Origin of the sequence: Mesorhizobium kowhaii (genome assembly GCF_003253745.1) — a bacterium.
Taxonomy (GTDB): Bacteria; Pseudomonadota; Alphaproteobacteria; order Rhizobiales; family Rhizobiaceae; genus Mesorhizobium; species Mesorhizobium kowhaii.
On sequence record NZ_MZXV01000055.1, the window covers coordinates 1 to 115,343 of the forward strand.

The window sequence follows — 115,343 nt, forward strand, 5'->3', positions numbered from 1 at the left end:
AGGGTTCGCAGGTTGCCCATGTTTCGGTTGCCTGTCGATGCCGAACGGTCCGGTCGCCCTTTGTCGGGCGCAACTCGGTCAAGCCAATATTTATGCACAGCCCGCGCGTCGTCGCGCGTGATCTCGCTCATCGGCTTATCGGCGACCAGGCCGATGAAGACATCGACGCTCATTTCGCGCTTTGCCTTCCAGCGCTTCTTCTGGTCAGGGCTTTTGGTGCGGATTTCGTCGCGAGCAATCTCGTTGAAATAGAGCTTCAGCGCTTCCGATATCTTGTCGTCAGGGCGGGCGACGGTTCCGCCGACTGCGTCGACAGATGGTGATTTGGCAGGCTCCCCTATCGTGCTCTCGACCCGCTGCAGGATTGTATCGAGCGGCTCAGCGACAAGGATCTCGGCGAGCGGCCGATAGACGAATCCCAGCGACTCGGCGCGCTTGATGGCTTGGTGGTATCGGGCGCGCGCTGCCTGTGGATTTTCACCCAGCATCAACGAAGCCCACAAAGCATTGTCAGCAGCCTCGTGGAGATCTCGGGCAGTGCGGGCCTTTATGCGGTCAGTGGTGCCGAGGGCGCGGCGCACCAACACACCACGCTCGTCGAGGTCCCGGACCACCCTGGGCACCCGGCGGTAGTAGTGGAAATGATCGCCCCTCAGTTGCAGGAAGCGGTCAGGATCATGCTCTTCGCGTCGTCTTCCCACGCCCCAAATCACCATTTGCATCACAATAGGTAACGCAACTGGTAACACAAAATAGCCAACAGTCGCAAGGCCAATCGCCAGATACTCAAAATTCTATAATAGATTCAATGATTTAGTGAAGGTGCTGATGGTACCGTTGGCTGGGATCGAACCAGCGACCTCCGGATCCACAATCCGGCGCTCTAACCATCTGAGCTACAACGGCACGTTTGCTGAGCCAGACCAAGGTGGAAAGTTCACTTTCCGTGATCCGCTCTGTCGTTCGGCGATGCGTCCTTACGGGCTAACGGATCTTAATTCAAGACTTTTGCAAGGCAAAGGTCGCTTCCCCACAAACAGCATCGACTTTTCGCCGGGCAAAGAAAAAGGCCGGCGGGAGGAGGTGCCGGCCTTTTCCTGTTACGAGCCAGCGGGAGGAGGTGCTGGCTGGTCACCCCGAGGAGCAGAGGGAGGAGGTTCCGCTCGCCGGGTATTCCTTGATGGCTGCCATTATACGCCTGATCGTTTTTAAGAAAATGCGACCTTTTGTTGCATCTTCAGATCATGCGTAAATGTTAGGCAACCTTGATTTCCTTCATCGCCTTCTCGAAGGCGGTCTTGATCGGCTTGGAGACGTCCTCTGCCGCCTTGGAGGCGACGGTCTGGAAGTCCTTGGCCTGCTCGACGGTCATTTCGACGCGCTTGCGCAGGAAGGCGGTCTGCAGCTCGACGACTTCCGACAGCGACTTGGCGCCGATCAGGGCTTCGAGATGCGAGAAACCAGCCTCGGCATTGGCGCGGAGAGCGGAAATGGTCTTGAGCGACAGGTCGCTGGAAACGGTCTTGGCGGTCTCGTAGGTCGACTCCAGAGCCTTCTGGGTCTCCTCGGCACCGGTCTTCAGCTTGGCATAGGCTTCCTTCGACTGCTCAACGCCCTTTTCGGCGAAAGCGCGCATCTGGTCAGTGGCCTTGGAAGCGTCGAAGCTCGGGAATTCAACGTTTTCGATCGTGTCGGCAGTTTTGGTCCTGGACATTTTCCATCCTTTTCAGCGTCAGCGGCTTTGACAGAAAGCCGTCTCGTTCATGTATGATGGCAATATAAAGGCAAATTTTGTGCATTGCAATATCTTTGTTGCAGTGCACCATAAGTTTCTTTGGGCCGTTAACCAAGAGCCCAAATTCCAGCCTTTGCACGTTCTGGCTTGTGGACCTTCGCGCCGCCGGCTTTTATTAACAAAGCGTTAACCGCAATTTGCCGCTCCGTGAGGGTTCGCCAAGCGCATGCCGTCCGAATATTCCTTCCTTGACGTCGCCGTGCTCGACGCGGTCCGCCAGCGCTTTGCCGCCGGCGACGCGATCGCGATTCTTTCGACGGATCTGGAGCAGGTGATCTGGGCCAATGGGCCAGGAGCCGCAGTGTTCGGCTACCCCGATATCGAGGCGATCATCGGCGCCTCCGCGCAGCTGCCGCTGATCGCCAGACGCCAGATCATGGCGACCAGCGGATTTCCAGAGATCGGCCGCGACCGCGCCATCATGGTGCGGCTGGCAACCGGCATGACCAGCCGTGCCGTCGGCTTCCTGGCCAGTGCCGTGACCATGCCGGACGACGAAAAGGCGATCATGCTGACCGTGCCGGCGGCACAGACGGGCTCGCGCAGCGCCAGCGAAATTGCCGCTCGCGCCATCGGCGGCCTTACCGAAGACGGCCATTTCATTGCCTTTGTCGATGCCGCAGGCAACGTCGAGGCCGCCTCGGAAGGATTTTCGGCACTGGGCATCTTGCCGGAGACGCTGGCGGCGCTGGTTGCCGACGTCGCGGATGGGAGCGAGCGGATCGTCAAGCGCCTCGTTCCCGGCGGCGCGACCTCCTATCCGGCAGGGCTGGCAAGATTGACCGAGGAACGGCATCTGCTGGTGGTGATCGACGAGGACCAACTTGACGGCAAGGCTCCTGCCGAAGACAGCGTCGTGGAAGCGCAAGCGCCAGCCCAAGTAGAAACCGCGGCTGCGGAAAGCACGATTGCCCAGCCGGAACCGTCCCAGCACAACAGACCGGCAATCGACATCGAACACCCGGCCGTGGACGAACCTAGCGTTCCGGAAGCCGCCGAGATTATCCCGATGCCGACAGCGCCTGAGAATGCCGATCCAGCCGGGCAGCCGGCGGAGGCGGCGGATAACGACCCGGGGACTGCCGGCGCTACGCCAGCGCAGCACGATCATTGGTACTTCAATGCCGGTGAGGAGGATGCGCAACAGACCGACCGGGCCGCTGCAGCCGAGACTGTTGAGCCCCCTGCCGCCGTCGCGGAGGGTGCGGCGGAAAATCCGACGCAGCACGATACCAAGGCCGCCCCGGTCGAACGCCCGGCCGTGCGATCGATCGACCGCACGGCTGCGCCGCTGCGCTTCGTCTGGCGCACCGATGCCGAAGGCAAGTTCAGCACGCTGTCTCCGGAATTCGCCAACATTGTCGGCAAGCCGGCCGCCGATGTCATCGGCCGGCGCTTCAGGGATGTGGCGGCCACCTTCGGCCTCGATCCCTCCGGTGAGATCGCCGGCTTGCTGGAACGACGCGATACCTGGTCCGGCCGCTCCGTGCTGTGGCCCGTCGCCGGCACCGATCTGAAGATCCCTGTCGACCTGGCGGCGCTGCCTGTCTATGGCCGCAGCCGTGCCTTTGAAGGCTTCCGCGGCTTCGGCGTTGCCCGGGCCAGTGACGCGGTCGTCGATCCGGAAGCCATCGGCATGGCGCTGGTGCCCAACGGCAAGGCCCCGGCGACACCCGAGCCGCAAGCCGTCGAACCCGTACCTGAACAGCCGAAGGCTGAAGAGCCGACGGCCGAGGAGCCGAAGGCATCGGACCCGTTCAAGGGCGAGGTGCCGGCGCTAACCATCGTGCCGAAACCGGAGCGGCGCTTTGCCGACAAGGTGATCCGGCTGGCCGAACATCGCCAGCCAGCCAACGACAAGGGCCTGTCGACGCTGGAGCGCAGCGCGTTCCGCGAGATCGGCGAGCGGCTGAAGAAGGACAGTTCGCCCGCCGAGCCGCCAGAGGCCGAGAAGCCCAGCCTCGACAATCCCAGGGAACAGGCGACCGAGGCACCTGCCGAAGCTGTGGCGGACGTGCCGACGGCGGAGACGGAAGCTCCGGCAGTCGGCGAGATTCCGTCAACACTCGATGCCGCCTCCGAGACCGATGTCGATGCCGAGGACGAAGCGGACCTGGCGCGGCTTGACGGCGGTCACCCGGACGAAGCAGGTCATGAGGAACCCTCCGACACCCTGCCGGGCTCGTTGCTCGACTATGCCGACCGTGATGACGGACGCGGTCCTGTCGCGGACAACAGTGACCTGGCCCCGGTTTCCGAACCGGTGACGGCGCAACCAGAATTGACCGAGCCCGTCGCCACCGGCGAAGAGCCTGAAGCCACTGACGCGACACATGACTCCGTCGATGACGACAGCATGACATCGGCAGATTTTCGCGACGCCGAGGACAGTGAAGATTGGGTGCAGCCCGACGAGGAAGCCGCGGCCCCTGACGAACCGGCGGTTGCCTCCGCCGAGGCACGCGTCGAGCGCCCACGCCTTAAAGTGCCGCCGCTCAAGGTCGAAGGGTTCGTGCCGTCGGCCTTTTCGGCCGGAGATGAGCACAAGGCTCCCGATACCTCGCTTCTGAGCAAGCTGCCGGTGCCGTTGCTCATCCATTCCGGCGACCAGTTGCACTATGCGAACGAGGAATTCCTCAACCTGACCGGCTATGAGGCGCTCGACGACCTGGCGGATGCCGGCGGCCTCGGCGCGCTGTTTGCCGACCCCTACGCCGACGATGGCACCTCCGACGGCACCGATCGCGCGTTGCGACTGAAGACACGTGATAGGCAGGAATTCCCGATCGAGGCGATTTTGCGCTCTGTCCCCTGGCGTGACGGCAAGGCATTGATGCTGGTCGTGCGCCGCTCCGGCGAGGATGACGCGCCGGCGACCCTGCATGTGGTTGGCGACGAGCAGACGCAGCCCGACATTCCCGAGCTGAAGGCACGCATCGCCGAGATGCGCACCATCATCGACACCGCCACCGACGGCGTCGTGCTGATCGGTCGTGACGGCAGCATCCGCTCGATCAGCCGGCCGGCCGAGGCGCTGTTCGGCTTCGACAGCGACGAAGTGACCGGCAAGCCGTTCGCTTCGCTGTTCGCGATCGAAAGCCAGCGCGCGGCGCGCGACTATCTCAACGGACTGTCCGAGCCCGGTGTGGCGAGCGTGATGAATGACGGCCGCGAGGTGATCGGGCGCGAGGCGCAGGGGCGCTTCATCCCGTTGTTCATGACCATCGGCCGGCTGCCCAACGACAGCGGCTTCTGTGCCGTCGTGCGCGACATCACACAATGGAAACGGGCCGAAGAGGACCTGACGCAAGCACGCGCGGTGGCCGAGCGCGCGTCCTCGCAAAAGACCGATTTCCTCGCGCGCATCAGCCACGAGATCCGCACCCCGCTCAATGCCATCATCGGCTTTTCCGAATTGATGGTCGACGAGAAATTCGGTCCGGTCGCCAATGACCGCTACCGCGACTATCTGCGCGACATCAACCGCTCTGGCAACCATGTGCTCGACCTCGTCAACGACCTGCTCGACATTTCGAAAATCGAGGCTGGCCAGCAGGAGATGGCCTACGAGGCGGTGTCGCTCAACGACACGCTGGCCGAGACCGTGGCGATGATGCAGCCGCAGGCCAACCGCGAGCGCGTCATCATCCGCTCCAGCTTCGCTTCGCGGCTGCCGGAAGTGGTGGCCGACCTGCGCAGCGTGCGCCAGATCGCGCTCAACATCCTGTCGAACGCCATTCGTTACACGCAGGCCGGCGGCCAGGTGATCGTCTCGACCGCCTATGAGACATCAGGCGACGTCGTCATGCGGGTGCGCGACACCGGCATCGGCATGAGCCAGGCCGAGATCGAGCAGGCACTGAAGCCGTTCAAGCAGATCAACGCGCTGAAGCGCGGGCGCGGCGACGGCACGGGGCTTGGATTGCCTTTGACCAAGGCGATGGTGGAAGCCAACCGCGCCCGGTTCACCATCAACTCGACACCGGGTGAAGGCACCCTGGTCGAGGTCGCGTTTCCGTCGACCCGCGTGCTCGCGGAATAGGCCGTGGACCCATGAATATGGTCGAGGAGCGCAAAGGTCGCCTCCGGCTGAGCGGCTTGACATGGCAACTCGCAGCCGTTTCGGCGTCCTTCGGATATAGCGTATCTGCTCGGATCGGTTGCCTGGCGCCACAACCAGACTTTGCGGTTCCAGATCATAGGCACAGTAGCCGATTCAGGCTCGATGCCGTGATCGTCTCGACCTGACGGTCAGAATGGCAACAAGCAGGCAAACGGCCAGAACCATAAAGGGCGGCATTGCATGAGCGTACTCGCCATGGAGTATCACCGTCCCCGCAGCGGCCAGCATGACGGCACTCCCGAGCAGCGATCCGTAGAGGCGGAGAGGCCTGAAGATCAGCATGACAGCAGTCGTGAATTCGAAGATTGCCGTTAGATAGTGGAAGCTTTGCGGATAACCCCACCGGGCGTAGTCCGCGGCAATCTCGGCAGTGACGAAGGTGTTCCCGTAGGCTCCAACCAGGAAGAACGCCGCAAGCAGCCAAGCGGCTCCGTTTCCCCAACGAATTTCAGGCATGGACGGCCATTCTCCACAGGATTTTGGTCATCAACAGGCTGACCGCAGACATGCCGCGCTTTTCAAGGCGACGCGGGTTGAAGAGCGAGTACGCGACTCGCCAAACGCCAGCCATCCGGCGTCCGCTGGAGCCGATCCGTGTAGGTAACGCTCGCTACCGAGCCGTCCAACAGCAAGCCAAGGCCTTTCGACATCGCGTCGATCTCGTCGTTTGGGCCCTCCTGAACATATACGTTTGTCGTGTGATGGGCCTTGGCGTGGCCGTCCTGGCTTGCCATATGGCGGATCGCTTCAATTCCGGTGACGGGAGCAAATCCGAAAACGCTCGAGTCAAAGTGGGCATCCTCGGTGAAGACTTCGCCGAACCGGTCCCACGCGCGCTTGTCGACAAGGTGTCCCCAGAGCGACAGGATTTGATTGACCTCAATGATGTCGCTGATGGACGGTTTCACCGTTCATACTCCTTGAGTTGGGATGAGAGTCAAAATCCGGAACCTCTGGCCATCACCAGTTGATCAGTCCGTTAGTGTTGAAGAATTGGCCAGTCGGTCCAGCATCATCCAGCAAGGCGTATTTGACAGATGCCCGAACGCCGTCCTCGATCGTGACGTAGCCGCCACCTCTATTTAAATCCGTCATGACGTAGCCGGGGCAGACCGAGTTCACCTTGATCGGTGTATCGCGCAGTTCGAAGGCCAACTGTACGGTCAGCATGTTGAGCGCCGCCTTGGAGGCAGCATAGCCAAGCCATTTGATATCGGGCGATGGATTGGCGGGATCGCCATTCCACCAAAGAGACCCGACGCTGCTCGACAGGTTGACGATGCGGCCGCTGGCCGCCTTGCGGATGAGCGGCAACAGTTTCTGCGTCACGAGCACGGTGCCGATGAAATTGACCTCATACGTTTCACGCAGGGTCTGCGTTGGGGCCACGCTTGGAAAATCGTCGGTGTCGAGCAGCAGAATTCCGGCGTTGTTGATCAGGATGTCGAGCCTGCCGAATTGTTCATCGATTGTTGATGCGGCTGCGTCGATGGTTTCCGGTCGATTGAGGTCGATCTCGATTGCCTCGACCGCCAACCCTTCCGCGCGTAGTGCTTCAGCCCTCTCCTGGCCAGTTGCAAGATCGCGTGCGCCCAGCAGGACAAACACTCCGTTTCGCGCAAGTTGGCGAACCGTTTCAAAGCCAAGACCGCGGGTCGCGCCCGTTACGAGCGCAATCTTTTCGTATGTGGACATCCATATCTCCAACGAGCGTGCCCCTCATGGGCAGCGCCTTTTCGCAAGCTGCCTAGCAGCGGGCGCTGGATCGCATGGAATTTTATGTCTGTCAACGACAAATGTCACTCAGTGCCATTTGTCTCGAAATGCACGACGGTGGCGGCCTGGTCGAAGATATCGGGGAGTGACATTCCCTCTCGTCCTTCTACCCAGCTGCTGATTGTCGCCCGAATGAGCGCGAAAACGGTTCCTGATACCGTATAGGCGACAACACCGGGGAGCCGACACGGTCTGTCCGGTGAGGCCAGAATTCGAGCGACTTCGTCGATCAGCTCAGCGATCATCTGTTCCTTGCGCGCGGAAATGCTCCTGTTGGAACGGATCGCAGTCTCGATGGCGAGGAAGAAACGAGATTTCTCCTCGAAAACCGCGAGCATCGCCCGCGCTGAGGCGAGAAGCGCGACAACCGGCGGCTCCGACTTGAGCCGCTCCTCGAGTTCCTCCCGGATGATCGTCATACCGTCCTGCACCCAGCTGACGATCACATCTTCCTTGGTCGGGAAATAGCGCAACAGGGTACGAGGCGAAACGCCGACAGCGGCAGCGATATCGGCAACAGTAGTCGCCTCAAACCCGCGCTTGTGGATCAAGTCCAGCCCAGCCTCAAGCAACTGAGTCCGCGTGCGATCCTTCTTGTCTTCCCGAAGACCCAAGATTTTCTCCACACCGAAATGAGTAGAATTTCTTTTTGACACGCAATGCCATTTGTCGTCCAGAGACAGAAAATTGGAGGTGATTGCGGGCAACACTCAAGCAATTGCGGCATAGTCAAACCTTGGCCTGGAACCCAGCCCTGGAATCATAAAGAATTTCCAAGGGAGGTCTGACTTGATTCACAAGGCCCTTGCGGGGCCTTCGATGACCTATCGCCAGTCACCTGACTGATTTCCAATGGAGGATCATCCAGCCCTATATCGCCGGACAAGCTACTTGGTGTTGCACGTGTTCCGTCCTGTTCGATGTGGTTGGAGCACAAAGAAAAGGCGCCCAAGAGGACGCCTTAAGAGATGGGATTGCTGTCACAACGGGGCTTGAGCGAATTCAGATCCTCGGGGGCTGAGGAACGGGATTTCTCCCTCAAGTTACGTGCGACTATCGACGCCGGGCCTTAACAACTCCTTACCGGGCTGCCAAAAAATTTACGAATGTGTACCACTCGTGAAATCTAGGTAAATTCTCGCGACATATTTGGTTAACCATGCCTGCCCGGTCACTCGGCCAGCTGCGGCAGGTTCTTGAACAGCTCCAGCGCCTCGGGGTTGGCGAGCGCTTCCTTGTTCTTGATGGCGCGGCCGTGCACCACGTCGCGCACCGCAAGCTCGGTGATCTTGCCGGACTTGGTGCGCGGGATGTCGGTGACGGCGACGATCTTGGCAGGCACGTGACGCGGGCTCGCCCCGCTGCGGATCTTGGAGCGGATGCGTTTTTCCAGATCGTCATCCAGTTTGACGCCCGTGGCCAGCCGAACGAACAGCACGACGCGCACGTCATTGTCGAAATCCTGGCCGATGCACAGTGCTTCCAGAATCTCGGGCATCTGTTCGACCTGGTTGTAGATCTCCGCCGTGCCGATGCGCACGCCGCCCGGGTTGAGCGTCGCGTCGGAACGGCCATGGATGATCATGCCGCCATGCGCGGTCCATTCGGCGAAATCGCCGTGACACCAGATATTGTCGAAACGCTCGAAATAGGCCGCCTGGTATTTCTTGCCCTCGGGATCGTTCCAGAAGCCGATCGGCATCGACGGAAACGCCTTGGTGCAGACCAGCTCGCCCTTCTCCTGGCGGATCGGTCTGCCATCGTCGTCCCAGACGTCGACGGCAAGGCCGAGGCCAGGCCCCTGGATTTCGCCGGTCCACACCGGCTGCGTCGGCACGCCGAGCACGAAGCAGGAGACGATGTCGGTGCCGCCGGAGACCGAGGCCAGGTGCACATCCTTCTTGATGCCGTCATAGACGAAGCGGAAATCCTCCGGCGACAGCGGCGACCCGGTGGAAGAAATCGCCCTCACGCTCGACAGATCATGCGTGCGGATCGGCTTGAGACCGGCCTTGCGCACGGAATCGATGAACTTGGCCGAGGTGCCGAAGAAGGTCATCTTCTCGGCATCGGCGAAGTCGAACAGCACATTGCCGTCGGGGTAAAAGGGCGAGCCGTCATAGAGCAGCAGCGTCGCGCCTGAAGCGAGCCCCGACACCAGCCAGTTCCACATCATCCAGCCGCAGGTGGTGAAGTAGAAGAAGCGGTCGCCGTCGGTGAGACCGGCATGCAGCCGATGTTCCTTGACATGCTGGATCAGCGTGCCGCCGGCCGAATGGACGATGCATTTGGGGATGCCGGTCGTTCCCGACGAGAACAGGATGTAAAGCGGATGCGCGAACGGCAGCCGCTCGAAAATGACGGGCTTGACGGCGAAGGGCGACAGCGCCTCTTCCATCGCCACCGCCTTGTCGATGATATCAGCGACATCGCCCGAGGTGCCGAGATAGTCGACGACCAAAACCTTGCGGACCGTGCCGAGCTTGGCCGCAACCGCCGCTATCTTGTCGGCGACCTCGATCGCCTTGCCATTGTACCAGTAGCCATCGGGCGCGATGAAGACGACAGGCTCGATCTGGCCGAAGCGGTCAAGCACGCCCTGCTCGCCGAAATCGGGAGAGCAGGACGACCAGACGGCACCTATCGAGGCGGCAGCCAGCATGGCGGCAACGGTCTCCGGCATGTTGGGCATCATCGCAGCGATGCGGTCGCCCTTCTTCACCTTGAGCGACAGGAAAAGCTGCTGCAGCCGCGAGGTCAGCGCATGCAGCTCATTCCAGGACAGCCGGCGCTCGACCTTGTCCTCGCCGCGAAAGACGATTGCCTCGCCCGAGCCGATCTTCTTCAGGAGATTCTCGGCGAAGTTCAGCGTCGCGTCGGGAAAAAAGGAGGCACCGGGCATCTTGTCGCCATCGACAAGCACGGGCTCGCCCCCATCGGTCCCCTTGTCGCCGACGATGCCGGAGAAATCCCAGACCAGGCTCCAGAACCCCTCGCGGTCCTCGACGGACCAGCGGTGAAGCTCCGAATACGAAGAAAACGCTGCGCCGGCTTTCACTGCCGCGGCCTTCATGAAAGCGGTCAAGGGTGCTGCATCAATCTGGTCTTGCGTCGGGGTCCAGAGCGGTACTTCGGCAGCCATGATCGTTCCTCCACGGTCGCCACCGCTTATGCATATCGCAGCGCAGCAGAGCAAGATTTTGTTCGGCCAATGCGACCAGATGTGCGCAAATGCCATCGCCGGGCCATAAAGACTTGAAATGCCTCAGCCCTAAGTCGTAGTGACGACTGGAGTTACACCCGTCGGGCGATTTTTGTCGGAATGGAAGCATACGGAGCGATATGCCATCATCTTTGATCCGGCGCGGGATATGGGCGATCGGCGCTGCCGTGATCGTCATCGCGTTGGTCGTTGCCGCCCTGCCGCTGATCGCCTCCACCCGCATCGTGCGCGACCGCATCGCCTGGGAAATGAGCGCGTGGAGCGGCTTTCGGGTCGCCATCGACGGCTCGCCCCGCATCGAGGTCTGGCCGAAATTCCGCGCGATCCTGACCGATGTGACGCTTTCGCAATGGACCGACACCGAGGCGCCGCCGGTGGTCGAGGCCGAACGGGTCGAGATTGACCTTTCCGCCATGGCGGCCTTGCGCGGCGACGTGGAGTTTTCGACGGCGCGGCTGGTGCGGCCGACGATCCGGGTCCAGCGAACGCCGGCAGGCTTTTTCCTGCCCGCCGTCCCGACCGGCGGGCGCATCACGCGTTCCATCGACACGGCGAGGGGCGTGGTCAATGCCGACCCCGCCAAGCCCGACCTCGACAAGCTGCCGGCCGACACCTTCGGCACGGTGGAGTTTCGCGACGGCCGCATGGTGGCGTCCATCGCCGGCAAGGACGTCGAGATCCTGAGCAGCTTGTCCGGCCAGGCGAATTGGGCCGCGATGAACAGCAATGCGACGCTGTCGGCAACAGGGATCTGGCGCGGCGAAAGCGTCGCCCTCGACGTCGCCTCGCCGAAACCGCTTGTGCTGTTTGCCGGCGGTACGGCGCCGATCACACTGTCCTTCAAGGCGGCGCCCGCCACCTTCTCGTTCGACGGCACGGCCAGCATGTCCGAAAATGCTTATTTCGACGGTCAAGCGAAATTCTCGGCACCTTCGCTGCGGCGTGTCCTGGAATGGTCGCAGGCCGGTATCGCTCCAGGTGCTGCTATCGGCTCGGTCAGCATTTCGAGCAAGATCACGGCGACCGCAGGGCGCGTCAAGTTCGACAACACCGCACTTGCCCTGGACAACAATCCGGGAATGGGCGCGCTGGACCTCACGCTCGGCGAGTCGCAGCCAGTGATCTCCGGCACGCTCGCCTTCGACACACTCGACCTCAGATCATTTCTGTCGGCCTTCACGCCGCTGGCGCCGACCGGAGGCGCAGGACCCGGCGACATCGATACAAGCTTTGCCGACAAGATCAACCTCGATCTCAGGCTGTCGGCAGCGCACGCCACGGCGGGGCCTATCCAGCTCGCCGACGTCGCCGCCACCGCCCAGGTCAAGGACGGTCTTTCCGTCTTCGATATCTCCGATGCCTCGGCGTTTGGCGGCAACATCCAGAGCAGCCTTCGCTTCGACCGCAAGCCGGAAGGCTCGCAGGTCGAGATCCGGCTGCTGGCGTCCGACATCGACAGCGGTGCTTTCGCCACGGCGGCCGGGATGACGCGGCTGGTGCCGGTCGGCACGGGGACCATCTCGGTGATCCTCAAGGGACCGGGCAGAACCTGGGATTCCATCTTCGACAATGCCGACGGCTCGGTCTCTGCGACCTTCGGACCGGGAGCGTTGAGCAAGCTCAACCTGCCTGCCTTCCTCAAGCATACCGAGCAAGGCGGCTTCTTCGCGCTCGACGACGTTTCCGACGGAACGCTGCCGATCGACGGTGCCGAGATCAAGGCCAGCATTTCGAAAGGCGTGGCGCGGATCGACAAGGCCGAAGCCAATTCGGCGAAGTACAAGCTCTGGCTGTCCGGGATCGCGTCCTACGCCGGACGGGGACTGGCCTTGTCCGGCGGCGTCATTCAGGCGGACCAGGCGGCAACGCAGACCAATGGCCAGCAAGGCCCCAACCAGTCGTCGTTCTTCGTCGGCGGGACGTGGAGCACGCCGTTCATTTCCCCGATCAGCCGTGGCGTTTCGGGGGAATAGGCCTCAGCCTCTTTGTCCCAAGGGAAAGCGCTACGCGCTTCCCGGGAAAACCGCTTCACACTTTTCCTGGAATTGCTTCAGCCGCGTTGTGCGGCCCGTTCGTCGAGTTGGCGCTGCACCTCACGCCGCTTGTTGGCGACCGAAGCGATGATGACGCCGACCGCAACAACGGCGATCAGGATGGTGCAGGCGGCGTTGATCTCCGGCGTCACGCCGAGGCGCACCTGGCTGTAGATCTTCATCGGCAGCGTTGTTGCTCCCGGCCCGGAGGTGAAGCTGGCGATGACCAGATCGTCGAGCGAAAGCGTAAAGGCCAGCATCCAGCCGGACACGATCGCCGGCATGATGACCGGCAGCGTGATCTGGAAGAAGGTCTTCACCGGCGTTGCGCCAAGATCCATCGCAGCTTCTTCCAACGAACGGTCGAAGCTGACCAGGCGCGACTGCACGACGACGGCGACGAAGCACATGGTGAGCGTAATGTGGGCGAGCGTGACGGTCAGGAAGCCGCGGTCGAGACCGATGGCGACAAAGAGCAGCAGCAGCGACAGGCCGGTGATGACTTCCGGCATGACCAGCGGCGCAAAGACCATGCCTGAAAACAGCAACCTGCCCCTGAACCGCGTGTAGCGGGTCAAGGTGAGCGCCGCCAGCGTGCCGAGCACGGTTGCCACCGTGGCCGAGATGACGCCGACGCGGGCCGTGACCCAGGTGGCGTCCATCAGGCCCTGGTTGTGGAACAGCGAGACGTACCATCTGGTCGAGAAACCGCCCCAGACGGTAACCAGTTTCGACTCGTTGAAGGAGAAGACGATGAGCAGAACGATCGGCAGGTACAGGAAGGCAAAGCCCAGCACGATCGAGGTGACGTTGAAGCGGCTCCAGGTGGTGTTCATTTGTCCTGCTCCTGGGCGCGCGCCTGGGCCCGCTGGAAAAGCACGATCGGCACGGTCAAAAGCAGCAGCAGGATGACGGCCACCGCCGACGACACCGGCCAGTCACGATTGGCGAAGAACTCGTTCCACAGCGTCTTGCCGATCATCAGCGTCTGCGATCCACCGAGCAAATCGGGAATGACGAACTCGCCGACGGCGGGGATGAACACCAGCAGGCAACCAGCGATGACACCGGGGAGCGACAGCGGAAAGGTGATCTTCCAGAACGCGCTGGTCGGCGGGCAGCCAAGATCCTTGGCGGCCTCGATCAGCGAATAATCCATCTTTTCCAGCGACGAATAGAGCGGCAGCACCATGAACGGCAGGTAGGAATAGACGATGCCGATGAAGATCGCCGTGTAGGTGTTGAGGATGATCAAGGGCTGGCTGATGACGCCTGTGGCAAGCAGCAGCTGGTTGAGCAGCCCCTCGGGCTTGAGGATGCCGATCCAGGCATAAACGCGGATCAGGAACGAGGTCCAGAACGGCAGGATCACCAGCATCAGCAGCGTTGGCCGAATTGTAGCCGGCGCACGCGCCATGCCATAGGCGATCGGGTAGCCGACGATCAGCGTCAGGACAGTCGAGATCGCGGCAATGATGACGCTTGTCACGTAAGCGTTGAAGTAGAGGGCGTCCTGCGTCAGCCAGGCGTAGTTGTCGAAATTGAGCGCGCCAAAGCCGGCGAAAAATCCGGAGATGCCGTCGTTGAAGCCGAGCACCGGCGTGTAAGGCGGCATGGCGATCGCCGTCTGCGACAGCGAAATCTTGAAGACGATGATGAAGGGAATGAGGAAGAAAAAAAGCAGCCAGACATAGGGGATGATGATGACCAGGCGGCCAACGAAGGCCGCCCCCAGCCTGGCAACAATGGACTTGCCGGCATTGGTTGCCGGGGCTGATGCGGCGGTGACGGCGGCATTCGACATGACCGCCCCCTACCGCGTCAGCACGACGCCGGCGTCGGGCCGGAAGGAAACCCAGGCGCGGTCGTTCCAGCTCAGCGGATCCTCGGTGATGCGAGCCGCGTTCATGGTGCTTGCCCGCACCACCTGGCCGTCGTCGAGCCTGACATGGAAGACGGTCATGTCGCCGAGATAGGCGATGTCATAGACCTCGCCTTCGATGGCATTGACGGCCTCTGCCGGCTTCTTCGACGACACCTTGATCTTTTCCGGCCTGATGGCGAAGGTGACGGCGGCTCCGGCGGCGGCATTGCCGGCATTCTCCGTCCGAATGGTGATGCCGTTGCCGGCATCGATGCTGGCAGTGCCAGCCTCGCCGCGCGCGATCTTGCCCTCGAACATGTTCACATTGCCGACGAAACCGGCGACGAAGCGCGATCCGGGCGCCTCGTAGACTTCGGCTGGCGTCGCCACCTGCATCACCTCGCCTTTGTCGATAATGGCGATGCGATCGGCCATGGTCATCGCTTCTTCCTGATCGTGGGTAACGACGACGAAGGTCAGGCCGAGGTTCTGCTGCAGGTCCATCAGTTCGAACTGCGTTTCCTCGCGCAGCTTCTTGTCCAGCGCGCCGAGCGGCTCGTCGAGCAGCAGCACCTTCGGCCGCTTGGCGACCGAGCGGGCGAGCGCGACGCGCTGGCGCTGGCCACCCGACAATTGATGCGGCTTGCGCTTGGCGAACTGTTCGAGCTTGACCAGCTTCAGCATCTCGGCGACGCGGGACGCGATCTCGGGCTTCGGCATGCCGTCCTGCTTGAGGCCGAAGGCGATGTTGTTCTCGACCGTCATATGCGGGAACAGGGCATAGGACTGGAACATCATGTTGACCGGCCGGCGATAGGGCGGAATGCCACGCAGATCCTGGCCGTCGAGCAGGATGCGGCCGGCTGTCGGCTCCTCGAAGCCGGCGAGCATCCTGAGCAGTGTCGACTTTCCGCAGCCCGAGGCGCCGAGCAGGGCGAAGAACTCACGCTCGAAGATGGTCAGTGACAGATTGTTGACAGCGGTGAAGTCGCCGAACTTCTTGGTGACGTTGTCGAACTGGATGTATGGCTTGGCGTTCGGGTCGTTCCATGGCGCGAAATCCCTGCGGATGCTGCCAAGCGATTTCATGTCCCACTCCGTCCTGTTTCTTGCTTCTTGCCCCAGAAAGAATCGGTCCCGGCAGGTGACTGCCGGGACCGATCAGATTGCTTATTGGCCGGTGACGATCTTGGTCCAGCTGCGTGTAATCAGACGCTGGGTCTTGGGGTCGTAGGGAGAGACCGTGTAGAGCTTCTTTATCGTCTCGGCATCGGGATAGACGGAAGGATCATCCAACAGCGCCTTGTCGACGAACTGCTGCGAAGCCTTGTTGCCGTTGGCGTAGAGCACATAGTTCGACGATTTGGCGATCACTTCCGGCGTCATCATGTAGTTGATGAATTCGAGCGCCTCTGCGACATGCGGCGCATCGGCGGGGATCGCCATCTGGTCGAACCACATCTGGGCGCCTTCCTTCGGCACGGAATAGCCGATTTCCACGCCTTGCTTGGCCTCGACCGCGCGGTTGCGGGCCTGGAACACGTCACCCGACCAGCCGACAGCCAGGCAGATGTCGCCATTGGCGAGTGCGTTGATGTACTCCGAGGAGTGGAACTTTCTGATATAGGGCCGGACCTTGAGCAGGGCCTCCTCGGCCTTGGCGATATCGTCAGGCGAGGTGCTGTTGGGGTCGAGACCGAGATATTTCAGCGCCGCCGGGATGATGTCGGCCGGTGAATCCAGCACGTAGACGCCGCAGTCCTTCAGCTTGGCCAGACTGTCGGGATTGAAGAACACATCCCAGCTGTCGATCTTGTCGGTGCCGAGTGCTGCCTGCACTTTCTTGATGTTGTAGCCGAGACCAACCGTGCCCCACATGTAGTTGACCGAGTATTCGTTGCCGGGGTCGTATTTGGCGGTTCGCTCCGTAACCGTGTCCCACATGTTGGAAATGTTTGGCAATTTCGACTTGTCGAGCTTCTGGAACACACCGGCCTGGATCTGGCGCGCGAGGAAGTTGCCGCTGGGCACGACGACGTCATAGCCGCTGCCGCCGGCAAGCAGCTTGGTTTCCAGGATTTCGTTGGAATCGAAGGTGTCGTAGACGACCTTGATGCCGGTTTGCTTGGTGAAATCATCGATGATCGAACTGTCGATATAATCCGACCAGTTAAAGACGTTGACGACGCGGTCTTCGGCATGGCCGCCGGCGGTGAAAAGCGTCAGAAATACCGAGGTCGCCGAAAGCCAGAGCGCTTTGCGGATCATGCTATTCTCCTTTGATGAGTGTTCCTTCGCCGGCTCGTCGCGGACCCCACGCGGCCGGGCATTTGTTTCAGACTATTGAGCTTCCCAGCAAGCAACAAGCACGAACTGCCGACATTATGCAGGCGGTTCGATAGGCGGCGGGTGGTGGCTTTGTGTCCCTGTCGCGGCCTGGGAGGCGTGCGGGTGCCGTCAAGGGCTTTCGCCGTGGCGGGGGCAGAGATACGACGATGTGGTCCGGTCTCGATCTGACCGGCAGGGAGACTTGGCAAGATACGCCTGTCTTGTTGTTGCCGTAGTCTCAGCCTGCCCGCGCGGCAGCGAATTTGTCAATGGCAAAGCTGCACGCCGCATCAATTAGGCGATGGCACCCCGGTAACCCCGGCGCGCTCGGGCCGTGTCTGGCGCTTGAATTCGAGCCCGATATGAACGAGCAGCGCCGTCACCACCACCGCGCCGCCGATGATGGTGCGCCCCGACGGCACCTCGGAATGGACCAGCCAGACCCATATCGGGCCGAGGATCGGCTCGAACGTGCCGAGCAGTGCGGCGACGGCCGCCGGTATCAGCCGCGCGCCGGTGGCGAAGAAGGCAAGGCCAAGACCGAGATTGACCATGCCGAAGGCAAAGAGAAAGCCCATGTCACTGGCCGACACGGCGAATGTCGACGCCTGCGAGGCGGCAAAGCCCGCCGCAAGCATGGTGCCAAGGCAGGTTGCCGGCGTCATGCGCACGCCGGAAAACCGCCGGGTGATGACGGTGGCGATCGAGAACATGACCGCAATCAAGAGCGCCAGCCCGTCGCCTATCGGTGAGACAGCGCCATCAAGCGATTCTGACACCATGATGGCGACACCGGTGATGACGGCGGCAATCGCCAGCCAGGTCGCGACGGTCACCCTTTCGCGAAACAACGCCCAGGCAAGCAGCGCCGCCAGAAGCGGCACGCCGGCCTGCATCAGCAGGATGTTGGCGACGGTGGTGTAGGCAAGTGCGACGACGAATGCGGTCGATGCGGTAGCGAAGCAGACCCCGACGGCCAGGCCCGGCAGACCCATGTCGCGGAACAATTTCAGCGTGCCGCGCCAGCCGTCGCGCCAGGCCATGAAGCAGATCAGGAAGGCCGCTGCCCAGACGGAGCGCCAGAAAATAACCGTCCAACTGTCGCCGACGGTGATGAAGCGGGCAATGGTGCCGCCGAAACTCCACATCAGCGCCGAAAGGAACACCAAAAGCATGCCGACGCGTTCCTCGCGCGGCGAGACGGCTGATAGAACAACGCTCGGCGATGATGCTGTGTCGGTCATGGGCGCGACTGTCGGGCTTTTGTGGACGGGACGATGCGCAAGGGACGACAAAAAGATACTCCGTTCGCGTAACGCAAAGGCGAAGGCCGGGGGTGAGCCAGAGACCGACGACAATTGTGGCACCCAGCCCGGCATCACGGCTCATGTCGTCACTGGAAGTCGAAGGCACTCAAGCCCGTCACCATCTCGTCGAGGCCGAGCGGACGCGTCACCGGCGGCTCGGCGCGCGCCAGACAGCCGACGCGTTCGCAAAGCCGGCAGGCGGGTCCGACCGGCGTCGCCGTGACGCTGCCCGCCTTCGTGGTGGTTGCCGCACCGGGAAGTGCCGCGCCATAGACGATGTCGTCGCGAAAGCCGATGTCGCACCCAAGCAGCAGCGCCGTGCGGCGCGGACGCTCCGAGAAGGCGCCTTGCGGTCCTTCCAGCGTGCGGGCGATGCACAGGAACTCGGCGCCGTCGGGCATTTCCACCGCCTCGACGAAGATCTGCCCGGGCTGGGTGAAAGCGACATGCACGGGCAGCTTGGGACAGCCACCGCCGAAGCGGCTTTGCGGAAAGCCCTGGCTGCCGGCCTTGCGGAAGCGGTTGCCGGCATTGTCGACCTCCAGCATGAAGAACGGCACGCCCAGTGCGCCCTGCCGCTGCAGCATGGTCAGCCGGTTCGCGGCCTGTTCGAAAGAGACGCCGAAGCGCGAACGCAGAACGTCGATATCATAGCGGGCGCGCACGGCGGCCGCATGAAAGGCCTGATAGGGCATCATCAGCGCATGCGCGGCATAGCGGCCGAGTTCGAAGCGGGCAAGACGGCGAGCCTCGTCCGTGGTCAATTTGAGCGCCTGGATCTCGCCGGCGACCGCGACCGTCATGCGGATCAGGCAGGCCTCCATCGCGACTTCGCGCAGCTGGTCGAACGGAGACAGCCGTTCTGATAGGAACAGGCGCTGCGAGTGGCGATCATAGCGGCGGCGCCAGTTCGGCATGGTGGCGACCGGCAGCACCTTGACCACGATGCCGTATTCGCGCTTCAGCCAGGCCTTCAACGCGCCGAACAAATCGTCGCCGGGATCAAGCACCGAGGTGAACGCCGCGGCCTCTTCCTCGAGCGCCGCGAAATGGTTGGGCCGGCGCTCGAAGATCTCGTGCACCTCGTCGATCGGCAGGCGGGCGCCGGAAAGCGCGGTCGCCCGACCTTCGCGCGCCAAGAGCTCGTTGAGGTCGGACAGGCGCTCGGCCTGCTCGCGATAGGCGCGGAACAGTTTTATCACCGCCGCGGACGCGTTCGGCGCCGCCTCGGCAAGCTCGATCAATTCCTGATCTCCCGGCAGCTCACCGACCAGCAGAGGATCGGTGAACACTTCCTTCAAGGCAGCGACGGACCCCCTTGCCTCGCCCTGCAGTTCGTGCGGATCGACCTTGTAGACGGACGCCAGCTTGAGGATCAGCTGCACCGTCAGCGGCCGCTGGTTGCGCTCGATCAGGTTGAGATAGGAGGGTGAGATACCGAGCCCCTCGGCCATCGCCGTCTGCGTCAGGCCCTTGGCATTGCGGATGCGGCGGATGCGCGGCCCTGCAAAGATTTTCTGGTCAGCCATCGACTGTCCTTGACAAGAATTTACATAACTTTCACGGCAATCTCGCTGCGCCGCCTTTTACAATAATGACAAATTTACAGCGGCCCGCTGTCAAACGCAATACAGGTTTTCCCTTATGCTCGGTCGATTTTCTTGATTTTTCTGGCCAATTGCGCACCGCAATGTAAATTCAGTCATATTCCGGCGCGCAGATGATTGGTGCCCGGACACGGTGTAGCAATCCTTCGGAGTGACCCATGACTGATTTTTACAACCTCGTCCCATCGGCGCCGGAAGGCCGCTTCGACGGCATCGAACGGCCCTATTCTCCGGAGGATGTGAAGCGGCTGCGCGGTTCGGTGCAGATCCGCCAGAGCCTCGCCGAAATGGGCGCCAACCGGTTGTGGAAGCTCATCCACGAGGAGGACTTCGTCAACGCGCTCGGCGCCATGTCCGGCAACCAGGCGATGCAGCAGGTGCGCGCCGGGCTGAAGGCGATCTACCTGTCGGGCTGGCAGGTTGCCGCTGACGCCAACACGGCTGGCGCGATGTATCCGGACCAGTCGCTTTATCCGGCCAATGCGGCGCCCGAACTGGTCAAGCGCATCAACCGCACGCTGCAGCGCGCCGACCAGATCGAGACCTCCGAAGGCAACGGGCTTTCGGTCGAAACCTGGTTCGCGCCGATCGTCGCCGATGCGGAAGCCGGTTTCGGCGGGCCGCTCAACGCCTTCGAAATCATGAAGGCCTTCATCGAGGCGGGCGCGGCCGGCGTTCACTATGAGGACCAGCTGGCTTCGGAAAAGAAGTGCGGCCATCTCGGCGGCAAGGTGCTGATCCCGACTGCAGCGCACATCCGCAACCTCAACGCCGCGCGCCTGGCGGCGGACGTGATGGGCACGTCGACCCTGGTCGTCGCACGCACCGATGCGGAAGCGGCAAAATTGCTGACCTCCGATATCGACGAACGCGACCAGCCCTTCGTCGACTACGGCGCCGGGCGCACCGTGGAAGGCTTCTATCACGTCAGGAACGGCATCGAGCCCTGCATCGCCCGCGCCGTCGCCTATGCGCCTCACGCGGATCTGATCTGGTGCGAGACCTCGAAGCCCGACCTAGCGCAGGCCAAGAAATTCGCCGAGGGGGTGCGCAAGCATCACCCCGACAAGCTGCTCGCCTACAATTGCTCGCCATCGTTCAACTGGAAAAAGAACCTCGACGACGCGACGATCGCCAGGTTCCAGAAGGAGCTCGGCGCGATGGGCTACAAGTTCCAGTTCATCACGCTCGCCGGCTTCCACCAGCTCAACTACGGCATGTTCGAACTGGCTCGCGGCTACAAGGCACGGCAGATGGCGGCCTATTCCGAGTTGCAGGAGGCGGAGTTCGCGGCTGAGGCCAATGGCTACACCGCGACCAAGCACCAGCGCGAGGTCGGCACCGGCTATTTCGACGCCGTGTCGATGGCGATCACCGGCGGCCAGTCGTCGACCACCGCCATGCATGAATCGACCGAGCACGCGCAATTCAAGCCGGCCGCCGAATAGCGAAAGAAAACACAGAGGAAACGCCCAACAGGGCTTGGAACACAAGGAGAAGACCAATGGCATCGATAAGCCGTGTCAAGGAACGCGCCGAAGAACAGTCCACCACGATGACCGTCGACCAGCAAGCGACGATCCGCATGCTGGCCAACGATCTGCACCGCCTCAACCAGTCGGTGATGAAAGCGGTCGAGGCAGGCGTCTCGGTCGAGCTCGTGCGCTCGGCACGGCACCACGGCGGCGACGGCAACTGGGGCGATCTTTTGATCCCGGTGATCGTCACGCAGCAGAGCCACGGCTGATCGAACTTACACAACCGACACCTCACCTGCGCAGTCTCTGCGCAGGTGAATTTTCTTTTTATGAAACGCGCCCGTGGACAGTTCAGTACAGTAGCGTTGCTTGAAATTCACTGCTGCCGGAGATGATTTCGGGCCCTTTTATTTCAACTTGACATGGGCCGCGATCTCACGCCAATTGCTCCTGAGATTCAACTCTGCATTGAAATAGGGGCGAGCTTCTTGGCCGACTTGTGTGCCCATTGAACCGCGAAGGCGAGACTCCAAGACACCTGAATTTTGTTACCCGCGACTCGAACACCGAGATGATCCGCGATCCGTCGCGAGTGCTCGTCGTCGGCAGATCGCCAATCAATCGCGTGGTGATTTCGAAGATCGTCGAGCGATCCGGGCTCAAGCCAATCTCGGAATCTCCCGACATGGCGGCAAAGATCTTGCGGTCGCTCAGTCCCGGTGTGGTTGTCCTTGACGGCGGCGCCGACAACAAGGACTGCGACAGTCTGATGTCCAGCATCGACGCGTTGCGGCGGGCCTCCAGCAAATCGCTCCCGGCGGTGATCCTGCTTTCAACCAAGAATGGCACGCCGGAGAGCCTGGGCCTGTCGAGCGTCATCGACGTTGTGGTCGCCAAGCCGATTACACCCGAACGGCTGCAGCCAGTGATCGATCGGCTGCTCAGCCGCTAGAGCGGTTCATCGTTTCACGGAAACGCGGAACCACTCTGTCTCTTTGTTCTGACGCAATTCCGGACGGAAAACCGCTTCACACTTTTCCTGGAATTGCTTGAGATCTTGTTCTGACGCAATTCCGGACGGAAAACCGCTTCACACTTTTCCTGGAATTGCTTGAGATCAGCCCGGGTTGGCGATGCTTTCGACCAGTCCGGGCAGTTGTCCGAGATCGGATATCTGATGGAACCTGGGTTCGGCCACCGGAGCCTCGACATGCTCCAGCACCCAGGTCAGTTCATGCGGCACATGGACACCCCAACCGCCGGCCTCGATGGCCGGCACCACGTCCGACTTCAGCGAATTGCCGACCATCATGCTTTTTGCCGGACCATCGCCGTGGCGACTGAACAGGCGGGCATAGGTGGCGGCACTTTTGTCGCTGACGATCTCGACCGCGTCGAACAGATCGCCGAGGCCTGACCCAGCCAGCTTGCGCTCCTGGTCGAAGAGGTCGCCCTTGGTGATCAGCACAAGGCGGAATGCGCCGGCAAGCCTCTCGACAGTCTCGCGCGCATGCGGCAGGGCCTCGATCGGATGGCTCAGCATCTCGCGGCCGGCATCGAGAATCTCTGATATGACCGAAGCCGGCACGCGGCCTTGCGTGACCTCGATCGCCGTTTCGATCATCGACAGCGTAAATCCCTTGATGCCGAAGCCATAGACGGCAAGGTTACGTCTTTCGGCCTCCAGCAATCGTGCCGAGATGTGCTCAGCTTCGCCATGATCGGCAAGCATGGCGGCGAAGCGCTTCTCCGTCATGCGGAAGAACTGCTCGTTCTGCCAGAGCGTGTCGTCGGCATCGAAGCCGATCGTCGTCAGTTTGCTGTCGTGTGGCATTCAACGTCTCGATTGGATTGGGGCGGCCGAAACTAATCCGATTGGCGTGATTTTCAACCGTGTCGGCCAACGCCCGATGCGGCTCCCCTTCCCTTCCATAGTGGGGCACGGCTATACTCCACAATCCGCAACCCAATCTGGTGAATGATGCCGCCTGCAAAAAAGGAAGTCCGTCCGTCGAGCCGCGGAGGACGGGCTCGCACGCCTGCCTTCGTGAAAAACCAACGTGGCGTCAAGAACTGGAAGGAAGTCAGCGCCTGGCTGGAATGGCGCGGCATCGAGGACATCGAGTGCATCACACCTGATCAGGCCGGCGTTGCGCGCGGCAAGATGATGCCATCGAAGAAATTCACCTCCAACACCTCGCTGGCGCTGCCGTCGGCTGTCTTCATGACGACGATTTCCGGCGGCTATCCCGAGGATGGCAACGGCTTCCATTATCCCGAGGACGACGGCGACCTCAAACTGATGCCGGACCTGTCGACGCTGACGGTGGTGCCCTGGGAAGAAGACCCGACGGCCGCGGTCATCTGTGACCTCGTCCACCAGGACGGACGTTCGGTCGAGTTCACACCGCGCAACGTGTTGAAGCGCGTTGTGGCTGCCTATGACAAGCTCGGCCTGAAGCCGGTGGTGGCGCCCGAGATCGAATTCTATCTGGTGCGCAAGAATCCCGATCCGGACTATCCGCTGACCCCGCCTGTCGGCCGCTCGGGGCGCGCGATCGGCGGCGGCGCCGGCTATTCGATCGCCGGCGTCAACGAATTCGACGAACTGATCGACGACATCTACCATTTCTCCGAGAGCCAGGGCCTGGAGATCGATACGCTGATCCATGAGGAGGGCGCCGGGCAGCTCGAGATCAATCTGCGCCACGGCGACCCGATCGAACTGGCCGACCAGGTGTTCATGTTCAAGCGCACCATTCGCGAGGCGGCGCTGAAGCACGAAATCTACGCCACCTTCATGGCCAAGCCCATCCAGGGGCAGCCGGGCTCGGCCATGCATATCCATCAATCGATCATCGACAAGAAGACCGGACAGAACATCTTTTCGGCTGCTGACGGTTCGGAAACCGAAGACTTCTTCCATTTCATCGGCGGCATGCAAAAGCATGTGCCGAACGCGCTTGTGATGTTCGCGCCCTATGTCAATTCCTACCGCCGGCTGACACAGGCGGCGTCGGCTCCGGTCAACAACAAATGGGGCTACGACAACCGCACCACGGCGTTCCGTGTGCCGCGCTCGGATCCGGCGGCACGGCGCGTCGAAAACCGCATCCCGTCCTCGGATGCCAACCCCTATCTGGCGCTGGCGGCATCGCTTGCCTGCGGGCTGATCGGCATCACCAACAAGGTCAAGGCCGAGCCTCCGGTGCTGACCACAGCCAACGCCGACGAGATCGACCTGCCGCGCGGCCTGCTCGAAGCCGTCGACCTGTTCGAGGGCGACGAGGAACTCTGCGCGCATCTGGGCAAGTCCTTCGCCGCGACCTATGCGGCGATCAAGCGGGCGGAATTCGAGACGTTCATGGAAGTGATCAGCCCTTGGGAGCGGGAGTATCTGCTGCTGAATGTTTAGGGGAGTAGGGGAGTAGGGGAGTAGGGGAGTAGGGGAGTAGGGGAGTAGGGGAGTAGGAACAGATGGCCGAAAAAACAGGTTCCTACAAGGACTTGCTGGTTTGGCAGCAGGCAATGGACCTTGCAGTGGCGATTTACGGCGCTACGAAATCCTGGCCTAAGGAAGAACTTTATGGACTGACCAGCCAGGTGCGGCGCGCGGCAAGCTCGGTGCCGGCAAACATAGCGGAGGGGTATGGCAGAGAAATCCGAGGTTCCTATCTGCAGTTTCTCCGCATCGCTCAAGGATCGCTGAAGGAACTGGAAACTCAGCTTCTGATCGCTGAACGTACCGGTATCGCGCCGAAAGCGACGACGGCTTTATTGTTGGCGAGTACCGAAAGTGTGGGAAAGCTTCTTCGACTTCTAATCCGCAAACTGTCAACCGACTAGCTTACATATTCCCCTATTCCCCTATTCCCCTATTCCCATTGAGTATCATGCCCTACCAATCCCCAATCTCTCCCGGCCGTTCCTGGTATGAGGACACCACCGGCCCGCGGCCGGAATATTCGGCGCTGGACGGTGACCGGACATGCGACGTCGTCGTCATCGGCGGCGGTTTCACCGGCCTGTCGGCGGCTGCTCACCTTGCCAAGTCAGGCACCAATGTCGTGCTGATCGAGGCGCATCGCTTCGGCGATGGTGCCTCTGGGCGCAATGGCGGCCAGCTCGGCACCGGCCAGCGCGCCTGGGTCGAGGACCTGGAAGCCGAGTATGGTTTCTCCCGCGCTAAGGCGCTGTTCGACCTTGCCGAAGAGGCGAAGGCGCATCTCCTTGAGTTCGCCGCCGCCAACCAGATCGATATCGACTATATGCCGGGCCAGCTCTCGGTGGCGCACAAGCCGCGCTTTGTCGACGACTACAAGGCGCATGCCGAGATCATGGCGAGCCGTTTTTCCTACCCGCATATTTCCTTCATGGATGCCAAGGAAACGGCGGAGCGGCTGGGCTCGACCGCCTATTTCGGCGGCACGCGCGACACCGGCACCGGCCACATCCACCCGATGAAGCTGGTGATCGGCACGGCGCAGGTGGCGGCGCAAGCCGGCGCGCAGCTGTTCGAAGAGACGCCATCGACCGGCATCATTTCCAGTGGCGGCAAGGTCAAGATTTCGACACCGAGGGGCACTGTGACAGCGCAGAAATGCCTGATCGCGGTCAACGCCTATGGCGGCACGCTCGAACCGGTGAGTGCTGCGCACATCATGCCGATCGGTTCGTTCATCGGCGCGACGGTGCCGCTGGGCGCGGACTCGCCAGTGCTGCCAGGTGGCGAGGCGGTCGACGATTCCCGCTTCGTCGTGCGCTACTTCCGCAGATCGAAGGACGGCCGGCTGCTGTTCGGCGGACGCGAGGTCTATGGCGTCAACGATCCGAAGGATATCCACATCCACATCCGCCGCCAGATCGTAGAACTCTACCCGGCGCTCAGGGATGTCGAGATCACGCATGGCTGGGGCGGCTATGTCGGCATCACGATGCCGCGAAAACCGTTCGTGCGCGAAGTGATGCCCAATGTGATCTCGGCCGGCGGTTATTCCGGCCACGGCGTCATGCTGTCGAACTTCTTCGGCAAGCTCTATGCCGAAACCGTCGCCGGCAACCGCGACCGGCTGAAGCTGATCGAGGATCTGAAAATCCCGCCATTCCCCGGCGGCCGGCGCTTCCGCGCGCCGCTGCTGTTCCTGGCGCTCAACTGGTTCGCGCTGCGAGACAGGATCTAGAAGCCGTTCTGTCTCGATCGAATCGGGACGGGGCTCCATCTGATTTGTTGGATATCTCCAAAACCGGATGCCACTTTTCGGGATCGTGCTCCAGACGGACAGGATCGCTCTCATCTATGTAATATTGTTGTAATATTTGTTGCCGTAACGGCACATTGCAGAATCCCCGGCAAAGGAGCAGAATCCCTCATAAGGGCGTAGTGATGCCACAATCACCGATATAAAGATGCCGGTTGTGGGTGACTGACGGGGAATTCTGCGGGCTTGCCCGCTTCGGTTCTTGGGACTGATGCAGATCTGGCGCCAAGTTCTTGGCATTCGATCGAAAGAACATCGGCCCGCTTATGGAGGTGGCAAGAGTGAGAGAGCCCTTCAGTTTCGGTACGCCGGGACGTCGGCGCTTTGCCATGCAGTTCGGATATGACATGCGGCCGTCCTTCTGGCAGGAGGTCCGCTCGAATTCGCATCTGGTGATCGCCGCGATCGGCACCGCCGCACTGCTTGGCGTCGCCGCGGTGGCGCTGTGGCTGGCATTGCCGGCCAATGACAGGCAGGCGGCGGCGAGCCCTGAGCAGACCATTCCAACCATTCCCGTGAAAACGACGAAAATCGCTCCGGTGGGAGCAGCTGTGGCTGCAGCAGCCGTGCCCCAGGCGGCGCGCAAGTCGGACAAGATTTTACCGACCGTGGCGGCCGCGCAAGCCACCATTCCGGCGCTGCCCGCCAATGATCCCCGTTGGACCGGTTCGCAGTCGAAGGCCGCGTCCGCTGCCGGTACGCCTGCTCCCGGCCAAGTGGCGAACCAGGCTGAACAAGCGCCGGACAAAGCCGCTGCAGCATTCGCGCAACCGGCAGCCGATACTGATGCCAGCACCGAACTTGACAAGGTTGCCACACCTACTGCGCCGGCGGGTAGCCATACCGATGGCGCGAAAACCGCCGCCATCCCCGCGGTTGAGCCGCAAGTGCCGTCAGACCAGCCCGAAGCGGCAGAAGACGACGACAGCCAGGCCAAGGCGAAGCCACGCAAGGTCGAGGCCGCCGGAACCGGACGGATCTTGCGGGCCGTGACCATGCGCAGCGGCCCGAAGAAAAATGCCGCCGCCATCGTCACGGTGCCAGCCAAAAGCTCGGTGCAAGTGATGAGCTGCAAGAAGTGGTGCCAGATCACCTACAACGGCAAGACTGGCTGGATCTACAAGAGCTACATCAAGACCGGCGCCTGACGTCTGTCGCGACCCGCGCCGAAACGCCGTGCAGCATTTTGATTTGCGTCGGCGCTCTTAGATGCAGCGTCCGCCGTCAACCTCCAGCGCCACACCGGTGATGAAGGCGGCTTCGTCCGACGCCAGCCAGAGTGCGGCGTTGGCGATGTCGAGTGGTGTCGAAAGCCGGCCGAGCGGGATCGATGCGCGGAACTTCTCGCGGATTTCAGGCGTGTCGGCGCCCATGAACTTCTCCAGCATGCCGGTCTCGCCGGCAACCGGGCAGAGGCAGTTGACGCGGATGTTCTTCGGCGCCAGTTCCACCGCCATCGACTTGGTGGCGGTGATCGCCCAGCCTTTCGAGGCATTGTACCAGGTGAGGCCGGGCCGCGGCCGCAGACCAGCGGTGGAAGCCGTGGTCAGGATGACGCCGCCGCCTTGCCGATCCATGATCGGCACCACGGCGAGTGCGGCGTGGTAGATCGCCTTCATGTTGACGGCGGTGATCAGGTCGAAGGTTTCCTCGTCGACGTTGAGCATGTCGCCGTTGCGATGGGTGTAACCGGCATTGTTGACCATGATGTCGATGCGGCCGAAGGCGCTCTTGGCGGCATAGACCATCTCGTCGAATTCGGACCGCAGCGAAACATCGGTCTGGGTCCAGATCGCCGCCTCGCCGATTTCGCTGGCGACACGCTCCGCGCCCTTGGCGTTGAGGTCGGCGACGACGACCCTGGCGCCTTCCTGCGCAAAGCGCCTGGCGATGCCCTCGCCAAAGCCCGATGCCGCACCGGTGATGACGGCAACCTTGTTTTCCAGACGCATGCTTTTCCCGCTCATGATTGGTGACGATCGACCGGTGTGCCTGCGGCACATGCAAAGCCACGACTTCTAACCGGGCCACGACTTCTAACCGGGTTGGTCGAAAGATGTGCGGCCATCGCCGATTTCTCCTTTGGCTTTCGCTTCGATCCCGCTCTATGCTGCAACTGCGAAGGCTTCCGGAGCCGCGCCTGTCGACAAGCCTCCGAGGTATCGGGCTGTCAAGAGGCAGGCGCAACACTCAGATGTGACACCATGGCACTGGAAAATTTAAATCGATTAGATTATATCAGCCGCGTCACAGCGACCGGCGTCAGAGCGGACAGACCATGACCAGCCAGATCATCCCCGTCGATCCTTTCGACTTCATCATTTTCGGCGGCACCGGCGATCTGTCGGAACGCAAGCTTCTGCCGTCGCTCTACTATCGCCAGCGCGACCATCAGTTCTCCGAGCCGACGCGCATCATCGGCACATCGCGCTCGAAGATGACCGACGAGGAATTCCAGGCCTTCGCCAAACAGGCGATCTCCGACCACGTCAAAGCGGCCGATATCGACGCCAAGGAACTGAAGACCTTCCTTGCCCGCCTTTCCTACGTTTCGGCCGATGCAACGACCGGCGCCGGCTTCGACAAGCTGAAGAAGGCGATCGGCGAGAGCGACCGCATCCGCGCTTTCTACCTGGCGGTGGCGCCGGCGCTGTTCGGCGATATCTCGCACAAGCTGAAAGAGTACAAGCTGATCACGCCGAACTCGCGCATCGTGCTGGAGAAGCCGATCGGCCGCGACCTCGCCTCGGCGCGAGCACTCAACGACCTGGTCGGCGACGATTTCCACGAAAGCCAGATCTTCCGCATCGACCACTATCTCGGCAAGGAGACGGTGCAGAACCTGATGGCGCTGCGCTTTGCCAATGCGCTCTACGAACCGCTGTGGAACTCTGCCCATATCGATCACGTGCAGATCACCGTGGCCGAGACCGTGGGATTGGAAGACCGCGTCACCTATTACGACAAGGCCGGTGCGCTGCGCGACATGGTGCAGAACCATATGCTGCAGCTGTTGTGCCTCGTCGCCATGGAAGCGCCGTCGTCGATGGACGCCGACGCCGTGCGCGACGAGAAGCTGAAGGTGCTCAGGGCACTGAAGCGCATCAACGGCAACGAGGCGCCGAAACATACGGTGCGCGGACAATACCGTGCCGGCGCCTCGGCCAGCGGAGCTGTAAAGGGCTATGTCGAGGAGCTTGCCCACGACAGCAACACCGAGACCTTCGTCGCCATCAAGGCCGAGATCGGCACCTGGCGCTGGGCAGGCGTTCCGTTTTATCTGCGGACCGGCAAGCGGCTGGCGACGCGGGTTTCGGAGATCGTCATCGAATTCAAGCCGATCCCGCATTCGATCTTCGGCGACAGCGCCGGGCCGATCTTCGCCAACCAGCTGGTCATCCGGCTGCAGCCGGACGAAGGCGTCAAGCAGTTCATCATGATCAAGGATCCGGGTCCGGGCGGCATGCGGCTGCGCCAGATCTCGCTCGACATGAGCTTCGCGCAATCCTTCGACGGCCGCGCGCCGGACGCCTACGAACGGCTGATCATGGATGTCATCCGTGGCAACCAGACCCTGTTCATGCGTCGCGACGAAGTCGAGGCGGCGTGGAAATGGATCGACCCGATCCAGAACGCCTGGGAAAGCGCCAGACAGGAAGTGCAGGGCTACACAGCGGGCACCTGGGGACCCTCGGCCTCCATTGCGCTGATCGAACGTGACGGGCGGACATGGCACGAGAGCAATTGAACAGCGCCGCCTACAGCTGGAACGGCTTCGCCGAGCGTCAGGAGTTGGCGGCCGCCCTTGCCGGTCATGTCGCCGGCCGCCTGACCAAGGCGATCGCCGAGCGCGGCACAGGGCTGCTCGCCGTCTCCGGCGGCACCACACCGGCAAAATTCTTCGCCGCCCTTTCGGCGATGCCCATCGCCTGGGACAAGGTGATTGTGACGCTTGTCGACGAACGCTTCGTGCCGGCCTCCTCGCCGCGCTCCAATGCCGGGCTGGTGGCCGCCAATCTCTTGCAGAACGCGGCAAAAGCGGCACGGTTCGTGCCGCTCTATCACGAAGCCGTCGGCATCGAGGATGCGGCGGCGTCCGACAATGCGGCGCTGCAGTCATTGCCCTGGCCGCTCGATGTCGTCGTGCTCGGCATGGGACCGGACGGCCACACCGCCTCGTTCTTTCCGGATGCCGACGATCTGGCAAAGCTGCTTGACCCGTCGTCCGACAGGATCGTGCTGCCGGTTCATGCGGCCAGCGCCGGCGAGCCGCGGCTGACCTTGTCGCTGGCGCGCATCGTCGATGCCGGCTTCATCGCGCTGCACATCGAGGGCGAGGACAAGCGCACCGCCTTCGACAGCGCGGTTGCGCCTGGACCGCGAAAGCCAATCCGCGCCGTGCTCGACGCCGCAGCGAAGCCCGTAGAGGTTTTCTGGGCGCCCTGATTTGAACTTGCTGAGGGTCCCGGCAGACAGCCGGAGGGTGTTCCGGGACCTCGCCTGAAAGGACCGAGACCATGACCGCCAGACGCGACATCGAAGCCATCACCGAGCGCATCCGCCAGCGTTCCAGACTAGGCCGCGAGCGCTACCTCGGCCGTATCGCCGAAGCGTCGAACCGCACCGCCAACCGGGCCGTGCTGTCCTGCGGCAACCTCGCTCACGGCTTTGCGGTGTGCAGCCCCTCGGAAAAACTGGCGCTGGGCGCCGACAAGGTGCCGAACCTCGGCATCATCACCTCCTACAACGACATGCTGTCGGCGCATCAGCCGTTCGAGACCTTTCCGGCACTGATCAAGGACGCGGCGCGCGAGGCCGGCGGCATCGCCCAGGTGGCCGGCGGCGTGCCGGCAATGTGCGATGGCGTCACGCAGGGCCAGCCCGGCATGGAGCTGTCGCTGTTTTCGCGCGATGTGATCGCCATGGCCGCGGCGATCGGCCTGTCGCACAACATGTTCGACGCCGCCGTCTATCTCGGCGTCTGCGACAAGATCGTGCCGGGGCTGGTGATCGCGGCACTGACCTTCGGCCATCTGCCGGCGGTGTTCATTCCGGCCGGGCCGATGACGACCGGCCTGCCGAACGACGAAAAGGCCAAGGTCCGCCAGCTCTATGCCGAAGGCAAGGCAGGACGGGCCGAACTGCTGGAAGCCGAATCCAAGTCCTATCACGGCCCGGGAACCTGCACCTTCTATGGTACGGCGAACTCCAACCAGATGCTGATGGAGATCATGGGCCTGCACACGCCCGGCGCCTCCTTCGTCAATCCCGGCACGCCGCTGCGCGAGGCCTTGACCCGCGAGGCGACGAAACGGGCGCTGGCGATCACCGCGCTCGGCAATGCCTATACGCCGGTCGGCCGGATGATAGACGAGCGTTCGATCGTCAACGGTGTCGTCGGCCTGCATGCCACCGGCGGCTCGACCAATCACACCATCCACCTGATCGCCATGGCGGCGGCGGCCGGCATCGCCATCACCTGGCAGGACATTTCCGACCTGTCGGAAGCCGTGCCGCTGCTGGCTCGGGTCTATCCGAATGGTCTCGCCGACGTGAACCATTTCCACGCCGCCGGCGGGCTCGGCTTCCTGATCCGCGAACTGCTCGACGAAGGCATCCTGCATGAGGATGTGCAGACGGTGTGGGGCGAAGGCCTGCGGCCCTATGCGGTCGAAGCAAAGCTCGGCGCTGATGGCAGCGTGGTGCGCGAAGCCTCGCCGCGTGAAAGCGGCGACGAAAAGGTGCTGGCGCCGTTCAACAAGGCGTTCCAGGCAACCGGCGGTCTGAAGGTGCTTTCGGGCAATCTCGGCCATGCCGTCATCAAGACCTCGGCGGTAAAGCCGGAGCGGCGCCTCATAGAGGCGCCGGCCAAGGTTTTCGACAGCCAGCAAGGACTGAACGAGGCGTTCAAGGCGGGCACGCTGACCGGTGATTTCATCGCCGTCATCCGCTTCCAGGGGCCGAAGGCCAACGGCATGCCGGAACTGCACAAGCTGACCACGGTGCTCGGCATCCTGCAGGATCGCGGCCAGCGCGTGGCGCTGGTCACCGACGGCCGCATGTCGGGCGCCTCCGGCAAGGTGCCGGCGGCGATCCATGTCACGCCAGAAGCGGTCGAGGACGGGCCGATCGCCAGGATCCATGAAGGCGACATCATCCGGCTCGACGCCGACGCCGGAACGCTGGAAGTGCTGGTGCCGGCCGGCGACTTCGCATTGCGCCGGACGGCGGATGCCGACCTCATCGGCAATGAGTTCGGTTTCGGTCGCGAGCTGTTTGCGGGCTTCCGCCAGTTGGTCGGTCGTGCCGACCATGGCGCCAGCGCCTTCGGCACGGCGTGACGGTATCGCTCTAAACTGGAAGGGCGGCTGATGGCCGCCCTTTTTGCCACCGGTCAGATGGCGGTCACGGCGTAACGGTGATCTCTGTCCGCTCGCCAGCCTTCACCGTCACCGGCATTTCCTTGTCATGGCCTTCATCGGACATGTGCCGGACGACCACATAATCGCCGGCCGGAATGGCCTGCTGCCAGGTGTCGCCATAGTTCAGGCCAAGCGCCTTGCGGTTGCCCTCGATGTCCTTTTTCGGCGACAGGATCTCGATCGAGTAGGCGCCGGGGGCCGACATGGCCAGAACGCCGGCATTGAGCGGCACCTTGATGTCCTGATTGTCGCCGACCTTGATGCTGAACGGCTCCTCGACGGTCGCGAGATCAAGCGTGGTGACCGCGACATATTCGTCCGGCGGCAGCCAGAACTTGCTGTCCGGTCCATAGGAATGCTCGACATCGTCGCGTGAACCATCGATCTTCTTCTTCGCCTTGACGATTTCGAAGCCGAGGCCGGAACTGTCGGCCTTGTCGCCGCCGGCGATATAGTAGGCGTTGAACACGACATGCCCGACGCCGACGATGACGTCCTTTTCGATCTTCTGGCCGGCGGTGAGTTGGATGGTCTCGGTCACCGAGCCGCTGCCGATCTGGACCGTGACCTTCTGCTCACCCGCCGGCACGATGATTTTCGTGTCGCCATAGTGGGTGGTGTTGCCGCCCGGATAGGTGAAATCGACATGGGCCTCGTCACTGATGTCGGCGCCCTGGCTCGACCGCGGATGAATGAGCATAGTGCCTGCGTTCAGTGTGAACAGCGGCTTGTAGACCTGGCCGGCCTCGATCTTGAATTTCTGCTCCACCTTGGCCTCGTCGTCGCGTGCGACGACGATATAGTCGCCGGGCTCGAGATTGCCGTTGTAGGTGCCATATTCAGTGGTGACGGAATCGCCGCGTGAGCCGTCGGAGTTCGCCTTGTAGATCTCCCAGGCGTTGCCGTCGGTGATCGGCTCGCCACCTTCGGCCATCACCACCGTCGGCTGGAAATTGAATTCCGGTTTCGCGGGCTCAGGCGCCGGGGCGGGAGCGGGAGCCGGTTCAGGAGCTGGTGCTGGCGCCGGTGCCGCCACGGTCTCGACAAGCGCCTCCTGCAACGCCTTCTCGTCGGAGGCCTGGATGTATTTGCCGCCGGTGTTGTCGGCGAGGCAGGCGATCTGCTTGCCTTCGTCGGCGGTGAGGCCGAAGCCGACGACGTCGGCGGTGAAATCGACGCCGGACGCTTCGAGTTCCTTGCCAAGCGCGCAAGGGTCGCCACCGCATGTTTCGAGCCCGTCGGTGATGAGGACGACGGTCGCCTTGTCCTCGGTGTATTTCAACGCTTCGGCCGCCTGCTTGACGGCAGCCGTCAGCGGCGTCTTGCCGAGGAATTTCAGGCTGTCGGCGGCGGCCGAGATGGCGCTTGCCGAGCCTGCCTGTGGCGGCACGATCAACTGGATGTCGTCGCAGCTGCCTTTTTCGCGATGGCCATAGGCCATGAAGCCGATCTCGTCGGCGGCGGGGACCGATTGAAGCACGGTTCTCAGCGATTCACGGGCGATTTCAAGCTTGGGCTTGCCGTCGATCTGCGCCCACATCGAGCCGGAAGCATCGAGAATGATGATGACCTTGTTTGCGGCAAAGCCGAATGTGGTCATCGACAAAAGGAGGATCGCCGCAGCGACGCTCCGTGCTAGTCCCGCCATCGAAATCTCCTCAAGTCCGCCCCGGTCAGGGCGGGAAAGCTATTTGACGCCACGTCACGACACAAGTCCGGGTGCGGGTGTGAGGCGGCGGAATGTCAAACTTTTGAGCGGAAGCGAAAATCCGCTCAGTAGGTCGTGCGCCGCTCTTCAGAAGGCGGCCTGCCGAATTGCAGCCGGTAGCTCTGGGCAAAATAGGAATGCGAGGTGAAGCCCGTGGCGATCGCCACATCGAGGATCGGCATGTTGGTCTGGCGCAGCAATTCGCGCGCCCGCTCCAGCCGCAGCCGCATGTAATAGCGGCCAGGCGTGACGCTGAGGTGGCGCAGGAACAGGCGCTCGACCTGACGCACCGACAGGCCGGCGGATTTGGCCAACTGCACCGCCGACAGCGGCTCGTCGAGGTGGTCGGCCATTAGTTCGACGATGCGCCTGAGCTTCTCCGACTTGCCGGTGAGATCGCGTTCGGGCCCGACACGCTGGCGGTCGCCGGCCGAGCGGATGCGTTCGTGCTGGAACTGATTGGCGACGCCATTGGCGAGATTGGAGCCGAAATCGCCGCGCACGATCTCCAGCATCAGGTCGATCGAGGTGGTGCCGCCCGCGCATGTGTAGCGCTTGCGATCGATCTCGAAGACGTTGCCGGTGCAGTTGATGTCGGGGAACCGTTCGACGAAGCCGGCGCGGTTTTCCCAATGGATGGTGCAGCGATAGCCTTCGAGCTGGCCGGCCTCGGCAAGCAGGTAGGATCCAACCGACAGCGCGCCGAGCGCGTTGCCGCGCCGGCCCCAGCTGCGCAGCGCCGCCAGCACCTTGCTCTTGCCGGGAAATTCCGTCGTCAGTCCGACCGAAACGAAGAGGATGTCGACCGGCGGCAGGTCGGCAACGGCATAGTCGATCTTGAGCGGCAGGCCATTGGAGGCCATCACCGGATCGCCATCTGCCGACACCGTCGTCCAGCCGTAGAAGTCGCGGCCAAGCAAACGGTTCGCCGACCGGAACGTATCGATCGCCGCGGCCAGCGAGAACATGGAGAACTTGTCGACCAGCAGGAAAGCGAACTGCCGGCCACCTTGAACGGGATCAGTCATGACCGGCCGTTCTACAGGAACAGTTGGGTTCGGCAAAGCTGCGGCTTTCTGGTGGGTCAGAAGGACGGCCGTTTCAATCCGGCCGCAAGGTAGGCAGAGGCTAACGTATTGGCCATCAGCATGGCAATGGTCATCGGCCCGACACCACCGGGCACCGGTGTGATGGCGCCGGCGGCCCTCGCCGCTTCGGCATAGGCGACATCGCCGACGAGGCGCGACTTGCCCTCGCCCCTTTCCGGCGCCGGAATGCGGTTGATGCCGACATCGATGACGGTGGCGCCGGGCTTGACCCAATCACCCCTGATCATCTCCGGCCGACCGACGGCCGCGACGAGGATATCGGCGGTGCGGGCGAGCGCCGGCAGATCCCTGGTGCGGCTGTGGGCGATGGTGACGGTGCAGTTGGCGGCAAGCAGGAGGTTGGCCATCGGCTTGCCGACGATGTTGGAGCGACCGACGACGACCGCGTTGAGGCCGGACAGGTCCTTGCCGCGAACGCGCTCGATCAAAAGCATCGAGCCGGCCGGCGTGCAAGGCACGAAGGCGGTTTCGAGTTCGCCGGTGCCGAGCTTGCCGACATTGATGAAATGGAAGCCATCGACATCCTTTTCCGGCGCGATGGTCTGGATGATCTTGCCGGCATCGATATGGGCAGGCAGCGGAAGCTGCACCAGGATGCCGTTGATGGCCGGATCGGCGTTGAGATCGCCGATGATCTTCAGCAATGCCGGTTCGGACGTCTCGGCCGGTAGCGTGTGCTGGACGGAGTGAAAGCCGCATTCCTTGGCCGTGCGCGACTTGGAAGCGACATAGACCTGGCTGGCCGGATCCTCGCCGACGATGACCACGGCAAGACCGGGCTTGGCCTTGCCCTTGGCGACAAGTTCGGCCGTCAGGATCTTGACCGTCCGCACCACGTCTTCGGCGACGCTCTTACCATCAATCACTTCGGCCATGGACCACCCTCAACACCGTTCCGCCCAAAGCGGCCGCATCCGAAAACATGAATGCGTCGCCCTGGATCCTTGTCTGACGCAGGCCGCGAAACCCGCGCCCCCGGATCAAGCCCAGGAGCGTGCCTTCGGCAACATGCAGCGCGGCATTTTCACGAAAATTCCAACACGCAATCCCGTCAAAGCGCCGTCCCATGCCGTTTACGCGAAACCGGCATGTTTTTGTTCGGCATCGCGACGTATTTTGTAGCTCAGAAGTAACGGCGACGCGTGCGGGTCTCGGTAAGTTCGCGGACCGCTTCGCGGAATTCGCGCAGGCTGGCGCGGATTTCGTCGATTGGGGCGTGCTGTTCGACATCCTCGGCGGCCCGCGGCGCCTCCACCGACGGCTCATGAGGCTGAGCTGCCTGCTGCGGCGAGGTGGGCTGTTGCGGATAAGGCGCGGAAGCGGGCTGAGGCGGATAAGGCAGCTGCCCGGCATGGGGACCCGGCTGCGGATAGGGATAGCCCGGCTGCTGCGGCACCTGCCAGGGCTGCGCCTGCGGATAGCCTATCGGCTGCCCATAGGGATAGGCCTGCGGACCCGAATACGGTCGCTGCGGCACCATGTGAGGAGGCAATGGCGGCTGCGCCGTCGGTTGCGGATAGGGGACATGGCCACCGGGCCGGAAAGGCGGCGGAGGATAGGCTGCCGCAGCCGGCTGCCGAGGCGCAAAGGCCGCTGCCGACTGGGAATAGGCGGGGTGCGTCAAATCTTCCGTTGGTTTCCCATCGGCAAAGGGCGAGACCCACTCACCGGTATCGACGGTGTCCTCAGGGGACTGCTTGCGGGACATGGCCTTGCGCAGCATCGACAGCAGCGCACTGATCCGACCGGGACCTTCGTCCGGCGTGATCTCAGCCTGCTGAACAGGCGGGGGTGGTGCAGGAGGTGCAGGTGGTGGCGGTGCCGCCGGCTGCGGTGCCGGTGGTTTTGGTGGCGTTGGGGGTGCTGCCTGATATGGCTTGTCTTCGTAAGGCGTCCGGCGTTCGTCCATCCGGGGGTCGCGGCGCGAGCGCGATGTCGCGGTGTCACGCAAGCTCTCATAGGCGCCACGCATGACGCCGAGGCCGACGCCGGAGGCAAAGCCCAGCAACAGGCCGGCAAGCGCCACCACGACCCGCGATGGCCCGTTCGGCTCGAGCGGCGCGAACGCCTTCGAGATCACATTGATGTTGGCGGTGTTGATGTCCTTCTGCTCGCCGGTCTCCTTGGCGCGCAGCAGATACTGTTCATAGACGGAACGCTTGGCGGTGGCCTCGCGCTCCAGTTCGCGCATCGACACCAGATCGCTGTTGACGTCGCCGCTGCGGACTTTCAGTTGCGCCAGACGCGAGGCGAGATCCTGTTCGAGCTGGACTGCGCGCTTGAGGTCGACCTGCAGCGACGAGCCGATGCGCTGCAGCTCCGCGGCGATGCGGTCGCGTGCGCCGGCAAGCTGGGCATTGAGCGCCTGGAGTTCGGGGTGCCGCGGACCTAACCGGATGGCGGCGCGGTCAGCCTCCTGCTTGAGCGACGCATATTGCGAACGCAGATCGCTCATCGTGTTGGAGTTGATCTCCTCCGGCAAGGTGCCGGTGAGAACCGAGTTGACATCGACCGAACGCGCCGAAGCCGCCCGGGCATTGAGCTCCAGGGTGCGGGCGCGCGCAACCGACAGCTGCTCGTTGAGCTTCAGCATCTCATCGTCGCTGATGAGGTGGCCCTGCGCGTCAACGAGGTCGTGCGTGGCCCTGAAATCCTCGACCTTGCGCTCGGCCGCCTCGACCCCCTTGCGCAATTCATCAAGCCTGGCCGTCAGTTCGTCGGTGGCGCGGCCGGCGGTATCGGACTGGATCTGACCGAAGGTCTGCAGGAAGACATCGGTCATCGTGTTGGCGATGAGCGCCGATTTCTCGCCATTCTGCGTGGTGGCGCTGACGGTGATGACGAAGGTCTTGCCGCCGCGCTCGACCGAGAGGCTTTCGGCCAGATTGCCGACAGCAAGCGCGCGGCGACGGGTGTCGTCGACACCACCCGGGCTGTCGTGCCGTGTCAGGATGGAGCGGATGAGCGACATGACGCCGAGGCCGCCGCTGCCTTGCCCATTGAATTCCGGGTCGTTGACGAGATTGAGCTTGTCGACGACCTTGTTCAGAACAGTACCGGACGTCAGCACCCGGACCTGGTTTTCGACGATGGCCAGCGTGGCGTCGGAGGCGACGACCGACTGGGTGAGGTCGCGATCGGTGAGCTTCAGGTCGCGCGGATCGACGATCAGTTCGGTGGTGGCTTCGTATTTCTTCGGCGTCGACAGCGCGATGGCAATGCCGAGCCCGGCGCCCAGTATCGTCGTCGCCACGATCAGCAGCTTCGACTTGCCAACACCGCGAACGACCTGCATCGGATCGATCAGCGGCTTCCATTGCTGGCTGTCCGCGCCGTCGTTGCGGGACGCCCGCGCATCGCCTGAATGGTAAGGTTCTGATGTGCGATCGGGGCGATAGGCGCCTGCGGTTTCAGCAGCTACAGACCCTGTCCGCGACATGGTTTGCGCGTAGCCTGGTGATGCCGATCTGGTTGCTGAAAAATCGCCGGCGGATTGACCCCGTTCAGGCGGCACCTGCGCTGACGAAGCGGGCTCATAGCCAGCCTGATATCCATCTGTTCCGGCAGCATCCGACAGCTTCGGGTTCGACAGCGCCTCGCGCTGCGAAGGGTTCGTCCGCGCCTCGCGCAGTGACCGGGCGAGACGATGGCGCGTGGCGGCATCCTCGCGCCATGACGGATCCGCCCGGTCCCCGATCGAGACCAGGGACGCGTCGGATTCGTCGTCGCCGCGCACAGCCTGGCCAAGCGCCAGCAGCGAACGCTCGCGCTTCCAGTCTTCACGGTTTTCCCTGTCGACCATCGTCTGGAGCTTTACCCTTGGCGACCTGCAAACGGCGCTTCGCCATTCGTTAAGCCACGCTAAACAGGCATGGAAAACAAAAGGTTAATTTTCGCCCGCCGAAGCCGCGGTTTCACTCTCCGCTGGCACCTATTTTTCAACACGCCCTTGGGCTCCAGAACGGCGCGTTAAGTTTTCCGACCTAAGCTCTCCTTAGAGACATGACGCAAGCCAGTGACATACCGCAAAGGCGGCCCCTCGCCCGGATCGGCACTTTTTTTGCCGAACGACGGGGGCTTCTTCGCGACTATTTTTCGGCGATTAGCGGCGCCGGCGGGCGACTGGTGTTTTCACTCGCCTATTTCATCGCGCTGGCCAACACGCTGTCCATTTCCGAATTCGGCATGTTCGCCACCGCATCGGCGGCCGGCGTCATGCTGTCGCGCATCCTCGCCTTCGGCTTCATCTCGGCACTCTATCGCACAGCCACCATCCGCCCCAATCTGATCGGCACCTTCACCGCCGGCTTCCTGCTGCTCGGGTTGCTGTCACTGCCGCTGCTGGCCGCGGCCTCGTTCGGCGTCTACCTGATCTTCTTCGCCGACACCGTGCCGCTGTCGGTGTTTGCGGCAATCGTCTTTGCCGAAGCGCTGTTGTGGCGGCCGGTGGAGGTGGCGCTGATCGTCAACAATGGTCAGGGCAAGTTCGGCCGCGCTGCCCTGCTGGCCATCCTGGCGACAGCGCTGCGGGCGCTCGGCGCGGTGCTGTTCATGTTCTGGGCACAACACAGCGTCTGGATATGGTCGTGGTTCTATATCGGCGCCAATGCCGCCTCGCTGCTGATTGCATTCGGCTTCTTCTACCCGCGCCAGCGGTTGCGGCTGCGCATCGAGCTTTATCTCCGGCGACTGGCCGACTCCATCTACGTGGCCGGGGCCGAAGTGCTGTTTTATCTGCAGATGGAGTTCGACAAGCTGCTGGTTCTGGCGATCGGTGGACCGCATCTGGCCGGCATCTACGCCATCATCATGCGGCTGGTCGACCTGACGGCCATTCCGATCCGCACCTTCTCGATGATGCTGGTGCAGCGCATGATGCGCGCGCCGGACCTGCTGTCGCGGCTGGCGGTCAAGAGCGGCATCGAAGGCGGCGTGTTCGCGGTCTCGACGCTGGCGCTGCTGACGCTAGGCATCGTGCTGCACTTCTTCCCCAATGCGCTCGGCAAGAATGTCGCCGAGGCCGCCCCCCTGGTGGCGCTGGCGATCTGCGTTCCGGGACTGCGCAATCTGGTCGAATACCAGGCCGAGCTGCTGTTCGCCCGCGGCCAGACGTTGGTGCGGGCGCTCAATCTCGGCCTGCTCGCCGGGCTGAAGGCGGTGCTGCTGATCTATGTGCTGACGACCATCCTCGATACACCGAACCTGGTGCTGTCGCTCAACGTCGTCTTCCTGCTTCTGTATCTCGCCTCGACGCTGCTCACCTATTCGGCGATGCGCAAGCCGGCAAAGCCAGTCTAGGAACCGCTTCGTTCGAGCATGATCTTTTCCGAAAACCGGTTCCCACTTTTCGGGATCATGCTTTAGTTAAGCCCGATCAGACGGCGGATGCGGCCGATATCGGTGCCGATGAAGGACTGCATGCCGATCGCCACCTGCTCCGGCGCCATGCCGGCAACGAAGCGGCGGAACTCGTCATCCGACAGCGCTTCGCCCGTCCAGTGGACGCGACAGAACTCCTCAGAGCCGTGGAAGTGGCCGGCACCCTCCAGCAGATCATCGACGTAGCGGCCGTAGATCATGCATTCGGAGAATTTGCGCGCCGAGCCGACGACCTCGACCCAGCCGCGCGCGTGGACCTTCTCGATCTCCCCGCACATGGCCAGCACGGTGTCTCGCCGCCACGCGATCAGCGTCGAGATATAGTCATGGACCGATGTCCGGGACGGGTCGATGCCGAGTGCCGCACCGGCGTTGCGCGACCAGATGCGATGCTCGTCATGACCTTCATCTGCCAGCACTCCGTCGCGGCGGAACAGCCGCGCCTTGCCGTCGCGCCAGAAGGCGCCGCAGTCGAAAGGTTTGAGGAAGGCGACGTCGGAATCGCAGAAGATCAGCACGTCTTCGCCGGCATGCGCTGATATCGCGATACGGCGCAACTGCTGCACGTGCCAGCCGCGCAGCGGCTGGGTCTTCAGGCTGAGCCAGACGCGCCGGCGAAAAAGGCTGAGCGGATCGTCGAAGGCGTGCAGCCAGCGCGGCAGCAATTCCCGCTCATCGACGACGCTGCGACGGCCGTTTTCCAACTGACGGAAAAGCTGGATATCGCGATGTTCGACCAGGATATAGTGGTGCGCCGCACCGGAAACGTGGAGGTCAAGCGTTTCGCACAACAGCCGGCAGCGCTCGAAATCGGGCGCATAGCTTGCCGTCACTATTGCCGCCGTGGGTATCCGCCGAAGCAGGCTTGGCTCGACATCGGCGCCTGGCACGAACCGGCTGTTCAATGGATGCCTCCCGCAGCTTCCGGTGTGCGCGAGAATTTCTGCCTGACAACGCGTAGCAGGAACAGGGGATTGCCGACCACATAGCGGCGCCACAGGCGACCCGGTTCGACGGTCAACCGAAACAGCCATTCGAGCCGCAACCGGCGCATCCACAAGGGCGCCCGCGGCACCGCCCCGCTCAGGAAATCGAGCAATGCACCGACGGCGATCGGCAGCGTGCAGTGACGCGCGTCGATATGGCGTGCGATCCACAATTCCTGGCGCGGTACACCCATGGCGACGAGCAGCACGTCCGGCCGCAATTCTTCGATCCGGTCGACTATTCCCGCCTCCTCGGCAGCCGAGAAATAACCGTCATGGATGACCACGAACCTGTGCTGCACTGCAAGCGCCGCAAGCTTGGCCGACGCCGCTTCGGCATTGACGCGCGTCGCGCCGAGCAGCCCGACCGTCAGCGGCGTCGTCGAGGCCTGCAGGAAGGCGGGGACGAAATCGGTGCCGTTGAGATTGTCCGGAAATGGCGCCCCATAAAGAAGTTTCGCCGCCAGATCGACACCGATGCCGTCGGGCAAGATGAGGAAATCATCGAGCGCCTCGGCAAAGACCGGGTCGGTGGAGGCGAGGTTGGCGTTGTGGGCGTTGAGGAAACTGACCTTGGTGAACCGCCGCTCGGCAATCAGGCGGTTCAGCAGGCTGACCGCATCGTTCCAGCGGATGGCGAGCACCGGTATACCGAGGATCGTCTTCAAGGTGTCGAGCCCCGACGCGGTGCGGGCGGCATGCATGTTCATGCAAATGCCTCCTGCCTGACCGGCCCGAGCTTCTCGACGCCGAGCCGGATGGCGGCATCGAGCGCCTTGACCTGCGAACGACGGAATGCGCTGCCGTCGACGTCGTGGATGTCGGCCGCCGCGGCCTCCAGGGCCCTGGCGAAGGCGGCCGGATCGTCGGTGACGACGCAATTGGCCGGGCGATGGTCGATGCCGCGCAGCGAGCGGCTGGTGACGACGGATGGCAGGCCGAGTTCGAAGGTTTCGATGGTCTTCAACTGGACGCCGCTGCCGGCGGTGCTGATCAGCGGAATGACGGCAGCGCTACGCACAAAGGCCTGGGCGTCCGGGACGCGACCGACAAATTCGATACCGGGATGCTTCGACGTGACGCCCGAAGGCATGCTGCCGGCGATGCGGATGCGGAAACCGGGCCGCAGATACGGCACCACCTTGCCCAGGAACCAGTCGAGGCCGATGCGGTTCGGCTGCCAGGTCCAGGTGCCGATCAGCGCCGCGTCGCAGTCGATGCGGCGCAAACCTTTCTGGGTCGACGCCTCGGTGCCGGTCACCAAGGGCAGCACCGCCGAGCGGTCGTCGGAGGCGACACCGAGTGCCACGCGGTCTTCCTCGGCCAGCGTGAAGACGAAGCGCGCGCGGCGGCAGAGACGCTCTTCCATGGTCTTGAGCAACCTCGCCTCGCGGCGAAACAGCAGACGCTGCAACAGGCTGCCGGCGGCAGCGGCATTCTCCTGCGCCGAAAGATGCTCGACATTGTGGGCGACGAAGATCGACGGCCGGTCGGCGAACAGCTTTTCGAAGGCACCGGCGAACTGCACGGAATTCAGCACATAGCCGTCGAACGGACCGGCGCGTGCGACCGCGGCGAGAACGTGGCTGTCGGGCACTGCGCGCAGCTTGACCGAGGCGAAAGTTAGGCCCGAGAGCAGCGCCTTGCCGACCCAGGCCAGCTTTTGTCGTGCAGAGGCATTGTCCGTGCGCACGTCGATCGCACCCAGCACCACGGTGTTTTCGGGATCGTCCGCGGGTTTTCCCGGCCAGGTGAAGCCGATGACGGTGACGCGCGCGCCAGCGCGCCGCAAAGCAGCGATGATTGCAGCGTTGGCGATCTCATAGCCCGAGGCAAGAGCGCCGTCGGGCACGATCGATGTGGCGAACAGCAGATGCATCTCACCTATCCTGTGGTGTAGCCGGTAGCAAAGTGCGGTGAACCCTTGATTAAGCGAGCACGATCAACGAGCGAAAGCCGCTGCCCTGGTAGGCTTCTCCGTGTAAGGTGATTAACGAAACCTTATCACCGTGGTGCTACCAGAACCCAACTCACCATGTGGCTGAACACGGATGATCCCTTTGCCATCGGACGGTTCGGTATCGATCGCGGGGCGCTCGCCCCAGCTTGACGCCGAGGCTGTCGAAGCCGTCGTCACCTTGCCGACCTTCAAGCGGCCCGAGCAGGTGCTGGAAACGCTGGCGTCGCTGCGTGCGCAGCAAACCGGCAGGCGCTTTGCCGTTATCGTGATGGAAAACGAAGCCGAGGAGCGCGCCGGCGCCAAGGCGGCGCTGCCGCTGTTCGAGCGCGGGGAGATTTCAGGTCTGGTCATCATCGCGCATCAGCGCGGCAATTGCAGCGCCTACAATGCCGGCTGGCAGACAGCGATCCTGCAATTCCCCAACTTCAGGCATCTGCTGGTCATCGACGATGACGAGATCGCCGATCCGCAGTGGCTGGAACGGATGTGCGGGGCAGCCGAAACGCTCGGCGCCGATATCGTCGGAGGTCCGCAAGTGCCCGACTTTGCCGACCCGGCCCATGCGCAATGGGCCGAGCATCCGGTGTTCGCGCCGCCCTACCGGGAGACGGGGCGGGTGCCTGCGCTCTATTCGTCCGGCAATCTTTTGGTCGGACGCAACGTACTGATCGCCATGGGCCCGCCCTTTCTCGACCTGAAATTCAACTTCATGGGCGGCGGTGATTCCGATTTTCTCAGCCGGTCCGCGCAGAGAGGCTTCGTGCTTGGCTGGTGCGCCGAAGGACAAGTGCATGAAACCGTTCCGGCCCGGCGTGTCGAGGCCGACTGGATCCGTGCCCGCAGCCTGCGCAACGGCGTGATCTCGACACTGGTCGAAAAGAAGAAACGCGCCGGCACGCCGCTGGCCGGCGCCATGGTGTTGCTGAAGAGCCTGGCGCTGCTTGCCGCCTCGCCGTTTCGCGGCATGCTCCGGCTGGCGCGGACAGGATCGCCGGCGATCGCCATCTACCCCGTCCATGTGGCGCTGGGCCGCGTGCTGGCCGAATTCGGATATGCCAATGAGCAATACCGCCAGCCTGAGAAAAACTGAGCGCGCCCCGCTCAGCGCCGCGTTCACGCGCGAAGGCGTGGCGACCGCGATCGCGGCACTGCTGTTCACCGTCATCATGGTGTCCTTCCGCCCGTTCCAGCCGGCCGGCGCCGAACTGACCGGCGAAGGCGGCGACATCGTCAACCAGCTTGGCTTCGGCTCGCTCGGCGCCATGTCGATCTTCTCGCTGATGGCCTTTGCCGATCCGCGCGTGGTGCGCTCGCTGCTCAGCCCGTCCTGGGTGCTGATGCTGGGCTTCTTTTTCCTGTCGGTGGTGCTGGCAACCGACCCGCCCTCGGCGATGCGTGCCGCCTCCTTCACGCTAATCGGCATTTTGACGATGGCGACGATCCTGGTCTTGCCGCGCGACGCCGAGGCTTTCTCGAAGGTCATCATCTTCACCGCCGTCGTGGTCATGGGCCTGTCCTATCTCGGCCTCATCGTCTTTCCGCACGAGGCGTTGCACACCGCCGACTCACAGGAGCCTGAACATGCAGGCCTGTGGCGCGGCGTGTTCACCCACAAGAACATCGCCGGCCCGATCATGGCCTGTTTCAGCTTCGCCGGCCTCTACCTCTACCGGCGCGGGCAGCGGCTTTGGGGCGGGGCGATCTTCTGCGCGGCGATGATCTTCATGCTGCACACCGGCTCCAAGACGACGGCCGGCCTGGTGCCGTTCTCGATCCTGATCGTGATGTTTCCGAGCCTGATGGGCATGCGGCTCGGCACGCCGATCCTGTTTGCGCTGGCGATGATCGGCACGGCGGTCGGCACGCTCGGCATCGTCTTCCTGCCGCCGGTGAAACATCTGGCGGCGATCTATTTCCCCGATCTCACCTATACCGGGCGAACGACGTTGTGGGAGTTCGCCGGCTCCATGCTGGCGAAGAGACCATGGACCGGTTACGGCTATGAAAGCTTCTGGGGCACGCCGCTGCTGCTCAACCAGGACCAGCCCTTCGACCGGCCGTGGGACATCAGAACCATCGTGCACGGCCATGACGGCTATCTCGACATCGCCGTGCTGATGGGTATTCCGGCACTTTGCGTGGCGGTCTACACCTTCCTCATCGCGCCGTTGCGCGACTACATGCGCATCCCGCTGCGCAAGGAGAACATCTATCTCGGCGACTTCTTCATGATGGTGGTGCTGTTCACCGCGCTGAACGCTTTCCTCGAAAGCTTCTTCTTCCACCGCGGCGATCCTGTCTGGCTGTTCTTCGTGCTCGGCGTGCTTGGCCTGAGGCAAGTGTCGCTGCGGCCGATGGCAGTGCGCGATCCCGATCGCGGTCCGTGATCCCGATCGCGTTGCGTGATCCCAATCGCGGTCCGCGATCTTCCCGTTCGTCCCGACGGGGCTTCCCCACTGAACCGCGAGCGCCTATGTGAAGGCCTTCCTTCGGAGGGTTCCATGACGATCAGGCTTATTCTCGCCGGCTGCGGCAATATGGGTTACGCCATGCTCTCGGGCTGGCTGAAATCCGGCAAGCTTGCGCCTTCGGCGGTCTTCGTGGTCGAGCCCAATGCCGACCTACGCAATCGCGCCGCGGCGCTGGGCTGCGGCGCGGCAGCCGATGCCGGCGGCATTCCGGCCGATGCCGTACCCGATCTCGTCGTCATCGCGGTGAAGCCGCAGGTGATCCGCGACGTGACGGCCGCCTACAAGCGCTTCGGCGACGGCCGCACCACCTTTGTCAGCATCGCTGCCGGGACACCGGCTGCCACCTTCGAAGAAATCCTGGGCAGTCGCGCACCGGTGGTGCGCTGCATGCCCAACACGCCCGCGGCGATTGGCAAGGGCATGATGGTGGTGTTTTCCAACAGGCTGGTCTCCGACGAGACCAAGCATTTCGTTGCCGACCTTTTGTCGGCAAGCGGCGAAGTAGCCACCATTGACGACGAGGGCCTGATGGATGCGGTGACCGCCGTGTCCGGATCGGGGCCGGCCTACATCTTCCATTTCATCGAAGCACTGACCGTCGCCGCCGAGAAAGCCGGACTGCCGACGGCGACCGCCAAGCTGCTCGCCATGCAGACCGTCTACGGTGCTGCCTCGCTCGCCGCCGAAAGCGGCGAGGAGCCGGGCGTGCTGAGGCAGCAGGTGACCAGCCCCAACGGCACGACGGCAGCCGCGCTTGGCGTGCTGATGGGCGAGGACCGGCTGACCATTCTGCTTACCCAGGCAGTCGAGGCTGCGCGGCTGCGGTCGATCGAACTGGGCAAGTAGACCTCAGTTCGTCCCGTACAGCATCTCGTCCTGCAGCCGGCGCAAGGCGAACAGCCTCGTCGACTGGTCGGGCGCGGCATTGTCGGCGCTCAGCAATTCGCCTTTCCTGACCGGCTTCAGCACCTTGCCACCCTCGAGCAGGCCGACCGGCACGGCGCGCTGGGCACGGGCTTCGCCGACGGTCATGGTCCAGGAGCGGTAGCAGGTCTCACCGATCGCATCAAAGGTCTCGCCGGCGGCGAGGTCGCGCTTGGCGACCGCGCACACCTCGGCCACCGGCCTTGGCAGCGGCACCATGTCGGGCTTGCCGAAAAGCACGATGCGGGCGGCGGTCAGCGGCACTTCCAGCGAGGTCAGATGATACGGCCGGAACAGGCTGTAATAGGGGCCATGGCCGATATGCAGATCGTCCATGCGCTCGATGATGCGCGGATGCGTCGCCTCGACGATGACGAAGACACCGGGCGCGACGCCCTTGCCGACCGTGTAGTCGACGACGCCTTTCTTCAACAGGAGCCCGCCATCCTCGCGCGGGATGAGCACCTTGGCGAGGTCGTCGCGATCGGCCTTCGGGCCGTGCATGCCGGGCACATCGGGCACCAGCCCGGTGGCGTTGGCGATGGCGCACATCTCGACCATGGTCTTCGAGCCGTCGACGAACTCGACCAGCATGCGCGGGTTCATGTTGCGGCGGATCGCTTCCGCGCGATAGTCATCCGGCACGGCATCGTGGTTGAGCGGATTGTTCTTGCCCTTGCCGGCCGAGACGATGGTTAGCCCAAGCGCCGACGCAAACTCGATCAGTTCCATGCAGCTTGACGGCTCGTCGCCGGCACCGACCGAATAGACGACGCCAAGCCGGTCGGCCTGCTGCTTCAGGTAGCAGCCGATGGTGACGTCGGCCTCGACATTCATCATCACCAGATGCTTGCCGTGCTCCATCGCCATCAGGTCGAAATCGGCGGCGACGCCCGGCTTGCCGGTGGCGTCGATGACGACGTCGATCAGCGGGTTGGTGACCAGCATCTCGTTGGAGGTGACGGCGATCTTGCCGCTCTCGATGGCGCCGGTGACTTTCGACGCGGTGTCGGCTTCGACCGCCATCGCTTCATCGCCATAGGCAATGCGGATGGCCTCGCGCGCGGTGTGCGGGCGGCGTGTCGAGATCGCGCAGACCGAAATGCCCGGCATCAGCATGCCTTGCGTGACCAGATCAGTGCCCATCTCGCCCGAGCCGATAACGCCGATGCGTACCGGGCGGCCCTCGGCGGCACGCCTGGCGAGATCGCGGGCAAGCCCGGTCAGGGCGACGTTGGTCATGCTGGAGCGTCCATGCTTCTCGGTTTGGAGGCGGCAATAGCAGGGAACCGCCCCCCTTTGCCAACGAAACCGCAAGCAGGCGGCAATTTCTCGTCGGTCAAAGCAGGAGCACGAAGGCATGACGATGGGGAACAGAGGAAGGCACGTCGATCGCGTCGTCGGCCGGCGGGGCTTCAGACCACCCTGACATAGCTCGTCATTCCCGACTTCTGATGCTCGATGATGTGGCAATGCAGCAGCCAGTCGCCGAGATTGTCGGCGACGAAGCCGAGGCTCACCTTTTCGTTGGGTTGGATGAGATAGGTGTCCGAAATCAGCGGCTGAACCTCGCGCGTCGAGGACGACAACACCTTGAAACTCATACCGTGCAGATGCATCGGATGCGATTGCGGCGTCAGGTTTTCCATGTCGATGACATAGCTTCTGCCGAGCTTCAGTTCGGCCAGCGGCGCGGTCGGATCGGGCGTATCGCCTGGCCACGGCACCTTGTTGATTGCCCAAAAACTGTAGCCAAGCGAACCGCAGATACCATCGCTCGGGACGTTTTCCGCCGTGGCGCTGAGCGCCAGGGAAATATGCTGGGCGGCGGCGAGATCCACCTCCGCCACCGGATTGACCTCCAAGGGTGCAACGTCGCGAATGTCACGCTTGAGCGAGCTTCCAATCGCGCGCAGGGTCGCGAGCACCTTGGGCTTGGTGCCCCTGACGTCCCGCAGGCTGACGATCGCGCCCTCGTCGTCGGGCATGCGGACGGCCAGCTCCATGCGCTGGCCGGGTCCAAGCAGCAGAGCATCGGGAGAAAAGCGCTGCGGCACCGGATTGCCGTCCAGCGCCATGACTGTCGCCTCAGCGCCGTCGATGCGAAAGGCATAGATCCGCGTGACGTCGGTGATGGCAACCCTGAGTCGCACCAGCCCACCGGCCGGCGCGTCATATTGCGGCTGATCGAGCCAGTTGGCGGTGCGCACGGTGCCGTAGGTGCCGGTTCTTGCCGCATCGCGCGGCCGGAACTGGTCGATGAACTGGCCGTCGTCGCCGAGGCGCCAGTCGCGCAGATTGATGACAATCTCGGCATCGAATGTCGGATCGCCGGGGTTTTCGACCACGATCACACCCGTCAGGCCGTGGCCCATCTGGGTCAGCGTGTTGCAATGCGGGTGGTACCAGAAGGTGCCGGCGTCGGGCGGCGTGAAGGCGTAGTCGAAATGATCGCCGGTATAGACGTAGGGCTGGACCAGAAACGGCACGCCGTCCATCTTGTTCGGCACGCGAATGCCGTGCCAGTGGATCGTCGTCGGATCGTCGATGGCGTTGACGAGACGCGCGGCGAAGGGCTCGCCTTTTCTCATTCTGAGCACAGGCGGCATTCCGGCGTCGCCATAGGTCAGCACATCCCTGGTCTGGCCGACATCCATCAGCTTCGCCTTGATTTTGGCCGTCTGCAGCACCACCGGCTCAGGCCTGGCAGCGGCCCAGCCGCCAAACCTGCCCATAGCCGAGAGCCCTACCCCGCCGGCGCCGGCAATCGCTGCCGTTTTCAAAAGCCTGCGGCGTGTGAGTACAGTCATTTGGCGCTCCAACTGCAAAGACGACTGCCCCGAAGGTGTAACCGTCACGCCATGGATCACAAGCCGGCAACCAGCGCAAATGCTGTTGACGGCATAGCGTGAACCAGGGTTGGACACCGGCGTCCATGCGAAAACGACACGGTCGGAGCGAAACGACGACAGAGCTTGCCGCGCTACTCCGCCGCCTCGGCATGGGGCACGGGAACATAGTTGAGGATCGGTCCGAGCCAGCGCTCGACCTCGGCCAACGGCATCGCCTTGCGGCGCGCATAATCCTCGACCTGGTCGCGTTCGACCTTGGCGACGCCGAAATAATAGCTTTCGGGTTGCGACAGATAGATCCCCGACACCGACGAGCCCGGCCACATCGCATAGCTTTCGGTCAGGCTCACCCCCGCATTGCCCTCGCCGTCAAGCAGCCGGAACAGTGTGGCCTTCTCGGTATGGTCGGGCTGCGCCGGATAGCCGGGCGCCGGACGGATGCCGCGATAGGGCTCGCCGATCAGTTCGTCTGGCGCCAGATTCTCGTCGGCCGCGTAGCCCCAGAATTCCTGGCGCACCTTCTCGTGCATGCGCTCGGCGAAGGCCTCGGCGAAGCGGTCGGCCAGCGCCTTGACCATGATCGAGGAATAATCGTCGTTGGCGCGCGCGAAGCGCTCGGCGATCGCCACTTCCTCGATGCCTGCGGTGACGATGAAGCCGCCGATATAGTCGGGCTTGCCGCTGTCCGACGGGGCGACGAAATCCGACAGCGCGACATTGGCCTTGCCGTCGCGCTTGGTCAGTTGCTGGCGCAAGGTGAAGAACGTCGCCAGCTCCTGCGAGCGTGCCTCGTCCGTGAACAGTTTGATATCGTCGCCGGCGGCATTGGCCGGCCAGAAGCCGATGACGCCGCGTGGCGCGAACCATTTCTCGGCGATGATTTTCTTCAGCATCGCCTGCGCATCCTCGAACAGCTGGCGCGCCGCTGGTCCCTGCGCCTCGTCTTCGAGGATCTTCGGATAACGTCCCTTCAGCTCCCAGGTCTGGAAGAACGGCGTCCAGTCGATGTAGCGCGCGAGTTCGGCAAGGTCCCAGTTTTCAAAAACCTTCACGCCTGTGAAGGAGGGCTTTGGCGGCTCGTAGCTCGACCAATCGATCCGGTGCGCGTTGGCCCTAGCCTTGGCCAGCGGTAGCCGCTGCTTGTCGGCTTCCGAGCGGGCATGCGCATCGGCGACCTTCTTGTATTCGGCGCGCACCGCGTCGACATAGCCGCCCCTGGTCTCGTTCGACAGCAGGGAGGACACGACGCCGACCGCCCGGCTGGCGTCGGTGACATAGACCGTCTGTCCCCTGGTATAGCGCGGGTGGATCTTGACCGCCGTGTGCACGCGGCTGGTCGTCGCCCCGCCGATCAACAGCGGAATGTCGAAGCCTTCACGCTCCATCTCGGCGGCCATGTGCGCCATCTCGTCGAGCGACGGCGTTATCAGGCCGGACAGGCCGATGATGTCGATCTTCTGCTCGCGCGCCGTCTGCAGGATTTTGGCCGCCGGCACCATGACGCCGAGATCGATGATCTCGTAATTGTTGCAGGCGAGAACGACGCCAACGATGTTCTTGCCGATGTCATGGACATCGCCCTTCACCGTCGCCATCAGGATTTTTCCCGCCGTCTGGCGCTCGCCATTGTCGATGCCGTTCGCGGCGTTCGCCACCTTCTCGGCCTCCATGTGCGGCAATAGTCCTGCGACGGCTTGTTTCATCACCCGCGCGGACTTCACCACTTGCGGCAGGAACATTTTTCCCGCGCCGAACAGATCTCCGACGACATTCATGCCGGCCATCAGCGGGCCTTCGATGACATGCAGCGGGCGCTCGGCCGCCAGCCGCGCCTCCTCGGTGTCGGCATCGATGAATTCGGTGATGCCGTTGACCAGCGCATGGCTGATCCGTTGTTCGACCGGCAATTCGCGCCAGGCGAGATCGCGCTCCCTGGCCTCCTGGCCGGCCGTGCCCTTGAAGCGTTCGGCGATCTCCAGCATGCGTTCGGTGGCGGTACCGCCGGCCTTGGGCACGCGGTTGAGCACGACATCCTCGCAGGCCTCGCGCAGTTCCGGCTCGATCGTGTCGTAGACCGCAAGCTGGCCGGCATTGACGATGCCCATGTCCATGCCGCGCTGGATGGCATGGTAGAGGAACACGGCATGCATGGCCTCGCGCACCGGCTCGTTGCCGCGGAACGAGAAGGACAGGTTCGACACGCCGCCGGAAATGTGGACATGCGGCAGGGTCCTGGTGATCTCGCCCGTCGCCTCGATGAAGTCGACGCCGTAATTGTCGTGCTCCTCGATGCCGGTGGCGATGGCGAAGACGTTGGGGTCGAAGACGATGTCTTCCGGCGGAAAGCCGGCCTGTTCGGTCAAAAGCCTATAGGCGCGGGTGCAGATCTCGACCTTGCGTGCTTTGGTGTCGGCCTGGCCGTCCTCGTCGAAGGCCATGACGACCACGGCCGCGCCATAGGCGCGCACCAGCTTCGCATGATGCAGGAACGCCTCTTCGCCTTCCTTCATCGAGATGGAGTTGACCAGCGGCTTGCCCTGCACGCATTTCAGGCCGGCCTCGATGATCTCCCATTTCGAACTGTCGACCATCACCGGGACGCGGGCGATGTCCGGCTCGGCGGCGATCAGGTTGAGATACTCGACCATCGCCTTCTTCGAATCGATCAGCCCCTCGTCCATGTTGATGTCGATGATCTGGGCGCCGTTGGCGACCTGGTCGCGCGCCACGTCGAGCGCGGCGACATAGTCGCCCGCCGTGATCAGCTTGCGGAATTTGGCCGAGCCCGTGACATTGGTCCGCTCGCCGACATTGACGAAGGGGATCTCGTCAGTCAGCGTGAACGGCTCCAGCCCGGAAAGGCGCATCTTCGGCTCGATGTCCGGAATGGCGCGCGGCGGATATTTCCGCACCGCCTCGGCAATCGCCCGGATGTGATCCGGCGTCGAACCGCAGCAGCCGCCGACGACGTTGACCAGGCCCTCGCGGGCGAAATCCTCGATCTGCGCGGCCATGAATTCCGGGCTCTCGTCATACTGGCCGAATTCATTGGGCAGGCCGGCATTCGGATAGGCACAGGTGAAGGTGTTGGCGACGCCTGAAATCTCGTCCAGATGCGCGCGCATGGCCTTGGCGCCGAGCGCGCAGTTGAGGCCGATGGTGAAGGGGCTGGCGTGACGCACCGAATGCCAGAAGGCGGTCGGCGTCTGGCCGGACAGCGTGCGGCCGGACAGGTCCGTGATGGTGCCGGAGATCATCACCGGCAGGTGGACGCCTTTCTCGATGAATATCTCGTTGCAGGCGAAGATCGCCGCCTTGGCGTTCAGCGTGTCGAAGATGGTCTCGATCAGGATGATGTCGGCGCCGCCGTCGATCAAGCCGCGCAACTGCTCGCCATAGGCAAGGCGCAGATCGTCGAAGGTCACGGCGCGATAGCCGGGGTTGTTGACATCCGGCGACATCGACGCGGTGCGATTGGTCGGCCCCAATGCGCCGGCGACGAAACGGCGCTTGCCATCCTGCTGCTGCGCCCTCAGCGCGGCGCGCCGCACCAGCCGCGCACCGTCGCGGTTCAGTGCGTAGACGGCATCCTCCATGCCGTAATCGGCCTGGGCGATCGAGGTCGAGGAGAAAGTGTTGGTCTCGAGGATATCGGCGCCGGCAACGGCGTACTGATAGTGGATTTCCTCGATCGCCCCGGGCTGGGTCAGGATCAAAAGATCATTATTGCCTTGCTGGTGGCAGGCGCAGCCGGCGAAGGCCTCGCCGCGAAACTGGCCCTCGTCGAAGCCGAGGCCCTGGATCTGCGTGCCCATGGCGCCGTCGAGGATGAGAATGCGTTCGCGCGCCGCCGCCGTCAGCGCGGCCAGCACTTCCGAACCGTCGGGCTTTGCCGCGACGGGGCCGAACAATACGTCCAGCGATGCAGAATTCTGCGACATTTTTTATCCCTTTGGCGACAAGCCTATTTATGTCACATAAGGATATCTTTATGTCAATATACGCCAAACGATCGACCGTGTCACGCGGCTGGCTGACAGCCATCGCGGCACCATGATGGCCGGCGCATGGCAAGCCCCGGGGGCAAGCGGCGTTCTTGTCGTGAACCCAGATGCCGGCTGGCTTTCAGGCGACGACCGGATAGTGTTCGGCAAAGAGACCCGTCACCATCCGCGATGGTTTCGGCCAAGAGCATGATCCCGAAAAGTGGAATCGGTTTTCGGAAAAGATCATGCTCAAACACTGAGATTGAACCTTTCAGGGAGGGTGCAATGACAACGGAATTCACGCCGAAATTCGATCTGGCCGGCAAGGTGGTGCTGGTCACCGGCGCCTCGCGCGGCATTGGCCGCGCCTGTGCGCTGGCTTGCGCCGGCTGCGGCGCCGACATGATCGTCGGCGTGCGCAGCAAGGCCGACGGGGCGGAGCTTGTCGCCGAGATCGAGCGCATCGGCCGGCGGGCGCTGGCGGTGCAGATGGATTTGACCGATCTCGCCACGATGCGGGCCGCTGTCGCCGAGGCGCACGCCGCCTTCGGCCGCATCGACGTGCTGGTCAACAATGTCGGGCTCGGACCGGAAAACCTGGCCGAAAACGTCACCGAGGAAGATTTCGACCTGACGGTGAACGTCAATCTCAAGGGCACGTTCTTCACCACCCAGGCGGTCGGAAGGCTGATGATCGCCCAAAAGTCCGGGCGCATCATCAACATCAGTTCGCAGGCCGGCACGGTGACGCTGAAGGGCGAGGCGATCTACTGCATGAGCAAGGCGGCGATCAACCATTTGACTCGCTGCCTCGCCGCCGAATGGGCGCAGCACAAGATTGCCGTCAACAGCGTGGCGCCGACCTTCATCTGGACCGACGGCACGCGGCCGTCACTCGCCGAGCCGGACTTTCACGCCCATGTGCTCGGCCACATCCCGCTCGGCCGCATCGGCGACCCGGTCGATGTTGCAGGAACCGTGGTGTTCCTGGCCTCGCCTGCAGCGTCGATGATTACGGGAGCGAATATACTGGTGGATGGTGGGTGGTCGGTGGCGTAGGTCAGCCGGGTTGTGGGCGAATTCGAAAAGGGCGTAATCGAAGATGTAGCTCGTTCAGTCCATCCTCTTTTCGCGAGATGCGCGTATACTTTTCGAAAGCGAGGCGACATGTCCATCAATCGCAGGATCAAAGAGGCGGGCAACTTCACGCCATCCGAGATGGGACTTCTTGGGCGTGTCTTCGAGCAGGCGAAGCGCGAGGGCGACTCCGACGCCAGCCGAGAAGCGCTGGCCTCTCGCATCATCGCCAACTATATGGCCGGAATCACCGACGAGGCCGAACTCCTCGCCTTGTCACGGCAGCCGCTTGGTCGGTGACGCAGCACTGTGATTTCAAGGAGATGGACTGGTGCTGCAAATGGCGCCGAGGCCAACCCTGATCTCGGCAACCGAGCGAAGCTGCCGCCCGGCGTCGAAATTTCCGGGATCGAGCCAGGCCTCAAAAGCTGAGCGATGGTCCGGCCACTCGCTGGAAAGCATCGAATAGACGCAGATGTCGCAAGGCTTGCCCTTCAGGAACAAGCCCTGGCGCTGCGTGCCCTCATAGACGAAGCCGAGCCGATCGGCCGCCTTGCGCGAGCGCTGGTTGGTCGAAGTGCATGTCCATTCGAGGCGCCGGTAGCCGAGGTCGTCGAAGACATGGCGCAGGATCAGGTAGAGCGCCTCGGTGGCCAGCCGCGTGCGCTGCAGCGGCGGCGTGTAGAGCACATAGCCGAGCTCGACGACATGATGGGCGGGTCTTGCCTCCATCAGGCAGAGCCACCCCAGCGGCTTGTCGTCGAGGCCGGCGACGGCGAAGAAGGCCCGTTTCTTGTCGGCCACCAGTTCGGCGACGTGGTCGGCGAACGCTTGCTCACTGGCGAACGGGCCGACCTTCATGTCGACCCAGATGGCATTCGTATGCTCGTCATGCGAGAGCGGGTAGAGACAGGACGCGTCGCGCTCGGCGTCGAGCGGGCGCAGGCGACCCCAGCGACCGACCAGCACGACGGCGGCGGGAACCGGAGCGTCGCCCGGCGGGATCTCACTCGGTTTCAGATCTGATGACATGGTCGCCCCGACGCGCTGGCTAGTTCCAGTAGCGGAATACTCTGCCCATTCTGTTCGGCATCATGAAAATCTCCTCCGCACGGCGAAACCCGGCATTCCGCCCCATGCCGAGCCATGTGTCGGCGGTTTCAGGGAAATCTGCCAGAAGCATATGCCGTTCCATGGAAGCGAACTCCTCGTCGGAAACGGTCGACCATTTATCGCGCAGCAAGGAGAAGCGGGCGAGCCAGGCGGCGCGATCCTCTCCCTCGAACAGGGCCGGCTCCCAGATGACGAACAGGCCCACGCCGCCCAAAGCCCTGCGGGCGTGCCGCATCAACCTCGCCTTGCCCTCGGTCGCCAGGTGGTGCAGCGACATGCCGATCCAGATCACGTCGACGGGTTCCGACCAGTTCGCCATCGCTTCCGCGAAATCGCCGCAGCGCAGCTCGACCGGGCACGGGAGCCCCTCGAGCGCGCGATCGGCCAGCCTCAATGACGCTTCCGACAGGTCGATGCCGACATAGCCGCCAATCGCGGTCGTCTTCAGCATCGCGGCCGAGGCAGCGGCATCGCCGCACGCCACGTCGAGGAATCGAAACGACCCTGGAGCATGCTCGACGAGCAGATCGCGCAGGAGCCCGTAGACCTCGCGATGGAACATGAGGTTTGCGGCCACGATCCTGCGATAAGTCTCCAGCTCCTTGTTGAACATGTCCTGGGAGCCGGTTGCCTCGTTAGCTGTCGTCACCGGCATGCTCTTGCTCGACGAACTTGCCATGTTATCCTCCCAAGGAACATTGATTGGACACTGCTAGGGGGGCGGCACCCGCTGCGTAGAGATGCAAGGCGCGGAAGACCGCCGTGTGGCCAGGGGTCGCAATACCGAACTTGATGCCCAACTCGTGCATCCGCCCGGACAGCCAGGCGACCTCGATTGGCTTGCCCCTTTCGAGGTCGTTGGCCATCGACGATTTTACGTTCGGGGGGAATGCGGTCCATCTGGTCATGACGCGCCCTTCGAACCCCTCGGCCATCGGATGGCCAGCCGCCGCCGCAACCGCCATCCCCTCGTCGCGCAGCTGCTCGACGAAGATACGTGCCTCGGGGTCGTCGAGGATCGGACCGATCCCGGAGCGCATGAGCGACGTCCCTCCGGAAAAGGCCGCGAGCGTCACGAACTTCTCCCACAGCACATTGTCGATGTCGGCAACCGGCTTCAGCTCGAGCCCGACAGCACGATCGCAGAGCGCCTGAAGGTCCTTGATGAGAGGTTCGCGGTGCCCGCCGACCAGGATGTGACGCAGCCCGCCAGCGTGAACGACTTCTCCGGGCTGTTTGATGAATGCGGACAAGTAGGTGGCTCCGCCAATCACCTGGTCGCCAGGAACATGACGACCGAGCGTCGCGACGCTGTCGATGCCATTTTGCAACGTCACGATACGCGTATTCCTGCTGATGAGCGGTCCCAACGCTGCGGCGGCCTTCTCACTGTCGTAGAGCTTGACCGCAAAAATCACGAGATCGACGGGACCGATGTCGGCCGGCGCGTCGCTCGCGGACACACTGGGGAGAAAGACGTTGCCGATATCGCTTTGAATTCGCAGGCCGGCCCGGCGCATTGCCTGCAAGTGGGCACCGCGAGCAATGAAGCTGACGTCGCCCCCCGCCTCGGCGAGCCTTGCGCCGAGATAGCCGCCGATGCCGCCCGCCCCTATCATTGCGATCCGCATGCCGTCCCCTCGACGCCAGCTGCCGCCATTAGCCGCGCGAAGCTGGAATGGCATCCGCCGGCCCGGTCAATATTAGCATTTCCTTGAATACAGGGCCAGCCGACAACCCTCGCCTACCTTACCGCCCGCCACGCCGCGATCATGGCGTCGGCGGCAATTTCGCCTTGCCTGTCGTCGGTCGACCAGGAAATCACCGACACCCGCATGACCTGGCGGCCGTGCCATTTGGCGCCGCCTGCAAAACAGATCCCATCGGCCTGCAGGCGGGCAATCGTCTGCAGCGTCAGCCGGTCGGCCTCCTCGTCCGGGTGGTCGGCGCCGAAACGCACGACGAACTGATTCAGCACCACGTCGTTGGGCACGGCAATGGCGTTATCGGCGCGCAGCCTTTCGGCCATCGCTTCCGCCACCTTGCAATGGCGAGCGACCATCGCGGCGATGCCGTCGCGGCCGAGATGCTTGATCATCGCCCAGGTGGCGAAGCCGCGCGCACGTCGCGACAGTTCGGGCACGTAATGGCTCGGGTCGCGCTCGTCCTCGAAGGTAGGTGGCAGGTAGCTAGCCGCGATCGTCATGGCACGGCGATGGGCCTGTTCGTCGCGCACGATGGCGTAGCCGCAATCATAGGGTGTCTGCAGCCATTTGTGGCCGTCCGTCGCCCAGGAGTCGGCGGCATCGGCGCCCTCGGCCAGATGGCTGCGCTCGGGGCAGGCACGCGCCCAGAGACCAAAGGCACCATCGACATGCACCCAGGCACCGATGCGCCGGGCGATGGGAACGATGCCGGCAAAATCATCGAAGGCGCCGGTGTTGATCTGCCCAGCCTGCAGGATGACGATGCAAGGGCCGGAGACCGTGGCGGCGGCAACGGCAAAATCGCCCGCCGCGATGCGGCCATTGTCGTCAGTCTTCACACGCACGACGCGGTCGTGGCCAAGGCCGAGGAACTGCAGCGCCGAGAACACCGTGGCATGGGCATCGTCGCCAATCAGCACCGTGATCGGCGGCGCGCCGAACAGGCCTTGCGCCTCGACATCCCAGCCGGCCTGCCGCAGGACCGCACCGCGCGCCGATGCCAGGCAGACGAAATTGGCCATGGTCGCCCCGGTCACGAAGCCGATGGAACTTGCACGCGGCAGGTCGAGCAGCTCGAGCAGCCAGCCGCCGGCGATCGTCTCGACGGCCGAGGCCGACGGCGTGGCGTGGTGATTGCCGGTGTTCTGACCCCAGGTGCTGGTCAGCCAGTCGGCACAAACGCCGACCGAATGGGAATTGCCGCAGACCCAGGCGAAGAAGCGCGGACCTGTCATCCTGTGCAGGCCGGGCTCAGCCTTCGCGGCAAGCTCGTCAACCACAACGAGCCCAGCGCTGCCCCGTTCGGGAAGCGGCTCGCGGAAACTGTCCAAGGCCTGCCGATAAGACATCAGTGGCCGCTGCGGCCCGGAAGCAATGGCATCGCGAAAACGCGTGGCGTGATCGGCGGCACGCTGAAAGAGTTCGCCTGTGGAAGCCTCGCCCATGCCGCCATCCTCCGTTGCAGAGGGCCGCCGGCTCTCCAGGGCCTGCAACATTGGGCCGACGATCAGGGCGTCCAGTGTCATGACGATTTCTCCTATAGCCAGTCGATGCCGTATTTGCGCGACACGGCCGCGTAGGCTTCGGGCATCGCGGCGCCGCTCGCCTCAGCGGCGGACAGCTCGCGGAAGAAGCCTTCGAAGCCGGCCGGCGAGGTCATGGTGAGAAACCGGCCGGTGCGCGGCACGACGCGCTTGTGTGCATGCGGCACACCGCGCGGCGCAAACATCGCTCCGCCCGGCCCGACGCGGAACTCCTGATCGCCGCAGCGGAAGACATGCTCGCCCTCAATGACATAGAAGAACTCATCCTCATTGGCGTGCCTGTGCAAAGGGGTGTCGAGCGGATCGATCTCCTCGACGATCGAGAAGGCGCCGCCGGTTGTGTCGGCCGCGGCCTTGACCAGGAAATCGGCGCCGCTGAAGCGCAGCCGCTCGCCCTGCCCGGCATCGAGCTTGTAGGCGGATGATCTTGCCATGCCGCTTGTCCCCTCCTCCGCTTCGAGTGAGACGCCGCTCAATTCACCCGAAAAAGGCTGCTCCGCCAGCCAGCGCTCGCCGAGGTGTCGAACGAGCCCTAAGCCCGGTTCCCGGCCGATCAGCCATCCCCATCAGAGTGCGTCGCGCCCCGCCACCCGATTCCTGCATCGATGCGCCCACGGGTCCAGAAACCTTATCACGCCAGTATCGTGCTTGGGCCCTGATGAATCCAATGATATCAATTCAGCATCATGCTGAATGAAATCGACCTATCCCGCGCCGATCTCAATTTGCTGAAACTGTTCGAGGTGGTGCTGCAAGAGCGCCATGTCGGGAGAGCCGGCGACCGTCTCCGGCTGTCTCCCTCGGCGATCAGCCACGGCCTGCGCCGGCTGCGCAAACTGCTCAACGATCCGCTCTTCCTGAAGACGCCCAAGGGGGTCGTGCCGACGCCGCGTGCGCTGCAGGTGGCCGAGCCTATCGCCAATATTTTGACGCAGGTCCGGCGAATGGTGGTGGCGGTTGAGCCGTTCCGCCCCAAGACATCGAACCGGACCTTCACCATCAGCGCCGCCGACGCGCTTTCGGCGGTGTTCCTGCCGCCACTTGTCGAGAAGCTGGCTGTGGCCGCGCCCAATATCGACCTCACGGTGCTGCAAATGCTGCCCTATCGCAAGGGCGGGCCCATCGAGCGGACCTGGCGGCCGGTGCTTGCCGAGATCGACGCCGGCCTGGTGGATATCGCCGTCGCGCCGCTGGATGACGTGCCGGCGCGCTTCAACCGGCGCGCGATGCTCAAGGAGCGTTTCGTGGTGGTGATGCACGCCGGTCATCCCTTTGCCGAGCAACCGACGCTAGAGCGCTACTGCACCATGCGTCATGTGCTGGTGTCGTTCACCGGCGACAGGAAGGGGCTGATCGACGAAACTCTGGAAGCGTGCGGCCTAGCGAGACGTGTGGTGCTGACGGTGCCCAATTACACCATGGCGCTGGCAGCGGTCGCCGAGTCCGACCTCATCGCCGCCGTGCCGGCCGTGCTGGCGGCGAGGCAGGGACCGCGCTTCGGCCTGGTCAGCGCCGATCTACCCATCGACACCGGGCATGCCCCAATCAGTGTCATCGCACAGAAGGCGGTCATGGCGGACGCCGGCCTGACATGGATGTTTGAACAGGTCTGCGAGGCGGTCAAAACGCACTATGTCGAACCTTCCTCCCAACTGCCGGACTAGAGTCTTACCTGAGGGAGGCGACTACGCATCAAAAAAAGCGCCAATGGGTAAGCCACCAAGCCGCAGTTCTGGCAGCCACTATGCAGATGGTTACGATTGCGACTAGACCAGAATAGCCCGTTGAACGTCCCTCATAAAAAAAACCCCGGCCTCGTTCCAGGGTTTTCGCTTCAAGGAAGGGTCCTCCCCGCCGGTCCACTCGCTAGCCGGCTTCGATCGCCCGTTCACGGCACAGTGGCGGTCAGGCCATCTTTGCCATTATCTTGGCCATATCTGCCGCGTCGAACGCTCTCAATGTCTGAGTTCTGATGTTGCCTAACGATGCTATTGATAAGGCTAGTGCGGTCGCAGCAATGTCGTCGTCGGCTTCGGCAATCGCCACAACATCATATTGACCAAGCGTCCACAACAGGGTGTGAACCTTGATGCCGTTCTTGCTGGCCATCGCCTTGAAGGCCTCAGCACGTTTCTGGGTATCCTTTATGCTCTTGATACCTTGATCTGTGAAACTCGACAGCAATACGTAATAAGCCATTGGTTCCTCCCACAATAGGAGCGGGCGGGCGCTCACGGCGCGTCCGCCGTCTCCCGGAACTACGATAACACGAGTCAGGTGCGCGAACCACTTGCGGCAGGGAGGCTGGCCTGCCGAGTATCAACGGTCCGCTCGTTCGATCTCCGGACCACGGAAGAGCCTTCAGAGCCGTGCTATATGAGGCCCAAGGCGTGTTCGCAGCTCTGTCCTACGCTGCGCGAGGGAAAGACCGTTACCACGGTAGCCACCAACTGCTCTGGCACGGCCAACTCACGCCGGCAATCCGGCCTTGATGAGCCCTTCGCGGAGAAGCTCCCTGTCTTCGGCGTGTTCAAGGAGGACGCTCTTGCGCATGTATTCGGCCGTCGAGAAATCGGGCCGCAACCGCAGGACCTCTGCCACTGCTGCCTGTGCCTCTGCGGTCCGTTCAAGCTGGGCGTAGCAGGCCGCGAGCCGCGCACTCGACCACGAACCTGACAAGGGCATCCGCTTGAACGCCTGTGCGGCCTCTGCAAAGCGCCGGAGCGAATAGAGCGCGATGCCGAAATGGGCATCGTACCAACCAGGACGTAGTGGGTTGAGGCGACAAGCAGCCTCCAAACTAACCAGTGCGTCTTCGGGCCTTCCACGAAAGGCCAGCAATCGGCCCTTCATGATCAACCCGTCTGTATCATTGGGGTTCAGGTCGAATGCCCGCCGGAGGTGTTGCTCGGCCATGTCGTACTCACGGCGGTAGAGACAGATCGTCGATAGTATTCGGTGGCAGCGGCTTTCCAGGGGGTCGAGTTCGAGCGCGTGCTTTGCCTCGGTGTACGCCGCGTCCAGCACCTCGGCCGGTGCCGCGGCGTGACCGTTCTGTGCCACCTTAACGAACGCACTATACGACCGCGCCACCGCATACCGCTCATCGAGAGCAACCGCCTTCTCGAACATCTCACGAGCTTGCTGATTGGCAGTTTCGGTGTCGTTCCGGAAATGGGCAAGGCCGCGCAACAAACAGTCGTAGGCCGCCAGGCTGGTTGTCGGCCTTCGGAGCGATTGCTGAAGCATTGCATCTTCAATTCGCCCAACCAGCGTTGATACAATGGTCTGCGCGACTTCGTCCTGCACTGCGAAGATGTCATCGAGACTGCGGTCATAACGTTCAGCCCAAAGATGCGCCCCGGTCGCCGCCTCGATGAGCTGCGCGGTGATCCGTACGCGTGCCCCGGCCCGCCGCACACTGCCTTCGAGGAGATATGAGACGCCAAGCCGGCGGCCGATTTCCGCCATCTCGATAGACTTGCCGCGAAAGGCGAAGGACGAGTTGCGGGCGATCACGAACAGCGAGCGGAAGTGCGCCAGGCCGGTGACGATGTCTTCGGTGATGCCGTCGCTGAAGTACGTCTCCTCCGGCTGCCCGCTCAGATTGTCGAACGGAAGCACTGCGATTGAGGGTCTGTCGGGCAAGGATAGCGGCGCACCGGCGGCAGGCGGTGCCGATCCCTTGGACCAGCACCAAACGCGGACCGGATGCGCGATGTTCTTCAGCTTGCGCTCGCCGGTGTCTTCAAAGGCGAAGTCAGTCTTGCCGGCCAGCTGCTTCTGCACCGCATCGGCAATGCAAATGCCCCCAGGCTCCGCCAGTGCCTCAAGCCGTGCCGCGATGTTGACGCCGTCCCCGAGCAGGTCGCCGTCCTCCACGACAACGTCACCGACGTTGATGCCGATGCGGAACACGATGCGGTTCTCGGGCGGGACCTCCCGCTGATGCGCCGCCGTCCCTTCCTGCATTGCGACGGCACAGGCCACGGCCTCAACAACGGAGCCAAACTCCACGATTGCGCCATCGCCCATTAGTTTGGCAACACGGCCCCTGTGGTCTGCGATCAGCGGGTCTACCACTTGGGAGCGAAGGGTCCTGATCGACGCGAGTGTACGGGCCTCATCTGCTTCGATCAGGCGTGAATAGGCCACGATGTCGGCGGCCATGATCGCAGCGAGCCGCCGCTCCACCCGAACAACTGGCATAAGATGCCTTCCAGTACATCGCTAAGCGAACGCCCAATCTTCGCAGCTTCAAGCACGACCCGCAATCCGAACGGTAATGGGTTCAAGGTACGCGCTTCGCCAGCTTCGCGAGCGTCGAGCGTGAGCAGTTGGTGGCCTTCACGATAGTGTTCCAGCTCTGCCCCTTCCGCAGCATGTCCAAGATGGCCTCGTTGCGCTCTGCGTCCTCGGGCCGGCCCTTCATGCGCCCTTCAGCCTTGGCCTTGGCGATGCCCTGGACGAAACCACCGCTCCAGGTCGGCGCTGTCCTGCTTGCCTTGGTTGAGCCGAAGGACTTCCCTCCAGATGCCTTCGCTGTCCATCATGTCCACGAGATCGGCATTAAGCAGCCCAGCCAGTGCCAGAACCTGCCTATGAGAGAGGGGCTGGGGTCCTTCCCGGTGCTTTTGCAGAACTCTTGGAGTGCCGCGTCGGCGTAACGGTGACGGAACTTCGCCTCGGAGGGGTCTTTTGTCGCAAGGCTGACTTTGACCTCACGTCCAACTTTGCGACTTTTGTGACCTCGCCTACCGGTATTGCGACCGGAACATCAATCAGAACTGACGTCAGATCGGAGGGAACCCGTTGCCGAAGGTAGTAGACGCCAGTGTCGAGATGCTTCCAAGGTCCGGGCTTTCGCAAGCTCATGTGCACAGACGGGCGGCAAATAGATCAACAAATACAGAAACTTGTTGCCAATCAAGGGGATAGGCTGGTGCTGCGAGAGAGGATTGAACTCTCGACCTCTCCCTTACCAAGGGAGTGCTCTACCACTGAGCTACCGCAGCCGCCGATGGCGGGGCTTCTGCCATATCGAACCGGCAAGCGCAAGGCCAAGTGCAACGCTTCTGTGAAAGCCTTCGGCACCATGCGCCGTTTTGGCTCACCGGAACCAAAGTGGCACCATGCAGGCACGGAACGACCAGCAGCCGACACCATTCGAGCGAGAGCTACACCGCTTTTGCAACCATGATGGTGCCAATCTTGTTGCGAATTGAAATAGAGGGCGTGCCCTGGCCGCCCGCTCAGGTCTTCAGCTCGCGCTTGAGTTCGTTCAGGAAGCGCCAGTCCGTACCTTCCGCGATAATCCTGTCGGGTGTGGAGCTGATCAAACCGACTTCTTTCAGCCGCAGCGAATAGAAGCGGACGGCGTCAGTGGAATCGTAGTCCCGCCATTTCCGGTAAGGCAGCTCGCTGATCGCTGCGAACGCATCATCGTAGTGGCTGGCGAACCCGCCCGCCACCAGGCGCTCGGCAACCTGGGCCGGCGCGGCGGTGCATAGATCCGCAGCCTTGAGGATGGCGCGCAGCACACGCTTGGTAGCAACGGGATGCGCCGCCACAAAATCGCTGTTGGCGGACAGCATGCAGCAGAAATATTGCGACCAAGGCCGGTCCACAGTGCTGTTGATGATCACGTTCCCGACCTTGCTGCGCCGCAATTCCTGCGGGTCCGGCGGAAAGCCAAGGAACGCATCCACGTCACCGCGCGCGAACAGCTCCTTGGGCTTGATCGCCGGGTTCACAACCCAGTTGATGTCGTGCGCCGGATCGAGCCCGACATAGGCCGCGATGCTGGCGAGGAACAGATGCGGGCCCGTACCGAGCCCTTGGACGCCGACGTTCCTGCCTTTCAGATCGACGACGCTGTCGATCCCGCGCTTGGCAAACAGCTCGAAGCAGCCGGGATGGACGCCGCCGAGCAGAGTGATCCGCGCACCGGAGTCCAAGGCCACGATCAAATTTGTCACGAAGTTGAGGGTAAAGTCGATCTCGCCATTCGCCACCGCGGAGGCCTGGGCCGCACCGGCGCGTGAGACGACATAGTCAACCTCGGTGAAGCCCTCAGCACGCAGAAGTTCCTCTGCAACATACTGTGGCGCCACGCAGATGCTAGGAATCTTCGCCAAGCGAATGCGCGTGGTCTCCGGCGGTGGCTCGGCAAGAGCTCGAGTTGGAGCGCCGACGAGGCTGGCGGCGCCGGCGGCCGTCAGGCCGGCCAGGAAACGGCGGCGGTTCTGGATGCTCTGCATCGGAAAGCTCCCTCTCTTCCAAACCGCAAAAGTCGACTGCGGCCGGAATCGAGCAAAAGAGATTCCGGCAGAGGCGGATAGTCGCGGGAGCGCGCCGAGTAGTTGCGAGTTGGAGCGCGCCCAGTCTCAAAACGGGAGTCTTACGCTCTCAGTCGCTGGCTCCGTTAGGCCCTGGCCAGCGATGAGCAACGATACGCCTTATCGGCGTTCGTGGCGAGGGCAAAGCTCTCAGCCAGCAAGATGCTCAGGTGGAACCCTCGCAGTTTCCAAAACGCGGGCAAACTGATTGTTTGGTTGAACGCCAAATGGCGGCTTCGGGATACCTCTTCGAGACGTTCGAGCTCACCTCAGTGGGCGCCTGGAAAGGGTGATGGGCGTGAATTCGGCCGAGCGCGAACGAGCTTCCGCAATGGTCGAACTCGGTCGTTCCGATTGATTGGGTTTTGACCCTAGGGCTCAATCGCGTGCTGCCTTCGCGCACGAAAACTGAGGGGGAAATGAAACTAGTTGGGCTTTGATCGCTGCAGGGCTGTTTTCATCAAACGCTTCGGCAGAACAGCCCAACGTCCAAAGCCTATTGGATCAATGTAACGCTGAAATGGCCACTGTCGAATGGATGTATTGCCTTGGATATGTCGGGGGGCGTCTGATATCATGGTCTTGAACGGGGCAATCATCGAAAACAATCCTTCGATAGACCCCGTTTTAAAACGGCGGCCCCTCGATGAGGCCGGCATCGAGTTCCTGAACCATGGCAGGCCGGGCGTCAGGTTGCGCACTTAAGAGCACCCTAATAAGACATTGATCAGATAAACGAAGGGGCCAGCATATGACCGACGAAGCCGACCATCGCGCCGCTTAGTTAGCAGAACTAACCGTCGAAATTGTATCGGCATTTGTCAGCAACAACCCAATTCCAGCCGCAAGTCTGCCGGAACTGATAGCCTCGGTTCACCGGGCAATGTCCGGCCTCAGCCAGCCAGTGGCAGGGCTAGCCGATCCGCAAATCCCAGCGGTCAACCCTAAGAAGTCCGTGTTTCCCGACTACATCGTGAGCTTGGAAGACGGCCGCAAGTTCAAATCGATGAAACGCCACCTTGGTTTGCTTGGCATGACGCCAAAAGAATATCGCGCTAAATGGAGCCTGCCTTCCGACTATCCGATGGTGGCGCCAAACTACGCCGCGACACGGTCTGCCCTGGCAAAGGCAAGTGGTTTAGGTCGCAAGGCTGCGCCGGACACGCCAGCCAAGAAGGCGCCTGCGACGCGGTAGGCGAAGTGACACGTCTTTCCACCGCCGAAGAGCTTGAGAGCGGCGGCGCCGGCTGAGGCTGCGGAAATAGAGGAAATGCGTCGGCGGGCGTGATCGCCACGGCTGCAGCGATTGAGGATGTTTCTGCGTTTGCGCACAGCGCCGGTAAGATTCCCAGCATAACCGTAACACCGCGACCCGACGGTTACGTGATCATCTTGCGGCCAGGCGACCATCAGAAAGTCACCCACCAAAACCGGTACTTCGTCCCCTACGACAGTGTCATTCCGTCCGGCGACGACAACTTCCACATCTGCCTGCATCCGACCGAGGAAGATCAAAACTGCTTTTTCGCGCCTGCAGACGCGATATAGCCCCCTGTAGGTTTGGTACTCACCTATCAGCGTCCACCCCGTCTATATTACGCCGGGATCGACAAAGTTCCCTGCCCACAAGTTGCGTTTGGCAATGCGGGCTTCGCGCTCTTCGGCAAGGTATCGAGGGGCCTGTTTGTCGGCGACCGCCAATCCGTGTTTCACCAGGTCGCGTCCGAGATCGATGCCTCCCACGAAGCAAACGCCGACATCGTTGTCATAGCGGTCCTTGCCTTCGATGATGCAGGATACATCCCCTGTGGCAATGAGATGGCGAATGTGGTCACGCGCATACCTGCCGCAGGGCCAGATATTGTCAGCGGCATCAAGACACGCCTGCGAAAGTTCGGGGGCATCGATACCGCGCAACTGAACTCGTTTCTTGTCATGCCACAGCGTGTCGCCGTCATGAGCAAACCAGTGCTCTGCTGCGGACACGGGGCCACAGGTGAGCACGAAGGCGAGAGCGAGGGTCAACCTACACATGGCAGAGCAATGTGATTATTGCGCATTCTCGTCGTATCCGCGCTCCTGCTACTACTCCTGATTGGCTTGAACTGACTCTTACACACGCGCGACAGCGGGAGGCGTTTCGTCCCGTTATCTCAACTTGTCACATGCGCCCTCCTAACCTCCGAGAATACTACTTCACCGGGCCACGTGTGATGGTCGTGAGTTCCGCGATCACGTCAAACGCCTTGATGCTCAACGTCGGGTCACCTTTCATCTCCGCAATAATTGGCCCGTCCACGAAGGCTTGCACTGCGGCGTCATCGTCGAATAGGTAGATCCCGCCGGCTTCGCTTTGGGCCTCGTTTATGATCCAGACCTTCCAGCGCAGGCCAGGTATGTCCGCGATGGGTTGAGCATAGGGCAGGTTTTCTCTCTCATACTCGGCCCTCGGCCCATTGAGCTTGTAGTTGATTTGCAGGATTTTGGCCAACATGTCTTTCCTCCCTTATTGGGCCGAATTCACGGTCAATCCATAAAATTAGCACGAGCTATCCTATTAGAAAGGGCTAATGTTGCTGCCAGCCGGCAGTGACAGAATGCCGGTAAGGCCCGATGGCTTGTTGGTCACCCCCGAAAGGCTGTCGGGCCGCTACTGTGGACGCTAACCAGCGTAGGAAATGGCAGCGCTTCACGGTTGGAGCGTTGTTTTATAGCTTAACCCCGGAAATGAAACGGCGTCGGGCATCAGCGCTGGCCTGCCGGCGGGATGGCCCTTGAGGATGTCGAGAAAGAACGCGGTGGTCAGCGCGTTCGCCTGCTTGAATGCTGGCTCCGAGGAGTTCATGAACATCATGTGCCCGCCACGATCGAACACGGCCAACGCCTTGTCTTGACTGCTGATTTCGTCATACGCCCACAGAGCGTTGTGTTTAGGCGATACCGCGGCATCGTCGGAAGCGAACATTATGAGCGTCGGCACCTTGACCTCCGCAATGCCCGTGTCGCCAAAGGCATGCAGCTCGTCCGGAGCTCCGGCGACAAGAGCGGCTACGCGTCTATCCCAGATGGGCGGCATGGGCGCCGCAATCGGATCAGCGACACCATAGTGCGTCGCGACCGATTGCTCGTGGCCTACGAATTGGCATGTATCAGAGGCGTATGGGTCCTTTTTGTTTACGGCGCACCAGGCATCGAGTTCTCTGAAGTTGACCCGGGCGCCTCCCGCCTGGAACACAGTGGTTCCGCCGCTCGAATGTCCCCAAACACCGATGTGGGAGGTGTCGATTGTCCCGGCCAGCTTGCCGCCCGGGGCGGTCAATGAATCAGTGTATTCGATCACCCGGACCACATTGGCAGGGTGATCGTAGAGCAGCCAGATCGCCCTCCCATCTTCCCGGCTAACTCCTTCATCCAGTGGTCCGCCGAGTCCAGTATCATAGTCCGCGGCAGCGACGACGAAACCATACGATGCGAGTTGTCGACCCAACGTGCCGTATAAAGAGCCGTTACCGTCGAGCCCGTGGATCAAGATCACCAATGGATAGGGACCGGTTGTTGCCGCAGGCGCATCCATCGACACCATCAAGATTGCGGCGTTGGGATCGGGGGCGGGACCGGCGGCGGGATACCAGACCATGGTCGCCATGGGATGCTTGCCGGAAATGTCGGGGATAGTGAACTTCTGGAGACCGACTGCAAATGGCCCTGGCTTCGTGAAGTCCGCGGCGAACACGGGTGAAAGACCGGCCACTAGCCACAACACGACAAGCCCAGCCAACCGAAGGCTCAACCGGCCCATATTCTCACCTCTTAGCCGGCTCCGTATCGTCGGCCTTCGGATAATTTGGCGCAAATTGCTTTCATTGATCAGGCCGGGTTTGACCCATTGCGTAGCCGGCCGCAAGCGAGAATTTTTAGAGATCGCTAATGTTCCGTCAAGCCCGACCTAAGCGTCAGCCCTTCTTTATCGCCTCTCTCCGCACATTAGCTGACTCGGACCGACCGGCTGTTTGTTGGCTTCCGGGAGTAATCTCCTCCGCCTGCTGTTCGATGTTTTTTTGTCGCCCATAGACAAGCCTAAACACAAGCGCGAAATACCCGACTTGCAACAAAACAGCGGCGATGACACCCCAGGCTACACCCTTCCAGATGGACCCCGTGTCGAGATAGGCCCAAGCCGCGACGACGACAGACGTCGTCAGCATTCCCACCAGAAACTGCGGAAAATACATCGCGCCAACCCACTTGCCGTTCCCCAACGGACCCCTTCAAAATCCCATTATTTTAGCAAGCGCGCAAGTATCACAGTCCGAGCTTGCGCAGCAGCTCGTCGACAAGCACGAGGAGGCCCGCCGCCCCATTTGCGAAGCGACGGGACCCACCCCAACCCACATACCCGTCATTGCAATTGCGGTGCCAAGCCTATTGACCCATTGCGGGGCACTTTAGGGCCTACGGGCTTCGCCAGCGCGAGCCAACATTAGGCGGGTCGCACCGGCCCTGTGCCGTTCCACGTAATGAACGGCGCATCCTTGCCGGTGATCTCCGGGATCGACCTTAGCAGCGCTTCGTGCGTGCCCTGGAGCGCTCGATAATGTTCGGAGGTTGGCGACAACAGCGGCTGCACGATACTCTTGTGCAGCCGTTCCGCTTCCACCAGGAACCGGTCGATTTCTGCCTGTGAGAGCTGCTTTGAGAGTTTGGTCCTAGCCATCGCGACACCTTTTGAAAGTCGCCCCACCCAAGGACAATAGTCCTATTCTAGTGCGGGCTTGTAAAGCTCTCCAGTCCGCCTATCCACCGGCCCGGTGCTGTATGGCGTGAAAAAACCCTTCGGTTCCGCGTCTTATTTTGCTGTTCGGTCAAGTAGGACAGCGAGCCCGCGAGACGCGGCCATCTCGATCACAAGTTCCTCGATATCAAGGTCGGTGAGCGCGGTTGTGTGCTCTTTGCGGATTTGCAGCACCGAATCCGCGAGCGAGACCGACGCCAGCTTTGCATGGTCGTCGAGCATCCGGCCAATGGCCAGCACCACGTCGGCATCGATGTTGCGTGGCAGTTCGCGCATCGTCCCCTTCCCCACAAAAAATATTGCGCAGAAGGAGAAAGTTGACAAGTCGACCTACTCAGACTGGTTTGCTGATCCCAGCTTCGTCGAGTTCCGCTTCCAGTTGGTCGCTTACCGGCTTGGTCTTGCCGCCGGTGAGAGCCTCGCCATCAAAACCCTGCAGCCAGGCGTCGGCGTATTCGTCCCAAGACTGTGGCACGGCGCGCTCCTTGCCGTCCTTGCGAGCCTGAGCACCGTACATCCACGCGTATGTGATGCGCTCCTGGTCCTTCTTAGCTACAGCCATCATCTACCTCCCGGAAATCCTGCAATGAGGCATGCCGCAAATCTTCCTCGCCGCGCAAGTGCTTCACGCGACCAATGATGCCCGGCTTGACCCATTGCGTCGCCGGCCGCTTCGATCCCTTCGGCGCCGGCGCGGCGTGATCCTGGACCTGCTTCCATAACCGTTCCCGGATGGCACGGTTTGCAGTGATGAAGGCCGAACCGACATATTTGCCCGTGCCAGGCTCGGCCATGAGAGCGAATGCTGGCTTGCCTGCCTCGCGCTCGATGCCCAGCAGCTCGAGCTCGCTCACCGTGTAGCACTTGATCTTCCACCAGGCGGTAGAGGGGCCGCTGCGATACCTGCTGTCGCGCCGCTTCGAGACCATCCCCTCGAGTCCGGCTTGGTCGATGACGTGGAAGATCGCCTTGGCGTCGCCGGGCAGCGCCTCGCTAAATTGGATGCGGCCGCCAGGCTCGATCAACCCCTGCAGGATCTCGCGGCGGTCCTCCAGCGGCATGTTGCGCAGATCGTATCGATTTTCAGCGGATAGGTGATCTCGGTCAGGCGAAATGGATGCATCTATTGAAACGGATTGTCTGCGGGCGGTTCGCCTGGGTTTGCTAAGAACCAGAGCCGTCTGTTGGCCATTCTCAAATTGATCTGCAGGTTTCGGATTTCAATAAACGTCATGTGGAAGCCCGCTGCAGCGGCAATTGCCGTGTACGTGTAGTGGCTCTCAAACTCCATAAAGTTGACGAATTGCGCTCCGCCGTAGAAGAACGCCAGCGGCCAGATATCCCTCGGCATGCGACCCCTTCCTGTCTTTGACGGAAGACTAGCCGCGATCTGGATCGCGATGCCACAGCTCAGTCGGCTAAGCCGGCGTCGTGATGCACGATGGCATCAAGGATCGCCTCGTAGACGCTGCTGGTGTCTTCCTCGATCTCGGTGCTGCCGATGCCGACCGCCTTGGCGTCGGCGAACAGCTTCTGAGTGAGTTCGGCAACCGAGATCATATCAGACCCGACCGTTTCGGGGACGTTGTTGGAAATCCATTTGTACAGAAAATCGGTGCCTCGCGCGCTCATGACGAAACAATTTCGCCGACCGGGTTAGGTTCCGTTCGATTTTAGACGGCCCGGCCTCCCATCTCATCCCAACAAGGGGTGCCGGGCCGCTAATCCAATTCCGTCATGGATCGAAGGCCCCGCCGTCCCGTTTGCGAGACGACGGTTCCTCCGCCCCAGCCCATGGGCACTAGCTCTCCCACAGGTAGGTGCTAATACCGAAACACGACCCCAGCACGCCTGCGGTAGCACCGGACGCGCCGGCGACCATGTCGCCAATAGCTATGGCAGACCCTTCTCCAACCCCGGCGGTAGTAGCGGCGATAGTAGCGGCGGTGGTAGCGCCGATAGTAGACCTGCTCCACTTCTGCCGGAGTACCTTCGTCGTCGAAGGTCTCGGCCTCTGGCGCCTCGAGTTCATCGAGAATGCCGCTTCCGGCGCCTGGAACGCCGGCCACCGCGTTGATAGGCCGAACTGCGGTTGCAAAGACCGCTGCCCCTGCAACGCCAAGCATTGCTGTCAAGAAGGATCGCCGATCCATAGAAAACCTCCCGCTCTCGCCTGCAGGAAGAGCAGGCATTTCCATGCAACGCATCTAGTCAGGCGTAGTTCCCGATCACGCCTTGCGGGTCTTCGCGCTTCATAATCTAATTGTTTGCATGGTTAATTTTGTCACGGTCAGCGCCCCTTCTTCACCTTCGGCGTGGTCTCTTCAACTCGCACTTTGTCTCCGATCTCCTTCGCCATCGCCAGCGCTTTGGCCTTGTCTTTGGTGGTCAGGACAGTGCGCCAATGTGGCTTCTTTAATACGCTCACCACGTAGGTTGTCACAGGCTTGTCGGCCATCTCTTCCCCTGGCAGTTAAAGCCCGCGCCTCGGCAGAGAGCGCGGGGGGAGAACGTGCATGGCTGATTTCAACGTCGGCTTCGTGATCTTCCCGGGGATCACCAACTCGACTTCACCGGTCCGTTTGAGGTTTTGAGCCGGCTGGGAACGCCGCCTTCGCTCTCGGCTCCCAGCAAATTTGCCCAATCCAAAGTCCACGTTATCGCAAAAACAGTGCTCCCGGTTGTGAGCGACCGCGGCCTCGGCATCTTACCGACCTGCACCTTCGAGAACTGTCCCCCACTCGACCTGATTTGCGTGCCCGGTCGCGGAGGCGTCGTGGAAGCCCCTCGCCGACGTCGAGACGGTCGACTTCATTCGCCGCCAAGGTAAGCGCGCAAAGTATGTAACCTATGTTTGCACGAGCGCCTTTCTGCTTGGTGCGGCCGGGTTGCTGAAGGGGCGTCGGGCTGCCACGCATTGGGCCTATGTCGACCTGCTCCCCTTGGTCGGCTCCAGTCACGAAAAGGGACGCATCGTGCGAGATGGCAATGTCTTCACGTCGGGTGGCGTTTCGGCAGGAATTGACTTCGCATTTGTGGATCGTCTTTGATTTTGATTGCATTAGCATTTTAGGAGCCCCTAATATCGAACTCGTTTGAATTCGGCGTTTTTTGGGGAGAAGTGTCATGCCTAAGGTTTCGGATCTCTTCTTTAAGACAGCTATTGTGTGGCTCATTTTGGGTATCGGCGCCGGCTTACAAATGGCGATCTCGGGCGACCACAGTGCCTTTCCGGCACATGCACACATCAATCTGCTCGGATGGGTCACAAGTGCAATCTTCGGCGGCTACTACGCCCTTAACCCGACAAAAGCAGCGCGGAAAATCGCGATGGTCCACTACGGCCTCTATACGATCGGGTTGGTGGTGATGCTGCCAGCACTGTATCTGATGCTCGCAGGCAATACGGCGCTTGAGCCGATCGTCGCTGGCGGCTCGCTGATCGTAGCTGCCGCTGTGCTGGTATTCGCTTTCGTGGTTTTCTCAACCGGAACAGTGCGAACAGTGTCGGATCTGTCGCCAGCCACACGCTGAAATCTACAGTTGAAAAGCAGCGGGCGCCGGAGCGGCCATCTCAGCATACGCCAGGGAATGACCGTATTTGGGCCGACAGCGGAATGGCGGCTTTTGGCGTCCGAAGAACGATAGCGGACGTTCAGCCCAGTGGGACCAAGGTCTGAAGCTGACCCTGGGCGGAAGGTCGGCCGATAGACTCCCGCAAGTGTCGCACGTACATTTGCTTTTTCGGTGTCCCTTGGATGCAGTCAGGTGCAAATGGCCGAAGAGCGCGTGCAGCGGCGCCTTGCCGCCATCCTTGCCGCCGACGTGGTCGGCTATAGCCGCCTTATGCAAGTGGACGAGGCCGGCACACTGGCGAGTCTCAAGGTGCGGCGAGGCGAGATACTAGGTCCACTCGTCAGGCAGCATCAGGGCAGAATTGTCAAAGTGATGGGCGACGGGGTGCTGGTCGAGTTCGCGAGTGCCGTCAACGCTGTCGCCTGCGCCGTCGAACTGCAGCAGGCAATGGCGAGCGCCAGCGACGGTTTACCGGAAGATCGTCGAATCGTACTGCGCGTCGGTGTCAATCTCGGTGATGTATTGGTGGAGGGAAGTGACCTCTATGGAGACGGCGTCAATATTGCCGCTCGGCTCCAGGCGTCGGCAGAACCCGGCACCGTTTTCGTATCCGAGACGGTGTTCAATCATGTTCGCGGCAAGGTCCAGGTCGGATTCGAGGACCTTGGCGAACACAGCCTCAAGAACATAGCGGAGCCGGTGCGGATATATAAGGTCTCGAGAGCAGCCGCTGTCGCCGGTGCTCCACGCCGGACCGACCGACCTTCAAAAATTTCCATCGCCGTGCTGCCCTTCACAAATCTTAGCGGCGATCCCGAGCAGGAATACTTCAGCGACGGCATTACCGAAGACATCATCACCGATCTTTCGAAGGTTTCTGCTGTTTCGGTCACCGCGCGGAACACAGTCTTCGCGTTCAAGGGCAAGGCAGTGGACGTGTCAAAGATAGCCGGACAGTTGAACGTCAGTCACGTCCTAGAGGGCAGCGTGCGCAATGCGGAAGGCCGCGTACGGATCAGCGCACAGCTGATTGATGGTAAAGTAGGCGATCATGTCTGGGCAGAGCGCTACGACCGCGACCTGAAAGACATCTTCGCGCTGCAGGATGATATCTCGCACTCAATCGTGGCGGCGCTGAAGGGCAAACTGCTCCCGGAGGAAAAGGAGGCGATCGAAACCCGCTCGACCCACAATCCGGAAGCCTACAAGCTCTATCTCTTAGCCCGTTATTATCAGAGGCAGCGCAGCACAAGAAATCTGCAGATAGCCATCCGGTTCTGCCATCGCGCACTGGATGTCGATCCCAACTATGCCCGAGCCTGGGGATTGGTTGCCCTATGCCAAGCCATGCTGAATATGACTGGAAGGTCGGAAGAGACTGGCCTATCCGCGGCCGAAAGAGCCCTCGCGCTCGATTCAGGTTTGGCTGAGGCTTACGCGGCCAAGGGACGGGCATTGGCGAAGCTTGGCCGCGTGAACGAAGCTCTCGCCGCACATGAGGAATCGCTCCGCCTCGAGCCTGACTCGAATGACGTGCGGCACAGTTTCGGCTTGACCTGCCAATTGCTCGGCCGTCATGAGGAAGCGATAGTACATATGGAGTGTGCGACACAGCTCCTCGATACGGACTACCTTTCTCCGGGCTTAATTTGCCAAAGTTACAATTCACTTGGTCGACACGATGAGGCCAGGTCTTCCGCGCGCCTGGAGCTGGAGCGTATCGAGAGGGAAATCTCGCTTCGACCGGACAATGCCAATGCAATGATACGGGGGGCTGTTGCATTGGCTCTGTTGGGAGAGAAAGAGCGCGCCAGAGAATGGGCGTCGCGCGGCCTGACCATTGAACCCGACGATCCGTCGGATCAGTACAATATAGCGTGTGCTTTCGTTTACATGAACGAGCCGGACCAAGCTGTTGATCACTTGGCGTCTTGTCTTCCGAGGATGTCGGCCGAGCTCATTCTGTGGGTGAAACAGGACAGCGATCTGATTCCGCTTCACGGTCATTCGCGCTTCCAAGCCCTGATTGCAACTGGAGAAGCAAGGCTGGCAGCGGCGCGAACCGAGCAGGCAGGCGAACACGCCTGAAATCTACTTAATCGCTACTCTTTCCGAAACGCTGTGTCGCCGTCGGCTCGAACGTCTCTCTTTGGCGCAAAGCTGCCGCTGCCTCTGCAATAGCAACGTCCGCTTTTGGTTAATGGACGGAGCCGTGGGAATGACTGTCATGCGGCGCAAAGCTGCCGTTCCGTCAAAGAGCTACACTGAAAAATACGAGTCAAAGGTGACTCTTTCCGGCGGACGATCGATGCTGACGTTGTGGCTAATTAAACGGCGCCATGATCGAGGGTCGGAAGGCCCGTAAAACGACACCAGCGGTCATCCCTGACGCGGTGATGAAATGACGTGGATGGGGCCAATATCGGCAGTCTCTTCCCAAGCGGATAGTACGAGAAAGCTGGCCTGTCGAATTACCCAGGTTGCACATTCAGAAAGCTGACATCCCCGCTCGAACAGTCCATGTGTACCATGTCGCGCTGAGGATGCAGCACCTCCGCCGTGCCCTTGACGGGATTGGTCTTGCCGATCACTACGGTGAGGACGCCCGCGTCATCGATCGCCAAGCTGAAGGGTGATCGCCCTCCCTACAGCTGCTTGTGCGATCAGCTCTGACTTGCCGTTAAATATCATGAAGAATTTCACTGTGTCTGGCTCGTCCGGATAGATCGACGCACGAACACCGTTGCAAAAACAGTCGGCGTTCGTCGGGAGCTTGGAGTCGGTGAACGCAATGTGCGCCACAGGACTCCAGTGGTCACCGAACTGTCCGCTGTGAAACTGGATTCGCCCGGTCAGAGAATGCACCCCAGGTGAAATCGATTGCCGATTTGCGGAATATCGGCCGTTTTCTACGTTGTATCGCCACGTCTCCTGGTCTTGCCCGAACGCAGGCGAGCAAACGGCCGCACCCGCAATAGCAGCGAAAATGGCGGTGAGAAAAGCCCTAGTCTTCATGCATCGAAGATCGCATGAATGCCTTTCCCATGCGTTGCACTGACTATGAGAATTGGGCTTTAGCTGGATACGTTTCATTCACGGCGACTCATGCTGACATTGTGGCATATTAAACGGCGCGTCATGATCGCGGCCCAGAACGGCGGGTAAAGCACCACAAGCTGACCCTCGACCTGTCGCTTGCGAATGGCATCTTCTGGCCAGAAACCGGCCCCCCGGACCTCGCGCCGTTCATAACCACACACCTGCGTCCTGCATACCGCTTGTTGCGGCTCGCCTAGGAGCATAGCCTGTGGGATTTCAAGGGAAGGGTCAGAGCGTCAAAAAGTCAGGATTTCGGCGATAACGGGCAAGATCGCTCTGCAAACCGAAACGGATCGCTTAGCTTATATTCGAGCGATTAAATCAATTTGAAAGGTCGTGTCATGAGGCTTGGGTTTGTTGGCACAGGCACAATTTCGTCAGCTGTCATCGCAGGTTTGATGCAGTCAGACCTCAAGATCGAGCAGATCACTGTCTCTCCCCGCAATTCCGAAACTGCGGCCAAACTCGCCGAACGCTATTCGCGCGTCTCCATTGGACGTGACAACCAGGATGTCGTGGACACATCTCAAGTCGTGTTTTTGGCCGTCAGATCCCAGGTTGCGGAGGCGATCATCAAAGAAATCCGCTTCCGGCCAGAGCAACATATCGTCAGCTTCATCCCGGTGTTTTCCATCGAGACAATTTCCGAATGGATTGGGGTGCCGGCGAAGCTCACGCGAGCGGTGCCACTTCCTTTTGTGGCGCAGGGGATGGGCGCGACGGCATTCTATCCGTCGGACGAAACGATTTCCGCGGTCTTCGCCGAGCTTGGCACCGCTGTTGCCGTCACCGACCTGCAAGAATATGAGGTGCTGACAACCAAGCGGTGCTCTCATGGGCACCTATTTTGGCATTCTTGAGAATGCTGAGTTGTGGCTGACCGGGAACGGCGTTCCATCCGCTCAGGCTCATGCATATCTACGGCAATTGTTTGCAGGCCTCGCCCATGCAACATCGTCGTCACCGCATTCCTCCTTTTCGGAACTGAGAACCGAGTTCTCAACAAAGGGCGGTTTGAATGAGCAGCTCTTCGCGGATTTTCAGAAGGCCGGCGGCACGACTGCGCTGACGAACGCGTTGACTGTCGCCCTGGAGCGCATGCAAGGAAAGGTGAAGCGAGAGCAGTGACTTGTCTGTAATCAGGCTGCGGATAGGGTCCTGGAGCAGACTTTTGCGGCGTCTCGGAATTCAGGATTCGCGACAGTTCGCTCCCGATCAATGTGGACGACTGTCGCTTTGTCAGGCTGTGATCCGCAAATGGGTGGTGGGCAACGCATCGACGATCTGAAACGATTCTACTCCGCCATTATCGGCCTCATCGAGGCGATCCCCGTCGCGGAAGCCGGCTGATCGATCCTGCTGACATGTGGCTATTAAACGGCGAGCGATGATCGAGGCGCGGAAAGGCCGCTGAGGGCCGGAAGCTGACCGACTGGTTTTAGGTCAAGGTGCGAAGAAGCGGACACTCCGCCTACGACCCCATCTCGGACGTATTCCCTATCTGCAATAGCTCCGAAAGCCGGCGCTCAGGTGCATCACCAAAGCGGCCGCGCTGCGTGACGAACGGACGTTGCAGGTCACCAAACTTGACGCTGGGCTGGCCAAAGCCGACACTGAGCAGAGAAAAACAGGAGCACCCAGTGGGAGGGCTCGACTCCGACTCTGAGATGACGATCAGCTCGCTCCGATCCGAGTTGACAGCGGCGCGCGAAGAAAATCAGGTACGCTCCGCGGAGGTCGCCAATCTCCTTGAACAGCAGAATGCGACGAGTGCGATCCTCAGGGTGATCGCCGCATCGCCGACCGACATCCAACCCGTCCTGCAGGTCGTGGCGGAGAGTGCTGCGCGCTTTTGCGACACCTACGACGCCGGCATTTTCCTAGCGCGAGACGGGACACTATTCCCCAAAGCGCACTACGGCCCCATCGCCTTCGACTTCGAACCGATGCCGATCGCACGCGATTGGGTCTGCGGTCGCGCCTTCGCCGACTGCAAGACTGTGCATGTCAACGACATAGCGGTTGCAGGTGCGGAGTTTCCTGTCAGCCAAACACTTGCCGAAAGGCTTGGCCACCGCACGATGCTCGCAACACCTCTCATGCGTGACACCGAGGCGATCGGCGCGCTCGTCATCAGGCGCATAGAGGTCAAGCCTTTCAGCGAGAAGCAGATCAAGCTGCTCAAGATTTTCGCCGACCAGGCGGTCATCGCCATCGAGAATGTGCGCCTGTTCGACGAGGTGCAGGCGCGCACCCGGGATCTCGGCGAGGCGCTGGAGCAGCAGACCGCGACCGCCGATGTGCTCAAGGCAATCAGCCGGTCGGCCTTCGATCTCCAACCGGTACTGCAGACGCTGGTCGACTCGGCAATACGCCTGGCCGGGGCGGACATGGGCGCAATCACGTTGCGCGTTGGCGATACGTTGCGGTTCATGGCAGGCGGCGGGCAAGCTGCTGAGCTGCATGCATACGAACGAGCCAACCCGCATGTCGTGGGACGAGGGACGTTCCAGGGCCGCGCCGCGCTGGAGGGATTGACGATCCACGTGGCGGACGCGCTTGAAGACCCGGAATACGAAAGGCCGGAAGCGGCAGTCATGGGCAGTTTCCGCGGAGTACTTTCTGTTCCGCTGAAGCGGGGTCAGGAGACCATCGGCGTATTCGGCATGGCGCGGCGGACGATCGGGCTATTTTCACCGCGTCAAGTCGAACTGGTCGAGAGCTTCGCCGACCAGGCCGTGATCGCCATCGAGAATGCCCGGCTGATCGAGAAAGTCGAGGGGCACAATCGTGAACTGGCCGAGTCGCTGGATCAGCAGACGGCGACGGCCGAAGTGTTGAAGACGATCAGCAGTTCGGTGTTCGATCTCGATTCCGTGCTGCATACGCTTGTGAAGTCCGCGTCCGACCTCTGTCATTCCGGGATGGGCTACATCTATCTGCGCCAGGGCGACGTGTTGCAGCCGACGGTACAGATCGGATGGAGCCAAGAATTCCAGGACCACATGAACAACCTCCCGGTCACGCCGGGCCGGGGCAGCATCGCCGCCCGCGTTGCCCAGAGCGGGTCCGTAGAGCAGATTGCCGACGTTCTCGACGATCCGGAGTATACCAACATCGAAGGCCAACGGCTCGGCGGCTTCCGCACCCTGCTGGGCGTTCCGCTGATGCGTGACGGCGCCGTGACCGGCGTCTTCGTCCTCGCCCGCTCGTCGGTCTCGCCGTTCAGTACGCGCGAAATCGAACTGGTGCAGACATTTTCGGATCAGGCGGTCATCGCGATCGAGAACGTGCGGCTGTTCGAAGAGGTGGAGTCCCGCAACCGCGACCTAGCCGAGTCGCTGGAACAGCAGATGGCCACCGGCGCGATTTTGCAAGTGATCGCCGGGTCTCCTACGGACATTCAGCCTGTGCTGGACGCCGTCGCTGAAAGAGCCGCTCGGCTCTGCGACGCCTATGACGCAACGATCTATCTGCTGCGCTCCGACAGGCTGGCTGTGGGAGCGCATCACGGACCGATTCCGATTGACGGCACTGGCTTGCCGGTCGCGCGCGACATCGTTACCGGCCGCGCCGTATTGGATCGGGTGCCGGTCCACGTTCACGACTTGACCATCGCTGGAGAGGAGTTTGCAACTGGCCGAATGATGGCTCAACTTCTTGGTTTTCGCGCGATTCTCGCCACTCCGCTGTTGCAGGAAGGAAAAGCAATCGGAGCGCTTATGATCCGGCGCATCGAGGCGCGGCCCTTTAGCGACAACCAAATCGGCCTCCTCAAAACTTTCGCCAACCAGGCCGTCATCGCAATCGGCAATGTGCGGCTCTTCGAGGAGGTGCAGGCGCGCACCGCCGAGCTTGGCGAAGCATTACAGCAGCAGACGGCGACGGCCGACGTCCTGAAGGCGATCAGCCGCTCGACGTTCGACCTACGGGCAGTGCTCGACGCTCTGGCCGAATCGGTGACCCGGCTGTGCGAAGCGGACAACGCCTCGATCGTGCGTGAGACGGACGGCAAATTCGTCGAGGCTGCGAGTTACGGCTATCCGGCCGAGCTCGAGGAATATTTCAGCGGCTTTGTGCACGTCCCGGGGCGCGGCACCGGGGTCGGCCGAGTCCTGCTCGAAGGCAAGGCCGTCCAGATTCCGGACGTGCTGGCTGACGCCGACTACACGCTGTGGGAAGGACAGCGGCTCGGCGGCTACCGCACGGTGCTGGCCGTGCCGCTGCTGCGCGAGGGGGTTCCAATCGGCGTTTTCTCGCTCACCCGCTCGACGGTGCGGCCCTTCACCGAAAGGCAGATCGAACTTGTCGAAACCTTTGCCGACCAGGCAGTGATCGCCATCGAAAATGTCCGCTTGTTCGACGAGGTGCAGGCGCGGACGGCCGAACTTGGAGAGGCGCTGCGGCAACAGACGGCAACGGCGGATGTTCTGAAGGCGATCAGCCGTTCCACATTCGACCTGCAGCCGGTTCTCGACACACTGGTGGATTCGGCTGCAAAGCTCTGCGATGCCAGCCAATGCGTGATTTACTTGCGGGAGGGCGACATGCTGCGTGCCGGCGCTACTGTCGGTGCCAACCCGCAGGAAGCGAGTATCATCAGGAACCAGCTTCTTGCGTTCGATCGCAAGACCATCTCGGGTCGGGTCGCACTTTCGGGTCGCGTTCAGAACAACCCGGATGTGCTGTCCGATCCTGAATACGATTTCCCGACCCTGGACGAACACGGCACGGTCCGCGCAGCGCTCGGCGTGCCATTGCTCAGGGATGGGAAGGTAGACGGAGTGTTCTTCATCGGCCGCACTGAGGCCGGCCTGTTCACGGAACGACAGAGTGAGCTCGTGCAGACCTTTGCCGACCAAGCAGTGATCGCCATCGAAAATGTCCGCTTGTTCGACGAGGTACAGGCCCGCACGGCGGAATTGAGCGAGTCGCTGCAGCAGCAGACGGCGACGGCCGATGTGCTGAAGGCGATCAGCCGCTCTACGTTCGACCTGCAGCCGGTTCTCGACACGCTGGTGGAATCAGCGGCCAAGCTGTGCGACGCGGACACGAGCGTCATCTTCAAGCGCGACGGCGATCTCTACCGGTGGTCGGCCGAGTACGGCAATTTGCCTGAAGCCGCGGTTTTCGCCAAAGCCAATCCCTTCGCCGCCAGTCGCGACAGCGTCACCGGAAGGGTGGCCCTCGAAGCCCGCGCCGTCCACGTTTCGGACGTGCTCGCCGACCCGGACTACGGGGCAACGCAGCTTCAGAAGCTCGGCGGCTACCGGACCATTCTATGCGTTCCGATCTTGCGCGAAGGCGCGCCGGTAGGCGTGTTCGCGCTGACGCGGTCACAGGTGCGGGACTTCACGCCGAGGCAGATCGAGCTCGTCGAGACGTTTGCCGACCAGTCCGGCATAGCGATCGAGAACGTCCGGCTGTTTGACGAGGTGCAGGCGCGTACCCGCGAATTGTCACGCTCGCTCGAAGATCTGAGGACCGCGCAGGACCGCCTCGTGCAAACGGAGAAGCTCGCCTCACTCGGCCAGTTGACCGCCGGTATCGCCCACGAGATCAAGAACCCGCTCAACTTCATCAACAACTTCTCAGCGCTCTCCGGCGAACTCATCGATGATTTGAGCAGTGTGCTGGCCGGAGCGCCTTTGGAGGCATCCGTGCGCGAAGAGGTCGCCGAGCTGACAGGCATGCTCAAGAGCAATCTCGACAAGGTGGTCCAGCACGGCAAGCGGGCCGATTCCATCGTCAGGAACATGCTGCTGCATTCGCGCGCGGGCTCAGGAGAGCATCGTCCGATCGACATTAATGCCGTCGTGGAGGAGAGCCTGAACCTTGCCTATCACGGGGCGCGCGCCGAAAAGCCGGGATTCAACGTCACGCTGACGCGGAATTTCGACCCGCAGGCGGGGGATGTCGATCTCTACCCGCAGGAGATCACGCGGGTGCTTCTCAACCTCATCTCCAACGGCTTTTATGCAACGGCCAAGCGCAGCGCCGCGGCGAATGGCGCGGGCTATGAGCCGACGCTCTCCGCTACCACCAGGAGTCTCGGCGACTGTGTCGAAATCAGGATCCGCGACAACGGCACCGGCATTCCGCCAGAGGTGAAGGAGAAGATGTTCAATCCATTCTTCACGACCAAGCCAGCCGGCGAGGGCACTGGGCTCGGCCTGTCGCTCAGCCACGACATCGTCGTCAAACAGCATGCCGGCACGATCGACGTCGACAGCCAGCCAGGCGAGTTCACCGAGTTCCGGATTGTGCTGCCGCGCGCTGCGGCCTCGCTCGCAAAATCGGGAGGTGAAGTATGAGCCTCCTCATCCTGGTCGTCGACGACGAGCCCGACGTCGAGCCGCTGTTTCGCCAGCAGTTCCGCCGCGACATCCGAGCCAGCCGCTTCACCATGGAGTTCGCGCAATCGGCGGTGGATGCGTTGGAGCAGATCGACCACGCCGAAGGGGTGACACTGATCCTGGTGCTGTCCGACATCAACATGCCCGGCATGAGCGGGCTCGAGCTGCTGCCGAAGATCAAGGTGCAGCGGCCCGACGTCCCGGTCATCATGATCACCGCCTATGGCGACGCCGAAACCAAGCGCAAGGCGTTGGAGAACGGCGCCGAAGCGCTGCTGACCAAGCCGATCGACTTTGCGGCGCTCAGGCAACAGATCGAAACGCGGCTGGGAATGGTGGCGTGACGGCGCGCATCCTTGTGGTCGACGACGAGCCCGACCTTGAGGTCTTGATCGTCCAGAAGTTCCGGCGTCAGATCCGCGACGGCGCGGTCATTTTCCTGTTTGCCAGCGATGGTGTGGACGCCCTGTCCGTCATCGACGGCAACAGCGACATCGACATGGTGCTGTGCGACATCAACATGCCCCGTATGGACGGCCTGTCGCTGCTGGAGAAGCTGCAGCAGGCCGAGGGGCAGCAGCTTTCGACGGTCATCGTCTCCGCTTACGGTGACATGGCCAACATCCGCACTGCGATGAACCGCGGCGCCTTCGACTTCATCACTAAGCCGATCGACTTTGCCGACCTGGAGACCACGATCGCCAAGACCTTGAAGCATCGCGAGGTGCTGCACGAGGCGCATCGGCGGCAAGCGGTCGCGGAGCGCGCGCATGCATCGCTGTCGCGCTACTTCTCGCCCAATCTGGCCGAGCGGCTGGCTGGCGACGCCGACGGGTTGGCGCTAGCCGGGCAGTGGCGCGAGGTCGCCTCGCTGTTCACCGACATTACCAGCTTCACCACGCTGGTGGAAACGATCGACCCTGCCACGCTAGGCGCGCTCCTCAATGACTATTTGGCCGGCATGACCGACGTCGTGTTCGCGCATGAAGGCACCGTCGCCAAGATCGTCGGCGATGCGCTGCATGTGCTGTTCGGCGCGCCTGGCGAGCAGCAGGACCATGCGGCGCGCGCGGTTGCGTGCGCGCTCGAGCTCGACGCGCTGTCGCAATCGTTCCGCGATAGCTGGCGCGACAAGGGCGTCGCGGTCGGTACGACGCGCATCGGCGTCCATGCAGGTCCGGCGCTGGTCGGAAATTTCGGCGGAGGCCGCTTCTTCGACTACACGGCCTATGGCGACACCATCAATATCGCGGCGCGGCTGGAAAGCGCCAACAAGCAGCTGGGCACGCGTATCTGCGTCAGCGGGAGCGCGGCTGCAAGGGTCGACGGCTTCCGCGGACGGCCGGTCGGCGATCTGATGCTGCGCGGCAGGGCCGAGGCGCTGCGCGCGTTCGAGCCTTTGTCGTCAAAGCAGTATGATGATCCTTCGACGGCGAGCTATCTCGAAGCCTTCGGCAGATTGGAGGCCGGCGATGCAAACGCGCTTACGGCTTTCGCCGCGCTGATCGGCAAATGCCCGGACGACCAGCTCGCCAGCTTCCATCTCAAGCGGCTGCTCAACGGCGCCAAGGGAACGCGGATCAGCCTCGACTGATCTTTGCGCCTGTCGCGACCGCGACCGTCAAGCCTCGTCGCCGTCAATGTCTGCTTTCACGAGGTGGCAAAGGTGCCCTCAACGGCCGACAAGGGGCGCGCACCAGACATTCATTAGCTGACCTTCCGCAGCTGACCTTCTGCGCGCCGATCGTCTCACTCCTTCCACATCGTCGATCGGAGAACAGCCGGCATATGCTCTGCGAGGTCGAGTTCGCCGCGCGCCTCAATCTCTAAAAGATATCCGGCCTTGGCCACGCGATCCCCTTCACCAAGAAGGACCGGGACGTCAAGAAGTCAGTGACGCCACCAAAGCGCGCGGTCGATCGGTCCTACATCGACGCGTTTAGGGAGCAAAGTGACGACCCGCGTCTCAGCGCCCTAATGCTGTTCATTTTCCAGACGGGCGCGCGTGTTTCCGACGCGCTCGACCTGGAAGACAATTCTCCGGACATCGACCTAGTCAACCGCAAGGTCATCTTCCGCGACATGAAGAACGGTGAGGACGGCGAAGCTGACCTCACCATCGAAATGGTCTACGAGATCCAGACGCTGCGAGAGTGGAAGCAACGCAGGGCTGAGGAGTGGCTGGAAGCGAGGCGGCTTTGGGGCAAGCACCGCAAGCGCCAGGACGATACCGGGCGCGGCGGCAAGAAGCCGAACGGCCGGCTATTCGGTTTCATCGGCCGCGCGTCGATCTGCCGGGACATCTGGCGAATGGTGACAACGCAACCAAACTGGTTCCGAGACCTTACACCAGTCGAAAACCGAAGGCGGGTTAAGTGGCTGATTTGGCGGCGGAAAAGGGTGTAACCGAATGGGCACCGCTCCCTTACCAAGGGGGTGCTCTACCACTGAGCTACCGCAGCCGCCGATGGCGGGGCTTCTGCCATATCGAACCGGCAAGCGCAAGGCCAAGTGCAACGCTTCTGTGAAAGCCTTTGCCGGATCGCTTTTGATGACATGGCGGCGCCACAATGTTGGCTATCCCTGATTGGCGGGTTGGCTGGTCGCCAGCCGGGACGGGACGATGAACGACAAGACAATTCCAGTGAAAAAGGGCGGCACGAACCGCAAGGACCGGCTCGCAGAGCAATTGCGGGCCAATCTGCAGAAGCGCAAGGCGCAGTCGCGCTCGCGGCGCACCGGGGACGCTGACAAGCAGCGCACCGGGGACGCCGACCAGCAGCCGGACAGGCTCGGCGCGGCAAAGGAAATACAAAAAGATTAACTCAAATCGGCCACTCTTGGCTCGGATACCAGGAAATCCTATTTCTTGAACCAAGCCGGTCAATGGTCTAGACGGGCCGATACTCAACCGATTGAACCGGCCTTTTTGGCCGAGAGGGACGTTCTTCCATGGATCGCATCAGAATTGTCGGCGGCAACAAGCTTGCCGGAAGCATCCCGATCTCGGGCGCGAAAAACGCGGCCCTGCCGCTGATGATCGCCTCGCTTCTGACCGACGACACGCTGACGCTGGAAAACGTGCCGCATCTGGCCGATGTCGAGCAGCTGATCCGCATCCTCGGCAATCACGGCGTCGACTATTCGGTCAATGGCCGCCGCGAGAAGCAGAATGAGGGCTATTCGCGCACCATCAATTTCTCGGCCCGCAACATCGTCGACACCACGGCCCCTTACGAGCTGGTGTCGAAGATGCGCGCGTCGTTCTGGGTGATCGGCCCGCTGCTTGCCCGCATGGGCGAAGCCAAGGTGTCGCTGCCGGGCGGTTGCGCCATTGGCACGCGCCCGGTCGATCTGTTCCTCGAGGGCCTGCAGGTGCTGGGCGCCAATATCGACGTCGACACCGGCTATGTCATCGCCAAGACCCGGAATGGCCGGCTTGTCGGCAACCGCTACGTGTTCCCGAAGGTCTCGGTCGGCGCCACCCACGTGCTGATGATGGCAGCGTCGCTGGCCAAGGGCGAGACGGTGCTCGAAAATGCCGCCTGCGAGCCCGAGATCGTCAATCTCGCCGAGTGCCTCAATGCCATGGGCGCGAAGATTTCCGGCGCCGGCACGCCAACCATCACCATCGATGGCGTCGAATCGCTGTCGGGCGCCCGCGTTCGCGTCATTCCCGACCGCATCGAGACCGGCACCTATGCCATGGCCGTCGCCATGACCGGCGGCGACGTCGTGCTTGAAGGCGCACGCCCCGATCTGCTGCAGACCGCGCTCGACGTGATCGCCCAGACCGGCGCCGAGATCACGCCGACCAATTCCGGCATCCGCGTCAGGCGCAACGGCGCCGGCATTTCGCCGGTCGACGTGACGACGGCACCGTTCCCGGCCTTCCCGACCGATCTGCAGGCGCAGTTCATGGGCCTGATGACCATGGCCAAGGGCAAGTCGCGCATCACCGAGACGATCTTCGAAAACCGCTTCATGCATGTGCAGGAGCTGGCCCGGCTCGGCGCCCACATCACGCTTTCCGGCCAGACGGCGATCGTCGACGGCGTGCCGAAGCTGAAGGGCGCGCCGGTCATGGCGACCGATCTGCGCGCCTCTGTCTCGCTGGTCATTGCCGGCCTGGCGGCCGAAGGCGAGACCACGGTCAACCGCGTCTACCATCTCGACCGCGGCTTCGAACGGCTGGAAGAAAAGCTGTCCAACTGCGGCGCAGTGATCGAGCGGATTTCCGCTTAGGCCAATCGCCAGGCCTAGCGGCGCGGTTGCGCGGACGGGAAAGACCGCCTGGAGCCTGTTTCATCTCGATTGGGATCGAGATGAGGCTCCAGATTCCTGTTTGAGCATGATCTTTTCCGAAAACCGGTTTCCACTTTTCGGGATCATGCTCTAACAGAAGGCTGAACAATCAACCTTCAGGTGCGAAATCCGCATGACCGCCCTTAAGCTTATCGCACTCGACGATCAGGATCTGAGCATCGTTTCGGCCCATGTCCAGGACGCCGTACTGAAAGTCAGTGACCTCGAATTCCTGCCTTCGGCCAAGCGTTTCGTGCTGACCATGAACCGCTTCGTCTGGGAGGCCAAATCAAGCCTGTTTCGCCAGCACAATGAGCGGCGGCAGGCGGTGCTGCATTTCGACCGCGTGCTTGGCGCCAAGACCAATGGCATCGCCCGCGACAAGCCGGCCGAAATCCTGTCGCTGCTGGCGGTCAGTTTCATCGAGATCAGCAAGCCGGCCGGCATCGTCGAGCTGATCTTTTCGGGCGGCGGCACCATCATGCTCGATGTCGAGTGCATCGAGGCCCGCCTTGCCGACATCGGCGGCGCGTGGGAAGCCACCTCGCGCCCTGTCCACAAGGCTTGAGCGTCCGATGGCCATCACGCTTCGTCAGTCCGATGCCGATTTCGAGCAGCGTTTCGCCGCCTTCCTTTTGACCAAGCGCGAGGTGTCGGCCGATGTCGATGCCGCGGTGCGCGACATCATTGCGCGCGTGCGCGCCGAGGGCGATGCGGCGCTGATCGACTACACCCGGAAATTCGACCATGCCGACCTCGAAAGTCTCGGCATTGCCGTATCAAAGGACGACATCGCCCGGGCTTACAAGGCCGCCGACCCAAAGACGATCGAGGCGCTGGAATTCGCACGCGACCGTATCCGCTCGCATCATGAGCGGCAGCGGCCCAGGGATGATCGCTATACGGATGCCGCCGGCGTCGAGCTCGGCTGGCGCTGGACGGCGATCGAGGCGGTCGGGCTCTATGTGCCGGGCGGCACGGCGAGCTATCCAAGCTCGGTGCTGATGAACGCCATACCGGCCGGGGTGGCCGGCGTCGAGCGCGTCGTCATGGTGGTGCCGGCACCCGGCGGCATCATCAATCCGCTGGTGCTGGTGGCGGCCGATATATCAGGCGTGTCGGAGATCTATCGCGTCGGTGGCGCGCAGGCGATCGCCGCCCTTGCCTACGGAACCGAGACCATAAAGCCCGTCGCCAAGATCGTCGGCCCGGGCAATGCCTATGTCGCGGCAGCCAAGCGCCAGGTGTTCGGCACCGTTGGCATCGACATGATCGCTGGCCCCTCGGAAGTGCTTGTGGTGGCCGACGGCAGCAACGATCCGGACTGGATCGCCGCCGACCTGCTGGCCCAGGCCGAGCACGATGCGTCGGCGCAGTCGATCCTGGTCACCGACGATCCGGCCTTCGGTCGTGCTGTCGAACAAGCCGTGGAACGCCAGTTGCAGAGCCTGCCGCGTGCCGAGACGGCAGCGGCCAGCTGGCGCGATTTCGGCGCGGTGATCGAGGTCGCCACGATCGTCGCCGCGCTGCCGCTGGTCGATCGCATCGCCGCCGAACATGTCGAACTCGCCATCGACGATGCCGAGGGTTTTCTGGCGCGGATGCGCAATGCCGGTGCTGTGTTTCTCGGCCGCCACACGCCGGAAGCCATCGGCGACTATGTCGGCGGCTCCAACCACGTGCTGCCGACGGCACGATCGGCGCGCTTCTCGTCGGGGCTTTCGGTCCTCGATTTCGTCAAGCGCACCTCGATCCTGAAGCTTGGACCGGAGCAGCTGCGGCTTCTGGCGCCGGCGGCGATCGCGCTGGCCAAGGCTGAAGGCCTTGACGCGCACGGACGCTCCGTCGCCATACGGCTGAACATGTAGGCCAATATGTCGGACTACGATCGAACCCGCGCCAAGCTGATCGATGTCGAACTCGACGAATCGATCGGCCGTTCGACGCCCGATGTCGAGCATGAACGCGCGGTGGCGATCTTCGACCTGATCGAGGAGAACAGCTTTCAACCCGTCAACGACGGAGGCGCCGGCCCCTACCGGCTGAAACTGTCGCTGGCCGAGCAACGCCTGGTCTTTGCCGTGGCGCGCGAGGACGGTGCTGCCGTTGTCACCCACATCCTGTCGCTGACGCCGCTCAGGCGCATCGTCAAGGACTACTACCTGATCTGCGAAAGCTATTACGACGCCATTCGTTCTTCGACGCCGAGCCACATCGAGGCGATCGACATGGGCCGCCGCGGCCTGCACAATGAGGGTTCGCAAACGCTGATGGACCGGCTCTCCGGCAAGATCGAGATCGATTTCGATACGGCGCGCCGGCTGTTCACGCTGGTCTGCGTGCTGCACTGGCGGGGCTAGCCCTGACACCCGGCGCCCTGCCCCGCTCGATCCTGTTCCTGTGCGGCATGAACGCCGTGCGCTCGCCAATGGCAGAGCTGCTGGCGCGGCGGGCGCTTCCGGCCACCATCTTCGTCGCCTCGGCCGGCGTTCGCGCCGGCGAGCGCGATCCGTTCGTCGATGCGGTGATGGCCGAGGAAGGCCTGTCGCTGGGCGAGCGCCATCCAAGGACGATGGACGATCTCGAGGACGACTATTTCGACCTGATCGTCACGCTGGCGCCGGAAGCGCATCACGCCGCGCTCGAACTCACCCGCTCGCTCGCCGTCGAGGTCGAATATTGGCCGACGCCGGACCCGACCAATGCCGGCGGCACGCGCGAACATATCATGGCCGCCTATCGCGATGTGCGCGAGCGGCTGAAAGCGCGGATCAGCCGCCGTTTCGCCGCTCCGGTGGCTGCCGATTAAGCGTGTTCACAAGCGGGCGATTATCATATAGGTTCCGCCGAAATTCCGGCCAGGCGCTGGAACTACCATCCAAGCAAAGGTATCGAATGCCGAAGGAAGAAGTCCTCGAGTTTCCGGGTGTCGTGACGGAATTGTTGCCCAACGCGATGTTCAGGGTGAAACTCGAAAACGAACACGAGATCATCGCCCACACGGCCGGCCGCATGCGCAAGAACCGCATCCGCGTGCTGACCGGCGACAAGGTTCTGGTCGAGATGACGCCATACGACCTGACCAAGGGCCGCATCACCTATCGTTTCAAGTAAGCAAAGCGCGACTGGTCCGCGATGAGCATTTTGCAGAAGCTGGTGCTTGCCTCGGGTTCGCCGCGCCGGATCGAGCTGTTGCAGCAGGCCGGCATCGAGCCGGACCGCGTGCTGCCTGCCGATGTCGACGAGACGCCGCTGCGTGCCGAGCATCCGCGCTCGCTGGCCAAGCGGCTGTCGAAGGAAAAGGCCGAGAAGGCGTTCGCGTCGCTGAAGGCTGAGGCCGACTATGCGCCTGGCTTCGTGCTGGCCGCCGATACGGTGGTCGCCGTCGGGCGGCGCATTCTGCCCAAGGCCGAAACCCTCGACGACGCCGCCAACTGCCTTGGGCTGCTGTCCGGCCGTTCGCACAGGGTCTATTCCGGCATCTGCCTGATCACGCCGGGCGGCAAACTGCGCCAACGGCTGGTCGAGACGCGGGTGCGCTTCAAGCGGCTGCCGCGCGAGGAAATCGACGCCTATGTGGCCTCAGGCGAATGGCGCGGCAAGGCCGGCGGCTATGCCGTACAGGGTCTCGCCGGCGCCTTCGTCGTCAAGCTGGTCGGCTCCTACACCAACATCGTCGGCCTGCCGCTCTATGAGACGGTGGCGCTGCTTTCCGGCGAAGGCTTCAAGGTGCATGGCGGTTGGCTGGCGGGTGCACGGCCGTGAATTCCGACTCCAAAGTCACGCCACTGCGGCCGAAGCGGCCCTGCCCCGAATGCGGCAAGCCGTCGGCGCGCGACACCTTTCCGTTCTGCTCGACGCGCTGCAAGGACATCGACCTCAACCGCTGGCTCAAGGGCGCCTATGTCATCTCCGCCCGCGACAACGAGGAAGAGCCGGACAACGACGGTCCGAAATAAGGCGGCGCCGCCGGTCAGGCGGCCTCGGTCTTGCGCCCCACGCGTGCCCAAGCCGGCAGCCAGTCGCCATGAGCGGCGAGAAGATCGTCGACCAGTGACCATATCTGGTCGAGATCAAGCTCGGCGGCGGTGTGCGGGTCCATCATCGCCGCATGGTAGATGTGCTCGCGGTTCTCTGTCATCAGCGCGCGCACCGTCAGTTCCTGCACGTTGATGTTGGTGCGGATCAGCGCCGTCAATTGCGGCGGCAGGTCGCCGATGTAAGTCGGCTGGATGCCGGAGGCGTCGACCAGGCACGGCACTTCGGCAGCGCAATCCCGGGGCAGCGAGGTGATGCAGCCATTGTTGCGGACATTGCCGTAGATCACCGAGGGTTCGCCTGTCCACACCGAATTCATGATCGAGGAGGCATATTCCTTCGACTCCTCGACCTCGATGCGCTGGGCCGAGCGGTAGGCCTGCGCCTGGTCTTTCCAGCGCTCGATCTGCTCGATGCAGCGTTTGGGATATTCGTCGAGCGGAATGCCGTATTTCTCGATCAAGTCGGGGCGGCCTTCCTTGATGAAATAGGGCGTGTATTCGGCGAAATGCTCCGAGCTCTCGGTGACGAAATAGCCCAGCCGCGTCAGCATCTCGTAACGCACCTTGTTGGGGCAGCGCGGATTCCAGCCGGGCTTGGGAGCGCGACCTTCGCGATAGGCGCGCACGAGATCGGGATAGAGGTCGCGGTAGGAACCGTCCGGCTGGCGATGCTCGAATTTCAGGTAAAAGGCCATGTGGTTGATGCCGGCCGAGCGATAGCGGATCTCTTCGTAGGGAAGGTCGAGGTCATGCGCCAGTTCCATCGCCGTGCCCTGCACCGAGTGGCAGAGGCCGACCTGCCTGATCTCAGGGTATTTCTCTGATATCGCCCAGGTGTTGATCGCCATCGGGTTGACGTATTGCAGCATGATCGCCTGCGGGCAGACGGCGAGCATGTCCTCGCAGATGTTCCACAGATGCGGCACGGTCCTCAAGCCGCGCATGATGCCGCCGACGCCGAGCGTGTCGGCGATCGTCTGGCGCAGGCCGTATTTCTTCGGCACTTCGAAGTCGGTGACCGTGCAGGGCTCATAGCCACCGATCTGGAAGGCGACGACGACGAAGTCGGCGCCCGCCAGCGCCTTGCGCTGGTCGGAATGGGTCTCAGCCTTCGCCTTGACGCCGATCGTCGCGATCAGCTTGTTGACGACGATGGCGCTCTCTTCCAGCCGCTGCGGATTGATGTCCATCAGCGCGATCGTCGCACCCGAAAGCGACGGGCGCTGCAGCACGTCGCCGACAATGTTCTTCATGAACACCGTCGAGCCGGCGCCGATGAAAGTGATCTTGGGATTTCTTGCCACGCTAACCTCCGGCATATGTTCAGGCCACATCGAAAGCGGCCCTGACGAGCCGTTCGGTGTAGGCGGTCTTGGGATTGGACAGGACGTCGTCGACGGGGCCCTGTTCGACGATCTTGCCGTGCTGCATGACGATGACGCGGTGGCACAGCGCGCGCACCACCTTGAGGTCGTGCGAGATGAAGAGGTAGCTCAAGCCCCGCTCGTCCTGCAGCTTGCGCAAGAGGTCGATGATCTGCGCCTGGACGGAGAGGTCGAGCGCCGAGGTCGGCTCGTCGAGCAGGATGAATTCGGGCTCCAGGGCGATGGCGCGGGCGATCGCGACGCGTTGGCGCTGGCCGCCCGAGAATTCGTGCGGAAACCGCGACAGTATATCGCCGGGCATGCCGGCGCTGACCAGCGCCTCGCGCACCCGTTCGACCCGCTCGCGCCGCGTCGCTCCGATGCTGTTGACGATCAGCCCTTCCTCGATGATCTGCCCGATCGTCATGCGCGGGTTGAGCGAAGAGAACGGGTCCTGGAAGACGATCTGCATGCGCGAGCGCAGCGGCCGCATCTCGGCTCGCGACAGGCCGTGGATCGGCTTGCCGTCGAAACGGATCTCGCCGCGCTTGGCGTCGATCAACCGGAGCAAGGCCTGGCCGAAGGTGGTCTTGCCGGAGCCGGACTCGCCGACCAGCCCAAGCGTCTCATGGCGGCAAAGTTTGAGGCCGAGATCGTCGACCGCGACCAGTTCGCGCCAGTCCGGTTTCAGGAAGCTGCCGTGGCGCAGCATGAATGAGACGCGCACGCCGCTCGCCTCGAGAATGGTGCCGCAGCCATCGGGGAGCGGTTTTGGCCGCCCGCGCGGCTCGGAGGCAAGCAGCCGCCGCGTATAGGGATGCTGCGGATCGGCGAAAAGCCGTTCGGTGACATTGTGCTCGCACATTTCGCCATGCTGCATGACATAGACGTAGTCGGAGAACTGGCGCACCACGGTCAGGTCGTGGGTGATCAGGATCACCGCCATGCGCAGCTCCTTCTGCAGGCTGCGGATCAGGTTCAGGATCTGCGCCTGGACGGTGACGTCGAGCGCCGTGGTCGGCTCATCGGCAATCAGCACATCGGGATTGTTGGCCAGCGCCATGGCGATCATCACCCGCTGGCGTTGCCCGCCCGAGAGCTGGTGCGGGTATTGCCTGAGCCGCGCGACGGGGTCGGGGATCTGCACGTGCTGCAGAAGCTCGAGTGCCCGCGCCTGCGCCTGCCGGCGGCCAATATTGCGGTGCACCCTGATCGCCTCGACGATCTGGCTGCCAACCGTATAGATCGGGTTGAGCGAGCTCATCGGCTCCTGGAAGATCATCGAGATGCGGTTGCCGCGCAATTTGCGCCGGGCACTCTCGGGGAATTTCAGGATGTCTTGCCCGTCGTAGCAGACGCTCGACCCGGGCGACACCGTGGCGCGCCGCGACAGCAGTCCCATGACGGTGCGCGCCGTCACCGACTTGCCGGAACCGGATTCGCCGACGATCGCGATCGTCTCGCCGCGATAGAGCTGGAACGAGATGTCCTTGACCGCTTCGACGACGCCATGCTCGACCTTGAAGGCCACGGCGACATTGCGGGCGTCGATGATGGGCTGGTCCTGGCGTCCGTCATGGTCGTGACGGACGATGGGCGCGAAGGATTCGGCGAGCGCGACGGTCATCTCTGCCACCTCAATAGGGGTCGACGGCGTCGCGCAAGCCGTCGCCCAGCGCGTTGAAGGCAAAGACGGTGGCGAGCACGAAACCGACCGGCGACAGGATCCAGGGATAGGTGCCGATGACGGAATAGGTCGCGGTGTCCTGCAGCATCAGGCCCCACGAGATCAGCGGCGGCTTGACGGCGAAGCCGAGGAAACCGAGGAAGGATTCGAGCAACACCACCGTCGGGATCGCAAGCGTCACGGCGACGATCACATGGCTCATCACATTGGGGAAGATGTGCTGCATGATGATGCGCCGGTCGGTGGCGCCAACGGCCATGGCGGCGCGCACATACTCGATGCGCGCCAGGGCCAGCGTCTTGCCGCGCACCTCGCGCGACATCTGCGCCCAGCCCAATGCCGACATGACGATAATAACGAAAGCGAGAAAGACGTTGGTGGGGGCGGTAACCGGGATCAATGTCGTCAGCGCCAGGTAAAGGGGTAGCTGCGGGAAGGCGAGCACCAGGTCGACGAAGCGCTGCATCCAGATATCGAACCGGCCGCCGAAATAGCCAGAGACCATGCCGACGGTGGTGCCGATGACGGTGATGATGAAGACGACCGTCAGCGCGATCATCAGCGAGACCCGCGAGCCATGGATGGCGCGCGACAGTACATCGCGGCCGAACTTGTCGGTGCCGAGGAAATGCACCGGCTGGCCGTCCAGCGAGCCGAACAGATGCCGGTCCGCCGGCAACAGACCGAAGAGCTTGTAGGGCGCGCCATGCGCGAAGAACCCAAGCAGCCTTGGATGGTCATAGTCGGGACCGACGACGGGCTGGAAGGTGACTGGATCGAGGTCAGCCGAATCGGCCAGCGCGTAGACCCTCGGCCGGGCGACGAAATTGCCGTTCTTGTCGTGGAAAGCAGGCATCTGCGGCGGAGCGAAGCCGACATCCGTAACCTTCGGGTCCATCGGCGCCAGGAACTCGGCGAATACGGCCATGACCAGCAAAAGCACGACGAGGCAAAGCCCGGCCATGCCGGTCCAGGAGCGCTTCAGCCGGCGCCAGACCAGCGCGATGTAGCTCTCATTGCCGCGCTGCGGCTTGCTGATGGCTCCCTCGGCGGGCAGCGGCGGTGGCAGATTGTCGAGAGCCAGCATCTCAGCTTTCCCCGAACTGGCGCACGCGCGGATCGAGCAGGACGAGCAGCATGTCGGCGATGATGTTGCCGACGATCAGCGTCGCCGACAGCACCATCATGAAGGTGGCGGTGACATAGACGTCGCCAACAGCCATGGAGCCGACGATCGCCGGGCCAACGGTCGGCAGCGCGAAGATAATCGCCGTCTCGATCTCGCCGGTGAGCATATAGGGCAGCACCACGCCCTGATACATGACGAGCGGGTGCAGCGCGTTGGGCACGGCGTGGCGCATGACGACGGCCGCGCCTGTCAGCCCCTTGGCCCTGGCCGTCTCGACATATTGCGCGTTCAACGTGTCGAGCAGATTGCCGCGCATGACGCGCATATTGTAGGCGAGGCCGCCGAAGGTGGCGATCGCCACGACCGGCCAGACATGCTTGACGAGGTCGACGAACTTGGCCCACGACCACGGCGCGCCGCCATATTGCGGCGAGAAGAAGCTGCCGATCTCCGACACGTTGAACTGGAAGACCAGCAGATAGACGATGATCAGCGCCATCAGGAAGCGCGGCACCGTCATGCCGAGGAAGGAGATGGCCGACAGCGTCGAGTCGATCCAGGTGTATTGCCGGGTCGCCGCCCATATGCCAAAGCCGATGCCGAGAACCGAGGCCAGCAGATGGCAGACCAGCGCCAGAAGCAGCGTGCGCGGCAGGCGTTCGCCGACCACATCGGCGACCGGCTTGTTGTAGTAGAGGCTGTAGCCGAAATCGCCGCGGGTGATGATGCCGCCGATCCAGTTGAGATACTGGACGGGCAGCGGCTTATCGAGGCCATGCTCGATGCGATAGGCCTGGGCCTGCGCGTCGGCCTCGGCGAACGAGGCTCCACCCTGGTTGATCAGCTGCGAGCGGATGTAATCGGCATAGTCGCCCGGTGGCGCCTGGATGATGGCAAAGGTGACCAGGCTCAGAATGGCGAGGACCGGTATCGCCGACGCTATGCGCGTGAGCAGGAATCGCAACATGGACGGTCCGCTTCCTTGTCTCGCCGATCGCGCCCTTTGGTTGCGTCCGGAGGTTGGCTTTGTCCGGCCGCGCCAGCGGCGCGGCCGGAGTTCTCTTGGTCAGGGAGGTAAACCTAATTCATCAACCTAATCCATCGGGCCCTTGTCTCCGGGTTTGCCGGGAAGTTCTTCCGGGAACAACTCGTATTTCGCCTGCTTGTCGGCCGCGACAAAGACCCGTTCACGGATGATCGAATCCTCGGCCCAGTTGAACATGAAGATCGGCGTTCCCTGCGGAATGTTCGAGAAGCGCTTGTTGACGATCAGCGCGCCGGGATATTCCGTCAGGCCGACATTGTAGACGTGTTCCGTCGAGATCTTCTGGAACTGCTTCATCAGGCTGGCGCGCTGGTCATTGTCCTGCGTCGAGACGAACTTGTTGACGATGTCGACGAGGTCCTTTTCGAAAGGCATCAGATCGACCTCGCCGTTTTCCGGCGCGCGATGGTTCCAGCTGGTGCGCGGACCAACCGGGGCAAGTTGCTCGGTGTTCTGCACCACCGACGTCAGCTCCTGGTCGTTGCGTCGGACCAGCCAATCGAAGCGGCCGGAATATTGGGAGGCATCGCGCTGGGTGCCGTTGAGGCCGTTGAGCACGACCCGAAGCCCGAGCTTTTCCATCTGGCCGACAACACCTTCGGCAAGGCTCTTGTCGGTTGTGTAGTCGTTGTTGACCAGCATCACGATCTCGACATTCTTGCCGCCGGCGGTACCGGCCGGGAAGTTCACGAAACCGTCGCCGTCCGTGTCCTTGAGGCCGGCCTTAGCGAGCTCGGCCTTGGCGCCCTCGAGGTCGAAGGGGTAGTAGACGGTCGAATCGCGGTCATAGAAGCTGGTGCCTGACGACAGGCCGCCGGGATAGATGGCGGTGAACGGACCCTTGACCAGCGAGTCGCCGAGCGCCTTGCGGTCGAACGCCATGGTGACGGCCTTGCGGAAGTCCTCGTTGCGGTTCAGCTCGCGAACCGCCTGGCTGCGTTCGTCCGGGTTGCCCCAGCCATTGGCGGAAAAGTTCATGCGTAGATTGTAGCCGATGAGCCGCGGGCCGAATGCCAGGCGTGCGGGCGCATTCGCCTCCGCCGCACGCTTCAGCGAGGCGACGAAGTTTTCCGGCTGCTCCAGATTGGAGAAGTCGGCCGAGCCGGCGACCGCCTGGACGTCGCGGTCGGCCCAGGTCGACAGCTTGTACTGCAGTTCGTTGAGGTAGGGCAGCTGGTTGCCCTTCTCGTCGACCTTCCAGTAATAGGGATTGCGGCGCATGACGATGATGTCGTCCGCCCGGTATTCGACCGGCACCCAGGCGCCCATGACCGGCATGTTCATGAATTCCGGCGGGAAGGCATTCTTGAACTGGTCGTAAGTGTTCTTTGAATATTTCGGATGCTGCGGCTTTAGAATGTGCGCGGGGCCGGGACAGAAGGTGCCGTAGGCCATCGCATACAGATACTGCTTCGGGAAGGCTTCCTTGAAGGTCCATTCGACGGTGTAGTCGTCGATCTTCTTCAGCGTCGTGCCGACACCGAAGGTTTCCGGCGTCGCGCCGTTCAGCGGCGAGACGTTGGGATCAACGACCTCGTCGTCCCAGTAGAACATGACATCGTCGGCGTTGAAGGGCACGCCATCCGACCATTTGGCGCCTTCGACAAGGTGCATGGTCAACTTGTGACCATCGCTCGACCAGTCCCAGCTCCGGGCCAGGTTCGGCAGCGGTTCGGTGTCCTTCGCCTCGACCTGGAACAGCGGCGCGGTGCGCGTCAGGCATTCGGAAAGACCGATATCGATGCCGCCCCACCCTTGGGTCTGGCCGGCGCCGTAGTTCCAGCCTTCCGGCCGGCCGCCGATGACATGGCGCATCGTATCGCCATAGACGCCGATGCCGTCCTGCATGTTGCCCGTCTTGAAGACCAGCGGCTCTTTCGGCAGCCTGTCTTTCACTGGCGGCAGCTTGCCGGTCTTGACGTATTTCTCGGTGACCCAGTCGGGCTCGTGATATTCGGGGAGCGCCTTGAACTCCAGAATGGAGTCGCGCGCCACATATTTGATCTTGCCTTCGGCTGGGAACGGTGTCGGCGCAGGTGGAACCGTCGGCTCGGAAGCGTATGCATTGAGTGCCGAGACCGAGACGCTCAGCGCCAGTCCGGCAGCAAGGCCGATATTGCGTAAATTCCTCACTGTCTCTCTCCCTCTTGTTTGTTCCGGAGCGTTTTTCACCTGCTCCGCTTCTCCTCGAATTCAAACGGCTTCGTCGCAGTGGATCTGCCTCCCGTAGATCCACCATCACCGCATGAGGTTTCAGCCGGCTTGTTTCAGCGCGGCCTTTTCGGCGCGCAATTCCTCGATCGAGCGCACACTGCGCCGCGCCGCTCCCGCCCATTCGCGGGTCTTCACCCCAGATGTCGACAGCCGCTCCTTGGCGGCTGGAACCGCGTGCGCATATTGCGGCAGCCAGGCTGCCTGGGCGACGACCATTTCGTCGACCATCTGCCAGACCTCCTCCGGGGTTGAAACCGCGCCGACCAGCGGGTCATGCAGCACGGCGAGCTTGAGCAGATCGATGTCGCCCGATATCGCGGCATGGACCGACATGCGCTGGACATTGATCGAGGAAATGCAGGTGGCGGCACAGGCTTCCGGCAAGGTGATGTCGGCGGCCATGTTGATGCCGAAGCGGTCGACGAAACCGGGCGACTCGATGATGGCGTCCTGCGGCAGGTTGGTGATCACCCCGTTGTTCTTGACGTTGAAGTGGCCGCGATAGACGCGGTTGGTCTCCAGCGCCTCCAATATGTGGCTGGCATGCTCGTTGGAGCGTTTCCCGGGATCGATCGGCTGTGACGCCGCTTCGAGGAACTGCGGATATTCCGTTTCGAACCAGTTGCGGGTTTCGGTCGAGTAGCGGAGATAGCCGCCCGTCTCGCCATGGATCCAGTCGGACATGTCGATCCAGCGCGTGATCTCGTCGGGCCGTTTGCGATACCAGGGCAGATATTCTGAAAGATGGCCGTTGCTTTCGGTCGAATAGACGCCGAAGCGCTTCAAGACATCGATGCGCAGCTTTTCCTGCCTGGAATAGACCGGATGCGCCTCGAAGGCGGCGACCAGCTCGTCCTTGCCTATTCTGCGGCCGTTGAGCCGCAGATCGATGAACCAGGTCTGGTGGTTGATGCCGGAGCAGACATAGTCGAGCTCCTGCCTGGACTTCGCGCCCAGTACCTCGGCGATCTGCTCGGCGCCGTGCTGGACGCCGTGGCAGAGCCCGACGGTGTCGACCTTGCCATACTCGATCGCTGCCCAGGTGTTCATCGCCATCGGGTTGGCGTAGTTCAGGAATTTGGCGTTCGGCTCGGCGACCTCGCGTATGTCCTTGCAGAAATCCAGGATCACCGGAATGTTGCGCTGGCCATAGAGAATGCCGCCGGCGCAGATCGTGTCGCCGACGCATTGGTCGATGCCGTATTTCAGAGGAATTCTGATATCGTCGGCATAGGCTTCGAGGCCTCCGACCCGCACGCAGCTGATGACGTAGCGCGCGCCTTCGAGCGCCTTGCGGCGGTCGGTGGTCGCCGTCACCCTGGTCGGCAATCCGTTGGCCTCGACGATCCTGTCGAGGATCGCCTTGATCATCTGAAGATTGTGCGCGCTGACGTCGGTCAGCGCGAATTCGATGTCGGTGAATTCGGGCACGCACAGAATATCGGTGAACAGCTTCTTGGTGAATCCGACGCTGCCGGCACCGATGATAGCGATTTTGAAACTCATCAGCCGGACCTCATTTCATTCGAATGGCAGGCAAGGAACGACAAGGAAAGGTTCAGCCACATGCCATGACATGCGCACAGGACAGACCGGAATCCAGCCTGCCGACCTCCCTGTCCGCTCCTCGACTGCGGATCTCTCTCGCTTTTCGAGGGGGAGTATGCGCTTATTCGCGAGCGCGACCAGAGAAGGATTATGCTTTCAGGGGTAATTTTGTGCTGCATGATTTGATAGCCAACGGACAGTCCATGCGGACGATCTCGCTGCCACGCGGCCGCCAGCGCCTGCACGCCATGCCGACGAGCACGGGCTATGAAGTGCGCGAGGACGAGATCTACGACTGGGATGGGCGCAGGCGCGGCCAGACACCGTTCACCGTGCTCCAGCACACGATCAGCGGGACCGGCCGGCTGCGCTATGAGAACCGCAACTACCGCCTGCAGAAGAACGACACATTGCTGGTGCTGGTGCCGCACAACCACCGCTACTGGCTGGCCAAGGACGAGCGTTGGGAATATTTCTGGATTTCGATGAACGGCGAGGAGGCGCTGCGCATCCACAAATCCATACTCGGCACATCGGGTCCGGTGTTTCGGCTGCAGCTGGCGACGATCGACCATCTAGCCGATTGCAGCCTGCGCCTCATCAAGGGGGCCGCTTCGCCGGGTGCTGCTTCCGCCGTCGCCTACGAAGCCGCGATGGCGCTCTATGACGATGTCTTCGGCTCACATGCCTTTGCTGAAAAACAGAGCGCCATGCAGCCGGTCATCGACCACATCAGTGCCAATCTCGACAGGCCGCTGCCGGTGGCGGACCTGGTCCAGATCAGCGGCCTCAGCCGGGCCCATTTCTCGCGCTGTTTCGCCGAGAGCGAAGGCCTGCCGCCCGCCGAGTTCGTGCTGCAGCAGCGCCTGCAACGCGCGGCGAAGCTTTTGACCAAGGCGGATTTCCTGCCGGTGAAGGAAGTCGCCATCCTGTGCGGCTTCGAGGACGCGAATTATTTTTCGAAGGTCTTCCGCCGCTGCTACGGCATCACGCCCAGCCAATTCCGCACCACCGGCATGTATGCCAGCATGAGAACACCGGCCAGACGCGGCGCCAGGATGCCGGACGACGAGACCTGACGCTGCCTTTGGGTCCTTGATGCATGTCGTTATCCCAAAACCACTGTGCACTTTTGGGCGACATGCATTAGGCGGCGTGCCGGCTGCCGCCATCCAGCCACTCGAGATCGGCCGGCGAAAGCGTGATGTCGAGGGCGCGCAGGCTGTCGTCCAGTTCGCCCAGCGTGCGTGGCCCGATCAGCGGAATGGATGGGAAGGGCTGATTGAGCACATAGGCAAGCGCAATATGGATCGGGCTCTTGCCCAGCCGCGCGGCAAGTTCGATCGCCCGGTCGCGGCGGCCGAAATTCCGCTCCGAATACCAGACCCGCACCAGTTCCTCATTGTCGTGCCTGTCGCGCCCGGCGCGATCAGTGAAGAAGCCGCGCCCCTGGCTTGACCAGGCGAAATTCGGCATCTGGCGGGACGTCAGCCAGGCCTTCCATTCGTCGGTCGAAGAGGTCACGCAGCCGGCCCAGATCGGCTCCAGCATTTCGGCCAGCGAGAAGTTGTTGGACAGCGCGCCGGGCTTATGTTTGCCGGTGCGTTCGGCATAGGCGATAGCCTCGTCCATGCGCTCCATGGTCCAGTTCGAGCCGCCGAACGGGCCGCGGATGCGGCCAGCCTTGACCTCTCGATCCATCGCATCGACGAATTCGCCCACCGGCACATCCGGATTGTCGCGATGCATGAAGTAGACATCGACATGGTCGGTTTGCAGCCGGTCGAGCGATTGGGCAAGCTGCCTGCCGATCACGTCGGGATAGCAGAGCGGCGAATGCGCGCCCTTGGCGATGATCACCGATTGCGCGCGCACGCCACGGTTTTTCAACCACTCGCCAAGCAGCGCCTCGGTGTAACCGGCACCGTAGACATAGCCGGTGTCGAAGAGATTGCCGCCGGCCTCGAAAAAGGCATCGAGCAGGATCGAGCCCGAGGAAAAGGTACGGAAATCCTCGAAGCCGAGCGCCACCACCGACGCCGGCTTCGACAGGCCCGGAATGGTGCGCTTGCCGATTGCCGTTCCGCCGGAGCGCAAAGGCCGGCCGGAGATGGTGTTGGTGCGCTGCGGGGCCTTCTCGATCCCGTATTCCAGGCCCGCCGCCGCCCGCCATCTGTCGAGGACGCGCAAGGTGCCGAGACTATCCGCCCAGCCCATGCCCGGCCAGGCGAATTCCTGCCGCCCAGCGAGGATGGCCTCGCCGGCGGCGTCGACCTCGAAGGAATAGACATGGCGCTGTTCGTTGACGCTGATGGTCTCGCGAGCGCCATCGGATCCGATCACGTCGATCCGGCCCAGGCCGACATCGCGGTTGCCGCCGGCGAACCAGAAGTCCGGCACCTCGATGCGGCCGCTGGTGCCGAAGATTCTGAGCACATTGTCCTGGTTAAGCGAGATGCTGCAGGAAACTTCAGCAATGATGCCGCCTGGGAAATGCAGCAGTGCCGAGGCCCATTCGTCGACGCCGGACTGGCCAAGGTGGGCAGCACCAACCACCTTGTCTGGCTCGGCGAAGGGGAGGCCTGCCGCCGCCCCGGCAATCAGCCGCACCATCGAGACGGGGTAGCCGCCGACATCCAGAATGCCGCCGCCGGCAAGATCGTTGGCATAGAGCCGGTGCTCCGGCATGAAGCCCGCCATGGCAAAGCCGAAACTCGACTTGATCATCCTGATATCGCCGATGACGCCCGACCTGATCAGCTCCACCAGCTTCAGCGTCTGCGGGTGCAACCGGTACATGAAGGCTTCGCCGAGAAAGGTGCCGGCCTTGCGCGCGGCATGGATCATGGCGTCGGCCTCGAAGGCGGTCAGCGCAAGCGGCTTTTCGCACAGCACGTGTTTGCCCGCTTCCGCTGCCCTGATCGCCCATTGCGCATGGCCGGGATGCGGTATCGAAATGTAGATGGCGTCGATGTCGGGATCGGCGAGCAGCGCATCGTAGCCATCGAGGATGCGGGCGCCGGGAAAACTCTCGGCGAGGCCTGGCTTGGCGGGGTTGCGCGCGCCGATGGCAACCAGCTTGCCAGTGCGCGAAGCGGCCGCGCCACCGGCAAAGGCCTGGGCGATGCTGCCCGGGCCGAGGATGCCCCAGCGAATGGGCGTGGTTGAAGTCATTGTCATTCTCCTTGAAGGCTGGAAAGGGCGGCCGGTCAGCGCAGCCGCAGCCCTTTTTCGTCGAACAGGTAGGATTTGCGGATGGAAACGGTGACCTCGGACGTATCGGGAACCTTTGCCGCGTCGCGCTGGATCACCACGTCTTCACCATGCGCCGTTCTGGCATAGAGAAAACTTGTGCCGCCCAGGTGCTCGACCACGTCGATGCTTACCACAAGGTCGGTGTCGCCCTCTCCGGCGCTGCCGAAATGTTCGGGACGCACACCGACGATGACCTTGCTTCCTGCTTCGGGTGCAGCACCCGTCAGCGGCTGCGCGATACGGGTCTTCTCCTGACCCGCCAGCTCGACCACGACGCCTTGTGCATCACGCCCGACAATGCTGCCGTTGATGAAGTTCATCTTCGGCGAGCCGACAAAGCCGGCCACGAACTGATTGTCGGGATTGTCATAAAGATCGAGCGGCCGGCCGATCTGCTCGATATGGCCGGCGCGCATCACGACGATCCTGTCGGCGAGTGTCATCGCCTCGGTCTGGTCGTGCGTGACATAGATCATGGTGGTGCCGAGTTCCTTGTGCAGGCGCGATATCTCGACCCGCATCTGCACTCTGAGCTCAGCGTCGAGATTGCTCAGCGGCTCGTCAAAGAGGAACACCTGCGGTTCGCGCACGATGGCGCGGCCAATGGCGACGCGCTGACGCTGGCCGCCCGACAATTGCTTGGGACGCCGCTTCATCAGCTCGTTAATGCGCAGGATCTCGGCGGCTCGCTTGACGCGCCGGTCGGTGTCGGCCTTCGGATTGCCGGTCATTCTGAGCCCAAAACTCAGATTCTGCTCGACGCTCATGTGCGGATAGAGCGCGTAGGACTGGAAGACCATGGCGATGCCGCGGTCGGCCGGCTCGACATCGTTGACGAGCTTGCCGCCGATGGCGATCTCGCCGCCGCTGATGTCCTCGAGCCCGGCGATCATCCTGAGCAGCGTCGATTTTCCGCAGCCGGAGGGGCCGACGAAGACGACGAACTCGCCGTCCTTGACGTCGATGTTGGCGCCATGGACGACCTCGAATACGCCGAAGCGCTTGATGACATTGTTGAGCGTGACCGTTGCCATGCTAGAGCGAGATGAGGTTGGATTGGATCATTCTGTTTCCCGATCGGCGAGGCAACCCGGTAGGAGAGGCGCGAAGAGCGATGGGGTTCCATCGCTCAAGCGGCTCGACGCCGCGGGTGCCCGCCGACGGGAAACGTGAAGGGCCGGGCTGGTTTGGGCCAAATCCATCGGCCTTCGTCTTGGCCGTACTTCCAGTACGGCCTGCGACAAAGCCCTCGACCTTGGCCCAAACCATCACCGGCAGAATGATCCAATCCAACCTCATCTCGCTCTATCCTTACTTGACCGCGCCGGCGGCGATGCCGGCGATGAAATGGCGCTGCAGGAGCACGAAGACGATGAGCATCGGCACCGTCAGCATCACCGCGCCCGCCATGATGCCGCCCCACGACACCTTGGTGAGGCCGATCAGTGTGCCGAGCGCCACTGGCGCCGTCATCGAACCCGGCTGGCTGTTGATCAGGAGCGGCCACAAATAATTGTTCCAGGAGGCGAGGAACAGGATGATGGCGAGCGCCGCCAGCATCGGCCGCGCCAGCGGCAGCGCGACGAAGAGGAAGATGCGCCATTCCTTCACCCCCTCGACGCGCGCCGCATCGAAAAGGTCGTCCGGCATCATCGAGAAGCTCTGCCGCATGAACAGCACGCCCAACGAATTGAACAGCGGCGGCACGATCAGCGCCACCCAGGTGTTGGCGAGCTTGAAATCGCGCGCCACCATGATGAATTGCGGGATCAGCACCACCGCATAGGGTAGCGTGATGGTGCCGAGGATGATGGCGACAACCACGCCCTTGCCGAAGAACCGGTAGCGGGCCAGCGCCCAGCCGGCCATCGACGTCAGCAGCACCGACAGGAACGTGTAGGTCACCGCCACCGAGACCGAAATGCCGATGGCGCCGACGAAGTCGGTGTCGCGCTGCAGATTGTTGAAATTGTCCATGAAGTTGCCATGCGGCAAAAGCTCGATGCCGGGGCTGAAGATGCCGTTGTCCGGCATGGTCGAGAACACCACCATCATCCACAGCGGAAACAGCCAGATCAGCGCCAGCGGCGTCAGGAACAGATGCAGCGCGATGCTGCGTCCCAGCCTGGCGGAGGAGCGCGAACTCATTTCGGTTCCCTCGTCAGCCACAGCTGCACCAGCGTGATCGCGATCGCCAGTCCGGCCATGGTGTAGGCAACGGCCGACGCGTAGCCGAAATTGAGCGACCGAAAACCCTGGCGGTAAAGCAACAGGCCAAGCGTTTCCGTGCCGCCGCCCGGTCCGCCGCGCTCGGTGATCAGGAAGGGCTCGGTGAACAGCTGCATGGTGCCGATGATCGACAGCACAAGGCAGAACACGATGACCGGCTTCAACAGCGGCAGAGTGATGAAGAAGAACTGTTTGAGCTTGCTGACGCGGTCGAGCGTCGCCGCCTCGTAGACATCTTCGGGAATGGATTGCATGCCGGCGAGCAGGATGATGGCGTTGTAACCGGCCCAGCGCCAGGTGACCGCGATCATGATCAGCGCCATCGCCGGCGTGACGTTGGAAAACCAGTCGACGCTGGGCAGGCCGACGCTGTTCAGGAGCTTGTTGATGATGCCGAAATTGAGATTGAACATCAGCCGGAAGACCGCCGAGTAGGCAACTTCGCCGACCACGACCGGGGCGAAGAAGGCGAAGCGGTAGAGACCCCTCGCCTTGAGCAGCGGCGAATTCAACAGCACCGCCATAACGATCGCCAGCGTGATCATCACCGGCACCTGGATGACAAGGATGAGCAGCGTGTTCTTCAGTGCGTTGAAGAAGGCGGGGTCGCCGATCAATCGGCCCCAGTTGAAGCCGGGGGCGAACCGCCATGGCACGGTGCGCGTCGCCTGGAAGGAGATCATGAAGGAATCGATGATCGGCCACACCCAGAAGACTGCAAAGATCAGCAGATAGGGCGCGAGGAAGCGATACGCCGTGGCATTCTGATAGCGCATCGTTGCCTCCTTTCCGCGTTCAAGGGGGTGGCGCGCCCCTGCTGAAACACGTGGCGCGTTCGGTCCCGGACAGCATCAATGGCGCCCGGGACCATCTCGGTCCAGATCAAGATTTGACGGGCAACCCGGTCGCCGCGGCGATCTGGCTTGCGGCATCGTCGAGCGCTGCCTTGGCGTCGGGATAGCCACCGGCCAGATATTTGGTCTGCACGGCGCGGACGATGATTTCGGCGTCGCTCTGGAATTGCGTGCCGCGGCTTGGAACAACCTTGGGCAAGGTGCCGAGGATGTCCTTCCACACCGCCTGGCCGCCCCAGTAGGGCAGGCCTTCCGAGACATAGGGGTCATTGAGCGCCGAGATCAGGGATGGCACCAGGCCGAAATCCTTCAGCATGGTGATCTGGCCTTCATTCGTTCCGAGCGTGTATTTCATATAGGCGTAGGCGGCTTCCTTGTTCTTGGACGCCGAGGTGATGGCCAGCGAGGAGCCGCCGAGATTGGCGGCGCGCGGGCCGTCGGCGGTGAGGCTCGGCATCAGGTAGACGCCCCATTTGCCGTTTTCACCGGCCGATTCGGTGCGAACGGTGCCTTCATACCAGCCGCCATAGACCTGCGTGGCGACGGTGCCGGCGGTGTTGTTGGTGATCTTGGTGCCCCAGTCGGCCGAGGAGATGATGCCGGCATCCTTCATCTCCTTGACCTTGGTCATGGCATCGATGCATTTGGGTTGGTTAACCGTGATCGACTGGCCGTCCTCGGCAAAGTAGGCGCAGCCCTGTTCGTTGGAGATCATGCGGAAGAATTCGCTGTCGCCATTGAAATCGGCATTGGTCATCGAGACGCCAGGGTTGGCGGCCTGGATCTTCTTGCCGGCGGCGATGAAATCGTCCCAGGTCTTGATCGATGCCGGATCGACGCCGGCCTTTTCGTAGAAGTCGCGGCGATAGAACGCGGCGACCGGACCCGAATCCCACGGCATCGCATAGGCCTTGTCGCCGACTTCGAGCTCGGTGCGTTTGAAGTCGGGGAATTTCTTCTGGTCCTCGGCGGTATAGCCCAGCGTATGCAGGTCGACGAAGCAGTCGGGGAACTGGCTCCAGTAATTCTCGGCCTCGCCGTTCTCGATGGTGACGATATCAGGCAGGCCGACGCCGCCGGCGGCGCAGCCGGCGATCGACTTGTCGTAGGTCGGCTGGTTGCCGAGATCCTGGACCGTCACCTTGACGTCGGGAAATTGCTTGTTGAAGCCGGCAACGGTCGCCTTCAGCGATGAAGCCGCGACATTCCAGCTCCAGATCGTGATTTCGCCGGATTGCGCAAAGGCCGGGGCAGAGCCCAGGGCGAGCGCGAGCGCGGCGCAGGTCATTGTGATGCGCATTGAAATCCTCCCATTCCATTTGCTCTCTCACTGTGAGCGTGGCTAGACTATGCAGTGGGTGGGGCCTGTCGCCGTCAAAGGGAATATGAAATTGGCGGAAAGTAAGATGCCGGAACGGCCGTTTTACCAGCCTGGAGCCAGCAGCGTGGAAGGCCTGCCGCTGCTGCTGCAGATGTTTCACACCAATCCCCTGGTGATGCTCAAGCCGCATTGGCACGCCCAGGTCGAGGTGAATTTCATTGTGCGCGGCAGCGTGCACTACCGCATGAACGACCACGAGATTTCGCTTTCGGCCGGCGAGATGTGCCTGTTCTGGGGTGGCCTGCCGCACCAGATGGACGATTTGTCCGACGACGCCGTCTATGCCGGAGCGCATCTGCCGCTGGTACATTTCTTCCGGCTGCACCTGCCCACGGATATCCGGCACCGGCTGATGACGGGTGCCACACTGGTGACCGGCGCCACCGATCAGTCCGACAACCATAATTTCGAGCGCTGGAACCGCTACGCCCGGTCCGGCGACCAGGCCAAGGCGGAACACGCCGTCAACGAATTGCTGCTGCGGCTGGAGCGGGTGCGGTTCGAGCCTTACCGGCTCGTATCCGCAACCCCGATCGGCCAGGAAACGGGCAGTCCCTTCGACCAGCAGTCGTCGCGCAATGTCGGGCGCATGTGCGATTTCATCGCCGAGAATTTCCTCTACGACATCGATTGCGTGAACATAGCGGCGGCCGCCGACATCCACCCCAAATACGCCATGAGCCTGTTCAAGAAGTCGACCGGCATGACGCTCAACGAATATGTCAACCTGCTGCGGCTGAGCTACGCGCAGGCGCTCTTGATGCACCAGGACGCCAATGTGCTGCGCGTCGCCATGGATTCGGGCTTCGGCTCGCTCAGCGCCTTCAACAAATCGTTCCGCAAACTGGCCGGCATGTCGCCCTCCGATTTTCGCAGAGGCGTGTCCGGCGCCAGATAGAACGCGGCGGCCAGGCGGCGGTGCTGCCCGGCGCTGCGAATGCATTGCCGCATCTCGATCGTCGGCTAAAAGACGGGTCATGCCGTTGCGCCCCGCGATCGCGACGCGGACAACGACGCCGCCGGCCGAAATAGGACCGCGCCGCGCGCCGTTCCGGCCGTCGCTGCGGCATCGGAACCGGGCCATTGCACGGCGTCTCATTTCCTGTCTGAAATTGCCACCTGGGCGCTGGACAGGCCGGATTCCCGTGCTATAACCCACGCGCTTTCAAGGGGCGCCCATGGCGCTTCATGAGATCCGGTGTATGAGATTTCGTTTGCCGGAACAGGCCCAGATAGCTCAGTTGGTAGAGCAGCGGACTGAAAATCCGCGTGTCGGTGGTTCGAATCCGCCTCTGGGCACCATCTCCCCTTCTCCCCACACTCCCTTCCGCCAAGCGTTCTACGCTGCTGTTCGCGTAAACCTTTGAAAACGATTGCTTTTTTGACGGCCTGATCGCGCTTTGGCGTATTCCGAAGCAGGTGATCGCATTTGGTCCAACGGCGCGTGCTGTTGGTTTCTTCGTTGGTATCCGTCTACCCTGTTGGTATCACCCACCAGCAAAAAGCATCGGACAATGACACTCTCTGACGTGAAATGTCGAAATGCCCGCCCAGGGCCTAAACTCCGGAAACTCTCCGATGGAGGCGGTCTCCAGCTATGGGTACAGCCTACCGGCTCGCGCCTGTGGCGCCTTGCCTATCGCTTCGATGGCAAACAGAAGCTCCTGGCTCTCGGAAGCTATCCGCTTCTCTCCCTGGCGGAGGCTCGACAGGCACGAGATGAGGCGAAGCGGCTGCTAATGAAGGGTATAGACCCCGTACGTGAGAAGCAGGAGAAGAATGCTGACACGCGCGATAGCTTCCGCGTCATCGCAGACGAATTCATCGCTAAGCTCAAGAAAGAGGGGCGCGCGGAAAGGACCATCACTAAGAACAAGTGGCTGCTCTCTTTCGCCTATCCGACTTTGGGCGACCGGTCGATCAAGGAAATTGATGCGCCATCCGTTCTCGATGTGTTGCGGGAAGTGGAAGTTCGTGGCCGACACGAATCGGCCCGTCGGCTTCGATCAACAATCGGGAGTGTATTTCGCTACGCGATTGCCACCGCTCGCGCCAGTGCTGATCCAACCTTGGCGCTCAGGGACGCTCTTGTTAGGCCAACAGTAGCACCGCGAGCTGCAGTTACCGACCCGAAGGAGTTCGGTGCTCTTTTGCGCGCGATTGATTCGTACGATGGGCAGCCAGGCACCCAAATTGCGTTGAATTTGATGGCGCTCTTGTTTCCCCGCCCCGGAGAATTGCGCGCCGCTGACTGGTCGGAATTCGACTTCGACAAAGCAGTCTGGACGATCCCAGCCGCTCGAGCAAAAATGCGGCGACCGCATAGTGTTCCTTTGTCGACCCAGGCGCTCAACCTCCTCAAGCGGCTCCGCGAGGTTTCTGGACACGGTTTGCTTCTGTTTCCCAGTGTCCGCGCGATCACACGCCCGATTTCCGACAACACCCTCAATGCCGCTCTGCGCCGTCTTGGCTATCGCAAAAACGAGGCCACTGCGCATGGTTTTCGGGCGACAGCGTCGAGCTTGCTCAATGAGAGCGGCAAGTGGCATCCCGATGCTATCGAACGTCAACTTGCGCACGTCGAGGGCAACAATGTCAGGCGGGCTTATGCCCGCGGCGAACATTGGGACGAACGCGTGAAGATGATGCAATGGTGGGCCGACCATTTGGATACGCTGAAGCTGCCCCGTGTTGGCTCGCATCAAACTGATAAGATGAAGCTTTATATTGCGGCTGATAATGAACGCCGCACCGTCACGTTCCCGCGACAGTTACAGCATCGTTGAATTGCGTCGTCGCCTCACCAGGCTGTATGAACGGATTGCATATGGGGGGTGTAGTTGCGTGAAGTACTATATCTACGAGAACCAGAGGCTCGGTCGCGGGCGTGTCCACAGGGCAGACTGTGGTTTTTGCCAAAACAAGGAAGCCACCTTGCCGGCGAGTCCCAGCAGAAATGGCACCTGGCACGGTCCGTTCAATCGCTGCGATGCTTTCGCGAAAATCAAAGTGCTTGGCGTTACCGACATCAAGGCTTGCTCGGCATGCGACCCTTGATCTGACCTAGCTTTGTTTCGAGCGCCAGCTTGCGCTGCTGGTTGTTCCGGTCGCGCTCCGGGTCGAGAACCAAACATTTGGCGTCCACAGCGGGCTGTCCGGTTGCCGGAGCGGACGGGCTCGCAGCGGTCGTGGTCGTGCTGCTGTTGGCTAGCTGGAGAAAGACGCCGGCTTCACGCGCTTCAATCGCCTGCTGGGCACGGCGCTGCTGTTCGGCTTCCTCTGCCTGATCCTCATTGTTCGGACCCGGCGCCAAAACCCCAATTGCCGCTGGCGTTCCAGGATCGGCCGGCCGAGATCGCCAGACGCTTCCTCGATGCAGTGAGCGATGGCGGGTGGCGGTCACAACTCCTTCGCGTGCTCTTTTGGCGCCAAATCAAGCGCTTGGCTCAGAGGCACCGCCTTGGAGAATAGGAAGCCCTGAGCGGTTCTGCAGCCAAGCTTGTGCAGAGTTTGCCGATCTGCCTCCGTTTCGACGCCCTCGGCCATGACCTGATCCCGAGCGTCCTACCAAGATCGATGACCGTTTTGACAAGCAGCCGGTCCTCTCGGGACTTGGCTAAGCCGCGAATGAAGCCCTGGTCTATTTTCACCTTGCGTATCCGACTGTCCTTGAGCGATGCCAAGGTGGAAAAGCCGGTGCCTAAGTCATCGAGCGCGATGGAAATGCCGGCATGTGAAAGCCGTCCGAGCTTTTCATCCACTCTGTCCAGGTCCACCGGGGATTCCTCGGTAATCTCGATTTCGAACATCGTTGCAGGGAGGCCTTTTGCCGCCAGACCCTCCAGAATCATGTCATCGATGTCACCGGCTTCCAGTTCGCGCGGTGAAACATTCATCGCCACACGAACATCACGACGGTCAGCTTTCACCAAGCCGTCGATAAGCGCGCTTGAATCAGCTTTCCGGCTTGTCGTCCCGGTCGATGAGGATCCGCTCAGCGGCCCCGTCAAGATCCTCATATTGACCACTCCTCAACGCCCACAGAAAGCCGGACAGCCCAAGCGCGCCCAGGAGCAGTGCCACCGGTATGAGGTAGACGAGCGTCGTCATGACGGCTGCACTGATGCGCGAATGCCGGAGCGCGTTGCCGAAGGAGCCCTCGTCACCTCGGTGGGTGCAAAGCCTTGCAGGCGCAGCGCATTTCCAATGACAAGCAGTGACGAAGCGGACATGGCGATCGCCGCGATCAGTGGAGTGACGTTCCCCAGAATGGCGATCGGCACGGCGACGGCGTTGTAGACGATCGCGATGGCGATGTTCTGCCGGATCAGCCGCCCAGCCCTCCGCGAGACGTCCAGGGCAAGGGGCACTGCCAAAAGGCTTTCGCGCAGGAACACGAAGTCCGCCGCGTTGCGGCCAATGTCGGCGGCGGTGGCCGGAGCGATCGAGACATGCGCTGCGCTCAGCGCAGGCGTGTCGTTGAGCCCATCGCCAACCATCAGAACCTTGTGTCCGGATTTCGCCAGCGCTTCGATGCATTCAACCTTGCCGGACGGCAGCAGGGCCGGAACAAAGCGGTCGATGTTTAGCATTTCCGCGACTTCGCCACAGGCGCCTGCTGTATCGCCCGACAGCATTTCCACCGACACCCCAGCATCGTTCAATCGCTCGGTCGCCGCCCTGGCGTCGGCACGCAGCGCATCCTCGAAATCGAAGGTCGCGACAATGATCCCGTCTTTCGTCAGGACCGTCCCGCCGTAGCCATGTTTGCCTTCGCCGCCGGTCCGGGCCTTCCATCCAGCCCATCCGCGCCGGCCCAGCCGCCAGATACTTCCGGCGACAGTGGCTTCGATTCCAAACCCCGGATGCTCGGTGACGGCATCGAATTTGTGCTGCCCGCCAGCAGCGGCAAAACCGGCTATGGCCTTTGAAAACGGGTGACGCGAGTGCGCGGCCATGTCGGCGGCGATTGCCAGCATGGCCGGATCGATCGAGGTCGCATTGACCAGCCGGGGCTGGCCGAGGGTGAGCGTTCCGGTCTTGTCGAACACTGCTGTATCAATCGTTGCCAGGCGCTCCATGGCCGAACCGTCCTTGACCATGATGCCGTTCTCAAACAGGCGCCGCGCGGCGACCACCTGCACGATCGGCACGGCGAGGCCGAGCGCGCACGGGCATGTGATAATGAGAACGGCAATGGCGATGGTTATCGCCCGGTGCCAGTCGCCAGTCGCCGCCATCCAGCCAAGGAACGTCACGAAGGCGGTCAGATGAACCACCGGAGCATAGAACGCCGAAACGCGATCGGCGATCCGGCGATAGTGCGCCTGCCCGCCCTCCGCGGCCTCCATCAGGCGAACCATTTGCGCCAGGAACGATTCCTTGGCGGCCGCTGTCGCCTCGATCGTCAGCGAGCCGGTAAGATTGAGGACACCGGCCTGCACGAGTCCGCCTGGCGCCACGTTTCGGGGCGTGCTCTCGCCGGAAACCAACGAGCAGTCCAGATCCGACGCCCCCTGAATGATCTTGCCGTCGACGGGGATCCTTTCGCCGGCTGCGATCAGCAGCAGCATGCCTGGTTCGATCTCGCCAACCGGCAGGTAGTCGCGGGCGCCGTCGCCGCGCAGCACCATGGCGCCACGCGCCGCCAGCTGCGACAGGCCTTTCACGGCGGTCCGGGCACGCTCCCGCATGACATGATCCAGCGTGCGGCCGATCAAGAGGAAGAACAGCAGCGATACCGACGCGTCGAAATAAGCGTGATCGCCATGATTGATCGTTTCGTAGAGGCTCATGGCGTAGGCAAGCGCCACCCCGACCGCGATCGGCACATCCATGTTCATGCGGCCGTGGCGCAACGCATTCCAGGCCGAGCGGAAGAAGATGCCGCCGGCGAAGGCGAGTGCAGGGATGGCGATAAGCGCCGAGACCCAGTGGAACAGGTCGCGGGTAGCGCCTTCGGCACCGGACCAGACAGAGACCGAAAGCAGCATGATGTTGCCCGCCGCGAACCCGGCAACCGCGACGGCGCGGATCAACTCCGAAAGCGTCCTGTCCTTTTCTTCAGCCTCGGGGGCGAAGAGATGCGCCTGGTAGCCGAGC

The 115,343-nt window shown here is 62.3% G+C and carries 99 protein-coding genes, 3 tRNA genes and 4 pseudogenes (1 of these 106 running past the window's edge); 43 read left to right on the plus strand and 63 right to left on the minus strand.

The window, feature by feature from the left end; translation table 11 throughout:
* The 3 genes and pseudogenes from B5V02_RS24845 to B5V02_RS24855 all read right to left on the minus strand — a co-directional run.
* Positions 1-701: pseudogene (locus tag B5V02_RS24845) on the minus strand (integrase); the annotation flags it as partial.
* Positions 702-829: 128 nt separating this feature from the next.
* A tRNA-His gene (locus B5V02_RS24850) sits at positions 830-906 on the minus strand.
* A 349-nt stretch (positions 907-1,255) separates the two neighbouring features.
* Positions 1,256-1,714, minus strand: coding sequence for a phasin (locus tag B5V02_RS24855; protein WP_095088547.1), 459 nt, complete (start codon positions 1,712-1,714; stop codon positions 1,256-1,258).
* 247 nt (positions 1,715-1,961) lie between these two features.
* On the opposite strand from B5V02_RS24855, the gene B5V02_RS24860 reads away from it, so the two are divergent.
* Positions 1,962-5,837 (plus strand): PAS domain S-box protein, encoded by a 3,876-nt coding sequence (locus B5V02_RS24860; RefSeq protein WP_111546712.1) that lies wholly within the window; start codon positions 1,962-1,964, stop codon positions 5,835-5,837.
* A 174-nt stretch (positions 5,838-6,011) separates the two neighbouring features.
* Here B5V02_RS24860 and B5V02_RS24865 read toward each other — a convergent pair whose 3' ends face one another.
* The 5 genes from B5V02_RS24865 to B5V02_RS24885 form a co-directional block, all read right to left on the minus strand.
* A complete protein-coding gene (locus tag B5V02_RS24865; protein ID WP_111546713.1) occupies positions 6,012-6,374 on the minus strand; it encodes a DoxX family protein in 363 nt (120 codons plus the stop codon).
* 62 nt (positions 6,375-6,436) lie between these two features.
* Positions 6,437-6,826 (minus strand): nuclear transport factor 2 family protein, encoded by a 390-nt coding sequence (locus B5V02_RS24870; protein ID WP_111546714.1) that lies wholly within the window; start codon positions 6,824-6,826, stop codon positions 6,437-6,439.
* Positions 6,827-6,878: 52 nt separating this feature from the next.
* A complete protein-coding gene (locus tag B5V02_RS24875) occupies positions 6,879-7,613 on the minus strand; it encodes an SDR family oxidoreductase (protein ID WP_111546815.1) in 735 nt (244 codons plus the stop codon).
* Between the two features lie 104 nt (positions 7,614-7,717).
* Positions 7,718-8,404, minus strand: coding sequence for a TetR/AcrR family transcriptional regulator (locus B5V02_RS24880; protein WP_245446170.1), 687 nt, complete (start codon positions 8,402-8,404; stop codon positions 7,718-7,720).
* A 461-nt stretch (positions 8,405-8,865) separates the two neighbouring features.
* The gene (locus B5V02_RS24885; protein ID WP_111546817.1) at positions 8,866-10,836 is read right to left on the minus strand and encodes an acetoacetate--CoA ligase; all 1,971 of its coding nucleotides are present in this window, start codon (positions 10,834-10,836) and stop codon (positions 8,866-8,868) included.
* Between the two features lie 200 nt (positions 10,837-11,036).
* Here B5V02_RS24885 and B5V02_RS24890 point away from each other — a divergent pair, with 200 nt between their 5' ends.
* On the plus strand, positions 11,037-12,890 hold the full coding sequence (locus B5V02_RS24890; RefSeq protein ID WP_111546715.1) for an AsmA family protein: 1,854 nt from the start codon (positions 11,037-11,039) through the stop codon (positions 12,888-12,890).
* Positions 12,891-12,967: 77 nt separating this feature from the next.
* On the opposite strand, the gene B5V02_RS24895 is transcribed toward B5V02_RS24890, so the two are convergent.
* From B5V02_RS24895 to B5V02_RS24920, 6 genes are all read right to left on the minus strand, one after another.
* Positions 12,968-13,786, minus strand: a complete 819-nt coding sequence (locus B5V02_RS24895) for an ABC transporter permease (RefSeq protein WP_111546716.1) — start codon at positions 13,784-13,786, stop codon at positions 12,968-12,970.
* Positions 13,783-14,754 carry an ABC transporter permease subunit gene (locus B5V02_RS24900; protein ID WP_111546717.1) on the minus strand — a complete coding sequence of 324 codons (972 nt, stop codon included), beginning with the start codon at positions 14,752-14,754 and terminating at the stop codon, positions 13,783-13,785. Before B5V02_RS24900 ends, B5V02_RS24895 begins: the two co-directional genes overlap by 4 nt.
* 9 nt (positions 14,755-14,763) lie before the next feature.
* Positions 14,764-15,903: an ABC transporter ATP-binding protein gene (locus B5V02_RS24905; protein WP_111546718.1), complete on the minus strand. Its 1,140-nt coding sequence runs from the start codon at positions 15,901-15,903 to the stop codon at positions 14,764-14,766.
* 81 nt (positions 15,904-15,984) lie between these two features.
* Positions 15,985-17,082: a polyamine ABC transporter substrate-binding protein gene (locus B5V02_RS24910; protein ID WP_111546719.1), complete on the minus strand. Its 1,098-nt coding sequence runs from the start codon at positions 17,080-17,082 to the stop codon at positions 15,985-15,987.
* Positions 17,083-17,432: 350 nt separating this feature from the next.
* Positions 17,433-18,386 (minus strand): DMT family transporter, encoded by a 954-nt coding sequence (locus B5V02_RS24915; protein WP_111546720.1) that lies wholly within the window; start codon positions 18,384-18,386, stop codon positions 17,433-17,435.
* A 149-nt stretch (positions 18,387-18,535) separates the two neighbouring features.
* Positions 18,536-19,978, minus strand: a complete 1,443-nt coding sequence (locus tag B5V02_RS24920) for a helix-turn-helix domain-containing protein (protein WP_111546721.1) — start codon at positions 19,976-19,978, stop codon at positions 18,536-18,538.
* A gap of 236 nt (positions 19,979-20,214) precedes the next feature.
* On the opposite strand from B5V02_RS24920, the gene aceA reads away from it, so the two are divergent.
* The 3 genes from aceA to B5V02_RS24935 all read left to right on the plus strand — a co-directional run bounded on the left by aceA (position 20,215) and on the right by B5V02_RS24935 (position 22,486).
* Positions 20,215-21,504, plus strand: coding sequence for an isocitrate lyase (gene aceA / locus B5V02_RS24925; RefSeq protein WP_111546722.1), 1,290 nt, complete (start codon positions 20,215-20,217; stop codon positions 21,502-21,504).
* Between the two features lie 56 nt (positions 21,505-21,560).
* Positions 21,561-21,803 carry an SMc00767 family acetate metabolism repressor gene (locus tag B5V02_RS24930; RefSeq protein WP_111546723.1) on the plus strand — a complete coding sequence of 81 codons (243 nt, stop codon included), beginning with the start codon at positions 21,561-21,563 and terminating at the stop codon, positions 21,801-21,803.
* Between the two features lie 302 nt (positions 21,804-22,105).
* The gene (locus tag B5V02_RS24935) at positions 22,106-22,486 is read left to right on the plus strand and encodes an ANTAR domain-containing protein (RefSeq protein ID WP_245446171.1); all 381 of its coding nucleotides are present in this window, start codon (positions 22,106-22,108) and stop codon (positions 22,484-22,486) included.
* Positions 22,487-22,651: 165 nt separating this feature from the next.
* Here B5V02_RS24935 and B5V02_RS24940 read toward each other — a convergent pair whose 3' ends face one another.
* A complete protein-coding gene (locus B5V02_RS24940; RefSeq protein WP_111546725.1) occupies positions 22,652-23,368 on the minus strand; it encodes an HAD family hydrolase in 717 nt (238 codons plus the stop codon).
* Positions 23,369-23,512: 144 nt separating this feature from the next.
* On the opposite strand from B5V02_RS24940, the gene B5V02_RS24945 reads away from it, so the two are divergent.
* The 4 genes from B5V02_RS24945 (at position 23,513) to B5V02_RS24960 (ending at position 27,940) form a co-directional block, all read left to right on the plus strand.
* Positions 23,513-24,949, plus strand: a complete 1,437-nt coding sequence (locus tag B5V02_RS24945) for a glutamine synthetase family protein (protein WP_167458655.1) — start codon at positions 23,513-23,515, stop codon at positions 24,947-24,949.
* Between the two features lie 62 nt (positions 24,950-25,011).
* Entirely contained in the window at positions 25,012-25,380 is a 369-nt protein-coding gene (locus B5V02_RS24950) for a four helix bundle protein (RefSeq protein ID WP_111546726.1), read from the plus strand.
* A gap of 47 nt (positions 25,381-25,427) precedes the next feature.
* Positions 25,428-26,714 carry an NAD(P)/FAD-dependent oxidoreductase gene (locus tag B5V02_RS24955; protein ID WP_111546727.1) on the plus strand — a complete coding sequence of 429 codons (1,287 nt, stop codon included), beginning with the start codon at positions 25,428-25,430 and terminating at the stop codon, positions 26,712-26,714.
* A 359-nt stretch (positions 26,715-27,073) separates the two neighbouring features.
* A complete protein-coding gene (locus B5V02_RS24960; protein WP_167458656.1) occupies positions 27,074-27,940 on the plus strand; it encodes an SH3 domain-containing protein in 867 nt (288 codons plus the stop codon).
* A gap of 57 nt (positions 27,941-27,997) precedes the next feature.
* On the opposite strand, the gene B5V02_RS24965 is transcribed toward B5V02_RS24960, so the two are convergent.
* Positions 27,998-28,744, minus strand: coding sequence for an SDR family oxidoreductase (locus B5V02_RS24965; RefSeq protein WP_111546728.1), 747 nt, complete (start codon positions 28,742-28,744; stop codon positions 27,998-28,000).
* 326 nt (positions 28,745-29,070) lie between these two features.
* On the opposite strand from B5V02_RS24965, the gene zwf reads away from it, so the two are divergent.
* From zwf to edd, 3 genes are all read left to right on the plus strand, one after another.
* On the plus strand, positions 29,071-30,540 hold the full coding sequence (zwf, locus tag B5V02_RS24970; RefSeq protein ID WP_111546729.1) for a glucose-6-phosphate dehydrogenase: 1,470 nt from the start codon (positions 29,071-29,073) through the stop codon (positions 30,538-30,540).
* Positions 30,522-31,238 carry a 6-phosphogluconolactonase gene (gene pgl / locus B5V02_RS24975; protein ID WP_111546730.1) on the plus strand — a complete coding sequence of 239 codons (717 nt, stop codon included), beginning with the start codon at positions 30,522-30,524 and terminating at the stop codon, positions 31,236-31,238. The genes zwf and pgl overlap by 19 nt, the downstream gene beginning before the upstream one ends.
* Before the next feature lie 71 nt (positions 31,239-31,309).
* Positions 31,310-33,133: a phosphogluconate dehydratase gene (gene edd, locus B5V02_RS24980; RefSeq protein ID WP_111546731.1), complete on the plus strand. Its 1,824-nt coding sequence runs from the start codon at positions 31,310-31,312 to the stop codon at positions 33,131-33,133.
* A 64-nt stretch (positions 33,134-33,197) separates the two neighbouring features.
* Here the strand turns inward: edd and B5V02_RS24985 are convergent, their stop codons facing one another.
* The 4 genes from B5V02_RS24985 to B5V02_RS25000 all read right to left on the minus strand — a co-directional run bounded on the left by B5V02_RS24985 (position 33,198) and on the right by B5V02_RS25000 (position 39,833).
* Entirely contained in the window at positions 33,198-34,862 is a 1,665-nt protein-coding gene (locus tag B5V02_RS24985; RefSeq protein WP_111546732.1) for a vWA domain-containing protein, read from the minus strand.
* Positions 34,863-34,987: 125 nt separating this feature from the next.
* On the minus strand, positions 34,988-35,950 hold the full coding sequence (locus B5V02_RS24990) for a GlxA family transcriptional regulator (RefSeq protein ID WP_013530232.1): 963 nt from the start codon (positions 35,948-35,950) through the stop codon (positions 34,988-34,990).
* A 56-nt stretch (positions 35,951-36,006) separates the two neighbouring features.
* On the minus strand, positions 36,007-36,906 hold the full coding sequence (gene folD, locus B5V02_RS24995) for a bifunctional methylenetetrahydrofolate dehydrogenase/methenyltetrahydrofolate cyclohydrolase FolD (RefSeq protein ID WP_111546733.1): 900 nt from the start codon (positions 36,904-36,906) through the stop codon (positions 36,007-36,009).
* Positions 36,907-37,154: 248 nt separating this feature from the next.
* Positions 37,155-39,833, minus strand: a complete 2,679-nt coding sequence (locus B5V02_RS25000) for a GumC family protein (RefSeq protein WP_111546734.1) — start codon at positions 39,831-39,833, stop codon at positions 37,155-37,157.
* 200 nt (positions 39,834-40,033) lie between these two features.
* Between B5V02_RS25000 and B5V02_RS25005 the strand changes: the two genes are divergently transcribed.
* Complete coding sequence (locus B5V02_RS25005; RefSeq protein WP_111546735.1) at positions 40,034-41,329, plus strand: lipopolysaccharide biosynthesis protein; 1,296 nt, start codon at positions 40,034-40,036, stop codon at positions 41,327-41,329.
* A 62-nt stretch (positions 41,330-41,391) separates the two neighbouring features.
* Here the strand turns inward: B5V02_RS25005 and B5V02_RS25010 are convergent, their stop codons facing one another.
* Genes B5V02_RS25010 through B5V02_RS25020 form a run of 3 tightly spaced genes read right to left on the minus strand, consistent with a single transcriptional unit; the run spans position 41,392 to position 44,275 of the window.
* Complete coding sequence (locus tag B5V02_RS25010; RefSeq protein ID WP_111546736.1) at positions 41,392-42,315, minus strand: DUF6492 family protein; 924 nt, start codon at positions 42,313-42,315, stop codon at positions 41,392-41,394.
* Positions 42,312-43,106 (minus strand): WecB/TagA/CpsF family glycosyltransferase, encoded by a 795-nt coding sequence (locus B5V02_RS25015; protein ID WP_111546737.1) that lies wholly within the window; start codon positions 43,104-43,106, stop codon positions 42,312-42,314. Before B5V02_RS25015 ends, B5V02_RS25010 begins: the two co-directional genes overlap by 4 nt.
* Positions 43,103-44,275: a glycosyltransferase family 4 protein gene (locus B5V02_RS25020; protein ID WP_111546738.1), complete on the minus strand. Its 1,173-nt coding sequence runs from the start codon at positions 44,273-44,275 to the stop codon at positions 43,103-43,105. The genes B5V02_RS25015 and B5V02_RS25020 overlap by 4 nt, the downstream gene beginning before the upstream one ends.
* Positions 44,276-44,447: 172 nt before the next feature.
* Between B5V02_RS25020 and B5V02_RS25025 the strand changes: the two genes are divergently transcribed.
* The 3 genes from B5V02_RS25025 (at position 44,448) to proC (ending at position 47,673) form a co-directional block, all read left to right on the plus strand.
* Positions 44,448-45,446: a glycosyltransferase family 2 protein gene (locus tag B5V02_RS25025; RefSeq protein ID WP_111546739.1), complete on the plus strand. Its 999-nt coding sequence runs from the start codon at positions 44,448-44,450 to the stop codon at positions 45,444-45,446.
* On the plus strand, positions 45,415-46,743 hold the full coding sequence (locus tag B5V02_RS25030) for an O-antigen ligase family protein (RefSeq protein ID WP_111546740.1): 1,329 nt from the start codon (positions 45,415-45,417) through the stop codon (positions 46,741-46,743). The genes B5V02_RS25025 and B5V02_RS25030 overlap by 32 nt, the downstream gene beginning before the upstream one ends.
* A 114-nt stretch (positions 46,744-46,857) precedes the next feature.
* Positions 46,858-47,673 carry a pyrroline-5-carboxylate reductase gene (gene proC, locus B5V02_RS25035; RefSeq protein ID WP_111546741.1) on the plus strand — a complete coding sequence of 272 codons (816 nt, stop codon included), beginning with the start codon at positions 46,858-46,860 and terminating at the stop codon, positions 47,671-47,673.
* 3 nt (positions 47,674-47,676) lie between these two features.
* On the opposite strand, the gene B5V02_RS25040 is transcribed toward proC, so the two are convergent.
* The 3 genes from B5V02_RS25040 to metH form a co-directional block, all read right to left on the minus strand.
* Positions 47,677-48,993, minus strand: coding sequence for an NAD(P)H-dependent oxidoreductase (locus tag B5V02_RS25040; RefSeq protein ID WP_111546742.1), 1,317 nt, complete (start codon positions 48,991-48,993; stop codon positions 47,677-47,679).
* A 173-nt stretch (positions 48,994-49,166) separates the two neighbouring features.
* A complete protein-coding gene (locus tag B5V02_RS25045; protein ID WP_111546743.1) occupies positions 49,167-50,561 on the minus strand; it encodes a multicopper oxidase family protein in 1,395 nt (464 codons plus the stop codon).
* 173 nt (positions 50,562-50,734) lie between these two features.
* Entirely contained in the window at positions 50,735-54,544 is a 3,810-nt protein-coding gene (metH, locus tag B5V02_RS25050) for a methionine synthase (protein WP_111546744.1), read from the minus strand.
* Positions 54,545-54,874: 330 nt separating this feature from the next.
* Between metH and B5V02_RS25055 the strand changes: the two genes are divergently transcribed.
* On the plus strand, positions 54,875-55,648 hold the full coding sequence (locus tag B5V02_RS25055; RefSeq protein WP_111546745.1) for an SDR family NAD(P)-dependent oxidoreductase: 774 nt from the start codon (positions 54,875-54,877) through the stop codon (positions 55,646-55,648).
* Between the two features lie 108 nt (positions 55,649-55,756).
* Positions 55,757-55,966 carry a hypothetical protein gene (locus tag B5V02_RS25060; RefSeq protein ID WP_111546746.1) on the plus strand — a complete coding sequence of 70 codons (210 nt, stop codon included), beginning with the start codon at positions 55,757-55,759 and terminating at the stop codon, positions 55,964-55,966.
* A 15-nt stretch (positions 55,967-55,981) separates the two neighbouring features.
* Here the strand turns inward: B5V02_RS25060 and B5V02_RS25065 are convergent, their stop codons facing one another.
* From B5V02_RS25065 to B5V02_RS25085, 5 genes are all read right to left on the minus strand, one after another.
* The gene (locus B5V02_RS25065) at positions 55,982-56,698 is read right to left on the minus strand and encodes a GNAT family N-acetyltransferase (RefSeq protein WP_111546747.1); all 717 of its coding nucleotides are present in this window, start codon (positions 56,696-56,698) and stop codon (positions 55,982-55,984) included.
* A gap of 19 nt (positions 56,699-56,717) precedes the next feature.
* Complete coding sequence (locus tag B5V02_RS25070; protein WP_111546748.1) at positions 56,718-57,458, minus strand: class I SAM-dependent methyltransferase; 741 nt, start codon at positions 57,456-57,458, stop codon at positions 56,718-56,720.
* 1 nt (position 57,459) lies between these two features.
* Positions 57,460-58,410, minus strand: coding sequence for a ketopantoate reductase family protein (locus B5V02_RS25075; protein WP_245446172.1), 951 nt, complete (start codon positions 58,408-58,410; stop codon positions 57,460-57,462).
* Between the two features lie 113 nt (positions 58,411-58,523).
* Positions 58,524-59,930 (minus strand): pyridoxal phosphate-dependent decarboxylase family protein, encoded by a 1,407-nt coding sequence (locus B5V02_RS25080; protein ID WP_111546820.1) that lies wholly within the window; start codon positions 59,928-59,930, stop codon positions 58,524-58,526.
* Between the two features lie 92 nt (positions 59,931-60,022).
* A complete protein-coding gene (locus B5V02_RS25085; RefSeq protein WP_146606147.1) occupies positions 60,023-60,463 on the minus strand; it encodes a cupin domain-containing protein in 441 nt (146 codons plus the stop codon).
* 252 nt (positions 60,464-60,715) lie between these two features.
* Between B5V02_RS25085 and B5V02_RS25090 the strand changes: the two genes are divergently transcribed.
* Entirely contained in the window at positions 60,716-61,693 is a 978-nt protein-coding gene (locus tag B5V02_RS25090; protein WP_111546751.1) for a LysR family transcriptional regulator, read from the plus strand.
* 241 nt (positions 61,694-61,934) lie between these two features.
* On the opposite strand, the gene B5V02_RS25095 is transcribed toward B5V02_RS25090, so the two are convergent.
* From B5V02_RS25095 to B5V02_RS25120, 5 genes are all read right to left on the minus strand, one after another.
* Complete coding sequence (locus B5V02_RS25095) at positions 61,935-62,228, minus strand: GYD domain-containing protein (RefSeq protein ID WP_111546752.1); 294 nt, start codon at positions 62,226-62,228, stop codon at positions 61,935-61,937.
* Between the two features lie 270 nt (positions 62,229-62,498).
* Positions 62,499-64,199 carry an adenylate/guanylate cyclase domain-containing protein gene (locus B5V02_RS25100; protein WP_245446174.1) on the minus strand — a complete coding sequence of 567 codons (1,701 nt, stop codon included), beginning with the start codon at positions 64,197-64,199 and terminating at the stop codon, positions 62,499-62,501.
* 121 nt (positions 64,200-64,320) lie between these two features.
* A complete protein-coding gene (locus B5V02_RS25105; protein ID WP_342633879.1) occupies positions 64,321-64,461 on the minus strand; it encodes a helix-turn-helix domain-containing protein in 141 nt (46 codons plus the stop codon).
* 508 nt (positions 64,462-64,969) lie between these two features.
* Positions 64,970-65,044: transfer RNA gene (locus B5V02_RS25115), tRNA-Thr, on the minus strand.
* 237 nt (positions 65,045-65,281) lie between these two features.
* Complete coding sequence (locus B5V02_RS25120) at positions 65,282-66,289, minus strand: ABC transporter substrate-binding protein (protein WP_111546755.1); 1,008 nt, start codon at positions 66,287-66,289, stop codon at positions 65,282-65,284.
* Positions 66,290-67,118: 829 nt separating this feature from the next.
* On the opposite strand from B5V02_RS25120, the pseudogene B5V02_RS25125 reads away from it, so the two are divergent.
* A pseudogene (locus tag B5V02_RS25125) lies at positions 67,119-67,562 on the plus strand (Ros/MucR family transcriptional regulator).
* Between the two features lie 89 nt (positions 67,563-67,651).
* Positions 67,652-67,915 (plus strand): hypothetical protein, encoded by a 264-nt coding sequence (locus B5V02_RS40195; protein ID WP_146606148.1) that lies wholly within the window; start codon positions 67,652-67,654, stop codon positions 67,913-67,915.
* Positions 67,916-67,957: 42 nt separating this feature from the next.
* Here the strand turns inward: B5V02_RS40195 and B5V02_RS25130 are convergent, their stop codons facing one another.
* The 11 genes from B5V02_RS25130 to B5V02_RS40805 form a co-directional block, all read right to left on the minus strand.
* Positions 67,958-68,392, minus strand: coding sequence for a thermonuclease family protein (locus B5V02_RS25130; RefSeq protein WP_167458657.1), 435 nt, complete (start codon positions 68,390-68,392; stop codon positions 67,958-67,960).
* A 166-nt stretch (positions 68,393-68,558) separates the two neighbouring features.
* Positions 68,559-68,861: a YdhR family protein gene (locus B5V02_RS25135; RefSeq protein WP_111546757.1), complete on the minus strand. Its 303-nt coding sequence runs from the start codon at positions 68,859-68,861 to the stop codon at positions 68,559-68,561.
* 195 nt (positions 68,862-69,056) lie between these two features.
* On the minus strand, positions 69,057-70,166 hold the full coding sequence (locus B5V02_RS25140; protein ID WP_146606149.1) for an alpha/beta hydrolase family protein: 1,110 nt from the start codon (positions 70,164-70,166) through the stop codon (positions 69,057-69,059).
* A gap of 154 nt (positions 70,167-70,320) precedes the next feature.
* Positions 70,321-70,599, minus strand: coding sequence for an exopolysaccharide production repressor protein (locus B5V02_RS25145; protein WP_111546821.1), 279 nt, complete (start codon positions 70,597-70,599; stop codon positions 70,321-70,323).
* A 248-nt stretch (positions 70,600-70,847) separates the two neighbouring features.
* A complete protein-coding gene (locus B5V02_RS25150; protein WP_111546759.1) occupies positions 70,848-71,081 on the minus strand; it encodes a hypothetical protein in 234 nt (77 codons plus the stop codon).
* A gap of 132 nt (positions 71,082-71,213) precedes the next feature.
* Entirely contained in the window at positions 71,214-71,435 is a 222-nt protein-coding gene (locus tag B5V02_RS25155) for a hypothetical protein (protein ID WP_111542766.1), read from the minus strand.
* 58 nt (positions 71,436-71,493) lie between these two features.
* Positions 71,494-71,724, minus strand: coding sequence for a hypothetical protein (locus B5V02_RS25160; protein WP_245446176.1), 231 nt, complete (start codon positions 71,722-71,724; stop codon positions 71,494-71,496).
* On the minus strand, positions 71,708-72,334 hold the full coding sequence (locus tag B5V02_RS25165) for an ATP-dependent DNA ligase (protein WP_342633881.1): 627 nt from the start codon (positions 72,332-72,334) through the stop codon (positions 71,708-71,710). The genes B5V02_RS25160 and B5V02_RS25165 overlap by 17 nt, the downstream gene beginning before the upstream one ends.
* A complete protein-coding gene (locus B5V02_RS25170; protein ID WP_111546761.1) occupies positions 72,283-72,510 on the minus strand; it encodes a hypothetical protein in 228 nt (75 codons plus the stop codon). Before B5V02_RS25170 ends, B5V02_RS25165 begins: the two co-directional genes overlap by 52 nt.
* 59 nt (positions 72,511-72,569) lie before the next feature.
* Positions 72,570-72,791: a DUF768 domain-containing protein gene (locus B5V02_RS25175; RefSeq protein WP_111546762.1), complete on the minus strand. Its 222-nt coding sequence runs from the start codon at positions 72,789-72,791 to the stop codon at positions 72,570-72,572.
* Positions 72,792-73,449: 658 nt separating this feature from the next.
* A complete protein-coding gene (locus tag B5V02_RS40805; RefSeq protein WP_167458658.1) occupies positions 73,450-73,617 on the minus strand; it encodes a hypothetical protein in 168 nt (55 codons plus the stop codon).
* Positions 73,618-73,969: 352 nt separating this feature from the next.
* Here B5V02_RS40805 and B5V02_RS41895 point away from each other — a divergent pair.
* From B5V02_RS41895 to B5V02_RS25195, 3 genes and pseudogenes are all read left to right on the plus strand, one after another.
* Positions 73,970-74,209, plus strand: a pseudogene (locus B5V02_RS41895) (DJ-1/PfpI family protein); the annotation flags it as partial.
* Positions 74,210-74,285: 76 nt separating this feature from the next.
* Positions 74,286-74,693 (plus strand): heme-copper oxidase family protein, encoded by a 408-nt coding sequence (locus B5V02_RS25190; protein WP_111546764.1) that lies wholly within the window; start codon positions 74,286-74,288, stop codon positions 74,691-74,693.
* Positions 74,694-74,933: 240 nt separating this feature from the next.
* The gene (locus B5V02_RS25195) at positions 74,934-76,823 is read left to right on the plus strand and encodes an adenylate/guanylate cyclase domain-containing protein (protein ID WP_111546765.1); all 1,890 of its coding nucleotides are present in this window, start codon (positions 74,934-74,936) and stop codon (positions 76,821-76,823) included.
* Between the two features lie 522 nt (positions 76,824-77,345).
* Here B5V02_RS25195 and B5V02_RS25200 read toward each other — a convergent pair.
* On the minus strand, positions 77,346-77,828 hold the full coding sequence (locus B5V02_RS25200; protein WP_146606150.1) for a hypothetical protein: 483 nt from the start codon (positions 77,826-77,828) through the stop codon (positions 77,346-77,348).
* A 347-nt stretch (positions 77,829-78,175) separates the two neighbouring features.
* On the opposite strand from B5V02_RS25200, the gene B5V02_RS25205 reads away from it, so the two are divergent.
* The 15 genes from B5V02_RS25205 to yacG all read left to right on the plus strand — a co-directional run bounded on the left by B5V02_RS25205 (position 78,176) and on the right by yacG (position 92,454).
* Positions 78,176-78,694: an NAD(P)-binding domain-containing protein gene (locus B5V02_RS25205; RefSeq protein WP_111546767.1), complete on the plus strand. Its 519-nt coding sequence runs from the start codon at positions 78,176-78,178 to the stop codon at positions 78,692-78,694.
* The gene (locus tag B5V02_RS25210; RefSeq protein ID WP_111546768.1) at positions 78,669-78,962 is read left to right on the plus strand and encodes a pyrroline-5-carboxylate reductase dimerization domain-containing protein; all 294 of its coding nucleotides are present in this window, start codon (positions 78,669-78,671) and stop codon (positions 78,960-78,962) included. Before B5V02_RS25205 ends, B5V02_RS25210 begins: the two co-directional genes overlap by 26 nt.
* 539 nt (positions 78,963-79,501) lie before the next feature.
* Positions 79,502-84,148, plus strand: a complete 4,647-nt coding sequence (locus B5V02_RS25215) for a GAF domain-containing protein (RefSeq protein WP_111546769.1) — start codon at positions 79,502-79,504, stop codon at positions 84,146-84,148.
* Positions 84,145-84,534 (plus strand): response regulator, encoded by a 390-nt coding sequence (locus tag B5V02_RS25220; RefSeq protein WP_111546770.1) that lies wholly within the window; start codon positions 84,145-84,147, stop codon positions 84,532-84,534. The genes B5V02_RS25215 and B5V02_RS25220 overlap by 4 nt, the downstream gene beginning before the upstream one ends.
* Entirely contained in the window at positions 84,531-85,784 is a 1,254-nt protein-coding gene (locus tag B5V02_RS25225; protein ID WP_111546771.1) for an adenylate/guanylate cyclase domain-containing protein, read from the plus strand. Before B5V02_RS25220 ends, B5V02_RS25225 begins: the two co-directional genes overlap by 4 nt.
* 299 nt (positions 85,785-86,083) lie before the next feature.
* Entirely contained in the window at positions 86,084-86,596 is a 513-nt protein-coding gene (locus B5V02_RS25230) for a site-specific integrase (protein ID WP_146606151.1), read from the plus strand.
* A gap of 217 nt (positions 86,597-86,813) precedes the next feature.
* Positions 86,814-87,014 (plus strand): hypothetical protein, encoded by a 201-nt coding sequence (locus tag B5V02_RS25235; RefSeq protein WP_111546773.1) that lies wholly within the window; start codon positions 86,814-86,816, stop codon positions 87,012-87,014.
* A 128-nt stretch (positions 87,015-87,142) separates the two neighbouring features.
* The gene (gene murA, locus B5V02_RS25240; protein WP_111546774.1) at positions 87,143-88,435 is read left to right on the plus strand and encodes a UDP-N-acetylglucosamine 1-carboxyvinyltransferase; all 1,293 of its coding nucleotides are present in this window, start codon (positions 87,143-87,145) and stop codon (positions 88,433-88,435) included.
* A gap of 193 nt (positions 88,436-88,628) precedes the next feature.
* Positions 88,629-89,063, plus strand: a complete 435-nt coding sequence (locus tag B5V02_RS25245) for a DUF2948 family protein (RefSeq protein ID WP_111546775.1) — start codon at positions 88,629-88,631, stop codon at positions 89,061-89,063.
* A gap of 7 nt (positions 89,064-89,070) precedes the next feature.
* The gene (hisD, locus tag B5V02_RS25250) at positions 89,071-90,363 is read left to right on the plus strand and encodes a histidinol dehydrogenase (RefSeq protein ID WP_111546776.1); all 1,293 of its coding nucleotides are present in this window, start codon (positions 89,071-89,073) and stop codon (positions 90,361-90,363) included.
* A 6-nt stretch (positions 90,364-90,369) separates the two neighbouring features.
* Entirely contained in the window at positions 90,370-90,855 is a 486-nt protein-coding gene (locus B5V02_RS25255; protein WP_111546777.1) for a UPF0262 family protein, read from the plus strand.
* The gene (locus B5V02_RS25260) at positions 90,843-91,304 is read left to right on the plus strand and encodes an arsenate-mycothiol transferase ArsC (RefSeq protein WP_111546778.1); all 462 of its coding nucleotides are present in this window, start codon (positions 90,843-90,845) and stop codon (positions 91,302-91,304) included. The genes B5V02_RS25255 and B5V02_RS25260 overlap by 13 nt, the downstream gene beginning before the upstream one ends.
* 86 nt (positions 91,305-91,390) lie before the next feature.
* Positions 91,391-91,609: a translation initiation factor IF-1 gene (gene infA / locus B5V02_RS25265; protein WP_006200926.1), complete on the plus strand. Its 219-nt coding sequence runs from the start codon at positions 91,391-91,393 to the stop codon at positions 91,607-91,609.
* A 21-nt stretch (positions 91,610-91,630) separates the two neighbouring features.
* Positions 91,631-92,260: a Maf-like protein gene (locus tag B5V02_RS25270; protein WP_111546779.1), complete on the plus strand. Its 630-nt coding sequence runs from the start codon at positions 91,631-91,633 to the stop codon at positions 92,258-92,260.
* The gene (yacG, locus tag B5V02_RS25275; RefSeq protein ID WP_111546780.1) at positions 92,257-92,454 is read left to right on the plus strand and encodes a DNA gyrase inhibitor YacG; all 198 of its coding nucleotides are present in this window, start codon (positions 92,257-92,259) and stop codon (positions 92,452-92,454) included. The genes B5V02_RS25270 and yacG overlap by 4 nt, the downstream gene beginning before the upstream one ends.
* 14 nt (positions 92,455-92,468) lie before the next feature.
* On the opposite strand, the gene melA (B5V02_RS25280) is transcribed toward yacG, so the two are convergent.
* From melA (B5V02_RS25280) to melA (B5V02_RS25305), 6 genes are all read right to left on the minus strand, one after another.
* Positions 92,469-93,839 (minus strand): alpha-glucosidase/alpha-galactosidase, encoded by a 1,371-nt coding sequence (melA, locus tag B5V02_RS25280; protein WP_111546822.1) that lies wholly within the window; start codon positions 93,837-93,839, stop codon positions 92,469-92,471.
* A 19-nt stretch (positions 93,840-93,858) separates the two neighbouring features.
* A complete protein-coding gene (locus tag B5V02_RS25285; protein ID WP_111546823.1) occupies positions 93,859-95,526 on the minus strand; it encodes an ABC transporter ATP-binding protein in 1,668 nt (555 codons plus the stop codon).
* Positions 95,527-95,536: 10 nt separating this feature from the next.
* A complete protein-coding gene (locus B5V02_RS25290) occupies positions 95,537-96,673 on the minus strand; it encodes an ABC transporter permease (RefSeq protein WP_111546781.1) in 1,137 nt (378 codons plus the stop codon).
* Position 96,674: 1 nt separating this feature from the next.
* Positions 96,675-97,682, minus strand: coding sequence for an ABC transporter permease (locus tag B5V02_RS25295; protein ID WP_111546782.1), 1,008 nt, complete (start codon positions 97,680-97,682; stop codon positions 96,675-96,677).
* A 126-nt stretch (positions 97,683-97,808) separates the two neighbouring features.
* The gene (locus B5V02_RS25300; protein ID WP_111546783.1) at positions 97,809-99,893 is read right to left on the minus strand and encodes an ABC transporter substrate-binding protein; all 2,085 of its coding nucleotides are present in this window, start codon (positions 99,891-99,893) and stop codon (positions 97,809-97,811) included.
* Between the two features lie 120 nt (positions 99,894-100,013).
* On the minus strand, positions 100,014-101,480 hold the full coding sequence (melA, locus tag B5V02_RS25305; protein WP_111546784.1) for an alpha-glucosidase/alpha-galactosidase: 1,467 nt from the start codon (positions 101,478-101,480) through the stop codon (positions 100,014-100,016).
* A gap of 65 nt (positions 101,481-101,545) precedes the next feature.
* Between melA (B5V02_RS25305) and B5V02_RS25310 the strand changes: the two genes are divergently transcribed.
* Positions 101,546-102,601, plus strand: coding sequence for an AraC family transcriptional regulator (locus B5V02_RS25310; RefSeq protein ID WP_208647136.1), 1,056 nt, complete (start codon positions 101,546-101,548; stop codon positions 102,599-102,601).
* 67 nt (positions 102,602-102,668) lie between these two features.
* On the opposite strand, the gene B5V02_RS25315 is transcribed toward B5V02_RS25310, so the two are convergent.
* The 5 genes from B5V02_RS25315 to B5V02_RS25340 form a co-directional block, all read right to left on the minus strand.
* Positions 102,669-104,696: an aldo/keto reductase gene (locus B5V02_RS25315; protein ID WP_111546786.1), complete on the minus strand. Its 2,028-nt coding sequence runs from the start codon at positions 104,694-104,696 to the stop codon at positions 102,669-102,671.
* 35 nt (positions 104,697-104,731) lie between these two features.
* Positions 104,732-105,811: an ABC transporter ATP-binding protein gene (locus tag B5V02_RS25320; protein ID WP_111546787.1), complete on the minus strand. Its 1,080-nt coding sequence runs from the start codon at positions 105,809-105,811 to the stop codon at positions 104,732-104,734.
* A gap of 277 nt (positions 105,812-106,088) precedes the next feature.
* Complete coding sequence (locus B5V02_RS25330; RefSeq protein ID WP_111546824.1) at positions 106,089-106,925, minus strand: carbohydrate ABC transporter permease; 837 nt, start codon at positions 106,923-106,925, stop codon at positions 106,089-106,091.
* Entirely contained in the window at positions 106,922-107,782 is an 861-nt protein-coding gene (locus tag B5V02_RS25335; protein WP_111546789.1) for a carbohydrate ABC transporter permease, read from the minus strand. Before B5V02_RS25335 ends, B5V02_RS25330 begins: the two co-directional genes overlap by 4 nt.
* Positions 107,783-107,888: 106 nt before the next feature.
* Positions 107,889-109,160, minus strand: a complete 1,272-nt coding sequence (locus B5V02_RS25340; protein ID WP_111546790.1) for an ABC transporter substrate-binding protein — start codon at positions 109,158-109,160, stop codon at positions 107,889-107,891.
* 85 nt (positions 109,161-109,245) lie between these two features.
* Here B5V02_RS25340 and B5V02_RS25345 point away from each other — a divergent pair, with 85 nt between their 5' ends.
* The 3 genes from B5V02_RS25345 to B5V02_RS25355 all read left to right on the plus strand — a co-directional run bounded on the left by B5V02_RS25345 (position 109,246) and on the right by B5V02_RS25355 (position 112,027).
* Positions 109,246-110,139, plus strand: a complete 894-nt coding sequence (locus B5V02_RS25345) for a helix-turn-helix domain-containing protein (RefSeq protein ID WP_208647137.1) — start codon at positions 109,246-109,248, stop codon at positions 110,137-110,139.
* 328 nt (positions 110,140-110,467) lie between these two features.
* A tRNA-Phe gene (locus B5V02_RS25350) sits at positions 110,468-110,543 on the plus strand.
* 212 nt (positions 110,544-110,755) lie between these two features.
* Positions 110,756-112,027, plus strand: coding sequence for a tyrosine-type recombinase/integrase (locus tag B5V02_RS25355; protein ID WP_111546792.1), 1,272 nt, complete (start codon positions 110,756-110,758; stop codon positions 112,025-112,027).
* Between the two features lie 242 nt (positions 112,028-112,269).
* Here the strand turns inward: B5V02_RS25355 and B5V02_RS25360 are convergent, their stop codons facing one another.
* The 4 genes and pseudogenes from B5V02_RS25360 to B5V02_RS25375 all read right to left on the minus strand — a co-directional run.
* Positions 112,270-112,644 carry a hypothetical protein gene (locus tag B5V02_RS25360; protein ID WP_146606152.1) on the minus strand — a complete coding sequence of 125 codons (375 nt, stop codon included), beginning with the start codon at positions 112,642-112,644 and terminating at the stop codon, positions 112,270-112,272.
* Positions 112,641-113,260: pseudogene (locus B5V02_RS25365) on the minus strand (EAL domain-containing protein). The gene B5V02_RS25360 and the pseudogene B5V02_RS25365 overlap by 4 nt, the downstream one beginning before the upstream one ends.
* Positions 113,196-113,351: a cbb3-type cytochrome oxidase assembly protein CcoS gene (gene ccoS, locus B5V02_RS25370; protein ID WP_111546794.1), complete on the minus strand. Its 156-nt coding sequence runs from the start codon at positions 113,349-113,351 to the stop codon at positions 113,196-113,198. Before ccoS ends, B5V02_RS25365 begins: the two are co-directional and overlap by 65 nt.
* Positions 113,348-115,343, minus strand: the 3' portion of a protein-coding gene (locus tag B5V02_RS25375) for a heavy metal translocating P-type ATPase (protein WP_111546795.1). 290 nt of this gene lie beyond the right edge of the window; only the last 1,996 of its 2,286 coding nucleotides appear in the window; its start codon lies beyond the right edge, outside the window; it ends in the stop codon at positions 113,348-113,350. Before B5V02_RS25375 ends, ccoS begins: the two co-directional genes overlap by 4 nt.

Excerpts from the sequence above, each read along its gene's own strand:
- B5V02_RS25040 (WP_111546742.1), bottom strand. The coding sequence starts at position 48,993 with ATGACCAACGTCGCCCTGACCGGGCTTGCCCGCGATCTCGCCAGGCGT.
- B5V02_RS25120 (WP_111546755.1), bottom strand. The coding sequence starts at position 66,289 with ATGCAGAGCATCCAGAACCGCCGCCGTTTCCTGGCCGGCCTGACGGCC.
- B5V02_RS25075 (WP_245446172.1), bottom strand. The coding sequence starts at position 58,410 with ATGCGGATCGCAATGATAGGGGCGGGCGGCATCGGCGGCTATCTCGGC.
- B5V02_RS25085 (WP_146606147.1), bottom strand. The coding sequence starts at position 60,463 with ATGGCAAGATCATCCGCCTACAAGCTCGATGCCGGGCAGGGCGAGCGG.
- ccoS (WP_111546794.1), bottom strand. The coding sequence starts at position 113,351 with ATGACGACGCTCGTCTACCTCATACCGGTGGCACTGCTCCTGGGCGCG.
- B5V02_RS40805 (WP_167458658.1), bottom strand. The coding sequence starts at position 73,617 with ATGGCCGACAAGCCTGTGACAACCTACGTGGTGAGCGTATTAAAGAAG.
- B5V02_RS25320 (WP_111546787.1), bottom strand. The coding sequence starts at position 105,811 with ATGGCAACGGTCACGCTCAACAATGTCATCAAGCGCTTCGGCGTATTC.
- B5V02_RS25285 (WP_111546823.1), bottom strand. The coding sequence starts at position 95,526 with ATGACCGTCGCGCTCGCCGAATCCTTCGCGCCCATCGTCCGTCACGAC.
- B5V02_RS24950 (WP_111546726.1), top strand. The coding sequence starts at position 25,012 with ATGGCCGAAAAAACAGGTTCCTACAAGGACTTGCTGGTTTGGCAGCAG.
- B5V02_RS25215 (WP_111546769.1), top strand. The coding sequence starts at position 79,502 with ATGACGATCAGCTCGCTCCGATCCGAGTTGACAGCGGCGCGCGAAGAA.
- B5V02_RS24990 (WP_013530232.1), bottom strand. The coding sequence starts at position 35,950 with ATGACTGATCCCGTTCAAGGTGGCCGGCAGTTCGCTTTCCTGCTGGTC.
- infA (WP_006200926.1), top strand. The coding sequence starts at position 91,391 with ATGCCGAAGGAAGAAGTCCTCGAGTTTCCGGGTGTCGTGACGGAATTG.
- B5V02_RS25255 (WP_111546777.1), top strand. The coding sequence starts at position 90,370 with ATGTCGGACTACGATCGAACCCGCGCCAAGCTGATCGATGTCGAACTC.
- B5V02_RS25045 (WP_111546743.1), bottom strand. The coding sequence starts at position 50,561 with ATGACTGTACTCACACGCCGCAGGCTTTTGAAAACGGCAGCGATTGCC.
- B5V02_RS25160 (WP_245446176.1), bottom strand. The coding sequence starts at position 71,724 with ATGATGGCTGTAGCTAAGAAGGACCAGGAGCGCATCACATACGCGTGG.
- melA (WP_111546784.1), bottom strand. The coding sequence starts at position 101,480 with ATGAGTTTCAAAATCGCTATCATCGGTGCCGGCAGCGTCGGATTCACC.
- B5V02_RS25135 (WP_111546757.1), bottom strand. The coding sequence starts at position 68,861 with ATGTTGGCCAAAATCCTGCAAATCAACTACAAGCTCAATGGGCCGAGG.
- B5V02_RS25005 (WP_111546735.1), top strand. The coding sequence starts at position 40,034 with ATGACGCAAGCCAGTGACATACCGCAAAGGCGGCCCCTCGCCCGGATC.
- B5V02_RS25145 (WP_111546821.1), bottom strand. The coding sequence starts at position 70,599 with ATGTATTTTCCGCAGTTTCTGGTGGGAATGCTGACGACGTCTGTCGTC.
- pgl (WP_111546730.1), top strand. The coding sequence starts at position 30,522 with ATGGCACGAGAGCAATTGAACAGCGCCGCCTACAGCTGGAACGGCTTC.
- B5V02_RS25235 (WP_111546773.1), top strand. The coding sequence starts at position 86,814 with ATGAACGACAAGACAATTCCAGTGAAAAAGGGCGGCACGAACCGCAAG.
- hisD (WP_111546776.1), top strand. The coding sequence starts at position 89,071 with ATGGCCATCACGCTTCGTCAGTCCGATGCCGATTTCGAGCAGCGTTTC.
- B5V02_RS24875 (WP_111546815.1), bottom strand. The coding sequence starts at position 7,613 with ATGTCCACATACGAAAAGATTGCGCTCGTAACGGGCGCGACCCGCGGT.
- B5V02_RS25355 (WP_111546792.1), top strand. The coding sequence starts at position 110,756 with ATGACACTCTCTGACGTGAAATGTCGAAATGCCCGCCCAGGGCCTAAA.
- metH (WP_111546744.1), bottom strand. The coding sequence starts at position 54,544 with ATGTCGCAGAATTCTGCATCGCTGGACGTATTGTTCGGCCCCGTCGCG.
- B5V02_RS25290 (WP_111546781.1), bottom strand. The coding sequence starts at position 96,673 with ATGCTGGCTCTCGACAATCTGCCACCGCCGCTGCCCGCCGAGGGAGCC.
- B5V02_RS25340 (WP_111546790.1), bottom strand. The coding sequence starts at position 109,160 with ATGCGCATCACAATGACCTGCGCCGCGCTCGCGCTCGCCCTGGGCTCT.
- B5V02_RS24905 (WP_111546718.1), bottom strand. The coding sequence starts at position 15,903 with ATGAAATCGCTTGGCAGCATCCGCAGGGATTTCGCGCCATGGAACGAC.
- B5V02_RS24865 (WP_111546713.1), bottom strand. The coding sequence starts at position 6,374 with ATGCCTGAAATTCGTTGGGGAAACGGAGCCGCTTGGCTGCTTGCGGCG.
- B5V02_RS25020 (WP_111546738.1), bottom strand. The coding sequence starts at position 44,275 with ATGCATCTGCTGTTCGCCACATCGATCGTGCCCGACGGCGCTCTTGCC.
- B5V02_RS25095 (WP_111546752.1), bottom strand. The coding sequence starts at position 62,228 with ATGGCTTATTACGTATTGCTGTCGAGTTTCACAGATCAAGGTATCAAG.
- murA (WP_111546774.1), top strand. The coding sequence starts at position 87,143 with ATGGATCGCATCAGAATTGTCGGCGGCAACAAGCTTGCCGGAAGCATC.
- B5V02_RS24935 (WP_245446171.1), top strand. The coding sequence starts at position 22,106 with ATGATCCGCGATCCGTCGCGAGTGCTCGTCGTCGGCAGATCGCCAATC.
- B5V02_RS24860 (WP_111546712.1), top strand. The coding sequence starts at position 1,962 with ATGCCGTCCGAATATTCCTTCCTTGACGTCGCCGTGCTCGACGCGGTC.
- B5V02_RS25220 (WP_111546770.1), top strand. The coding sequence starts at position 84,145 with ATGAGCCTCCTCATCCTGGTCGTCGACGACGAGCCCGACGTCGAGCCG.
- B5V02_RS24915 (WP_111546720.1), bottom strand. The coding sequence starts at position 18,386 with ATGACCGACACAGCATCATCGCCGAGCGTTGTTCTATCAGCCGTCTCG.
- B5V02_RS25330 (WP_111546824.1), bottom strand. The coding sequence starts at position 106,925 with ATGAGTTCGCGCTCCTCCGCCAGGCTGGGACGCAGCATCGCGCTGCAT.
- B5V02_RS25335 (WP_111546789.1), bottom strand. The coding sequence starts at position 107,782 with ATGCGCTATCAGAATGCCACGGCGTATCGCTTCCTCGCGCCCTATCTG.
- B5V02_RS25200 (WP_146606150.1), bottom strand. The coding sequence starts at position 77,828 with ATGAAACGTATCCAGCTAAAGCCCAATTCTCATAGTCAGTGCAACGCA.
- B5V02_RS25310 (WP_208647136.1), top strand. The coding sequence starts at position 101,546 with ATGACATGCGCACAGGACAGACCGGAATCCAGCCTGCCGACCTCCCTG.
- B5V02_RS24885 (WP_111546817.1), bottom strand. The coding sequence starts at position 10,836 with ATGGCTGCCGAAGTACCGCTCTGGACCCCGACGCAAGACCAGATTGAT.
- B5V02_RS25140 (WP_146606149.1), bottom strand. The coding sequence starts at position 70,166 with ATGGGCCGGTTGAGCCTTCGGTTGGCTGGGCTTGTCGTGTTGTGGCTA.
- B5V02_RS25100 (WP_245446174.1), bottom strand. The coding sequence starts at position 64,199 with ATGGCCGCCGACATCGTGGCCTATTCACGCCTGATCGAAGCAGATGAG.
- B5V02_RS24890 (WP_111546715.1), top strand. The coding sequence starts at position 11,037 with ATGCCATCATCTTTGATCCGGCGCGGGATATGGGCGATCGGCGCTGCC.
- folD (WP_111546733.1), bottom strand. The coding sequence starts at position 36,906 with ATGGCCGAAGTGATTGATGGTAAGAGCGTCGCCGAAGACGTGGTGCGG.
- B5V02_RS24940 (WP_111546725.1), bottom strand. The coding sequence starts at position 23,368 with ATGCCACACGACAGCAAACTGACGACGATCGGCTTCGATGCCGACGAC.
- B5V02_RS24985 (WP_111546732.1), bottom strand. The coding sequence starts at position 34,862 with ATGGCGGGACTAGCACGGAGCGTCGCTGCGGCGATCCTCCTTTTGTCG.
- B5V02_RS25025 (WP_111546739.1), top strand. The coding sequence starts at position 44,448 with ATGATCCCTTTGCCATCGGACGGTTCGGTATCGATCGCGGGGCGCTCG.
- B5V02_RS25105 (WP_342633879.1), bottom strand. The coding sequence starts at position 64,461 with ATGAAGGGCCGGCCCGAGGACGCAGAGCGCAACGAGGCCATCTTGGAC.
- B5V02_RS25090 (WP_111546751.1), top strand. The coding sequence starts at position 60,716 with ATGCTGAATGAAATCGACCTATCCCGCGCCGATCTCAATTTGCTGAAA.
- B5V02_RS25190 (WP_111546764.1), top strand. The coding sequence starts at position 74,286 with ATGCCTAAGGTTTCGGATCTCTTCTTTAAGACAGCTATTGTGTGGCTC.
- B5V02_RS25195 (WP_111546765.1), top strand. The coding sequence starts at position 74,934 with ATGGCCGAAGAGCGCGTGCAGCGGCGCCTTGCCGCCATCCTTGCCGCC.
- B5V02_RS25175 (WP_111546762.1), bottom strand. The coding sequence starts at position 72,791 with ATGAGCGCGCGAGGCACCGATTTTCTGTACAAATGGATTTCCAACAAC.
- proC (WP_111546741.1), top strand. The coding sequence starts at position 46,858 with ATGACGATCAGGCTTATTCTCGCCGGCTGCGGCAATATGGGTTACGCC.
- B5V02_RS25295 (WP_111546782.1), bottom strand. The coding sequence starts at position 97,682 with ATGTTGCGATTCCTGCTCACGCGCATAGCGTCGGCGATACCGGTCCTC.
- B5V02_RS25245 (WP_111546775.1), top strand. The coding sequence starts at position 88,629 with ATGACCGCCCTTAAGCTTATCGCACTCGACGATCAGGATCTGAGCATC.
- B5V02_RS25080 (WP_111546820.1), bottom strand. The coding sequence starts at position 59,930 with ATGGGCGAGGCTTCCACAGGCGAACTCTTTCAGCGTGCCGCCGATCAC.
- B5V02_RS25170 (WP_111546761.1), bottom strand. The coding sequence starts at position 72,510 with ATGCCGAGGGATATCTGGCCGCTGGCGTTCTTCTACGGCGGAGCGCAA.
- B5V02_RS24855 (WP_095088547.1), bottom strand. The coding sequence starts at position 1,714 with ATGTCCAGGACCAAAACTGCCGACACGATCGAAAACGTTGAATTCCCG.
- B5V02_RS25210 (WP_111546768.1), top strand. The coding sequence starts at position 78,669 with ATGGGCACCTATTTTGGCATTCTTGAGAATGCTGAGTTGTGGCTGACC.
- B5V02_RS24930 (WP_111546723.1), top strand. The coding sequence starts at position 21,561 with ATGGCATCGATAAGCCGTGTCAAGGAACGCGCCGAAGAACAGTCCACC.
- B5V02_RS24945 (WP_167458655.1), top strand. The coding sequence starts at position 23,513 with ATGATGCCGCCTGCAAAAAAGGAAGTCCGTCCGTCGAGCCGCGGAGGA.
- B5V02_RS24965 (WP_111546728.1), bottom strand. The coding sequence starts at position 28,744 with ATGCGTCTGGAAAACAAGGTTGCCGTCATCACCGGTGCGGCATCGGGC.
- B5V02_RS24895 (WP_111546716.1), bottom strand. The coding sequence starts at position 13,786 with ATGAACACCACCTGGAGCCGCTTCAACGTCACCTCGATCGTGCTGGGC.
- B5V02_RS24910 (WP_111546719.1), bottom strand. The coding sequence starts at position 17,082 with ATGATCCGCAAAGCGCTCTGGCTTTCGGCGACCTCGGTATTTCTGACG.
- edd (WP_111546731.1), top strand. The coding sequence starts at position 31,310 with ATGACCGCCAGACGCGACATCGAAGCCATCACCGAGCGCATCCGCCAG.
- B5V02_RS24900 (WP_111546717.1), bottom strand. The coding sequence starts at position 14,754 with ATGTCGAATGCCGCCGTCACCGCCGCATCAGCCCCGGCAACCAATGCC.
- B5V02_RS25150 (WP_111546759.1), bottom strand. The coding sequence starts at position 71,081 with ATGGCTAGGACCAAACTCTCAAAGCAGCTCTCACAGGCAGAAATCGAC.
- B5V02_RS25315 (WP_111546786.1), bottom strand. The coding sequence starts at position 104,696 with ATGACTTCAACCACGCCCATTCGCTGGGGCATCCTCGGCCCGGGCAGC.
- B5V02_RS25030 (WP_111546740.1), top strand. The coding sequence starts at position 45,415 with ATGAGCAATACCGCCAGCCTGAGAAAAACTGAGCGCGCCCCGCTCAGC.
- B5V02_RS25205 (WP_111546767.1), top strand. The coding sequence starts at position 78,176 with ATGAGGCTTGGGTTTGTTGGCACAGGCACAATTTCGTCAGCTGTCATC.
- B5V02_RS25015 (WP_111546737.1), bottom strand. The coding sequence starts at position 43,106 with ATGAACATGCATGCCGCCCGCACCGCGTCGGGGCTCGACACCTTGAAG.
- B5V02_RS25270 (WP_111546779.1), top strand. The coding sequence starts at position 91,631 with ATGAGCATTTTGCAGAAGCTGGTGCTTGCCTCGGGTTCGCCGCGCCGG.
- B5V02_RS25155 (WP_111542766.1), bottom strand. The coding sequence starts at position 71,435 with ATGCGCGAACTGCCACGCAACATCGATGCCGACGTGGTGCTGGCCATT.
- zwf (WP_111546729.1), top strand. The coding sequence starts at position 29,071 with ATGACCAGCCAGATCATCCCCGTCGATCCTTTCGACTTCATCATTTTC.
- B5V02_RS24955 (WP_111546727.1), top strand. The coding sequence starts at position 25,428 with ATGCCCTACCAATCCCCAATCTCTCCCGGCCGTTCCTGGTATGAGGAC.
- B5V02_RS24920 (WP_111546721.1), bottom strand. The coding sequence starts at position 19,978 with ATGGCTGACCAGAAAATCTTTGCAGGGCCGCGCATCCGCCGCATCCGC.
- B5V02_RS25065 (WP_111546747.1), bottom strand. The coding sequence starts at position 56,698 with ATGTCATCAGATCTGAAACCGAGTGAGATCCCGCCGGGCGACGCTCCG.
- B5V02_RS25070 (WP_111546748.1), bottom strand. The coding sequence starts at position 57,458 with ATGGCAAGTTCGTCGAGCAAGAGCATGCCGGTGACGACAGCTAACGAG.
- B5V02_RS25060 (WP_111546746.1), top strand. The coding sequence starts at position 55,757 with ATGTCCATCAATCGCAGGATCAAAGAGGCGGGCAACTTCACGCCATCC.
- B5V02_RS25345 (WP_208647137.1), top strand. The coding sequence starts at position 109,246 with ATGAAATTGGCGGAAAGTAAGATGCCGGAACGGCCGTTTTACCAGCCT.
- B5V02_RS25055 (WP_111546745.1), top strand. The coding sequence starts at position 54,875 with ATGACAACGGAATTCACGCCGAAATTCGATCTGGCCGGCAAGGTGGTG.
- aceA (WP_111546722.1), top strand. The coding sequence starts at position 20,215 with ATGACTGATTTTTACAACCTCGTCCCATCGGCGCCGGAAGGCCGCTTC.
- B5V02_RS25000 (WP_111546734.1), bottom strand. The coding sequence starts at position 39,833 with ATGGTCGACAGGGAAAACCGTGAAGACTGGAAGCGCGAGCGTTCGCTG.